The organism is Aquimarina sp. RZ0 (assembly GCF_008370685.1).
Taxonomy (GTDB): Bacteria; Bacteroidota; Bacteroidia; order Flavobacteriales; family Flavobacteriaceae; genus Aquimarina.
In genome coordinates, this window is sequence record NZ_VTZU01000009.1 from 1 (window position 1) to 115,343 (window position 115,343).

Here is a 115,343-nt window from a genome sequence, read left to right on the forward strand (position 1 = left end):
TTATTTTTTCTTTATGCAAGGCAAAAAAATCAAGCATAGCTATAGCTACGGTTTATTTTTTAAACGAAGTAGAAAGGAAAAAGAAACGATGAATATGCGAAATTTTTAGTTATAAATCGTATTATACTTTTTTTAGGATGCTAAGACTTGTGTAGAAATTGATAATCCAATTGATCGGTGATACCTGTACTAAAAAAGCGAGTAGTTCCCTACTCGCTTTCTTTAATATAAAATAAAATTGATATTACTTATGCACTAAAAATCGTCTCGTACTTATACTTTTTCCTGTATTAATCGATAAGAAATAGATTCCGTTACTTAATTTTGAAACATTGATTTTATTATTCTCTAGTATATCCTCTGCAATAACCTGCCCTTGATAGTTAAACAAGGTAAAAGAGCTATTTTTAGAATATATTCCTCTCACAAAAATTTCTCCATATTTCACTGGGTTTGGATAAATTATAATTGAGTTAGCAGGATCATTCGTTATCAATGTATTTTCTGACATTGCAGAAATTCCTGAATCAAATCTGGCAGATCGTATATTGACATTATCAATTGCCATATCACTTCTCCAGCTAGTTCCTGTAGTTCCTTTAAATTGTAATTGAATAACTGAGCCTGTATAGGACGAAATATTAACAGATGCCTGATTCCATTGATTACCTATATTACCACTTTTTGTCCAAACAGAGGTAAACGTAGCACCATCATCGCTACTTACCAAAACCTCCAGACTTCCCATACTTGATCCAAACATATGATATCCAAATTCTAAAGTAGCACCTGATATGGATGTCAAATCAATACAAGGACTATTCAATATTGCTACCTTGTTTGGATATCCTCTGGAATTGGTTGATGATTCTGTATATAAATAATAAGTTCCGTCCTGAGCCGTTGATGGTCCCGTGGCATTAGAAGGTGTTCCTTGAGAATCCCTTGTCCAGTCAATATTATCAGTTGTCTGATTAGTCCAGCCACCGAAATCAGATTCAAAACTTTCTGAATACGGGAAACTATTGATTCCAGCACAGGCAGGAACTGCTGTAGTCGTAAAATTAACAAGATCACTATAATCAGAATTAATAGAATTGCAATTACCTCTCACTTGTACCTCATACGTAGTAGCAGGGCTTAAACCAGAAATAGTGATGCTATTAGAATTAGACGAGGATGTTATCCAGATTGAACTCCCAACAGCTCTGTATCGCAGATCATAATTCGCTGCTGTTGCTCCGTTCCAATTCAAACCAACAGCTGAAGATTGGATATTCGTAACAGCTAAGCCTGTTGGTGGTGTTACTCCTATTGGTGTTAATTGAACATTTCTTATTACAGCGGTCTTATCAGCAACAGAAACTCCGGTTAATGTAAGTGGTTCATAACATTCTGCCTCATACAACACACTATAGGTTCCTGCCTTAATAGGTCTGTAATAATCCCCTTCTGGTAATTCTGTGGGAACCCAGGACTCATATCTCTCTTTACCTATAACGGTAATTTTGGCATCAATTGGCTGATTTGTAACGGCATCGGTAACTACTCCACGAATTCCATAATTTACCTGACTTAGAAAAGAAACTAATGCGTCTTTATTATAATTCCAATAATTTACTAATTGATTTGCTCGAGGTGTTTTATTATTAGATAATTCTATAGTTACTTCTCTTCCTTTTTTAAAATAGATTTGATAATCCTGTCTTCCTCCCTGTACTTCATACCAGTTATACCCATTGGTTATTCCATTATTACGGCCATCAAAATATCCAGAAGGGCTATTTGACTGGCAGAAATCTCTATATTCTGATGATATCTGTACAAAATAATCTTCATCAGGATGGGCTCCTGCATACGTATCCCAGGGATAGTTTACGAGCTCGATTCCACCATGAAAATTGGCAGAAAGCACAAAATGTTTTGAATCGGCAAAAGCCATAAAGGCAAGGGTTTCTTTTTGGTAGGAATTACCATCTGGATTTGCTCCATCATCAGGGTCAGGGTAATTACGGTTTAGATCTACATTGTTTGCGTTGCCTCGAGTAGCATTTGCAACTGAGGTATTATTAGCACTATTTCTAAAAGTACCATCTGGATTTGCCAAGGGATTTATCCATACTTCATTCGTATCTAATAATTGTTTTATTTCTGCATGTTTTGGGTCGTTTGGATTCGTATATGTCGTAAGTAAATAATCAATTAAATCGAGCATCATTGGGTATCCAGCTATTTCATCACCATGCATAGAAGAAGTATACATAACTCTTGGTTCCTGCTCATCCTGCCCTACATTATCAGATAATTTGACAAATAACAAAGATTTATCCCCTTCTGTGGTAGCACCTATATTTTCTAATTTACACAAGGAAGGATAGGTCGCAGCAAAATTATTCATCATGGATTCATAATCATTATAAGTAGGATAAGCTGTTAGAGGAAATGTTGCAACCTTACTATCCAGATCAGTTGTCATTTTCCTATCTCCTATTATATTATCTTCTGGCCGTACCTGAAACGGTATACCTTTTTCTATAAATGATGAGAATTGTTTTTTGTCAGCCATTACCTTGACGATTTTTGTATCATTGTCATAATGAACAATTGCTAATTCTTTTGTGATAACATTAAGTTGAGCTTTTTCCTTTACAGTAAAACTAAAGATGACTTCACCTTTTGTTATAAGATATTCATTTGCTAGTTCTGTTGCATTCTTTTGCGCCACGACTTTGCTACTAATAATAACTATCATTACCAGCAACATAATAATTTTGGTTTTCATGAGTTTTAAGAGAAATTAATTGGTTAAATAAAAATAATTAAGTAGTCAAGCCATTACTGATTGCTACTATTTTTCATCTCTAAAATTAAATGAATTAAATTGGATTTCATAGGGAATTTTCACCATACTTAAAATCATGGATTCTTATGTAATAAAATTAACATCTGAGTTTATTCGTATATTGCACAAACATCAAATCCTCTATGAAAATCATATTTTCTTTTTTACTCTTACTTTTACATATCTCAGATAATGCTCCAAGAAGTTTTATTGGTCAATGGCAAATAGAAGGAGGCTCAATAATAGAAATTTATAAAAAAAGAGAAGTTTTTTATGGCAAAATCCTTAAACGTGCCCAAAACCCTATTTCTAATCTAAATGGTTTAGATAACAAAAATCCGGCTGCAAAACTCAGAAACAGACCACTACTTGGTTTAGTGATTTTGGATAAACTCATGTTTATAGATGGAGAATTATCAGGAGGAACTATTTACAATGCTGATAGCGGAAAAACCTATGCTGTAAAATTATGGATTGATGATGATGATCCTGATTTATGTTATATACGAGCATATAAAGGGATTTTATTTAAAACGTTTGAAGCTCATAGGGTTCGATAAATAATTTGACGGTTCTAAAAAGTATTTTTTATACAAACCAAACCCAGATCTTTTTAGAACTGGGTTTGATGAATTTAGGGTTGTAATTAATAGGGCAATCTTTATTTTATCAGTTTTGCTTATTTATTAATTAGTCAGAAGTTGATTGTATTTGAGTAATTTTTTCTTGCATCATAGCCATTTGATTCTCTGTGAATTTTTTTCTTAAATGAGGTCTTATTTCACTCATTATATTTCCTTCTTCAGGATAATGACCTAGTCCAAGAGCGTGGCCAATCTCGTGAGGTGCCGTAGAATTGTATAAGAATTCATCCGTGATTAGAGCACGTTGATTACTACCCATTCCTGCTATTGCGACCGTATGAGATCTTTTTATTACATAAATATTAATTCTATCTCTGTTATAATCATTTTCGGTTTCTGTCATGAAAACAATATTCTCATTATTTCTATCATCTCTAAGATCATATAATTCATCATTATACATCGTTTTAACATCTCCAAGCTCCAAACCAATACTGCATCTATTAAAAAAACTACCATTCAGGTCATTTATAAAATGCTTTACATCCAGATTGTAGGATGATTTATTAGCTTTGTTTGTTGGTTGTACATATATTATATCCACTTTAATAACTTTTTGTAAGTCTTCATAAAACATATGCTCTACTTCATAAGGAACATAATCATCTTCTACAGCACAAGAGACAAACAACGATAGGAAAAATATAATTTTCAACAACTTCATGACTTCAATTCTAATTTTTAAGGTTATACACTTTATTACTTTTGTAAAAGCTGAGTTTTAATAAACTTTTAAATAGAATTTCACTTTCTGGTATACACAAAACCGGGGAAGTAAATACAGTATTCTTCTGTTATTGAATAGAATAAAACAATTAAACTTTTAATTTCTGAGTATTGAAATTAATATGATTAGTGTGACTTATTTGTTCCGATCGTACAGTTCAAATATAGAAAATATAGCGACACTAATTAAGGGGTATTTCCCCTTATTAGTTTTATTACTATGCTTACATAATAAATTAGAAAACAATTAACTATTCTATAAATGTTAAAGAAATTTTCTGAATTTCAGACCAAATAATCTCATAGCCATACTGTTTAGTATTAGTAGGCTATAAATAGCATAAAAGAGTGAAAATTCCCCAATTATGGTTAAACCACATTTTTATTACTTTAAAAACAAACCTTGTAAAGCGATAAAAAAAGAAGTAATCAAGTTTTTTTAACATAATTTTAACTTTTTAAAATGTATTTTATCCTTTAAAAACAACTATTCGTCATAAAAAAATGGTGTTTCGTCGAATTCATAAAGTGAATTCCTACCAAAAAATTGATTTTTGAACCTTTTTTAAAAAAATTTGAATGGCTATTGAGTATATGCAGTACTAGATAAAAAAGAATACTAATGTATTCATCAAACTCTGATACTGCTATACAGACCAGAAATACTATTGTATATTTGTTTAATCCATAAATACACTTCTTTTGCATAAAAAAAATGCGCATAATACGCCTTATGATTATACCAAATTGTGTCACTATCATAATAAACTATCTGATTTTGTTATCGTAAATACTAATGGAAAAAAGACGATAGATTTTTCTAACAGTGAATCTATATTTCATCTAAACAAGGCTATTTTAAAGTCTGATTATCTGCTTATAGATTGGAATATCCCTCCTGGACATCTATGCCCGCCTATTCCCGGAAGAGCCGATTATATTCACTATATATCTGATTTATTAGATAGTAATGATCACAGAACAACAATAAGAGGATTAGATATTGGAACAGGCGCTAATTGCATATATCCAATTCTGGGATCTCAAATTTATAATTGGGAAATGGTAGGTACTGATATCAATGCTATGGCAGTTGACCTGGCAAAAAAAAATGTACGAGCGACCAAAAGATTACAGAAAAATATAGAAATAAGGCATCAAAACAATCACGCTAACATTTTTGAAGGAATCATTAACCAAGGAGAATATTTTCATTTTTCTATGTGCAATCCACCCTTTTATTCATCAAAAGAAGATGCTGATAAAGCGAACCTAAAAAAATTGAATAATCTCAAAAGTACTGATTATAAAACTCAAGATATTAAATTACCAGAATTTAACTTTGGAGGACAAGCTAATGAATTATGGTGTAATGGCGGAGAATCTTTATTTATTAAGCGAATGATCAAACAAAGTGTACAGTATAAAACTCAGGTGGGATGGTTTACTTCATTAGTTTCTAAAAAAGAAAACGTTCCCAAAATATATAAGCAGCTTACCAAATTAAAAGCAACATATACCACAATTGAAATGAGTCAAGGTCAAAAACAAAGTCGTTTTATTGCCTGGAAATTTTGAAAACTAACGATCTTACCAAACGCTATTCCGGAGGTCTTCCGTGAATTTGTTCGAACAGCGTATCAAAATTATCCCGCAAATATGAGTTAAGCTTCTTTCTATAATCATCCTTTAACCAGGTTAAAAAATTATGGGTGCTCTTACTAATACATTTAGCATAACTATGGATTCTATGGTCAATGTCTTCTCCTAACATTTTAGCTAATGCCAGAGCATCATAAACGTCTTCACTATTTTCTATGCATATTTTGGCGTGCTGTTCTATAGAACGCTCTAAAACAACTTTAGAAGACTCTCCTTTTCTTACAGATTCTATATATGTTTCCTTGATATCAAAATATACTTCTTCAGAATTAGAAAACTCTACCCGTAACTCTTCTGACATCTCATGTTTAAATCTGCTCTCTAGTTCTTCATCACTTGCAAGTCTATCTCGATAATAATCAGGAGAACCAAATATTTTTTGCCAATCCAGATCTGCTCCCCATGGACCAAATCGGTGGTGATTATTTCCTAGATCTATGACCTTAAATATTGATTTATTGTTTAGAATACGTGAACCACGACCAATCATCTGGTAATATAATGTCAAAGATTTTGTCGCCCTATTAAGAATAATAGTATCGATGGTAGGTTCATCAAAACCTGTTGTTAAAATACTAACAGAAGTCAAAATAGCATTCGGAGTTTCTTTAAACCACGCTAATATCTGCTTTCTTTGTTTCTTGGTTGCTGTATTATCTAGATGAGCAATAGGATACCCTGCTGATCTAAATGTATCATATACGTGTAGTGAGGTATTAATCCCATTATTAAAAATCAGTGTTTTCTTCCCTTTAGAATGTTTCTCATATGCTTGTAACAATTGCCCTAGCATAGTACTATTTGTATACAAATCTTCAGAAGATTTTACTGTATAATCTCCATTAGATCCAACTTCCAGCGATGTTAATCCCATATTATAGGCATATACTTCTGCACGTGCCAAAAACTCGTTTTCGATTAAAGAAGTAATACTTTCTCCTACTATTAGCTCGTCATAATTATCCTTCATAGGAAGTTTTATATTAGAACTTAATGGTGTTGCAGTTACTCCTAAAACAAAAGATTTTTCGAAAAACTTAAATAACTTAGTAAATGAATTATAGTGAGCTTCATCAATAATTACGAGTCCTATATCAGAAATATCCAGTTGGTTCTCATTCAGCCTGTTGTTAAGAGTTTCTACCATCGCCACAAAACAACTATACTTATGTTGATCATCCAGTCTTGCTTTGCTATCAACTACTTTGTTATCAACACCAAAACCTGTAAGCATTTTGGAAGTCTGTTTGCATAACTCTATACGATGTGTCATCACCAATACTTTTTTCTGATGATGCTTAAGGTATTGTCTTACTATTTCAGAAAAAATAACTGTTTTACCACCACCCGTTGGTAATTGATATAATAAGTGATAATCTTCTCGTGCATCCTCAAAGCACTTAAAAATTTTATTAATAGCTCCTTTTTGATAACTATATAGGTCTTTTCCTGATTTTTTTTCTTCTAATTCTGTGGCTGATTCAGACATAAACTCAAATTTCTAGGGATGCAAAATTAAGATCTTTCAGGGGTTTTTCGCGAATATTTAGTCTTAAAAAAAAATCTTTTTATTTCAATTTGCTACAATAGGTAAATAAATATGATTATTATCCCTTTTATAATACTGGTTTCAGAGCTTTTTATGATTTATAAAATATTATATTAGAACACTTTAAATAATACATTAATCGTTACATTAAGAAGAAATACGAGACTAACTTACTATTTACCGCTATACACTAATATACGAAAAAAGAACTCTCTACTATTCTAAAAGCATATGCCTTTTCCTGGTTTATTACCTGAGTACTCTTCTTGAATGCTAGGAGTCATACGATTTATAACTAAAAATTTCGCATATTCATCGTTTCTTTTTCCTTTCTACTTCGTTTAAAAAATAAACCGTAGCTATAGCTATGCTTGATTTTTTTGCCTTGCATAAAGAAAAAATAATTCAATGAATTTATACGAATTTTTTAATCACAAATCGTATCAATCCTGCCATAGGGTTCTCTAGAATTTATGAATTATTTTATAGAAGCACATATAAAATTAAATTTTATACATGCCTTTAATACGATTTATAACTAAAAATTTCGCATATTCATCGTTTCTTTTTCCTTTCTACTTCGTTTAAAAAATAAACCGTAGCTATAGCTATGCTTGATTTTTTTGCCTTGCATAAAGAAAAAATAATTCAATGAATTTATACGAATTTTTTAATCACAAATCGTATAATACCTTCTTTTTGATAGTTTATTCCCTTTTTTTGACCGTTAGATATTTTCTGATACTTTATAAAAAAAGAGGTTTCAGAATTTTACTAAAGCAATCATTCGGTATAGCTTATTATAACGCTCCACAATTAATTATACTCGCTGACGATAGTTTTTAATTTTTTAACCACAATTTTTTCCTAGATGAAGAAAGGGTCTGTATGCATAAAATTGCAAAACTTCTTCTAAAGCCATCTTAAGTGCTTTGTTTATAGGCAAAATAATATTTCCTAATTTAAAATCTATCTGATTTAATTGCATATAGTATTCTGTAAATACAGGTACATAAAGGCCTTTAGTTATCGCTTGGGCAGTAGAACTATAGTTGTCTGCTTGACCTTCTTTGATAATTTTACAAGTAGCTAATCTTAAATTCCCGTATTTATCTGTATTGGCTGCAAATCCAAACAATCTACAAATTAACCCTCGGTATTTGTAATTGCTACAACGACCTTGATTAATAATAGATAAAGGTTTGTAGATTAAACAAGTTAAACTTTTGGTTTTATTAAGCTTAATGATCGTCTTTTCTGCTTCTCCATTTAAAAATAAGTGAAATGCCCACGGCAAAAATTCTATAGGAGAAGCTTCTACATTTGGGTAAGTACAACATTTTCCGCAGCCAGAAACACAACTAAGTCCTGATGCTTGCCCAAACTGAGCGGTTTCTTGTTCTAATTTAGAAAAAAGGTTTTCTACTAATCGAACTTTTCGCTCTATCGACATTATTTTTTATCGAAGGTAGTCTATTATTTCTATGAAGTTTGATTTATTCTTGAAAAGAAATAATTACTGTTTTATTAGTAATAGGAAAATTTGATTTGTGAAATTATTTCCAACGTACAAATTATGATTTACTATGCTAAGAGTATGTTTAAAAAGAATACAAATTGAAAATCAATAGTTTAAGGTTCTGAGGACACTTCAAATGATGAGAATATCGAGATATTTTAATTATTTGAAGTAAGCTCACGGTTCTTAAAATATTTGTTTTCAGGAAGTAAGGTTTTTAAACAAGCTCTTAGCTTGCAACCTTACTCGATGCACAAATCTTATATATTGACAGTACTAAAAAGTTCTTTATACACAACACAAACCATAAGCATAGAAATCCCTTCTCAAAGAAATAAAAACAAACTATAAAGGTAAACCATCTGCTACAAGCTGAAGATGGAGAATATGACCTTATAGATTTTTGGGAGCAATTAGACTATATTAGTATACAGGCATACTTTCCATTTCCTTACAAGTTATCAACGAAATGAAAAAATAAGCAACCAAAAAGTTGCGTATTAAGTATTGTTTCTTAAATTTGCAACCATATAGTTGCATTTAATAATTATTTCAAAATTTTAATCATGAAAGACTCTATCAAAAAAGAACAGGTATTTAAGCATTCTATCGATAAAGTATGGAAAGCTATCACCATAGGCGAAGAAATATCCACTTGGTTTATTTCGGCAGATTTTAAAGCAGAAGAAGGCTATCGTTATACCTTTATTGCTCCAAAAGAGGAAAACTGCACTCCGATTACTGGGATTGTTCAGAAAGCAACTCCTTATACGCTAATTTACACTTGGATTGTTGAAGGTACTGATGTAGAAACGAAAGTAACCTGGAGGTTAGAAAAAATTGATGAGGGTACTAAGCTTTATCTCGAACATTCTGGAATCTCCAATTATTCCGCAGAAACTGCTATACACATGTTTACTAGTTTTAATGGTGGCTGGGACAATTGTATTAGTAAGCTTTCTCAATATCTTATTCAGGAAGTGCATGCAGGATAAAATCACAAAAACCCTAAAAGCAATAGCGGATCCAACAAGGCGCGAAATTTTTCATGCCTTAGTACTGGCGGCTACTGCCCTGCCCATTACTCAAATATCAAATCAATTTGATATAAGCCGACAAGGAATTACCAAACACCTTAAAACACTCGAAGATGCTGGTTTGATCTTTATGGATACCAAAGGGCGTGAACGCTTTTGCTATGCCAATGCCAAACCTCTCATAGAAGTAAATAAATGGCTACAATTCTATGAACAGTTTTGGGATGATACACTGGGGAATTTGGGCGATTATTTAGACCAGGTTTAAAAAATCGACTTCGGTTTCGCAGTTAACCTCCAAGTAATACGATTTGTGATTAAAAAATTCGTATAAATTCATTGAATTATTTTTTCTTTATGCAAGGCAAAAAAATCAAGCATAGCTATAGCTACGGTTTATTTTTTAAACGAAGTAGAAAGGAAAAAGAAACGATGAATATGCGAAATTTTTAGTTATAAATCGTATAAATCTCGATTATCGAGTAAACGGATAAAGATTTAAAAAAATACCCACAATAAAAAAAGAGGATGTTTGAAAAGTCAGACACCCTCTTTTTTTATATAGTAAAACACTACTTCTTTTATAGTAACCCGTTGTGCATTTATCCAGTATTTAAACTGACGAGTTAAAGAATACGTCAATGGCAGTACTTCGACTTTAGGAGAAGTATATCGAGAATAGAATTTAAATCCAAAAAAAGCTGTTCTTGATACATTTTGTCTTCATTTCATGTGGACAAAATACTCGAATTGATGCTTTTCTAACATAATTATTTCTAAATCCACAACAGATTATGGTACTAAATATATAGTATTTCCTTCAAGCTATTTACAGTAAGTCTATTAATAAAAGAGAACATCACCACGATGAATAACATTGGTTTCATTCCTAAATAGTATAGCTTACCAGATCAGATATTAATCAATAGTAACAGAATCATAGACCTGTACTTTTTTCCATAAAGAAGAGGACTCCTTGATAAAGAGAAGGTGGGCTTCTTCTTTCTGGTATAAATCCTGTTCTTCTTTTGACGAAAAAGTGACTATCAGAGAATACGTATACGATCCATCCACTACATCTCTATCAGTACCCGCAGGAACTCCGATAAAATTAGTTTTCGCATATTTTGATGTCTTCAAAAACTTCTGTAATGATTTTTCAAAAGCTTTCCTGTCTTCTTCGTTTTCTGGTTGATTCAGCCAAAAATATACTGAATGCACAAAATTATTAGCAAACTCCATATTATTTGTGTTTTTGCATGAAAAAATGGTGAACAATACTCCTACGATGATACATAACGATGAGACTTTCTTTTTAATATTCATTAGTAAATAAATTGGTTCATTAAAACTACAAAAAGAAAGCCTAAATAGCGGTTATTTACGTAAAAATGACGAATGGGTTTTATAAAAAAATTGCTCTATTTAAGATCATTATAAACCATATACTGTTAACTTATTAATTTTCATGGTTTTAGCAGTGTACAATCTTATTCCAGATTTAGGGCTAAAAATCTTATCTCCTCTTCAATACGTTAAAACAAGGTTAAAATAAACGGAGATGCTATGAGATGGCTTTCTAATAAAACATCTTTGTCACCTTTATACAAACAACCATTTTTTGATGAAAAATGATCCTTACGCGTCACTAAGATATAGAGAATTTAATATTTTTTTGATTGTACGTTTTGCAATGGTATTAGCATGGAGCATGCAATTTATTATTATAGAATGGGAAGTATATAGTTTAACAAAAAATCCACTATCGTTAGGAATTATTGGTTTAATGGAGGTTATCCCAGCGGTTTCATTAGCCTTATTTGCAGGGCATATTGTAGATCAAAAAGAAAAGAAAAGCTTACTTATAAAATGTATTCTGGGATTTTCTATTATTAGTTTTGGATTATTTTATCTTACCTGGCCAGAAGCCACAGCTTCTATGCCTAAGAAGATAGTATTATACGGTATTTATTTTCTGGTTTTTCTGGGAGGAATCATACGAGCATTTTTAGGGCCGACAATTTTTTCTTTATTTGCGTTGATTGTACCAAAAAATATTTATCACAATGCTGCTACCTGGAGTAGCTCAGTCTGGCAAATTGGTGGTGTATTAGGTCCAGCAATTGCAGGATTTGCTATTAACTGGATTGATGTTCATTGGTCCATGCTTATGATTTTTGGATGTTCGCTTATCGCTTTATTGAGTTTGACCCAGATCACTAAGAAACCTATCTTGAATCCCAAAATAGGAGAACCTATACTGAAAAGCCTGAAAGAAGGTATAAAATTTGTTTTTACTACAAAAGCAATTTTGGGTGCTATCACACTTGATATGGTCGCAGTACTTTTTGGGGGAGCAATTGCCTTATTGCCGATTTTTGCACAGGATATTCTAAAAGTAGGTCCGGAAGGTTTTGGAATCCTAAGAGCTGCTCCGGCAGTAGGAGCTTTTATAATCATGTTTACTACAGCCTATTTTCCAATTAATAAAAATGCCGGAATGAAATTACTAATAGCTATTTTTGGATTTGGGGTTTGTATCATTGTTTTTGGACTTTCTTCTATATTCTGGGTATCTGTAATGGCTTTGTTTTTGAGCGGTGTAACCGATGGTATCTCTATGGTAATCAGGCAAACTATATTACAACTTAAAACACCTGATCATATGCGCGGTCGTGTATCTTCAGTAAATTCAATGTTTGTAGGATCATCAAATGAACTAGGAGCTTTTGAAAGTGGGATTACTGCAAGATTTATGGGAACTGTTACTGCTGTAGTATTTGGAGGAAGTATGACGTTACTAACAGTAATAATTACTGGATTAATTTCTCCAGTATTTAGAAAACTTGATCTTACTAAAGAGCTTGAAATAGATCCTAAAGAAAAGAAATCTGTTTAATAATATATAATATCCTGCAAACAACTACTCTTTTACAACAATAAGAGTTGCTTTTACTCCTGTTGTTAGGTTCCACTCATTAGATGTAATTAGATTACCTAAATCATCATATAGTTGGAACTGCGCTGTATTAGGACCAGAAGCTCCCTGATTGAGCGCCTGAATATCAATTTTATTAAAACCTTTAATAAGATTGATCGGAAATCCTCTAAAAGTACCATCAAGGGCTACACTGGATCTAACAACATCATCATTTACAAAAATTCTAACAATGTCTCCATCCACCGACTGATGGTCTCTATATATAAGTTGTACAAATTCTGAGGTGCTTTTAAAATCTCCCAAATATTGATCACTTTTAAACTCTTCTTTTATTTCATTATCTTTCTTAAACCATTTAGGAGTTAATTTTTGACCAGGTTTTAACAATCCAATATCCTCGTTCATATCAAATGGTTTATGCATTCGATTAAAAGGTATAGAAGGATCTTTAAGTTTTGTTTCTTTATTTAGAGTAAAATTATTCACGGGTTTGGATAACCCTGTAGAAAGACTGTATTTGTTATCTGTTTTTAGAGTACTCTCATCATCTATTTTCAATGTAGATATTGGTTTTTCTATCTGACCATAAATAGAAACACCAAAGGATAAGAATAGTATAAAAACAAGTTTAATCTTCATGTACTCACTCTTTTTGTGATATCTGTCGTTAAATATAACCAATACCTTACTTTTTCTTTGTTAATAAGATCAAAAACTCTACCAAACTGGTGTATTTATAGAACTGATGTAAACTTTTTTGATTCTGGCAAAAAAAGGTCACATGATGTCATACCTATAAATATACACAAAAAAGTGTCTAATAATAAAAAAATATAGCTCTAAACTTGTAAGATAAATCTGGTATTTCTATTTTTCTATAAAATTTAGAGATATGCTATATTATATCATTGGAATCGTTGTGTTGGGAATACTATTTTTTCTGGGTTTTAGCTATTATAAAATCTCCCTAAGGCTAAAAATTAGGGATAAAGAACTGGAATCATTACAAGAAAAGACAGAGCAACAATCTCAAATAAATAAACAGTTTATCACCTCACTTAGTCAGGAACTAAGAACACCTTTATATGGTATTATGGGGTTGACCAACCTATTGGCACAAGAATATCCCAAACTTGAAGAAAATAAAAATCTAAAATCTCTAAAGTTTTCTGGAGATTATCTCTTAACGCTCATCAATAATATAATACAGGTAAATCATATCAGCAATGAGGAAATTAAACTGCAAGAAAGCATATTTGATTTAAAAGAAATTACTCAAAATATTGTTCAATCGTTCAGCTATGCTACAGCAAATAGCGATAATAAACTTCATTTTGATTTTGATGCGGCTATCCCTAACGAATTACAAGGAAGTCCATCAGTTTTATCTCAGGTATTGATGAATCTTATTAGTAACGCATTAAGGTTTACCAAAAATGGGAATATATTTTTATCTGTGAGTCTGATTACTCAAAAAGAAAGTACTAGCAACATTGTTTTTAAAGTTAAACATGATGGACATGAGGTTTCTAAAGAAGATGAAAAATCCATATATCAGGAATTTATAAATATTGAAAGTATCAAAAAATCATATTTAGGTATAGGACTGAATACTACCATAGTAAAAAGACTTGCAAAATCAATAGATGGCGAGATCATAGTAAACGATACCAATGGTCAAGGTTCTGAATATGCATTCGTCTTAAATCTTGAAGTTCCAAAAAAAAATGGAAAAGAATTTAAAGCTGATAATACTACAAAACAAAAAGCACTAATAGTTGATGATAATAAACTAAATCTTCTTGTTGCCGATAAAATTTTATCAAAAGAGAATTTTGAATGTACAACTATTGATAATGGTTTTGATGCTATAAAACTTGCAAATGATAATTCTTATGATATCATTTTAATGGATATTAATATGCCAAAACTTAATGGGATTGGGACAACAAAAAGAATTCGAGAATTTGATGACGAAACTCCAATTATTGCGCTAACAGCGGTTGATGTAACACAGTTAAACAAACAGATCTTGCAGGCGGGTTTAAGTGACTATATACTAAAACCTTATGACAAAAATATATTACTAGACATGATCTACAAACATATTCATCATAGTTAACTATATCGTACATTGGACTGTCGAATTTCGGGATTTGAGTACTTGTGTTTTTTAGTACTTACAAATTTTTAATTGAGTAAAATTTCTTGTCCGATATTAAGTACCGAATTGTATTGAATAGAATTAATTTTACAAATTTCGGAGACCTCAATATCATTCTTAATAGCAATACCATACAAAGTGTCTCCCCTTTTTACAACATATACCTTTTTTACTGCGTCATCCTCAACGACATCCTGCGCTTTCTTATATACTAAAATCTTACTCTTACGTGTTGATTTATGTGATCTCGGAGTTATCCATTTTCTAGTTACTGCAATATCCTTGGATCTAATTTTTGTTTCCTCAGCAAAATCAAAAAGATATTCGGGGTGTATACTTTTCCCCATATAACGTACCTCCAGATGTAAATGACTGCCTCTTGCATTGCCAGAAACTCCCCCTTCTCCTATTACTTGTCCTTTCTTTACCACATCATTTTCTTTAACAAGGTATTTAGACAAATGTGCATACACAGTCTCTAATCCATTATTATGACGTATTACAACTGTTTTTCCATGACCTCTATGATTCCGTGCATATCGTACCTTTCCATCTAGTAATGATTTTACATTATCTCCTGTATTAAGATCAATATCTATCCCTCGATGCGGTCTTCCTCTTCTCCACCCATATCTGGAGGTTACTACCATTTTGTGCTCAACAGGAGCAGCAAAGGCTTCATCTTCAAAATGTAATTCCAGTGGGTATGTTGGCTGTTTTTTCCAATATGGATTAAATACAGTATTACTCCAATCTTCATCAAAAACAGGAGTTGTATTCTCTTTTTTTAATTCAATTAAATTTACGGTATGTTTAGGATGATTTTTATAAATGGGCAATCTCACCATCCTACCATTCAGTACTAATACTTTGTGATCTACAATATCTTCTTGTACTTTTATTTCTTGAGCTATAGTACCAGACAGAAATACACATGATAAAACAAGTGTTAACGCCAGTTTTCTTTTATTCAAAAACATTTATATTCAAAATTTTTAAAACTTTAAGTAAATCTTATCCAGATAGCTAATTTTAGTATTATAAGACGGCAATATAATAAAACATGTTACAACTGAAAAAAAACTCATTTTGATACAATAGTAAACTTTAATACATAATTTTTTGCAATTCAATAAGTTAGCAATATCTACTAAACAATTTTGCCGTAGATTTATTATGTTATAACAGTTTTTGTGTTTTTTTTTAACATTTTTTAAGAATTCCATATGAAAAGTTTAGTAGGTAAGATTGCAATAAATGTGTCAACTTGTAGTTTTCCAATGATATAAAAGATTAATTAAATAACCATGAAAAAAGTATTGACACTAGTTGCACTATCTGGGGCTTTGATAACTACGTCTTGTGTTTCTAAAAAGAAATTTTTAGCGGTGGAAGCTGATTTACAAAACACCAAAAGTACATTACAAAAGACCACAGTAGAGAAAGAAGAATTAGAAACTAAATTTGCAAAGATAGAAGCACGTGTTGCTGATTACAATGCAAAAATTAATTCTTTGACAGACTCTAACAATGAAAAAATGGTAATGGTTGATGACCTTGCTGTTATTTCTAACAAAACTAAAGAAAAGATGAAGGAAACTTTGTCTAAAGTTAATTCTGAAAAACTTCAGGGAGCCAAAACCTTAAAGGATTCTATGAATCTTGCAGTTTCTCATAACTTAAAAAACTCTTTAGATGATAATCTTCAAGAAGATGAAGATATTTCTATCGACATTGACAACACGGTAGTAATGATATCTATCTCTGATAAAATGTTATTTAACAGTGGTAGTTACAGAATAAGCAATAAAGCAAATGATATTTTGGAAAAGCTTGCAGGTGTTATTAATTCTGAACCTAGTCTGGAAGTAATGATAGAAGGACACACAGATCCTAAAACTATTAATACTCCTGCATTAGAAGACAATTGGGATTTAAGTGTAAAAAGAGCGACCTCAATAACTAGAAGGTTACAAAATAAATACAATGTAGATCCTGCTAAGTTAATCGCCTCAGGAAGAAGTAGCTACAAACCTCTAGTAGAAAATGATTCTGAAGAAAATATGGCAAAAAACAGAAGAACCAGAATTGTATTATTACCAAATCTGGACAAATTCTTTGCGATGCTTTCTTCTAATTAAGAAAGAAAACAACAACCTTAATCAAAAAAATTGAGATGTATTTAATACTAAATACATCTCAATTTTTTTATTTACAAATACAATATCATTCCTTTTTGTACCATACTTGGAGATACAAAACCGTTATAGTACCGCTATCCATAAATTTTCTTGCTCCTCCGAATTAAAAAATAATTCGATTCAGTTTATGATGATTTCATCTAAGAACTGGTGTTTATTTATTTTTGGTATATTTTTCAGCGTCCTAATATTTCTTAATAAAACCTAATTTTGTCCATCTCTTTAATCAATATATGTATTGACACTTGTGGTTAGCCTACAAGAAGAATGTAGCATTTTTTTAAATTTTAAAGCAAGGTGCTCATCATTAAACTTCATGGCTTCGCTAATACTTTTTGATAAAACTAATTCTCCAATAAGATATTCAACAAAGTAGGTTTGATCATCTGTTAATAATACATATTCAGTCTCAGTCATAAACTTATTATTACATGTAGCTTACATAAAATGTACGTAACTTTATGTTTAAACGCTACACTTACTAAATACAAATGTAATTGCTGATATAGTAACTTTTTAAAAAATAAATACAGGTTATCAAATTCTTATTCACAATCCAGGATCTAAAGCCAGATTATTTTATTAAGTAGATTATTGCGATGAGATTTGAATTCGATTTTAAAAACGGATACTTCTTAATAATCAATAGCCTGATAAATGACTCTTTGAATTTCGGATCGAATATCATTGGATATTAATTTACGATTTGCAGGATCAGGAAATGTTCTGTTACTAAGAAATACATAAATTATTTCTTCTTCCGGATCAGCCCAAGTGAATGTTCCTGTAAAACCACTATGTCCAAAACTATTCATCGAAATACAACCACAGGTAGGGCCTACACGTCCTAATTGAGGCTTATCAAAACCTACGCCTCTTCTTACACTTTTTTTACAATAAGAACAGGTGTTAAATTCATCTATAGTCTGAGTTTTTATATATTCCTTACCGCCGTAATATCCGCCATTAAGATACATTTGCATAATTTTGGCTACGTCATTGGCATTAGAAAACAACCCGGCATGACCTCCTATCCCACCAAACATAGCTGCTCCTTGATCATGTACATGCCCATGTACAATCTCCCTCCTGAACGCCTGATCATTTTCTGTGGGTACAATTCTTTTTTTATCAAATTTATTTAGCGGTAAATATCCTGTATTACTAGCTCCCAGGCTTTTATAAAAATGTTGTTGTGTTAATGCGTCTAATGTATTATCATAATGCTTCTCAATAAAAGATTTCATTAGGTAATATGGCAAATCACTATATTTATAACTAAGCCTATTGCGTAATTTACTATCCTTGATTCTAAGCATTAAAGAATCTTTCATATCACTTCTCAAATACAACCTATCGGTCACCCTAATATTAAAATCATCAGACAGACTGTTTCTATAATATTTTTTATCAGGCTTTGATGTTGCAGTATCCAGTGTTTTGAGATAAAAAGGAATCCAGGCTCTTAATCTGGCATAATGAGATAGCATGGACCTAATGGTAATATCTTTTTTATTAGAATCACTAAACGAAGGTAGCATCTCACCTACTCTGGTGTCCAAAGTGATAATCCCTTTATCCTTAAGCTCCATAGTCAACGGAAGCGTAGATAATATTTTTGTCAATGATGCGAGATCATAAATATCAGAACCTTTGACTTTTCTCATTCTATCATAGGTATGATATCCGTAGTTCTTATCAAAAATCACTTTTCCTTTTCTGGCAACTACTATTTGTAGACCAGGCGTCATGTCTTCTCTTAAAGCAATAGTAACTATAGAATCAATACGCTCTAATTTATGCGAATTCATCCCCACGGTCTCAGGAAGTCCATATGCTAAACGATTCAATGACTTAGTCTCAATTCCTGTCCCTTCAGAAAAATCATCGCCTAGACTAACAGGAAGTTTCCCTTTTGCTTCTACAGCTCCAAAAAGCAGTTGTGCAGCTTTCTGTTGTGCTGTATGACTGTTTTGATATGCCATCAAAATTCCTTCAAAATTGGTCGTAGTCTTCATATCCAGCATTGCATATGGTCTGGAAAAAACATTTAAAACTGCGTTATTAAGTCTGGCTATCTCATATAACCAAACTAATTCTTTATCTTTAAACTTATAATCTTTCCAAGGTGATGCATTAGACTTATGTAACCCGACAATTACAAAATTATAGTTCTTTAATTGATCTAAAATATCTGGTAACTGGTTTCCTTTTACCCAATCAACTTTTGTATATTTATTAAGCTCCTTAAAAAACTCTTCGCCAGAATCATCTCCCAACGAGACATATGCTATTTTTTTAAGTTCTAAATTTTTAATTGGTACAATAGCCCTGTCATTTTTAATTAATGTCAATGAATGTTCTACCAATTTATGATGCAACACTTCGTTAGCAACACTATTTAATTCTTCAGTAAGATATTTTTTTTCTACAGGTTTATATTTGTGAAGACCTGCTTTATATTTTGCCATTAAAATTTTGCGAACAGAATGTGATAAACGTTCTTCTGTGATGACTCCAGAATAGTATGCTGACACAATCTTCTGAGACGCTAACGGAACATCTTCTGAGATTAACAGAATATCATTTCCTGCCAGAAAAGCTGCCAGGTCTATATCTCCGGGAGCTTTAAAATCAGATGCTCCTTTCATATTTAATGCATCAGTAATGATCAAACCATCAAACCCTAAATCTTGTTTAAGAATATTGGTCACAACATTTCCTGAAATAGAAGAAGGATATCCGGATCTTGATTCAAGACTAGGGATATTAAGATGAGCAACCATAACACTAGATAAGCCTTCCTGAATTAGTCTGCGATAAGGATATAACTCAATACTATCAATTCTTTCTTTATCAAAATTTATGGTTGGAAGTGTTTTGTGAGAATCGCTATCCGTATCTCCATGACCAGGAAAATGCTTTGCACTTGCAAGAATACCTTCTTGTTGCATTCCTCGCATAAATGCTAATGATTTTTCAGTTACATTATCTTTGTCTTCTCCAAAAGACCTGTTACCTATAATTGGGTTTTTTGGATTTGTATTAATATCCACTACTGGAGCAAAATTAATATGCACTCCAAGGCGTTTACAGTGTTTTGCTATCTGTCTGCCCGTATCCTCAATCAAACTATTATCTTGTATTGCTCCCAGTGTCATATTCCACGGAAATGCTTTGGTAGAGTCCAATCGCATCGCTAATCCCCATTCTGCATCCATCCCTATTAACAACGGAATCTTAGAAAGTTCTTGATATTCATTATTCAATTTGGCCTGACGTTGCGGAGTTCCTTTAGAAAAAATAATACCTCCTATATGATATTCTTCAATAAGTTTTTTAATCTTATCTGTTTCTTTTTTAGATTTTGAGGAGAATACATCTACCATAAACAACTGCCCTATTTTTTCTTTAAGGGTCATTTTCTTGTAGATATTATCCACCCATTGAAGTTGAGCTTTACGCTCTTTTGCAACTATCAGAGGGTTTTGTCGTACTACATCTTTTTTTTCTGCTATGACAATTGAATCCGACAGATTTTCATTATTATCACTTATCTCTTCTAACTTTAGAAAACCCGGTTCTTGAGAAAAACCAGACCACACAAAAATAAAAAGTATACAAGGAAAGTATTTTTTAAGCATATATTACAAAAATCTAGTTTAAAAAACGATTATGCCAGCTATCCTTTGCCGGTACTTCCCAATCAGTACGATATTCAGCAATATTTGTAACTAAGTTATTAAATACAATAGTATTAGGAGAAACAGCTCGATTTTTTGCCATTTTTCTAAAATCAGTAAGGGATTTGTAGGCAACAAATTCTCCTTGTTTATAAGACACATTCATTTTATCCATTAAATCTACACTATATTCTTTTTCCAGCTTTTGTATAAAATGTACTGATGCATCTATGGAGCATCCTGTTGCCTGATTTACATTTTGATCCAATGCAATAGTAATAAATCTTTTGTACTTGATCTCATATCCGGCTTTAAGATCTGCTCCGTGTGCTGTCCATTGCACTATAAATACATTCAATTGTTCTTTTATCTTATCTATCTCTTCTTGTGTAAAGGATCTATTTGCCTGATATATCCATACTCTGGATGTTTCTGAAAGGTCATTAAAATCTACTAACATCAGCTTACTTTTTATTCTATAAAATAACAAAAACTATTCTTAATTGTTGCAACAAAAAGGAGTTAATATGAAAAACATATTAACTCCTTTTAATTTTACGATATCAAAAAATAATACTTACAAATCTTGTGCATTAGCAATTAATTCTGCAACATCAAGAACTTCAATACTATCTTCTTTCTCTTTATTTTTAACACCATCGGTCATCATGGTATTACAAAAAGGGCATCCTGCAGCAATGATATTTGGTTTTGTTTCCAGAGCATCTTCAGTTCTCTCGACGTTCACATCTTTTTTACCTGATTCAGGTTCTTTAAACATCTGTGCCCCTCCGGCTCCACAGCAAAACCCATCCCGTTTGCATCGCTTCATTTCTACCAGTTCTACTTCTAGCTTTCTAAGTAAATCTCTGGGAGCTTCATACTCATTATTAGCTCTGCCTAGATAGCAAGGGTCATGAAAAGTAATTCTCTTTCCTTTAAATTTACCTCCTTCTACCTTCAATCTACCTTCATCGAGCAGAGATTTAAGAAATTGCGTATGATGCATTACCTCATAATCCCCTCCGAGTGCAGGATATTCATTTTTTAATGTATTAAAACAGTGAGGACAGGCAGTAACTACTTTCTTTATTTCGTATGCATTCATTACCTCTATATTGGTAACTGCTTGCATCTGGAATAAGAATTCATTCCCAGATCTCTTTGCAGGATCACCAGTACAACTTTCTTCGGTCCCTAAAACAGCAAAGTCTACATTGGCATTATGAAGTAGTTTTACAAAAGCTTTGGTTATTTTTTTTGCTCTATCATCAAAACTACCTGCGCAACCAACCCAAAATAAAACTTCGGGCTTCTTTCCTGCTGCCATATATTCTGCCATAGTTGGCACCTTTACTGTCTCGCTCATATGTTATTAATATTTAAATATGAATGATTTTATTTTGATATATATCAAAATAAAATCATATTAATCGTGTTTACCATCATCAAAAACTTCGATAGTAACTACTCTTTCTACTAGTTCTGTAAATTTTCCTGTATAACGAGTTGCTTTTACCAGATGATTATCAATCCAATGATAGTTTCCTCCTCTTGGTTTACCCATTAAAAGGCTGTGATAATTAAACCCATGTGTTTTTAACCATGTTTCAGTTACTTCCCTATGTTCCTCTGTTCTAGATGTAAAAAAACAGATAATATGCCCTTCGTCGTACCATTTATTCAATGTTACTAATGCATCCGGAAATGGCTTACAAGTAGCCATTCGCTCTGGTTCTTCATTAGGTACATCTTCTGTAATTGTTCCATCGATATCAATTAAATAATTTTTGATACCTTCTGGTAGCACCGGACTGATATGCTCTCCTTCCTCTACCTTATCGTGCAATAATTTTGCGACTTCTTCCTTCTTCATAATGTTTGTTTCTCCCTAATTTTAGGTTTTTTTTAGATTAATAGTTGTGGTTAATAGTATATTTACTCTTCGTTACTCCAGTTTAATCTGTCCATCTGGTTAAATGGCCATGGAGCTCCGTTATTCTCTATATTTGACATCATATTATTAAGATCTGATGGTGCAGCACTTTGTTCCATTACCAAATATCTTCTCATATCCAGAATAATAGATAATGGACTTATACTTACCGGACAAGCTTCTACGCAGGCATTACAACTGGTACAGGCCCATAACTCTTCTGGAGTAATGTATTCATTTAATAATTGTTTTCCATCATCAACAAAACTACCATTCTTATCAATATTATCACCTACCTCCTGGAGACGATCTCTGGTATCCATCATAATTTTTCTGGGAGAAAGCTTTTTACCCGTCTGGTTTGCGGGGCATTCACTGGTACAACGCCCACATTCTGTACAGGTGTAAGAATTAAGTAATTGCACCCAATCAAGATCCATAACATCTGATGCTCCAAATTTCTCTGGTTCTCCTTCTGGTTCATCTGATGCAGGAGCAGCAAAAGGATCTGCATTAGGATCCATCATTAACATTACTTCTTTTGTAACAGATTCCAGATTATCCATCTGCCCTTTGGGTCTCAGATCTCCATAATACGTATTCGGAAAAGCTAATAATATATGTAAATGCTTAGAAAAATATAAGTAGTTCAAAAACACTAATATTCCAAGAATATGCAACCACCAGGCGCCTCGTTCTATAAAAACCAGAGTCCCTTCATTCATTCCATTAAATAAAGGGGTGATAAATTGACTTATGGGGTATGATCCTGCTTTGACATAATGTGCTGCATCTAAGTTCTGCAATTGCAAATCTACGGCATTCATTACCAAGAATAAGGTCATCAAAACCATCTCAAAGTAGAGAATCAGGTTTCCATCATTCTTAGGCCATCCTTTCATCTCCGGATTCCAAAAACGTTTTATTCTCATCACATTACGACGAATCCAGAATACAATGACACCTACAAAAACCAAAAATGCTAAAATCTCAAAAGAACCAATTAAAAAATTATAAAAACTTCCTAAAAAGGCAAAAATTCTATGTGTTCCAAAAATACCATCGATTATAATTTCGAGCACCTCTATATTGATAATAATAAATCCTATATATACTATTATATGCAATATTCCAGCTATTGGTCTGCGTACCATTTTGGATTGCCCCAAAGCAATGCGCGCCATGTTTCTAAAACGTTCTCCTTTATTATCGGTTCGATCTACATCTTTACCTAATCTAATATTTCGTATCACTTTTCGAATATTCTTAGTAAAATATCCAATTCCAATTATTAAAGCTATTGCAAATATGATATTAGGAATGTATTGCATAATCTGATATTAGTTTATTGAATCCGTTGGTTGTTCATACGGTTTATTTTTTTTACCAAAAAGAGAGATATTCACATATCGTGTCGGGTTTAATCGTAAATCCTGAAGTAATAGTTCTAATTGTTTACTTGTTTCCTGTAGGTTATCATAAAGTTTTTCATCTTTTAATAGTTTTCCGGCAGTACCTTTTCCAGTTTCTAGGTCTTTAGATATTTTATCAAAATTTACGAGTACCTTATCAAGATCATTCGCTAATTTACCTACGTTTATTTTTGATAAAGAGTCAGAGAATTTAGACAGGTTACCAGACATTTGGTCAAGATTTCCTAAGGTTCTATTTAATGAGTTTTGATTACCAGAAAGCACATTGTCCAACGTTACAGATGCCCTTTTAAAACTTTTTACTGTAGTGCTTAAATCTTTAAAAATAGAGTTTAAGTTATTTTGATTATCCACAGAAAGTATACCGTTTACGGAGGTTAAGAGTGTATCTGCATCAGAAATAGCAGATTCTAATTTTTCTTGTAACGGAGTGAGTTTCTCGTTGACCAATTCAAGAAGTCCTGCTTCTACTTTTCCTGGTAATGTGTCTTGATCTTTTGCCTCAAGGCCTTGTTGATATGTAGGTTCGATAGCTAGAGACTTACCTCCTATTAAACCACCGCCATATACTTTTGCCAAGCTATTTTTAGAAAAAGAAAATTTATTATTTATAGTAAATTCTACAACTAAGTTTCCTTTTGTATCTGCAAAATTTATAGAAATAACTTTACCAACTACCAAACCATTTATAGTAACGGGAGATGAGGGAATCAAACCTTCTACATTATCATAGACAGCATAAAAAGTTCTATCATTATCCAGAAGATTCTTACCTTTTAAGAAACTGTATCCAAAAATCAAGAGTGCAATTGCACATAATGCCAGAATACCTGTTTTAACTTCGCGAGTAAATTTCAAAATAGCATATATTTAGAAAACAAATTTAGAATAAAAAATATATTTCTACTGATTATTAGCAAAGGAATTCTTACTATTTATTAAGATTAATTTGATGAAGTATTGACTTTCAAGGCTTCAGTAAGTGGAATTAGCTCATTATTCCGAAATGCTACTATAAAACAAGAGTCATATCCTTTCTGAACTGCTACTTCTCTTAATTGTTTTATATGTGTATAGCTGGAAGTACTCCCAAAATAGTATTTGTACAACTCACCAAACCGAACTTTAGAAAGCTTATCTAGTCCTCTAAAATTCTTGGCTACAAGCACTACATCATTTGATCCTGCTTCTATCTGAACCTTAAAAGTAATCCCCTCATAAACCTCTCCGGTAGCAGATGCTGCTATCGAATCTGTATCAGAAATTTTGGGCGTTTCTTTTTCGGGCATATAATATTCTGCATCCAAGCTTTCTTTATATCCAATAATTGAACTTATAATAGATTTGGCCATCTCATTCTGACCTTTTTTAGAATTCAGATACTTCCCTTCTTTATTATTAGTTAGAAAACCTAATTCTATAAGTACACTTGGCATATAGGTCTGATGTAATACTACAAAACCTGCTTGTTTTACGCCTCTACTTTTTCTTTTTAATTTTCTTGTAAAGTTATTTTGTACAAAACTTGCCAAAACAAGGCTTTGATCAAGGTATTCTTCCTGCATCAATGTTAGACCTATAATTGATTCTGGAGAATTGGGGTCAAACCCTTCATAATTCGCTTCATAGTTTTCTTCTAGTAAGATAACTGAATTTTCGTTCTTGGCTACATTAAAGTTTTCGTCATTAGCATGCAATCCCAGTACAAATGTCTCTGTGCCATACGCCTGAGAGCGGTGAGAATTACAATGTACAGACACAAATAGATCTGCTTTGGCTTTATTAGCAATCTTTCCTCTTTCGTGTAATTCTATAAATTCATCAGTACTGCGAGTGTAGACTACTTTGAACCTCTGATCTTTTTCGAGCGCTGCTCCTACTGCCAATACCACTTTTAATGCAATATCTTTCTCTTTATATCCATTACCTCGATTTCCCGGATCATGACCTCCATGTCCGGCATCCAAAACGACCACAAATTTTTCTCCATATGGTTCTACAATAGCAGGTTTAGAAAATGCTGATATAATTACGATCAGAATGATCATTAGCCCACTAATTAAAATTTTCTTACTCATAAATTTCTATAAATTATCCCTTAGCTTGAAACATTTACTATTAGTTTCAGTTTTTAATATACTAATTCGAAAATATCAAGGTTATCACACTTGAAATTACGATATAATTTTTATTTAAAATAACATTAGAGTACTGTAGTTTAATATAAATTTTTATTTTTTTATTAATTACAATCTCTACATAAAAAATAAATGTAATTTTGGCACTTCAAAAACTAAGCCATAGTTTTACAAAAATAGGATTTAAACCATTGCAAACAACGGTACGTAACATACTTTATTCACTAAGTTTTTCACTATTTTGTATTAGTTATACAACAGCACAAGAATTTGAAAAAACTACGAACAAACCTATCGAGGTAAAAAAAGATTCCACTTTTATTCAAAAAAATGAGGTTGATGATAAGTCAGTACTACGTTTAGATGAAAAAATACAGGATACTATAAAAAAGGATACGGCGGTAGAACCACCACAGTTACTTACCGATAAAGTGAAGTATAAGTCAACAGACTATATGCGACTGAGTCGTAAAGAGAATAAAATGTATCTCTATAATGAGGCTGAAATTATTTATGGAGAGATGCAAATTAATGCAGGGCTTATTATTGTAGATAATTTAAAAAACGAAGTCTACGCATATGGCATAAAAGATTCTCTTGGAGAATATAGCCAAACCCCTGTTTTCAAACAAGCGCAGAATGTTGTAGAGCCGGATTCTATCCGATTTAATTTTGATACAGAAAAAGCACTTATTTATAACTCCAGAACCCAACAGGGAGAAATGAATGTCAAGGGAGAAGTGTCTAAAAGAGTGAATGATTCTGTTATTTATATGAGTAATGTGAAATTTACAACCTCAGAAGATGTTGATAATGCTGATTACTATTTTTATGCAAGGCGAATCAAATTGGTTCCTAGAAAGAAGATTGTCACTGGATTAGTCAATATGTTTATTGCAGATGTACCTACACCTCTGGGATTACCTTTTGGGTATTTCCCCTTGGAAGAAGATCGTACCTCTGGTTTTATTATCCCCAGTTATGGAGAAGAAAACAATAGAGGGTATTTCCTCCAGAATGGAGGATATTATTTTGCGCTTAGTGACTATGCTGATTTGACGGTAACCGGAGATTATTATACTAATGGGAGTTATACCTTACGAACAGAATCAGCATATTCTTTGCGATACAGGTATAGAGGGAATCTTAATTTTAGATTTGAAAATAACCTGAATAGTGAAAGGGGTTTTCCTGATTTTTCTCAGCGAACAAGTTATAACATCCAATGGACGCATACTCAAGATCCTAAAGCTAATCCCAATTCGAGATTCTCTGCTTCTGTGAATTTTGGGAGTAGTGATTTCTTTCAGCTATCTACGAATCAAAGGAATTCTGCAAATTTTATAAATAATCAAATCAATTCTTCTATTTCGTATGCAAGAACTTTTACGGGTGACCCTCAGGTAAATGTCAATGTAGCAGCAACTCATAATTCTAATACAAATACGGGTATTGTGAATTTATCATTGCCTAATGTAACCACAAGTGTATCGAGGATATTCCCTTTTGCTCCAAAAGTGGGTGTAAAAAAAGGAATCATTCAGAACATTAACACACAATATAATTTTAGAGGAGAAAATAGAGTTGTCACCACAGATGAAGAGCTTTTTACGCCAGAAATGTTTAGAAATGCCAGAATAGGAATGCAGCATTCTATCCCCTTGAGTACTAATTTTAAGATTTTAAAATATCTAAGTGCTACTATGGGGACAAATTTTCAGGAAAACTGGGTTTTTGAAACTATTGAACAAAGTTTTGATGAAGATGCTAATGAAGGTGCCGGAGAAGTGGTAAGAGATACAATTACGGGTTTTGCAGCATACAGAACCTATAATTTCTCAGCCAGTTTGGGAACTACACTTTATGGAACCTTTAATTTTAAAAAAGATAAAAAAATACAAGCAATCCGGCATACTATGCGTCCTTCTGTTAGCTACAACGTCAATCCTGCTTTTAATCAATTTTATGATACCTACAGAAGAGAAGTAGAGGATGATCCTGCTACAACTGATATTATAGAAGAGTTTGAAGATGTTGAATTCTCTAGATTTGAAGGAACTTTTTTTGGCGCACCTAGCAATACTTTTTCGAGTAATATTGGTTTTTCTCTAAGTAATAATGTAGAGGCAAAAGTAGCAAGCAAAGATTCTACTGCGACTGAACCTAAGAAAATTAAATTAATTAACAATTTAAATTTTAGAACAGCCTACAATATTGCTGGAGACTCCTTACAATTAAGTCCGTTATCTATTAATGGGAATATACCGATAGTCCAAAACAAACTGGATATTAACTTTAGTGCAATTCTAGATCCGTATGCGCTGGATAATAATAATCGCAAAATAGATGTCTGGAATATTGATAATGGTGGAAGCCTTTTTAGATTAACCAGAGCAAGTGCCAATTTTGGATATTCATTCTCTAGTAAAGATTTTGAGAAAGGTAAGACGGATGAAGACCCTCTAAGTAATGAAACCTTCAGAAATGGTGGTAGACCTGATAATCTATTTGGAGAAGGAACAGATTTTAGAGAAGAACAATCTTTTGTAGATGATAAGGATGCCGATGAAAAAAAAGATATCAAAAATTACAACTATAAAATCCCCTGGTCATTGCGTCTTTCGTATACAGTTAATTATAGTAACAATGCAAGGCAAAATGAAATATCATCACACTCTATTATGTTTTCTGGCGATATAGAATTAGCACCCAAATGGACTGTTGGTGCTTCTTCGGGATATGATTTAAGAAATCCCGGGTTTACGTTTACCAATCTTAGATTTCAGAGAGATTTAGATAGTTGGCGACTGAGTTTTAATTGGATTCCTTTTAGTGAACGAACCTCCTGGAATTTCTTTGTTGGGATTAAATCTTCTGTTCTTAGTGATATCAAATATGATAAAAGACGTGAGCCAGATAGACAATTATAGATGTTGGAGCCTGATGACAGATAAAAATTATGTTTCTTTATATTGAAAATAACACATATTATTTCCTAAAAAATAAATTAACTCTTTTAATCACATGAAAAAAATAATAACAACCTCAAAAGCTCCTGCCCCTATTGGTCCTTATAACCAGGCAATTTTAACTGGAAATACCCTATACACCTCAGGTCAGATAGCGATAAATCCATCAACGGGCGAATTAGTATTAGATGATATCAAAACTGAATCCGAACAGGTGATGCAAAACCTAAAAGCTATACTTGACGAAGTAGATATGACTTTTGAAAATGTTATTAAAACTACTATTTTTCTGAGTGATATGAATAATTTCTCTTTGGTTAATGAAGTATATGGCAGTTACTTTAATGAAGACACAGCACCCGCCAGAGAAACCGTTGCGGTTGCTGCATTACCAAAATTTGTAAATGTTGAAATTTCTGTTATTGCTGTAAAATAACTAAAATTGTCAATAAATTTTCTCTATACAAGTTATAAAGTATTAGGCTTCACTTCTACTGATATAACTCTTACGTTTTTAAAGCTTTGTTGTTATATGAGCTAGATCTACGGAATTAAGACTAAAGAAATCAAAAAAGAAGTGTGGATCGGTATTTATGTTATACTGCCTAATTTTGAGCCAACCAGTTTATAGATTATCTTGAAACTTCCTCGTGAAGCTTTCAAAATAAAGGAAATTATGACAATACTCTATTTTTTTAGGCCTGAATTCTCTAATCAACGTTTTATTATAAAACCCCATACTTTATTTGTTCGGATTAGAGTAGGCATTTTTCCTTGTTTTAATTAAAAATAATATGAAAAAGACACTCTATGACCTGACAAAAGATGATTGGAATACTCTATTCCCGATACATCTTGTTGCTCATGATCGATCCTGGAAAAATCTATATAAAGATGAAAAATCACTTATTTTAGAAAAATTAGGTACAGACAACATTATACAAATTGAACATTTTGGGAGTACTTCAATTCCTAATATCAAAGCAAAGCCTTATATTGATATCCTGATCGAAATTCCCGAAGTCTTGCTTTTTGATACTCAACTTATCAAAAAGTTTGAAGAAATAGGCTATACGTATTTCCTGGTGCCTAAAAGAGACCATTTTGATGCTTATATGAGTTTTGGTAAAGGATATAATTTACAGGGCATAAGCGAGCAAATTTATCATATCCATATGTGCCCTAAGAACAATTTGATGTGGGAGCAAATAGCTTTTAGAGATTACCTGATTAACAATCCCAAAAGAGCAAAAGCTTATGAACAATTAAAAATGGGATTAGCCACTAAGCACAAAAATGACAGAGGTGGATATGTCCTCTCAAAAACCGATTTTGTTCACGAAACTTTAGCTATCATAAAAGCAAATGCTCATTGAATCCAAAAATTCTACATACAACGATACAGGAGTATATCTTTAATACATCAGAAAGCAACATTGATCTGACCCGGTTTATTCTTGCGGGAAGTGCTTTTGATCATATAACAATACAAGAATTAGCACAACAAATTAATGGACGGATCAAGGCAAAAAACAAATTACCAATCTGGTATGCTACTAAATATATATATTATCCGCCAAATCTAAATCTAGAGCAAACTTCTTCGGCAATAACAGCTTTCTATAAAAGCACATTGGTTTCTGGAGAAGTGCTTGTGGATCTTACAGGTGGTTTTGGAGTAGATGATTATTATTTTTCAAAAAAAATTACTACCGTAATTCATTGCGAAGTAAATTTCGAATTGAGTACTATCGCATCTCATAATTTTGAAGCATTAGCGGCAAAAAACATACAGACGTATACGGGAGATGGCTTAGAAATTCTGCAAGATTTTGATACTATAGACTGGATATATATTGACCCTTCCAGACGGAATGATAACAAAGGGAAAGTGTTTTTTCTAGAAGATTGTATCCCTGATGTACCTGCCAATAAAGAGCTATTGTTCAGAAAAAGTAGTCATATCTTACTTAAAACCTCTCCTCTACTCGATATTCATGCCGGAATACATTCGTTAGTAAATGTAAAAGAAATTCATATAGTAGCAGTAGATAATGAGGTAAAAGAATTGCTATGGGTTTTAGAGAAAGGGGTTAAGAATGATATTGTAATACACACAATAAACTTTACAAAAAATACCTCTGTGCAATTTTCCTTCATACTACCTGAAGAAAGTAAGATCTTACCAAAATATTCTTTGCCCAAAAAGTATTTGTATGAACCCAATGCTTCTATCTTGAAGAGTGGTGGATTTTCTAGTATTGCAAAAACATATGAGGTAGAGAAACTACACCCACATTCGCATATTTATACATCTGATCGTATTATTGATTTTCCAGGAAGACGTTTTATGATACAACAAATATTGCCTTATAAAAAGCAACTACTTAAAAAAGAAAATATTACAAAAGCCAATATCACCACACGTAACTTCCCTGAGTCTGTTGCAGAAATCAGAAAAAAGTATAAAATCAAAGACGGAGGTGATATGTATCTCTTTTTTACAACAAATTGTAATCAGGAAAAAGTAGTTTTAGTTTGTAAGAAGCTATGATCCTTAGAGTATGTTTAAAAAGAATACAAATTGAAAATCAATAGTTTGAGGTTCAGAGAACACTTCGAATGATGGGAATATCGAGATATTTTAATTATTTGAAGTAAGCTCACGGCTCTTAAAACATTTGTTTTCAAGAAGTAAGGTTTTTAAACAAGTACTTATACGATTTGTGATTAAAAAATTCGTATAAATTCATTGAATTATTTTTTCTTTATGCAAGGCAAAAAAATCAAGCATAGCTATAGCTACGGTTTATTTTTTAAACGAAGTAGAAAGGAAAAAGAAACGATGAATATGCGAAATTTTTAGTTATAAATCGTATTAGTTCAATTCATTCCAAGCAAGTCTGTTTGAGTGAAGTTACGTCATATCGTGATTTCTCGCAGCGTAGCGCAAAGAAATTGTATCTAGATCTAGATCTAGATCTAGATCAAAAGCATAGCATTACTTGCATCTCTATACACGCTCGTACCTCACGCACTCGATGAGATGGAAGTTTTTGTTAGTATATCGAGTGATGGGATGAGAAAATTAAATCCCAGCCTGAGCCGGGATACCGATTTATATATATGATAAAGAATTTTAATACTAAAACTCCGCACTTTTAACAAAAATCTGATTTTCGATTGCATGTATAACAAGTCCTGCGATATTCTTAGAACCCGTTTTTAGTAACAAATTATTACGATGTCCTTCTACGGTCCTGGGACTTATAAATAACTGCTCTCCTATCTCTATTGTAGTTTTTTGTTCACATATTAATTTTAATACTTCTCGTTCTCGTTTGGTCAGGTATTCTTCATCATTTTTAACAGGTTTATTCATTTTTAAAGAAGCTTCTTCCAGGATCTCCATTACACTCTCATCATAATAGAACCCTTTTACAGCCACCTGATTTATGGTATTTACTACCTGCATAGGAGTAGCATTTTTTGCCAGATAGGCTACAGACCCCTGTCGCATCATATTCGTAATAAATGGTTTGCTATAATAACTGGTGAGTGCAATAATCTTAATATCAGGATATTTTTTTTTGATAATCTTTGTCGTCTCTACCCCATTAAGATTCGGCATTTTAAGATCCATTAAAATTACCTCTGGTAATTCTCTACATTGATTTAACTGCTTGATCAGGTCATTCCCATTTTCTGCCTGGATACAGATTTCTATATTCTTTTCTTTATCGAGTATAAATGTAATCCCTTGTCTAAACAGCGTTTCATCATCAGCAATCGCTAATCGTATAATATCTTTTTTCATGTGGTTTAGGTTTTAGTAATATTAATAGTAAATGTGGTTCCCTTACCTAACTCACTACTATAAGAAAGCGCCCCATTGAGTATATCTACTCTACTTTCTATGTTTTTGAGTCCTATACCTTTCTTTTTGTCTATGGATCGTATATCAAAGCCTCTGCCATTGTCTGTAAATAAAATTTGTAATTTCTTATCATACTCCTGTATATTAAGCGTTATTTGTTCTGCCGCTCCGTGTCTCACAGCGTTGTTTAGTAATTCCTGTATAATTCTGAATATATGCAACTCATTAGCTTTTGACAATGAATCTTCATAATTGATATCATAAGATACAAATACTTTTTTACTACTCATAAATTCATCGCATAATTCTTCTACTGTTGCCTGTAACCCAAAATTTTCTAATATGGGTGGTAACAGGTTGTGCGCTAATCTCCTGGAGCTTTCTAAGGTATGCGTTGTGACAGATAATATATGTTGTAAGGTTTGTGCCTGCTCTTCTTTATCAAGTGTACCATCAATCAACACATGAGTGCTTAGACTTACCACATTCAATTTGGCACTGATCGCATCATGTAAATCCTGAGCAATCCTTTTGCGTTCTTCTTCCTGAGTTTCTATCGTACTATAAAGCAGCTCTTTTTGGTATGAAATAGCAAGGTTTGCTTTTTCTAATTCTGTAGCAATTATTTTCTTTCTGGAAAAGAAAAAAAAGACGACCAATGCCACCGCCATCAGTAGCAGAATCATAATTGCTATTAAAATAATTACGATGATTTGGGAATCTTCCTGTAATAATTCTTTCTCCATTCAATAAAGATTAGGATTTGGAAAACTATGTATAATGATGCGTTAACAATCCAAACAATTTTATTAATTAAAGGATCCAATTCTATCATCAGGTTACCTGAAGCGAATAACAACATACTACAAAGTAAATACATAAATACACCAATATTTATATATATAAACTTAACTTTTGCATTTAAGTTTTGATAGAAAAAAATAATTGAATATATTATTAATGGTAAAGAAGTAACAACCACTTCTGTTAAATTAAAAATTTGAAATAAAGTGGTATCCATAGCATATTGTAAAACCAAGAAATAAATTATTAATATTAAAGTGGTATTAATTAATAATTTATTTTTTTTATTTTCAAAAACATATTTATAAAACAAGCTCAATAATATGAATTGTGATAAAAAATAGTAATGCGATAGAAACAAATTGTTAACCTTTTGACTATTATAATAAGTAGTTAATAATGTTATAATCAACATTATTAGTAAATAAACACAAAAAAAACTATAAGCTTCTTTTTTAAAAGAGAAGCTTATAGAATAAATAATTGTATTTATTAATAATATAAATGTTCCAATATATGATAATATTTCTAATATTGACATTATTGTATAATAATAAAATCTAATTCAATGGACTATTATCATCACATGATGTTGGGCACGGTAAAGTAAAATCAAAAATCCCACTACCTTCAATATCCACTATTTTTTCTCCGGTATCATCAATTTTTCCATTGATGATATCTCTATAGACACCTCCGCTATCCTTTTGTGTCCCTACGATCAGTAATCGTTCTTCTGGTATTTTACTTGGGGGTTCTGCACCGATCGCCATATAGGCTCTGATATCCAGGCTCTGCTGCGTAGCCGTATTCTGAGCTGCCTGTGCAGTAGCATCATCCAGAATTCCCATTTCATTCAGGACTTCTATAAGGTCTACGGCGGGGATCAAAAAAGCTTTGCAATTCTCTGGACATTGTGTTCTCCACGCGGCTGTCCAATCTTCTGCGGTTGTTAAGTCTACCTGATTTTGTGTGTCTGTATTCATTGTATATAAAGGTTTTGATTAGTATTCTTGAATTTGAAATATTATAATTCACATAATGGAGGACAAGGTGCTGTAAAATCTAACACCGGACCTTCCCCGTCATTTTTTGTGGCTGCCTGTAGCTTATTATTTGTCATCGGGGTAAATACAGTAGTTAGTTTGTTTTCGGCATTCAAACCCTAGGACAGGTTGATAAATTCTGATCCCAGATCAATCATATACTGTATCACCTGTGGTTCTATACTAAAATGACGGATACGCATCCCATCATAAGAGGTAATCTCATTAATATTGTGTGTTGATTTTTGTTTCCAGGAGTTTAGATAGGTCGCAGCTTTATCAAATTGCAATATGTGTTTTGCTACTACCGGCTTTGCGACAGAGGCTTTATCAAAAACAGTATTTTTTAAGGTTTCTAATTGCTTCCCGATCATTACATTTATATCTTGTGTAACCAGTTCTTCTGCTAGTACAGCACCAGCAGCATCGACACTTACGACTTTTACATGGAGCTGATTATCCAGAATGCCCGGTACAAATCGTACTTGATAAACCTCTTTATGATTGAGTATCTTTTTTAATTGCTGATTCGCAATCGGATAATTCATTTCTTCTCCTGTAAAAATAGCAGATAGGTCTGCTTCCAGCCAGTTCCTGGCAAAGATATCTTCTGTAGACTGTTGTCCAGTTTGCGTAGTGGTTTCATCTTGCTGACAAGACACTACTAACAAAATCCCGACAATAAGAAGAATTCGGGTACTGTTTTTAAATTTCATACGTTTTAAGATTTGATTTGTACTCCCTAAATTTAGAATAAATACTCCAAAAATTGTTAAATTCCGCTGAATTTTTATAAAATTTCCGCTATTATTTGATGATAAATGCACCATAATAACTCGTATAATAACTGATTCTCTGATTCTTATAGCACATGAAATCCACTCACATGTACTCGATAATCGAGATTTAAATGCTTCGCGGCTTGCCTCATGGTAGTTTACTTGATTTTGTGACGCGAGGTGTTGACATTATTTCTGTTTTCAAAAAATACCCGTCAAGATGAGTTCTTCTTATATATTTTAAAACAAAAAATTTCCATCTGTTATTTAAGTGTTTTGAAAACAAAACTTGTTTTAATACGATTTATAACTAAAAATTTCGCATATTCATCGTTTCTTTTTCCTTTCTACTTCGTTTAAAAAATAAACCGTAGCTATAGCTATGCTTGATTTTTTTGCCTTGCATAAAGAAAAAATAATTCAATGAATTTATACGAATTTTTTAATCACAAATCGTATAAGTACTTGTTTAAAAAGAATATAAATTGAAAATCAATAGTTTGAGGTTCTGAGTACACTTCAAATGATGAGAATATCGAGATATTTTAATTATTTGAAGCAAGCTCACGGTTCTTAAAATATTTGTTTTCAGGAAGTAAGGTTTTTAAACAAGCTCTAAGAAATGGAAATATATAAAACAGCTGATAATCATAAAATATCAGTGCTATTTATTCGCCAAAAAACATAAAACTTATACTATTAAATCAGAACTCTTTTCGGTATTTTTGCCGAAACGAGTTTTACATTTAATATCACAACTATGCCAGGATTTGAGCTATTTGGAGCCGAAGAAAAAAAAGAAGTTCAGGATGTATTAGACAATGGAGTCTTAATGCGTTATGGGTTTGATGGTAACCGCAATGGCCATCATAAAGCATTAGAACTAGAAAAAGACCTGGCTACCAGAATGCAAACCGATTATGCGCAGGTGGTGTCCAGTGGTACTGCTGCACTGACTGTTGCATTAGCCTGTGCCGGTGTAGGTTCCGGAGATGAAGTAATTATGCCTACCTTCACTTTTGTGGCTAGTTTTGAAGCCATATTATCCGTAGGTGCCACTCCAATACTATGTGATGTAGATGACACACTCACGCTGGCTCCGGGTGCTGTAGAAGCACTGATTACGGATAAGACAAAGGTAGTAATGCCTGTACATATGTGTGGGTCGATGGCAGATCTCAAAGCGATGAAAGCTATTTGCAAAAAACACAACCTGATTCTCTTAGAAGATGCTTGTCAGGCTATTGGTGGTACTTATGAAGGCAAACCTCTGGGCAGTTATGGCGATATGGGTTGTTTTTCCTTTGATTATGTAAAAACAGTAACGGCCGGTGAAGGTGGTGGATTAATTACTAATTCTAAACTATATGCTGATCGCGCACATCAATATCAAGATCACGGTCACGATCATATCGGTACTGATCGTGGTGCAGAAACACACCCATTTTTGGGATATAATTATAGGTTGTCAGAACTACACGCTGCGGTAGGGATTGCGCAACTCAGAAAATTAGATCACACACTGGCATTGCAGAAAAAAAATTATACCTTATTACGAGACGCGCTAACCATCATCCCCGAAGTTACTTTCAGGCGTGTGCCTGATGGTGGAGAAGAAAGTTATGCTTTTCTTACTTTTTTCTTACCTGATAAAGAATCCGCGATGGAGGCTCATAAAGCTTTGGGACTACACGGAGTTGATGCATGTTTTTATTGGTATTATAATAATTGGCATTATTATAAAAAGTGGGAACATTTATTAAACCCTACATCGCTACATAAACTCTCTGAAGAACAGATGCAGGGACTGCAAAAAAACAACAGTTCTTATGCATCCAGTGATGCCTGGATAAGTCGAACTGTTTCTTGTCTTATAAAAGTGGGATGGTCTGATGCAGAGGTACAAGAAAGGGCTTCAAAAATGGTAAAGGCCTTACAGAGTGTTTTTATAATAAACTAAGGATTATTATTATCTAGTCTCGGAAATACAGCAGTATCAAATGATAAAAATTATCTATTTCTGACCAGACAGTAATTAAGTAGTATTATATTCTAATTTTTGTTTTAATTATTAGTTTGGATTGACAAATCTGAGTAGTTTTGAAAACAGAATTAACATAACAAGTTGGTAATCAATGTCTATAGGAAAACAACTTAATATGTTACATATTCTACAATTTCTAACCCATACCCTATCATACCTACTCGTTTCTGCTGTACCGTATTAGAAATCAAGCGAAGTTTATGAATATTAATATCATGTAGAATCTGTGCTCCTATCCCAAAATCTTTGGTATCCATTGCTATTTTTGGAGCTTTGATAATCTCTTCTCCATTCTGTATTTTCTTTAAATCTTTTAAGCGGTTTAGTAAATTAAAAGATTGATTTTCTTGATTTATAAATAGTATAGCTCCTTTGCCTTCTGTATTAATTCTTTGAAACATGGCATCCAAACTTTTGTCTGCATTATTGGTCAATGTTCCTAATATATCATTATTAAAAAGCGTAGAATTAATTCGGGTTAAAACGGGTTCATTATCAAACCAGCTACCTTTTGTTAATGCAATATGCGTTTGATTATTAGTCGTTTGATTATAGGCTCTTATCCTAAAAGATCCAAAACGGGTGACCAGATCAAAATCTTCTTTCTTCTCTATTAGAGAATCGTGTTGCATACGATATGCCACCAGATCTTCTATAGACACCAATTTGAGGTCAAACTTATTAGCTACTTCTATCAATTGTGGCAGACGTGCCATGGTGCCATCTTCATTCATTATTTCTACAATAACTCCTGCAGGTTTTAATCCTGCCAAGCGTGCAAAATCAATAGCTGCTTCGGTATGACCTGTACGTCTCAAAACCCCGCCTTGTTTGGCTTTTAAAGGAAAAATATGTCCAGGTCTTGCCAAATCATGCTCCTTAGTATCCGGATCAATTAATGCCATCACTGTTTTAGCACGATCATTGGCAGAAATTCCCGTTGTTACCCCATTTCCTTTTAGATCTACAGAAATTGTAAATGCAGTTTCCATAGGATCTGTATTGTTATCAACCATCATGTTTAGTCTTAAGTCTTTACAACGTTGTTCTGTGATGGGTGTACAAATTAATCCACGTCCGTGCGTAGCCATAAAATTGATCATCTCTGGAGTTACTTTTTCTGCTGCTGCCAGGAAATCACCTTCATTCTCCCTATCTTCATCATCTACCACAATAATTACCTTACCCTGACGGATATCTTCTATTGCTTCCTGGATAGTGTTTAATTTCAACTTGTTTTTGGTTTCTGTAACCTGAGACATAACAATACAATTCTGGGTTTAATAAACAAAGGTAAATTATATAATCTTTAAATAGAACAGTATTATTAATTATCTGATGCTATTGAGATCTTTATATATTCTTTTTTTGTAAGAGAAATATAGTATAAAATAAAAAGGCAATCCTATAATAAAAAACAAAATCCCTGATGGTTTCTTTCTTTTCTGTATCAACTGATAAAAACCCTGGAAGTTATGATACGATTTTAAAAAGAAGATAACATAAGATAAAAGCCCTAATACATTAAACAGTGGTAACAGAACTTTATCTCCTAATGTGTCTTTTGATATTATCATAATCACTACATTCACAATCACCAAGATGATGAATAAGGTAATTACTAGTCCTGAGTTTTCTTTGAAATCTGCTACATATTTCTTTGCCCTATCTCGTGATTTTTCATCCAGAGCGATCACGTTGAAGCCTGATGTTTCTTTTTCACTTTTTGACTTTTCGGATCGTTTTTCAATAAAATCGCGTATAGGTTGCACAAAAATATCCATACTGAAGAATCCTCGATCTGTCGTAGCTCTATATGTTAAAAAGATGCTTAACGGAAAAACAATAAATGTCGATAGCCAGGAACCTACAAATGGAGGAACTCCGCCTTCTTCTGCACCGTTTTTTGCAAAGATTCCGATAAAGTGATAGGTAAGAAATAAAACAACGCCTATAACGATAGGCAATCCTAAACCACCTTTACGAATAATTGCTCCAAGAGGTGCTCCTACAAAGAATAATAACACACAAGCTACGCCTAGCGCATATTTATCGTGCAAGGACATTTCAAATTTATTGAGAGCTCTTTTTCTAGCCTCCCGCATTTTTTGAGAGCTTTGTAATTTTCTGAGTACCCCATCTATATTAGAAAAGGCTAAATTATAGATTTGTACTTTCTGCTTTAGCGTAAATCTATCATTTATAAGATCTAAGGTATCCTGCACTTTAGACTTTTTGAGTGTATCCGTTTTTTTAAGAATATTCTTACTGAGTTCTTTGAACTTTCCTGTAGTATCGATTTTGAGATTTCTATTAAGTTCCTTAAACCCTCCTCTCCTATTAATTTCGTCTGCAATTGCCTGAGTATTATCATTCACCTGGATAGACAAGGTATCTATTTCATTAACCAATGCATTCACGTTCAACATATTATATCCTTTGCTATAACGCTGATTATCCATATCTACATTATCTAGTTCTGATAAATCTATGTTCAGTACATATTGCTTAAATGCTGTTTTGGTAAAAGGAAGTTTCTTCCTTTTCTGAGAAGATTTTTGCTGTATTTCTTCATAATGATTCCCATCATTCAGCACTAATGTTATCAGATCTGAATCAATATTTCCTTTTAACTCTCCATCAACCGCTTTTATTACCGTAAAATTACCAGGTCTTGCTGCCTTTTTGTGAATAATAATATCTTTTAGAAACTGATCATTATCGCCATATTTTTCTGATACCTTAATATTAATATCCCCCAAATCATTAAATTGATTAGGTGTTATAACCATCGCTGGTTTTACCTGAACAATATTTTTTCTGAGATTGACAAACCTCCTTTCTGATGCCGGAATAACTGTATTAGAAAATAAAAATGCGCCAATACCTACAAAAAAGATAAATACGGAGAGTGTTCTCATTGCTCTTTGCAACGAAATCCCCGAAGATTTCATAGCCGCAAATTCATAATTTTCTGCAAAATTACCAAAAATCATGGTAGACGTTAACAAGATTGTAAGTGGTAATACCATCGGTATTAATCGAGGAGTTGCATACATTAAAAATTTCATTATTACAGAAAAATCCAAGTCTTTACCTGCCAACTCTGATATAAATAACCAGATAGTTTGCAGTAAAAGAATGAACATTATTATAACAAAGAGCGGAAAAAATGTCTTTAAAAAAGTGGTTAGTATATATCGGTCAAGTATTTTCACTTATTCATCTATAAATAAGTCCCGAAATCACTTCGGGACAAGTATTAATTTAAATTCTCTTCAAATATATTATTAATCTAGACGATTGATATAATAATTTTCATACTTTGATTCATCAAAGACAAATAATGTTTTAGAAAGTGGTTGATTTGTCTTAAAATTATTGACTGTAATTGTAATATTAGTATCATTATTTTGCATCAAAATCATCTTATATATATGCTTTGTCTGCTTATCGATTCCTAATAAAATTTCTTTTAATTCACTTTTGGAATCTATTGGAATCAATTTGATAAATTGAATTTTTCTTCCTTGTACATTTTGTACAATATCCATTGTATACGTATATCCTTTTTCGTAAAAGGTTAGCATTTTTGCCGGTGTTACATTATCCTCATCTTCGTCACTTATTGTTGAGATATTGATTTCCTCGTCTTCTGGAACAATCACGTGTAATTTTTTGCCATCATACATTTGTTTAGTTCCCATAATATTGAGCACGTACTTATCACCATCCAACGTAACGTCTCCTCTTGTTTCCTGAGAAATATTCTCTGCCGGATTGTTAAGGGTGTATTTAAAACTAATAACTATATTATCATAGCTTTTTACTTTGGAAGAAACTTCGTTAAGAAGTTGCTTGGCATCTTGTCCATATATATTAGTTATAAAAAGTGTAACTATGACAAATACTATTTTTTTAATCATCTATCTATTATATAAAATATTAATTTATTCTGTTCATCTGGAGTTTTACAACTCTCCATCTAGTAATTGTTGCAATGAGGTTAAATCAGAAACCAATACTTGTCGGGCCTTACTACCTTCGAAAGGTCCTACAATACCAGCTGCTTCTAACTGATCAATCAATCTACCAGCTCTATTATATCCCAATTTAAGCTTTCTCTGTAATAAAGACGCAGAACCTTGCTGTGCTGTGACAATAACTTCTGCTGCTTCATTAAAAAGTTTATCACGATCCTTGATATCCACATCAAGACTTGTGCCACTTTCTTCTCCTACATATTCTGGCAATAAATGGGCATCAGGATATGCTTTTTGACTTCCTATAAATTCTGTAATCCTTTCTACTTCTGGAGTATCTACAAAAGCACATTGTATTCTAATCAAATCATTACCTTGTGTATATAACATATCTCCACGACCTATTAATTGATCTGCACCACCCGTATCCAAAATCGTACGGGAATCTATTTTGGAGGTTACTCTAAATGCAATTCTGGCAGGAAAATTAGCTTTTATCATACCGGTAATTACATTTACAGAAGGCCTTTGTGTAGCAATAATTAAATGAATTCCTATGGCACGAGCCAACTGTGCTAATCTTGCTATTGGTACTTCTACTTCTTTGCCGGCAGTCATAATAAGGTCTGCAAACTCATCAACGACCAATACTATATAAGGTAAAAATCTATGCCCATTTTCGGGGTTTAATTTTCTAGCTTTAAATTTTGTATTATACTCTTTGATATTACGGACTAATGCATTCTTTAAAAGATCATATCGGTTATCCATCTCAATACATAAAGAATTGAGTGTATTTATTACTTTATTGTTATCGGTAATAATAGCTTCTTCTGTATCTGGTAATTTGGCCAGATAATGTCGTTCTATCTTATTAAATAGTGTAAGTTCTACTTTTTTAGGATCCACCAGTACGAATTTTACTTCTGCCGGATGTTTCTTATATAATAAAGATGTTAATATTGCATTCAGTCCAACTGACTTACCTTGACCGGTTGCTCCCGCCATCAGTAAGTGAGGCATTTTTGCCAAATCAGCGACAAAGGTTTCATTAGAAATGGTTTTACCCAAAGACAATGGCAATTCCATTTCGGCTCCCTGAAATTTTGAAGAAGATATTGCTGATCGCATAGAAACAATCGTAGATTTTTTATTCGGTACTTCTATACCAATCGTTCCTTTTCCTGGAATAGGTGCTATAATACGTATCCCTAAAGCAGCTAATGATAGGGCAATATCATCTTCGAGGTTCTTAATTTTAGAAATTCTGATTCCTGCTTCGGGAACAATTTCATATAATGTGACCGTAGGACCAACGGTAGCCTTGATCTGTGCTATCTCTATTTTGTAATTTTTTAAAGTCTCTACAATTCTATTTTTATTTTCTTCGAGTTCCCCCTGATCAATCGTGATCCCTCCATTCTGAATAGAATAATCTTTTAATAAATCAATGGTAGGGAATCTAAAATTGCCTAACTCTAATTTGGGGTCGAATTCTCCAAAATCTTTTACCAGCTTTGCACTTAAATTTTCTACAACCTCTTCTTCTTCAACAATGGTTTCTACCTCCATTGCGATATCTTCAGGATCTGTTTCTGATTTGATAATAAGTTTTTCTGGTACTTCATCTGACTGATTCTCAGACTTACCATAAAATTCATTTACGGTAGCTTTCTCCTGGGTATCTGCACTCTCCTGTCTTGCTTTATCTGTAAGGGTCTCCAACGCTAGGTCTTTAGTCTCACCTAATGAAACTTCTTTTTCTTCTTCGATCTCTGCTCTAGTCTTAGAATTCTTAGCGATACTTGCTTTTTTTACTGGTTCAAAATCCTTATTAATTTCTTTATGCGTATTTCTAAGAGATGCTGATATTTTTTCTGGAGTATATTTTAATCTTACTACAATATATACAATTGCTAAAAATGCTAAAACAAGGACTGTTCCTATAAAACCGATGTAATCTTGTAAAAAATCATTGATCTCATATCCTATGATTCCTGCAAATAAACCACTCTCTTTTTGCACAAAACCAAAAACAATAGAAATCCATATCATAACCAATGTCCCCCAAAACCAAAAACCGGCTAACTTTTTTCTATTTAGATCAAAAAATAAATAAACACCTGTTAATGAAATAAGAACCGGTAAAATTAATGCAGAAACACCAAAACCTCTGAATATAAAAAAGTTGCTGACTTTTGCACCAGATACACTTAACCAATTCTTTGCTGAAGCAGAGCGATTCGGAAATTGTGAGAGTTCGCTTTGATCAATTTTCCAATTAAAGAAAAAAGAGATAAATGCAAAAAACAATGCTATCCCAAGAAAAAACAGAAAACTACCAAAAACAACTTTTTGTTGTCTCGATAAAATAAATCTTTCTTTTAAAGGGGTTTTGGGTTTAGTCGCGGGTTTCTTTTTTCTTACTGTCTTCTTTTTTGCCATGTTTATGGATGTGTTATCGCAAAAATACAAATATCTATAATGGAACGTGAAAATGGCAAATATATTTTTTGATTTCTATAGTGACGAGCTTTGTAAGTTTTTGACATAGTCTATTCTGTAAAAGATTGATTTATTGAATTAAACTACGCTATATTTGGGATCAGATTAGACAATCTATCTAATATAATCAACTCTATTTTAAGAAAACAAAAAATAAATGAGAATTGTATATAAATTTTAAAATAGATATAACTGCGGTTAGTGATTCTTATCGTTCCATTTTTTTATATACCTGTTCTGCCAAAAATAATTGAATCTCTTTTCTACAGCTATCACAAGGATATAATATATCATGCCCTGTATTCTTCTTCATTTTTAATATACTATTAACTCCCAACTGTTTTGCTTTCGTATGTATAACCTCTGATCCCTGCATACCGTTACCACTATTCTTGCTTACCACTTTATCATCTTCCCCATGAAGGCTATATAAACTCTCTACCGATGTTTTATCTAGTAAATTTTCTGTGACTATAGCACCAGCAATATTTACAACCCCTTTTATTGATGATGAAAAGCCAGGGTTACCGCTATTTCCTTCTATACCTCCATGAGATTTTATATATGCAGATAAAGGTGGTAAAAATGTATTTACTTTTTCCATTGAATTCATATAAGCTGTGTGCAAAGATGTAATTGCTCCAGCAGAATATCCTCCTATAAAAATCTCATCCGTATCAATTTTGAATAATGCTGCTTCTTTTTTAAAGTAACGAATTGCTGCCCGCTGATCCTCTACTGCATTTAAAATAGCGATGGGCATTGATATATTGGTTTGAGGTATATCTAACAAACGATAACTTATAGAAGCTACCACAAAACCTGATTTTGCCATCGATTGTAACCATCCAATCCCTTTTATAGCCTCTCTGGATCCCTTGGTAAATCCACCCCCGTGAGTAAAAATAAATAAAGGTCTTTTTTTGAGTGTATCTCCTTTAGGTTGATATACATCCAAAAGCAGATTTGTTTCCTTACCGCCTTGCGTTGTATTCTTTCCATAAGTCATTGTTTCTATAGTAAAATCATCAAATATTTCTTTAAAATATCTATCCGAAACTATTGATGGTGCTACTTCGTTTTTTGTAAACAAACTTTTACATTCCGTAACAAATGAAAAGCTGATATACCCAGCTATTACTATTGATAATATTAAAAGTATTTTAGACTTCATAAAATGTATTGTTTAGTTAGCAATTTAGAAAATATATGTTAAACTAACACTGGTATCCAAAAGTCTTTGATAAAGGTTTCGAGTATGTATACTACCCCGAGTCAAGCACACAGGATATCTGTTATTGGAAAAAACATTTCGATTTTGAGGCAAGTCACGTAGCATTTTTATAGCGAATCAAAAAAAGTTTAAACACTTCTGTATTATATATTGTACAATTTTATATAAAAAAGGAGTAATTTTCTTAAGTTGGATATCACAGGATTTATAGTTATGCAGTTTCAGATATTATAGGCTTTCCCATGTCTCTTGCCCAGTAAATGGCATCAGATAAATTCTCAAAACTTTTGATTTTATTTTTCATAAAAAGTTTTTCAATCAAAACATTTAGTAACCCCTTAGAAGTATAACTAATTATCCCGTATCCTCTCAATTTGTAATCACTCTTATAAAACTTTATCCAATCGCTAGGCTTTACTGCATATGAATGTACACGATTAGTAATATAAACAATATTTGACCCATCGTGATCATACAGGTTTGTTAAGTCTTCTACTAACTTTTTTGCATGATCATCCCAGGTAAACACTATTCCTTCTTTTATTTCGCCAACTACAAACCCATCAAATAGGTAGAAATCGCCAAAAAAATAATTAATCTCCTGTATTGCTTCTTTATAAAAAGAAGATTTTCTCATAAACTCCATAGATATACTAAAATTACTTTTCATTAAAAAAAGCCCGTAAAAAATATTTAAAAAACTACAAATATTTAGATGGATGTCATTACTTGTATCTTCTAAATACGAATATATTAACAAACTGGAGGTAAACTACTCATAATCAAAGTCAGTACAAGTTTTCTTTTCAAAAAATGTTAATTTACGTTAATTTAAGTTAAAAAAAATAAAAATATTTATTTTTTGTTAGGGTTTACCCAGAGTTAACTGTTTATAATTAAACAATGAAGTTAATAATCAACTTATTTCTTAATGAAAGAATATAGTACTATAATAAATTTAAGATTGAAACCCTTCATAATTATATAAGTTAATTTGTGTTGAATAATAATATAATTAAGTTTCAATGTAAGCCCTCTTGGAGTAGTTAACCTGAGGGCTTTTTTTATGCCCATTGTTTTTTTTTAAACAAAAAACATCTCTAAAAATAGTAACTAATCATCCTCCCCAAAATCTTCTATCATTACGAAAAGATCTACTCAAAGAAATCATTATTATATACTACCTTAAAAGATGATTTAATCAATTCAAATAATACATAGCACTCACCCTAAATTCAATCAAAGAGTAGGGTTAAACTATGTAATACGATTTACGAATAAAAATTTCGCATCTAATGACATTCTTTTTCTACTATATTTTCTTCATAAAATTAAACAATAGCTATGGCTATTCTTTAATTTGATTCATCAATCTAGCGAAAAATCCTTGCCATTATTTTTACGAAATTCTCATCCGTAAATCGTATAAATACGATTTATATATAAAACATATAATGATGAAAACTCTAAATGTTCTATTCAGATATAGTTTTAAATTAATAATGGATTTTATTAAAAAAGTAAGCTAGAAGAAACATCCTATACTTTGCATAATCATCCCATTTCTGATTTAAGACTATCCATCCAAAAATTTGCTCTTTTTTAATTTATATTTCAAAATAAAAAGAAACCGCAACCATAACCAAGCTCTAATGTTCTTTTTTATACAAACAAAAAAAGGATACTTCCTACTTTAAATATTTTAAAACCGGAGTTGGTATAATACGATGAAATCAGGCTCAAAAAAAGTTAAAAAATCTTTTACTCGATAATCGAGATTTAAATGCTCCGAGGCTTGCCTCAAAATCGAGATGTTTTTTTCTAATAAATGCATCGTGGGCTTGCCCCGAGATAGTTTACTATAAATCTTTGTAGAGAAAACAGAAATATATTCTAAAAAAATATATTGTTTTTCTATAGGCGAAAGCAACTCTCCTCTTTAGAAAATTAGAAGCTATTTCTACATCAAAAAAGTATTTTGTCACTGAAAACAGGGTCTATTTTTCACTGAAAAAGGTGTTAAGCAGCTCTGGACACTCTACTACTTTTGTATAATTCATTAATCTAAAACAAAAATTATGAAAAAAAATATGCTGAATTTACTATTAATAATTATTGTTCTTTTCTCTTCATCGTGTAAAAATGAAGAAAAAACAGAAGTAGTCGATGATCCCGAAAAAATTGAAGAAATCGTCCAGAAAAAGGAAGATAAAACTAGTAATGTCTCTACCACAACAGAAACATCTGTTGATATTCCTAGTTTTAATGATCAAAAAGTACAAGCGTATGTAAATTCATATGAAGCTTATATAGAAAAATATAAAAAAATTGTAGAAAGTAAGGATATGACCGCTTTTGCTTCTCTAGGCCAAAAAGGGCAAGAACTTAGCACTAAAGCACAGGAAATAATGGGTAATCTTTCTGCTGATGATGTAAAAAAGTTAAATGATTATATGCTGGCTAAATCAACTGAATTACAAGAGTTGTCCAAAAAGCTTATGCAATAATTATTTAGGGTTGACTAATTGTTAGTTATCATAATTGATGGGGTTATGTTTTGTAAACTCTGCTCTGATATAGAGCAGGGTTTATTTTTTTTTTAAAATGACAAGACTCTTTCTAGCATTCAATTAATTAATCATACTGATTCTAAAAAAATAAAAAGAGGTCACCATATTATATCATACTGTTATGAGTTTTTTACTGAGTACATAATTCTACAAGCAGACTTACGAGACATCCAATGAAAGAAAGTTTATTTTTTGAATTGAAGAAAATCTAAGATTTTAAAACCATTACTTTTACCTCGTGATACTGGTATCTGGAAATTCTATTAATAAAATCAGAACTATTTTTTGTAAATACTTTTCAAAGCAATTAGAAAACCTTTCATAGAATTATAACTTAAATTTAAAAAAAATACCTCATAATGAAAAAACATAAAATATGTTGAGTTATTTAAAAATCAATTTAATAACTTGTAATATATTCGAGAATATTAAAATGTAAATAGTTCACTAATTTTTAATTATGACTATCCTACAATAAATATCTTTCAGAGATCTATGAAAAAGAAGTCTGTTTGTGAAAAGAAAAATTTTGAATCAATCTTTAATGAATACTCTGCTTCGTTAAGAAATATTATCTACTATAAATGTGGAGATATGGATATTGCAGAAGATATTATACAGGATGCATTTGTGAAATTATGGTTAAACTGTAAAAAAGTGTTTTTTAATAGAGCTAAATCCTTTTTATTTACTGTCGCTAATAATAGTTTATTAAACCATATTGCGCATCAGAAAGTTGTGCTTAATTATGAACAAAAACCTCATTCTGATATCAATAATCAAGATCCACAGTTTGTTATGGAAGAAAATGAGTTTATGAAACAATTAAAAAGCGCAATTGATGCATTGCCAGAAAAACAACGAGAAACATTTTTATTATCTAGAATAGATAAAAAATCATATAAAGAAATATCAGAAATGACAGGGGTCTCCATCAAAGCAATAGAAAAAAGAATACATTATGCCTTGTTAAGTCTAAGGGAAAGTTTGGGAGATGTTTTATAATAATGTAGGGTAAAAGTTGATAAGACTGTTTATTATATATAAAGGGGGCAATAAACAAAAGGTAAGAAAACATGAAAAATCCATATCCAGATGATGGTTTTTTAGCGCGATGGCTTAGTAGTGATCTCACTACCAAGGAGAAAGAAACGTTTGAAAAATCTGAAGATTACAAAAAGTATGTAAGAATTATTGATAAGGTAGATACACTTAATACACTACCCTATGATAAAGAAAAGTTATTTAATGCAATACAGCAAGATATCCAAAAAGAAACAAAAACAATAAAATTAGTGCCAAAATGGACGTATGGTGTCGCCGCTACCATTTTAGTGATCGTTGGAGTGTTCTTTTTCTTTGATACATCTACAGAGTATACTACTAATTTTGGTGAGCAAACATCACTTACACTTCCTGATGGCTCTGAGGTTATCCTAAATTCTAAGTCATCTTTGAAATTTAAAAAATCAGATTGGGATACTAATAGGATAGTTATGCTAACTGGTGAAGCATTTTTTAAGGTAAGGAAAGGCTCGGATTTTTTGGTAAACACCATATCAGGAGAAGTATCAGTGCTTGGTACCCAGTTTAATGTAAATAGTAGAAAAGATTTTTTTGAGGTAATGTGTCACGAAGGTAAGGTAAAAGCAATCGGAAATAATCGTAAAGAAATTATTTTAACTAAAGAAAAAGCTTACAGAGTTGTTGACGATACTACTGAAAACTGGACTATAAAAGGTTCAGAGCCTAGTTGGGTATTGGGAGAAACTACTTTTACCAACACTCCGTTAAAACAAGTTATACAATCGCTGCAACACCAATTTGATCTAAGTTTTGATAAAAATAGTATTAATGAAGACCAACGTTTTACAGGTAGTTACAGCCATAAAGATGTTGAAATTGCTTTAAGAACAATTTTCGGGTCTATGGAAATTACATATAGTATTAAGGATAATAACAAAGTTATTCTAACTAAGAAAAAATAAAACGATCTCGATCTAAAAGAGGTAGGAATTTTAGATTTATAAATTTCTAGATCTAGTAAACTACCATACAAGTCTCAGAGTATTTAAAACTCGATAATCGAGTAAAAATCATATTTAGTTATAAATAAAAATATCAAGCTTGCTATTAATTAATAGCAAGCTTGATATTTTTTAATAGTAAACTCTCTTCACAAAAGGTTCTGAAACAATGCTCCTTTCTTATACCTTTTCTGGTTTAAAAACATTCTAAATTGAATTTTTTTAGGTTGAAAAGTGTTTTATACTGTCACTTCAATTAACTTCGAGTATTTAGAAATTAACTCAACCTTATTAATAATTGAAGGTACTAATAATGTTTCTCCTATTTTAAGAGTATATACTTCTTCATTTGCTTTTATCTCTAGACTACCTTCTACACATATATAGATCACAAAAGAATCCAAACTACTATAATCTTTAAGCAATCCTCCATTAATTTTGATGAAATTTGTTCTAAAATATGGAGAATTAACCAAGTCATTAGAAACATTTTCCTGTTGGTTATAGCTAGTCTTATACTCATCATACACTTCATAATCAATCGCATCTAGCGCCATTTCTGTATGGAGTTCTCGTTTCTTACCTGTTACCTTATCTACTCTATCATAGTCATAAATACGATACGTTATATCTGATGTTTGTTGTATTTCTGCTAATAAAATACCGGATCCAATCGCATGTACTCGTCCTGTAGGAATATAAAAAGTATCACCAGACTTTACTTCTTCTTCATTAAGAATATTTAATATGGAAGAATTGCTAAGATGATTTGTATAAATTTCTTTATTTACTTCTTGATCAAATCCCACAATTATTTTAGCATTTTTATCTGCCTGCATGATATACCACATTTCATTTTTCCCAAACGAATCGTGCCTTTTCCTGGCTAATTCATCACTGGGATGCACCTGTATGGATAAAGGTGTATTAGCATCTATAAATTTTATTAACAACGGAAACTCGTTACCAAAAGTTTCATATACGCTATTTCCTAAAAAATCGCCTTTGAATTCCGTTATTAGTTGTTTTAGTGTATACCCTTTTAAACGTCCCTGAGACACAAGAGTTTCATCATTTTTTACATCAGATATTTCCCAGGATTCTCCAATTTTTTCTCCTTCATATTCTTTTTGTAAAAATGTCTTTAGCTTATCTCCTCCCCAAATACGGTATTTAAAAAGAGGTGAAAATTTCAAAGGATAGAGTTTCATATTTTAATGACTAATTAGAAAAGTTATAGATATTATTTGAGTTATTTTAAACTTACTTCTGCAAAATATTAAAATTACTTTAAAATAATCTGAGATTGAAATTTTTATTATTTAAAAATAACGTATAGCCTATCCAAAGCTTAAAATAACATAGATTTTTAAGAATTTTAATATAAATTCCCTCAAAACACTTATTCATACATTTTTTTTTTCAGTAAACTACCTCAGAACAAATCCACGAAATACGAATTTTAATGATAATACCTATCGCAAGTTTATATAAACATCGTATAAATAAGAACATTTATTCTTAAGAACTACCTGGGTTTTTATAAAAAATCCTACAAAAAAACAGGTTTTACGAGATAAAAAAAGTATAAACCATACGGTTAGTCGATAAATTATGTCTTTTTGACTAAACAAGTACAAATTAGCTTTCATATATTTGCTCAATAGAGAGTTTGTTGTATTTTTGAGCCCCCTAAAACCTCATTTTTTATAAGGTTAATCAGTGCTCCTAAAAAACAAACTTTCCCTTTACCTGACATTGCGTTTAATATTTCGCAGTAGTATTTATTTAATAAAAAACATCTTTAATGAAATCTTGTAAAATTGTTCTTTTACTTCTTATTGTTCAATTGGGGTTTGCTCAAGTACGAAATGAATATCAAATTTCTTTTAAAAACGCTGTACATCATGAGGCTGAAATATCTGCTAAGTTCACAAATCTGGAAAGTGGTACAATCTCTCTAAAAATGAGCCGAACCTCTCCTGGAAGATATGCATTACATGAATTTGTTAAAAATGTATACAATGTAAAAATCACAGATAGCAAAGGAAAAGATGTTACTGTGACCAGACCCAACCCTCATCAATGGGATGTTACAGGTCACGATGGTACTATAAACCTTTCTTATACATTATTTGCTGATAGAGCTGATGGTACATATTCTCAAATAGATGAGACTCATGCGCACATCAATATACCAGCTACATTTATGTATATCCCTACATTAAAAGAAAGACCTGTACAGGTTACCTTTTATGCAAGAGAAGATCTTAACTGGAAAGCAGCTACACAACTTATTCCATTGGGAGGAAATAGCTTTTTAGCACCTAATCTTCAGTATTTTATGGATAGCCCAGTAGCGCTTAGTGATCATACACTAAAAGAGTTTAAAGTAGCGTCTGGTGGTACAGAGTATATCATAAAATTAGCTTTACTTCACGAAGGAACTGAAGAAGAGGCTGATACATACTTTGAGCATATAAAAAAGATAGTCGCACAGGAAAAAGCTGTTTTTGGAGATTTTCCTAATTTTGATTATGGTGAATATATTTTTCTAGCCAGCTATACGCCCTATGTTTCAAAAGACGGAATGGAACATCGTAACTCTACAGTATTAACCAATACTCAAGGGCTTACTGAAGAAGGTATGAAAAAAAATTTAGGGACTGCTGCTCACGAATTTTTTCATTCTTGGAATGTAGAACGTATTCGACCAATATCATTAGAACCTTTTGATTTTGAGAAGGCAAATATGTCTGGCGAATTATGGTTTGCTGAAGGGTTTACGAGCTATTATACAAATCTGATTTTATGTAGAGCTGGTATTATTACCCAAGATGAATATATCGACAGTCTAACTGACACCTATAATAGTGTTTGGAAATCTCCCGCTTTGAAATATTTTAACCCTATCGAAATGAGCTATCAGGCTCCACTTGTGGATGCTGCTGTATCCATAGATCCAACAAACAAGGATAACACATTTATATCTTATTATTCTTATGGAAATATGTTAGCATTGGCTTTAGACCTATCCTTAAGAGATAAGGATGATCTTACTCTTGATGATTATTTAAAACTAATCTGGACCAAATACGGAAAAACAGAAATTCCATATACTATCGAAAATTTATTCTTTACATTAAGAGAATATGCTGGAGAATCTTTTGCAGATAATTTCTTCGAAAAATACATTTTTGATAATCAAACACCCGACTATAAAAAACTACTGGGATCTGTTGCAATCTATCTAAAAACTAACCTAAAGAAAGCATATTTAGGGATTGAAGTAAAATTTAATGATGATGATATGGCTGTAATTTCTGAATACGTAAAAAAAGGAACTCCGGCATATACTATTGGACTAGAGAAAGGAGATATCATTATTGCTATTGATAATCAATCCTTTTCTACAGAGGAACAATTTAAGGAAGTCCTAAACAAACTTAAACCAGGTAAAAAATCTACCATCGTATTCCAGCGTTTAGGGAATGAGAAAAAAGCAATAGTAAAATTAGGGGTAAACCCAATGATCAAGGTAACTCAATACACAAAACCAAGTAAAAAAGCGCTGGAAAAAAGGGCTAACTGGTTAAAAGCAAAAGAATAAATAATTATAATAGCCTATAGATTTCAGAATTTTATATCATTTCTGGTTTTGAAATTCTCAAAATAAAAAGCAGTTATTTTAATTTATACTTCAAAATAAAAAAGCCACCTAAAAAATTAGGTGGCTTTTTTATAAAAACATAAGACAGTTAAAGTTTCTTAGCATTTTTAACCTTACTATTTGTAAGTGCCAAATCCAAGACTTCACTCATATCTTTTACATAATGAAAAGTAAGTCCTTTCAGGTATTCTGGTTTTATTTCATCAATATCTCTTTTATTATCGGCACACATCAATATATCTTTAATATGGGCTCTTTTTGCTGCAAGGATTTTTTCTTTAATACCTCCCACTGGTAGTACCTTACCTCTCAATGTAATTTCGCCAGTCATTGCGATACTTTTTCTTACTTTTCGCTGTGTAAATAACGAAACTAATGAGGTCAGCATAGTTACTCCTGCACTAGGGCCATCTTTTGGAGTAGCTCCTTCCGGAACGTGGATATGTACGTTATATTTCTCAAATATTTCTGGATTGAGTCCAAAAGAATCTGCATTAGCCTTAATATACTCCATAGCGATCGTTGCAGACTCTTTCATTACTTTTCCTAAATTCCCAGTAATGGTAAGATTCCCTTTTCCCTTAGATAAAATTGATTCTATAAATAGTATATCTCCTCCTACACTAGTCCAGGCTAATCCTGTGACAACACCTGCTACTTCATTATTTTCATATTTATCTCTTTCCAGCCTGGGAGCACCTAGCACTTCTATAATATCATCATTACTCACCTTGATATTATATTCTTCCTCCATGGCAATATTCTTTGCAGCGTATCTTACCACTTTTGCAATCTGTTTCTCTAATCCACGTACTCCAGATTCTCTGGTATACCCTTCAACAATTTTTTCCAGCTGGAGCTTACCTATCTTGAGATGTGTTTTATCAAGACCATGTTCTACCAATTGCTTTGGTAACAAATGTTGTTTTGCTATTTCTACTTTCTCTTCTACAGTATAGCCCGTCACATTAATTATCTCCATACGATCTCTTAAAGCAGGTTGTATTGTATTAAGACTATTAGATGTTGCTATGAACATTACCTTTGATAAATCAAATCCTAATTCAAGAAAGTTATCATGAAATTCAGAATTTTGCTCCGGATCTAACACTTCTAACAAAGCCGAGGAAGGATCTCCTTGATTTCCTATTGATAATTTATCTATTTCATCCAGAACAAACACTGGATTACTTGTTCCTGCTTTTTTAAGGCTCTGGATAATTCTACCAGGCATTGCCCCTATATAAGTCTTCCTATGCCCTCTTATTTCGGCTTCATCTCTTAGTCCTCCAAGAGATATTCTAACATATTCTCTACCCAATGCTTCTGCAACAGATTTTCCTAAAGACGTCTTACCAACTCCCGGAGGTCCATACAGACACAATATTGGAGATTTCATATCATTACGTAATTTGAGTACTGCCAAATATTCAATAATGCGCTTCTTTACTTCGTCTAATCCATAGTGATCTCGATCCAAAACTTTTTTAGCGCGTTTCAGATCAAATTTATCGGTACTGTAAACATTCCAGGGCAGATCAAGAAATAAATCAAGATAATTTCTCTGTATAGAATACTCTGCAACCTGTGGGTTCATACGACGCATCTTGGACAATTCTTTATCAAAATGTTTTTTAACATCCTTGTCCCATTTTTTATCCTTACTACGTTGATGCATCTCTTCTATCTCATCCTCATGAGATACGCCACCAAGCTCTTCCTGAATAGTCTTCATTTGCTGATGCAAAAAATACTCCCGTTGTTGCTGGCTCATATCGTGCTGCACTTTGTTTTGAATATCATTCCTTAATTCTAATTTCTGGAATTCCATATTCATATATTTTAGTGCTGCCAAAGCTCTATCTTGTATACTTTCGATCTCTAACACCTTTTGTTTCTCTTCTACAGAAAGATTGAGATTAGAGGATACAAAATTGATTAAAAAAGAATTACTTTCTATATTCTTTATAGCAAAAGATGCTTCTGAAGGAATATTAGGACTCTCTTTTATTATTTCTAAAGCGAGTTCTTTGATCGAATCAATAATTGTACTAAACTCCTGATTTTCTTTTGAAGGTCTGATTTCGGGCACTTCAGAAACTTTTGCTTTTATATACGGGGTTTCTTCTAAAATTTCCTGAATTTTAAATTTCTTTTTCCCTTGCAAAATTACTGTAGTATTGCCATCTGGCATTTTAAGAACTCTCAAAATTCGAGCTACTACGCCTATTTTGTTTATATCCTTTGATGTTGGATTCTCTACTTCCTCTTCTTTTTGAGAAACAACTCCAATGGTTTTATTTCCATTATTTGCTTCATTAATAAGTTTTATAGATTTATCACGACCTGCCGTAATTGGAATCACCACACCAGGAAATAAAACTGTGTTCCTTAAGGGTAATATAGGAAGAATCTCTGGTAGCTCTTCCTTATCTATTTCTTCTTCGTCCTCTGGAGTCATTAAAGGTATTAATTCTGCATCTTCATTTATTCCCTGAAATGACAAACTGTCAAGTGTTGTTAATTTAGATTTCGTCATATGTTTATATCAAAGTCATTTTGTCATTACTACAAAACAACAAGTATTCAAAAATTAAAGCTTACTAAAAACAAATCGTATAAAGCTAGTAAAATAAGCTATTTAGATTCATTTTGATAAATATTAATTCAATTGTTATGCCACAACCAAAAAAAATAAAATAGCAAAACTGTAACAAAAAGAATCAATATATATCTTTATATAAAGTAAACTGAAATTTTTGACACTAACCAAATTAAATACTGAGCAACTGATAGAAAAATGTCGTAATCACGATCAGAATGCACAGATGGAAATTTATAACCGATATTATAAAGCAATGTACAATGCTTCGTATCGAATTATAAAAGATTCTGCAGAGGCAGAAGATGTGATGCAAGAAGCTTTCTTAACGGCATTTACAAAACTTCCGATGCTCGAAGATGATAAAATGTTTGGTTCGTGGTTAAAAAAAATAGTGATTAATTCCAGTCTTACAATATCTCGTAAGCGTAATACTCAAGGTAACGTCCCTCTGGAAACCGTTGAATATGCACTTACAGATACAGAAGGGATTGTACAGCAGGATATAACCACTATCAAAGCGAACAATGTTCTAAACACACTAGGTCAATTAAAAGAAAGTTATAGTACAGTTTTATCATTACATCTAATCGAAGGATATGATTATGAAGAAATTTGTGAAATTATGAATATATCATATTCTAATTGTCGAACACTTATTTCTCGTGCAAAAGAAAGTTTGCGGAAAAAATTACAAATCGCATGAAAAAAGAAGACGAAATAGAACAGTTATTTAAACGCATGGAAAATCAACTAGATATATCTGAACCATCTGATAATCATCAAGTACGTTTTTTTGAAAAGTTACAAGAGCATAACAAATTAATCACCTTGCAACAACCTAAAAAGCAAAATTGGACTAAGATTATAGCCATTGCTGCTTCTATAACTATTTTATTCGGAATAACATTAATTACACCTCTAATAAACACAAATGAAACAGCGGATTTATCTAGTGTTTCTCCACAAATGGAAGATGCACAAAATTTCTTTACCGTTGCCATACAGGCACAGTTAGAAGAAATTAATAAAAACTCTTCTACGGAAACAGATGAATTAGTAAGAGATGTTATGAAACAGTTAGAAAAATTAGAATCTAATTATGAAACTCTAAAAAAAGATCTTGTACAGAGTGGTAATGATAAGCGTGTAATTAGTGCTATGATTACAAATTTTCAAAAAAGAGCTTCTTTACTAGAAGAAGTATTAGAAAAAATCAACGATGTCAACGCATTAAAATTATTAAAAAATGAAAACAATATACTTTAACATAATTTGCCTATTATTCCTTATCCCTACGATGGTATTAGCTGGTAATGATGGCAAAATAAAAGGAAAATACACTAAAGAAAAATCTTTGAAAAAAGAATATTCTGTAAATAGCAATGCTTTGCTAAAAATAAGTAATGACTACGGAAACCTGGATATAACTTCCTGGAATGAAAATAGAGTTGTTCTCGAAATTAATATAAAAGTGAACGGAAATGATGAAGAGAAAGTAGTACGCAAATTAGAAAGTATTGATGTACTATTTGAAGCTTCTTCTGATATGGTCAGTGCCCGAACAGTTTTTGATAAAGATGGAAAATCATGGTGGGGAAAATTCACTGACAGTTGGGGGAGCAATAATTTAAAATTAGAAATCAATTACACTGTAAAAGTCCCAATTAATAATAATGTTGATTTAAATAATGATTATGGGAGTATTACCTTGGATAAAATTAATGGCAATGCAAAAATTAATTGCGACTACGGGCAAATTATTGTAGGAGAATTGATGGGCAATGATAATTATATCAATATTGATTATACCCATAACAGCACTATTGAATATATGAAAAACGGTAAAATCAATGCAGATTATTCTGATTTTACAGTAAAAAAAGCAAGAAAAATACAACTAAGTGCTGATTATACACAATCAAAAATAGAGAACGTTGAGGAACTTAATTATAATTGCGACTATGGAAGTCTTACATTAGAAAACATAGGATCACTTAAAGGAAATGGAGATTATCTGGATACCAATATTGGTAATGTCAGTAATAGCCTGAATATTAATTCTGATTATGGTTCAATAGGTATCCTAAACCTAAAAGCTTCCACAAGAGATGTAGTTATAAAAACAGATTATACTGGTATAAAAATTGGTTACGAACCTTCTTTAAGCTTTGATTTTATCATAAAAACATCCTATGGAAGTATAAAAGTGGAGGAAGATGTAAACATCATGAAAAAAAGCAAAGAAAATTCCAGTAATAATTACCAAGGTTACTACGGTGAAAAAAATAGTGGAAATACTATTAATATCACCACGAGTTATGGTGGCGTAAAACTTAGAAAAAATTAAACAGTAAATATTCAATCAATTATGAGAACAGTAACAATCATTTTAATCCTTATAGTATTTAGTGTATCTCCTCTACAAGCACAGTGGTGGGGAAAGGGTAAAAAAATAGAAGGTAATGGTACTATGGTTTCCAAAACCAGAAAATTGCCTGAATATGATCAGGTAAAACTAAACGGTAGTCTTGATGTAGTTCTAATATCGGGAACTGAAGGGAACATCAAGATCGATGCAGAAAGTAATCTAATACAATATATCACTATAGAGGTTAAAGATGATATATTAAAGATTTATGTAGAAAAAGAATACTACTTAAAACCAAGTAAAAACAAGAAGATACTTATTACGGTACCTTTTATTGATATTACTCAAGTAAGTTTATCAGGCTCTGGAGATATTTACACTGAAGATATTATTAAAATTAATTCATTTAAAACCAGGGTTTCGGGATCAGGAGATATCAGATTATCTATAGAAGCCAGAGATATTGAAAGTTCTGTATCCGGGAGTGGTGACCTCACGTTAAAAGGTATTACAGAAAGTCTAAAATGTAATGTAACAGGATCAGGAGATGTAAAAGCTTTTGATCTAAAAGCTAAAAATGTAGATGCATCTGTAACCGGGTCTGGAGATATTAAGATAACTTCTACACATTCATTGAAAGCACGTGTAATCGGATCAGGAGATATTGATTATCAAGGTAACCCAGAAAAAGAAGATAAAAAAGTATCTGGATCAGGAGATATTACAAAAAGATAAAATAGGTATATAATTTTCTTTATAAAATGAAAAACTGTTTAAGAAATGATATTCTTAAACAGTTCTTTTTCTATAATAATTTTTCTTTTTACACCTATTTTTGTCATAAATTATATATCTTTCATATGAATTGAAGCATAAAACTTTATTTTCCCCAATCCCCAAAACAAAGACACAATTTGCAATTTTTATCAAGAAAAGAAATTCCCCTAAAAGAAATAATTCCAGATGACTATGTTGATATTCATTCTCATTTGCTATCAAACATAGATGACGGAGTTAAAACTGTATATCAATCAGCTTTCATTATAGAACAGTTTGAAAAATTAGGTGTAAAGAAAATTATTACAACTCCACACGTCATGCAGGAAATGTGGCCTAATAGCACTGAGACTATTCAAAGTAAGCATATAGAAATGAAAGAAGTCTTAAAATCATTAAATATTAATGTACGTCTGCATGCAAGCGCTGAATACATGCTGGATGATTTATTTTATCAAAGAGTTAAAGAAAAAGATATTATACCACTGCATAACAGATACATACTTGTAGAGATGTCAACATTTAGTCCGCCAATCAATCTTAATGAGATCCTTTTTGAAACCAAACTGGCGGGGTACACTATTATTTTAGCACATCCCGAAAGATATTCTTTTTATGAAAATCATTTAGAAAAATATGCCCAATTAAAAGAACTTGGTATTTTGTTTCAGCTCAACCTACTTTCCTTATCAGGATATTATGGAGAAATGGTAAAAAAAACAGCTATTAAATTAATAACAGAAGGATATATTGATTTTACTGGTTCTGATGTTCATAACTATCAACAATTTGAAGTATTAGAAAAAGGTTTTTCTTCTAAACATACTCAGAAAATTGTTGATATAATGAACAACAATAGTATCTTCTGTTAAGATTTGGTTCGGTAACCATATCCGTATCCAATATTACTATTTGATTCCGCATTTAGTAACACTGCCATATTAGGAAGGCGATCATTTCTATATAAATTTTCTGCCACCTCTAAAATTCTCTTGTCAGAATAATTTTCTCTCACGATATACACACAAAGATCTGCATAATGACTAATTAATAGGGTATCTGTAACCAAACTAACTGGTGCAGTATCTACTACGATATAATCAAAATTTGCTTCGAGATAATCAAACATCTCTTTTACTCGATCATTCATAAGTAACTCTGCAGGATTAGGAGGTATTAATCCAGAAGGAATGATATACAGAGAGTCTTCTTCTCCTGTCTTATATACAATATCTTTTGTAGCGATATCAGAATTCATAATATAATTTGTAAATCCTATAGTATCCCTTCCTCCGGATAGATCAAAAAAATTGTGTATTTTTGGATCTCTAAAATCTGTTCCCAAGTAAGCAACTTTCTTATTAGAAATAGCTAACGTTTTTGCTAAATTAGAGGAAACCAGCGTTTTTCCTTCTCCAGAAATTGTAGAAGTAACAAACACTATTTTACCAGATTTTTTCTGCGAACCAGCCATTAAAAAATCAAGATTCGTTCTTTGTATCCTAAACGCTTCTGAAATAGATGTTCTACTATTTTTAGATACTACAACCTTATTTTTCTTAGTTTTGGCTTTAGGTATAGATCCCATAAAAGGAATAGTCAATAAAGATTCTACATCACTTTTAGATCTGACCTTTACATCCATTAAATCATGTATATATAAAAATGATGTAGGAATCAAAAAACCAAGGAGCAAAGCCCCTAAGTATATTATTTTCCTTTTTGGAGATACCGGAGTCATGGCTCTGGTCACTATTGCCTCATCAACTACATATATGTTTGATTCTGTAATCTGACTTGTAATCGCTGCTTCTTCCTTCTTTTTTAAAAGATATAAAAACAAATCTTCTTTAATATTGATCTTACGTTGTATATCAATTAAATCCTTTTGCTGCTTGGGTGCTCTATATAATTTCCCAGTAAAATATCTATTTTGATCTTCTAAGTTTTTAAGCGTAATTCCTGTAGAGTTTTTTAAATTATTTAGACTGCTTAACAAAGCACCTTGAAGACTTACAATTTGTTCATCTAGAGTTACGACGATAGGGTTTTGCTCACTAGAACTTCTTAAAAGACTATTTCTCCTGGCAATTAATGCATTATATCTCCCGACAAGATCCAGAATACCTCCATCACTAAACCCTAAATTAGAAGGAATCATATTAAACTTTCCTTGTTGATCTGCAACATAACGCCTCATTTCTTCAATCAGGATCATCTGATTGTTTATTGTATTGATTTCTCTTAGGTTTCTTGAGTCATTCTCTGCCAATCTTTGACTTTGTGTTCCTATATCCGTTGTCAATAGGTTTTTTGATTTATAGCCTGCAGATTCATTATCAACAGTAGTAAGGTCTTCTTCTATATCTGAAATTCTTTCATTGACAAACTTGGTCGTTTTTTTAGAAACTGTCTTTTTACGCTGAATATCATCCGCTTTATATTGTTCGATAAGTGTATTCAGAATATCTCTTGCTTTTTCCTTAACCAAATCCTGAAAGGATATGTTTAAAACCGTAGATTGCTCTCCTACTTGTGATATACTTAACTTTCGATTATAGCTATCAGCTAACCTTTCCAGCGGAACGATTTCTATTTTAATGATCTGACCTTTTCGATTCTCTAAATCATCTGTATTGGGAGTAATAATTATATCTCCAAATTCAGTTTTTGTAGTTGCTCCAAATTTTGACGCAATAATTTCAGCATTATCATTTTTTTCATCTAGAATTGTATAACTTTCCTCAGAATCTATTCTTACTGGAAAACTGATTTTTCGTTTGTTAAAAATAGAATCATCAGAAACTAGATTAATACTTATGTTAGATTCTGGGTAATCTTCAACCTCTAATACCCTACCTTTTTTATAATACCTTACATTAAGCTCTAATTTTTTAATCACTTTAATCATCAAGTTTCTTGAACGTAATAACTCTATTTCATTTTCAAGCTTACTTTTTGATTTATTAAAAACCATTAAATCATTGAATGTAGACAGATCCGGTCCAGAGTTCGACTCATTACTATCATCAATTAAAATTTTTGATGTTACCTTATATTGTGGCGGTGTATATCTAAGATAAATAAAAGCCAAGGATAAAGTAATCAATACACATATGGCATACCAATACCATTTTTTTAAATACCTAAGCAATGTATTTTTAAGTGTATTATCAAAATTACCTAAAGTATTTTGATGATTCCTGATTTCAGATTTCAAATTAATTGACATAAGGGATATACTCTAAATTATCTAAGTAATAAATTTAAACCGGATAAAAGAACTGCTGTTAAACTAATAATAATACTGGCAGTTCTTCCATTATTATTCGAGCTTCTTATTTGTGATTTATTAGGTTGAACATATACCACATCGTTTTGCATCAGATAATATGCATCTGAAGCAAAAATGGATTTGGAAGTCATATCAACTATATAAGATTTCTTAACTCCATTACTTTCTCTAACCACAATGACATCTTTTCTCTTACCTTTGATTCTCATATCACCTGCAAGACCTAACGCTTCAATCACAGTAATCTTTTGATTTGGTATTGTAAAGGTACCAGGTCTATTAACCTCTCCAAGAACAGTAACCTTAAAATTTTCTATTCTAATATTAACTATTGGATCTTTGACATAGATTCCTAATTTTTTTTTAAACAAAGCCTTTGCCTCCATGCTATTTAGGCCTTCAATTTTCATAGAGCCTAAAACTGGAAAATCTATATTACCATTGGCATCTATTAAATACGTAGGTGCATTACGATTATTAGTATTTGCCGACCTATCACTCTGTAAACCATTCGTAGCATTAGGTATACCAATAAAAGGATTAAAAGGTGCTACCGCCTGCATATCCAAAGCGGATATAGAAACACTTACTACATCTCCTACTTGAAATAGCGGAACATACTTTTTTATTGCTAAATCTGTTCCAGATTCATTCAGATCCTGAAAATACAAAACATCTTTGGGTGCTTTACAGGAAAAAAATAATAAGCATAAGAAAAAAGGAAATAACAGTCTGTAATTTTTCATATCAAAATATAATGTTCTTAAATGGGGTTTATCCAGTTTTATAATTAGAGAAATATAGTCCTATACTTTCTTTGATCAATAAATTAAATGATATAGTTTATTCTTTATTAAGAATTTTTTTAGGCATTGAAACCCAATACAAATAAATAAAAATATCTGTATTAATCTATCAAATTATCAATTTTTAAACTAAAAAAGTACGCTTTCGATTGTGTGAAGGATTTTTATCTGGTGCTTTATAATTATCAACTCTCTTCTTATCAATACTTTCGAAAGTTGAATTTTTGGAAATAAATTCTGGCACTATTTCTTTTAACTTACTAACTATGAGATTATCTTGGTTTAACAAATTCATAATACATAAATCATCAATTTTGTCAAGTACCAATGAGCAGTCTCCTTCATCATGCTTACTAATCATAATTTTTTTATGATACGTTGGTAATGTATTTTCGGTGTCTGCCAATAACTCTTCGTATAACTTCTCTCCTGGTCTTAGTCCGGATATTTCAATATCAATATCATTAGGGTAATTTAAACCTGATAGTCGAATCATCTTTTTAGCCAAGTCAAATATTTTTACAGACTCTCCCATATCAAATATAAATATTTCGCCTCCATTACCCATAGTCCCTGCTTCAATTACTAATTGAGATGCTTCCGGTATTGTCATAAAGAAGCGTGTTACATCTTTATGTGTAACCGTTAATGGTCCTCCTTTTTCTATTTGTTTCTTAAATAAAGGAATAACAGAACCATTAGAACCTAATACATTTCCGAACCGCGTGGTTATAAACTTAGTTTTACTTCGATTATGCAGGCATTTAATATACATTTCAGCTACTCTTTTTGTAGCACCCATTACATTCGTAGGATTCACAGCCTTATCCGTAGATACAAAAACAAATTTATCAACATTAAATTCACTTGACAAATCTGCCAGCTTCCTTGTTCCCAGAACATTTATCTTAATAGCTTCACAAGGATTATTCTCCATTAATGGCACGTGCTTATATGCTGCTGCATGAAATACCATATTGGGTCTGAATTTTTCAAAAATAGTCTCTATCCGCTGATGATCTCTTATATCAGCTACTATTGGAGTAAAATTATCTACACCTTTACTCAATAATTCTTGTTGTAAATCATATAGAGGAGACTCTGCCTGATCAACGAGTACTAAATGCTTATAAGCATATAAAGAAGCTTGTCTAACGATTTCACTTCCAATAGAACCTGCCGCGCCAGTAATCATTATTACTTTGCCTTCAAGTTCTTTCTTTATATTTTGATTCTCTAACGCAATAGGAGCTCTATCTAATAAATCCTCTATTTGTATTGGTTTAATCTGGGAAACATTTAATTTACCATCAATCCAGTCATTTACAGCAGGTATAATCTTAACCTTTACTGATAACTTAAGCAGTTTATCCGAAATATCGGATAATCTCTTTTTATCTATATGAGGAATAGATACAATAATTTCGTTTACATTATTCTTGCTCACAAAACTCTGATCTATCAGCTTAGAACCAAAGACTCTTATCCCATTAATTGTTTTTCCTATTTTCTGAGGGTTATCATCAACAAATCCTACAACTGTTACGGACTTATGAGAATCATTAGTCACAGCAGCCAGTGTTATCAAACCTGAATCACCAGCTCCATATATCAAAATTCTGGAAGAATCTCCAAGTTTTGATTTTATATAATGATAGCAATACTTAAATAATAAACGACTTGTTGTAAGCGTAATAATATTCAAAAGATAGTGAATGCATATGATGGATACGGGAATATTGAGAAGTTCAGGTATTAAAGATAATCTACTAGAAACCATTAATGCTCCACTCAATGCTATCAATACTGTTACAGCAAGAAATAGATTATAGGCATCTCTCATGCCTGTATGCCTTACAACACCTTTATAGGAACCTATTAGTAAAAAACTAATCCCAGAAAGCGCGACTACTACAGGTAATTGATATACTAAACTAATGGTATCAAAATCTAAAGTGATCCCAAATCTAATTACATACGCTAAAAAGAAATTAAAAATAGTGATTGCTACATCAATACCTAAAACAAGCCACTTAGACGCATGTTTATGAGAATTATTAATTATATAGTCTTTAATCATCTCAATATGTTTTTAATTACTGATGTTATTCTAAACAAATCATCTTCTTCAAGATTGGAGCCGCTTGGTAAGCAGAGTCCTCTATCAAATAAATCGTCAGAAATTCCATTGAGATACGCATCACATTCTTCAAAAACTGGCTGAAGATGCATGGGCTTCCATAAAGGTCGAGATTCTATATTTTCTTTAGCAAGAGCTAATCGTATACTCTCTTTCAATTCATTAGAGCTTGTCTCTATACAAGTAAGCCACCTGTTAGAATAAAAGCCTGAGGGTTCTTCTAAAAATTTAATTTCAGAAAAATCACCTAAATTATTTTTATAAAAGTTAAAATTACTACGTCTTTTGTCAACATGAGCATCCAAAACTTCCATTTGTCCTCTTCCTATCCCTGCAAGAATATTACTCATTCTATAATTGTGACCAATTTCAGAATGTTCATAATGCGGAGCATTATCTCTTGCCTGAGTAGCCAGAAAGATTGCTTTGTCCCTAAATTCTTTCGTTTTGGATAGTAATGCTCCTCCTCCAGAGGTAGTAATTATTTTATTTCCATTAAAAGATAAAATAGCGATATCTCCAAAAGTCCCACACTTTACTTTGTGATAGGAACTACCCAGAGCTTCGGCACTATCTTCTAAAACAGGAATATCATATTCTGAAGCTATTTTATGAATCGCGTCTACATTATATGGCATACCATATAAATGAACCGCTACTATTGCTTTTGGTTTCTTTCCTTTAGAAATTCTATCCTTTATGGCAATCTCTAGTTGTTCTGGACACAAATTCCAAGTCTGAGACTCGCTATCAATAAAGACAGGCTTTGCTCCCAAATATACTATGGGATTTGCAGAAGCTGAAAATGTCATGCTCTGACATAATACTTCATCGTCTCTTGTTACGCCTAATAACTGTAATCCCAGATGTAATGATGCAGTACCCGAGCTAAGTGCTCCTGCATGAATATCACTATCCAGATAGTTCTCAAGATCTTTTTCGAAACCATCAACATTCGGACCTAAAGGTGCAACCCAATTAGTATCAAATGCTTTTTTAACATATTCCTGTTCAGTCCCACCCATATGCGGAGACGACAGCCATATCCTTTTGGACTCTATTGCATTCATATTTTTCCCAATTAATAATGAACAATATTTTAACACCCATCATTATAACACAAAGTTATAATCACAGATATTTTTCATGGCAATTAAAAAAAAATTTGAGGAAGAAGGGGGTAGCACTTCCAAAACTTAAAAAATTTACTCTTACTTGTTTTAACCACTGCTAAAATAGTTCAGTTAATTTTAATATCTATCTAATTTTTCATTTTTTAGATAGAATACTTAAAAAATGCGTTTAACAGCATAAGTGATTTAAAAATAATGCTCAAACGAGAGAATTCCCGTAAGAAAAATACTATGAATTAAGTTTTAAAAACACTTATAAAAACAGATAAAATGACTGTTTTATCTAATAACCTACATCTAAAATGTATTTTTTGCATTTTTTAACCAACTATTATTAAAGATTTATTCGGTGTTATCTTACTATCAATAGTTTTTAATTATACTGCAATGATAGCTGTTAAAACCATAATTATAACCAGTTAATTGCCTGTTTATTCATAGGTTTTTTCCCCCTGTGTGAGTAGTAAAAAAATGGTTTATAACTATATATAAGCTAACAAAAATGAAAAAAACAAAATAATTCTTGATTTATTAAATTAATTAAACAAAATTTGCCGAACTTATAAACATTAGTTTTTTTACTACCTGTTTTATAGTAACTACCCCCCCCTTGGATTTTATATTTTTAATGACAGCATATGTTATTTAATTCTTTAGATTTTTTTATATTTCTACCAATAACTTTTATATTATATTGGTGCCTATTCAATAAACAATTAAAGTTACAAAACACCTTTGTTTTAGGCGCTAGTTACTTATTTTATGGAATGTGGGATTGGCGTTTCTTGTTTCTTATCTTTGCCAGTACCGTTGTTGACTTTTTTGTTGGACAATCAATCCATAATAGCAAATCGGATAGAAGTAGAAAAAACTGGTTATGGATAAGTGTTATTTTTAATCTAGGGCTTTTAGGCTTTTTTAAATACTTTAATTTCTTTATCGATTCATGGATTGATTTTACTGAGCTGCTTGGATATACATCACACAGTACCTGGACATTACAAATTATTTTGCCTGTTGGGATTTCTTTTTATACTTTTCAAACCATGTCTTATTCTCTAGACATTTACTACAAGAGATTAAAACCAACCAGAGATTTTATTGCATTTGCTACTTTTGTAAGTTTTTTCCCTCAATTAGTGGCCGGTCCAATTGAAAGGGCTTCTAATTTATTATCACAAATAGATGCTAAAAGGACTTTTAACTATAAACAATGTACTGAAGGTGTAAAACTGATTGTTTGGGGTTTATTCAAAAAAGTAGTTATTGCAGACGCCATTGCTCCAATTGTAGATGATATCTTTGCAAACTATGGCTCCTACCCTGCCTCTACACTTATTTTAGGTGTTTGTCTATTCAGTTTTCAGGTGTATGGAGATTTTAGCGGATACTCTGACATTGCTATTGGAACTTCCAAACTTTTTGGGATTGAACTTATGTCTAATTTCAAGTTTCCAAATTTTGCAAGAAATGTTGCTGAATATTGGCAACGATGGCATGTATCATTATCTACCTGGTTCAGGCATTATCTATACATCCCGCTAGGAGGAAGTAGAGTAAGCAAACTCAAAGCTGTGCGTAACATTGCAATTATCTTTCTTGTTAGTGGATTTTGGCATGGTGCAAACTGGACGTTTATAATTTGGGGGTTAATACACGCTATATTATATATACCTGTCTTTTTGATGGGTAGAAATCGTATTTATATGAATACTGTCGTTGCCGAAAATTCCTGGTTCCCTTCTATAAAAGAAATCCTTCAAATGTTATCAACCTTTTTGCTTGTAACATTTTCAAGAGTGTTTTTTAGATCAGAATCTATAACCGATGCCTTAGGATTCCTGAAACAACTAGTTGCTGATTTTAGATTCGAAATCTATGAACATCCATTAGGCTATAGAATGATTGATTATTTTATACTACTGGCTATATTTACTTTATACGAATTTAGGATTAGAAGAGATGAACGAGCTCCGTTTAAATTTAAATCCAAACTTGTACGGTTTTTGGTGTATACCGTAGTAATTTTAGCAATGCTGCTATTCTACGATGATCTTGTTGACAGATCGTTTATTTATTTTCAGTTTTAATTAATAGTATTGATTATGAAAAAGTTGATTTTAAAAAGTATGCTTTATATGTTTCTGATACTTATATTATTAGAACTACTTGTTAGAGTTTTTCACTTAGGAAAAGACACTCCTAGTAGGTTTTTAGATGAATATCAGGTAGAGAAATGGGTTCCTAATCAACAAGGTATTTCTGTAACAGGTAATCGCAGGCAGAATTTTTCTAAATATTATATAAACAAATCAGGATATAATTCTTATCGAGAGTTTACACCCACAAAAGATAAAATTGAAATCGCTATCGTAGGAGATTCTTATATACAAGGATTTCATCAAGATTATCATAATTCTATTGGAAAAAAAATAGAAAAAATTATCCCAGAAGTCGAAGTATATGAATACGGATATGCCGGCTATGATTTTGCTGATCAATTACATCTTATTTACTCTTATAAAAAACAATTTGAGCTTATTGACCACGTTATATTAGGTATAAAATTTTCGAATGATCTCACACGTGGTGAATATAAAGTAATACAAGAAAGACTGCAATTAGAGTCTTCAATGAATAGATTACTTAGAAAAAGTAAATTATTGGTATACTGCAAAAGTATTGGCATTCTAGATCCTCCAAAACAATTAGTACGCAGAGTTCTTAGTATTTTAAAACCTGCAAAAGCTCCTAGTGCTAAAAATAAGAAAGAAGATCAGAAGCAAAAAATAGAAAAGGATAATAAGAACCTGGAAAACTTTAAGAGTCTAATAAACAAATACGGATACAATAAAAAGCGCAATGTTCTTTTACTAGACACACGAATAACTAGTCCATTATTTATGGATTATCTCAAAAAAAATGGTTTTAAATACATTGATTTTTCTCAAAAATTTGAAAATTCTAAAAAGGCCACCACTTTGGTCTATGATAGACACTGGAATAATCGAGGAAGAGATCTAATCGCCAAAGCGATTTCAGAATACCTTACCCCCTATATTTCGGAAAAAAGTCACTAGACATAGTCGGAGCATATTGGTTCGTTAATTTATCATAAATTTCCTGATTCACTATAAATTTCCAAATTTTAAAATCTTTAGAATCTTTAGAAAAAGAAGCTTTAAATTTAAACAGAGAATCTTCTTGGTTTCCCAGGCCTCCACCAAGATTAAAACACGTATAATTTTCCTGAGTTCCTCTTATTCTCATTTCATCAATTAAAAGACGAATTGGTGTTAAATATAGGTAATCATTTCTTGTGCCTGATATATGGTATTGAATAATTTTATTGGTTTTTACCATCATCGCAGCAGAAATAATCTTATTAGTTTCGTTGTGTATTGCAAATAACACATCGGTATTAATCTCTTTACTATTTATAAAACTATTGAAGTAATTCTCTGGAAAATAATAGGATTCTTTTGCATTAACCCTATCCATATTTTCATAATATAACTCTTTAAAGATAATAATATCGTCTTCAGACTCAATATTTCGCACTGTGCATTGTTTTCGAGCTTTATTAATATACCTTTTGGTAGTTTTAGAAAAAAAACTTCTCTGTATATCTAAATCTCTAGTCAAATTAATATTGACAATCTTACTTAATGTTTTTATTTCGCCCAGACCACCAAGTATTACCTCTTGATGTTGTATATATGGATTTAACCGGGTAAAAACTGATACTATCTTATTTTCTTTAAAAAACGCTTCCAATTGCTTTTTAAAATCATCAGCATCAAAAGATTCATCTATATTTTTTGACAAAGGTCCTGCATATCCATACACAGAAGTTATATCGAAGTAATCCGTATCAAATATTTTTCTCATCAAAAGTGGCAAACCAATAATCTTATTTTCATATTCATATTTAATAAGAATTGGTTTTTCATCATCCGATTTGGACAATTGATGATAATCAAATGTATGATAGAAGTCATGTCCATCAACTTTTTCCAAAAGTTGATTCCAGTTTTCTTGATCTTCAATAACTTCGATAGTTGAAGGCATAAAATGTATATATTTATTCATTATATCTATACAATGGGAAATAGTTTTTTTGTATATCTTCTTGTTCTAAAATTTTATCTTTATCGCACTCTTTTGCAACTAAATCTTTATAAATATCTGTGTTTATAATTTTTCTCCCTGTATAATACACAATATCTTCATCATTAGGAAAAAAAGTCTTTTTATACTTATATAGGTTATCATTATCTACTCTTCCTCCCCCAAGTACATAATACTTATAATTGTATTGTCTAGCCCAATTTATTATTTCTATTTTTAAAAAGTCATTGGGTCTTGTATAGAAGTAATCTGATAATGTTCCTCCAAGATATGAATACAATGTATCTTCATCGAGCAGCACAAGTTCTGTCGAGATTGGTTTAAAATCTTTATACACCATAGCTATAATAACACTCTCCGGGTTTTCTGCTATAAAATTTTTAAAATAATCTATGTAATGAAAATATTGAGAATGCGCATTATTACGATGCATTGTTTGTATATAAATATCATAAAAATCCTTGATGATATCCATAGGTATAGGGTCACTAAAAACCTTGAAATTAAGCCCTTCCTGTAAAGATTTCCTATAATTGTTCCGCACCTTGGATTTAAGCTTAGACCACTGCTCCTCTTTATCAATAATTACGCCTTTCACATTTTTGAGGCTAGGAATTAATTCTCCAGAATATTCTTTCTGATTACCTGTAAGACTAAACCGAATAAACTCACTAATTATTTTTTTCTTTTCATACCATAAATCTACCTGACGCCAAAAATGTTTTATAATATCCTCATTTATTAAATCTGTATCAAAAAGTGGTCCACTATATCCGTAAGGAGAAGTAACATCTTTATAAGAAGTATCTTCACCATCAAGATAGATTTTTCGGATATAAAAAGGCATTACAATAATTGGGTTTCCATTTTTTTCTAAAACAAAATAATTGAGCTGATGCTCATTCATACTTAAGGTATCTAATAACTCTGTTTTGTAGAATGGACTTGAATTATTGAGAGCTTTCAGGATTTTTTTATATTTTACTAATCCATTAGTGTCTTTGATTCTATATACCTTAAAATTAGTATCCAGAAGCTTACTATTAAGGTAGCTTTCTCCTTCATTTCTTTTTCTTATAATCTTTGCTGGCACACCATAAGCAACTCTATAGTCTTTAACATCATTGGTAACCACTGCTCCTGCTCCAATGACACTATGCTTTCCTATAGATAATTTCTGAAGAACTGTTACTCCCAAAGAAACAGCCGTAAACTCTCCCACATGGACCGCACCTCCTATCGTAGCACCAGACGCTAAACTAGAAAAATTCTTCATTATACAGTCGTGCCCAAAGGTGGCTTTGGTATTAATAATACAAAAATCACCAACCACTGCATCAGTATTCACTATTCCCGAAGCCAAAATAACTGTTCCTCTACCTATTTCAGAGTATGGACTTATTACGGCAGACGGATGAATCACAGATATAAATTCCAGCTTAGGGCAAGTTTGGCTTAATTTCTCATACATCAAAAATCTTGTCCAGTTATCTCCTATACCTATAATTGCCTTATTGACACCTTTATTCATCAAATCTGGTATGATTTCTTCTTTACCAAAAATTTCGTACCCAAGAACTTTCTCACTAGTTGATTTATACGAATCAATAAAGCCATAAACCTCGTATTCCTGACCTAATTCTATGGCCTCAACTATAACTTTAGCATGTCCTGAAGCTCCAATTACCAGAACTTTTTCCATATTTATATTTTATATTTTATCCCTAAAAATTACATATGTACTTCTAAATTTTTCAACATATTATAGTACAAAAAGTTAAAACCACTACGATGATTCTTATTCATCATCGGTTCCCCTAAAAACTGGCATATTTAGATTAACATCTTTATTAACGTCCTCTTTTAGTATCACTTTTTTAATTGTTTTTATGACAATCTTAAGATCCAAAAGAGCAGATTGATTATCCACATACCAAACATCATATTCAAATTTTTGCTTCCAGCTAATTGCATTTCTACCATTAACTTGTGCCCAACCAGTAATTCCGGGCTTAACCTCATGTCTGCGCTTTTGATAATCATTATATAGTGTAAGATACTGAACTAGCAAGGGTCTGGGACCAATAATACTCATATCTCCTTTTAATACATTAATTAATTGGGGGATTTCATCCAGAGAATATTTTCTAACAAAAGCTCCAATTTTAGTAATTCTATATTCATATGGTAACAACTCTCCATCTTCCCCCTTCTTGTCATTCATACTTTTTAGTTTAATGATTTTAAACAGTTTTTCATTCTTCCCAGGCCTAACCTGAAAGAAAAAGGGTTTACCATTATTAGCAAATAATAAAATAATTATCACTGTAATTAAAATGGGGGATAAAAAAATAATACCTAGTAAAGCAAGAAAAAAATCAAAAAACCTCTTTATGAATACTTTGTACATACCTATAATTATATTAGTTAGTTTCAAAATGCATGTTTTCAATGACTTTGAATGTTTTTACAATGAGTTTTTTTCCTTTTTTTACAAATTTTGGATATAAAGTATCAAAATTATCATCTTCCTCTATTTTTATTGCGGACTGCCCCAAAATAACACCCTCATCCAATTTATCATCAATAATATGGGTTGTAACCCCTGTAATCTTTACTCCATAGGCTAATGCATCTTGTATAGCAGTTTTTGTGCCTAAAAAACTAGGAAATAAAGAAGGATGAATATTTATAATTCTATCAGGAAACGCGGTTAACATTTCATTTTTGATAATATATTTATAATTGAGCATAAAAACATAATCAATGTTGCGTTGTTTTAGTTCTTCAATTAATTTTTTCTGATAAGAAATCAGGTCTGGAAAGTCCTTTCTAAAAAGTTGAAGTGTTTCTATCCCACATTCTTCGGCCAACTCAGCTGCACCACAAGGTTCTTGTTCATAAACGACCAAAGATAGTATACTCCTTTCCAATTTACCACTCCTAAAAGACTTGATAGTATCTCTGGCATTACGTCCCCATCCGGTAACTAATATTGCCCAACAAATTTTATTTTCTATATTCATCTAAATCCGGTAGTACTGAATTAGGATCTATAACTACATCCTTTGAAATTACTACATTTTTAATGGTTGCAAAAATAATCTTAATGTCCTGAATAAAAGAAATATTCTCTACATAAATTACATCTATTGCCAATCGATCATCCCAATTTAATAAGTTTCTTCCTGAAACCTGTGCTAAGCCTGTGATTCCTGGCCTAACTGAATGCCTGACTTTTTCATTTTCTTTGTAATATGGTAAATATCTAATTAACAAAGGTCTTGGGCCAATAAAACTCATTTCTCCTTTTAAAACATTAATCAATTGTGGAATTTCATCTAATGATGTTTTACGTACAAATCGACCTACGGGGGTTAAACGATCTTTATCTGGTAATAAATTCCCTTTCGAATCTTTTAAATCATTCATTGTTTTAAATTTTATGATATCAAAAGTTTTCTCATTTTTTCCAGGTCTCTTCTGTATAAAAAATGGTTTTCCTCTATTTGCTAAAAAAAGAAAGAAGGTAATTAATACAAAAATGGGAGCAATAAAGACTAGAAGAACTAAGGATGCTATAAAATCAAAACTTCTTTTAATAAAAAACCTGTACACTTTTTATATTTTAACTTTATTGACTATTGCCCTATGCTTTCCTGATGCCAGTAAGGGAATTTCTTTTACAAACTCTAATCTTATGATAGCGTCGTCTCCTAAATATCCTCTAAATTCTTCTATGAATTCATCTTGCTTATCAAAAGTATTACTTTCAATCTTTAGTTTAAAGAGATATTCATTTTTTGTTTGCTGAATAATTTGTCTTTGTTTTATTTCTTTATATTTATTAATAATCAAAAGTATGCTGGTAGATAATATTTCTCCAGATGTATTACGAATCATATCCATTTTTCTTCCTTCTACTCTTGTAAAAACAAGTTTAGTTTTATTATTTACAGTAATAAAATCCATAATTCCGATATCGCCAGTGTCATATCGAATAATCGGCATGTTATAATTGAATAGATCTGTAATGACTATGCGTCCTAACTCTCCCGGTTGCAATCTTTTGTCATTCTCGAGGCTTAGAATCTCCACATAGTAACTTGCTTCATTGATTTCAAAAAAGTCTTCTCCTTGCGGCTGTTGGGCAATCAAACCATTCTCTGCATTCGAGTATCTGGACACCATATCAACATTAAAATATTTTTTCATAGCAACTTTTGTTGGTTTATTAAGTCGTTCTGATATACCTACTGCTGATTTTAGATTACAATTAATGACATCTGAATTTATAGAATCCAGGTATGTACATATTTTATTATATGAAGATGCATACCCCAACATTCCTTTATTAGACGTATCTTTTGATAGTCTAGAAATTAAATCTTTTATACTTTTAGGAGATAAATCAAAAACATCAATGGGTACGATATTTTGTAATAGAGATTGAATTTTATTTTTCTTTTTAAACATATTCCAAAAGCGTAAATAAAATAATCTATATCCTACATGAAAGCCAATTATCTCAGAAAAATAAATAACATCTGCTATGTTTCTGTATTTTTTATTTAAATCCTGATACACAGTAAATGATGCTCCAGTCGATCCACTGGTAGAAACGCTGACTTTCCTTTTATTAAAATACTTTACAGACTTAAATTTTTGTGGAAAAGATCGAATCGTATCTTTATTAATTATAGGAAAATTAAGGATATCGGCTACCGCCATACCGCCATAGAATTCTGTAGTATTAGCAGCATGAATCAGAAGCTTTCTTAGATATTCTTCTCTTTTTTCTTTACTAAATTCTTGATCAAAATGTTCAGTAATGTACTTAACTTCATTATAATGTCGGCGTATTTTGCCGCCTCTAATTGAATCTATGAACCAAAATATATTTTTTCTTACTCGTTCTGCAACCTTCATTATCCCAACTTTATTATACAAATAACCAAAGTGGAGAAATAATCAAAGCCATAATACCTATGATATATCCCAATTAGAAAATTGTAATAAATATTTATCAATCAAACATTTATTACTAATAAAATTATGACAATGTTACTTACTCTTTTTTGTTACCATGCAAGTAAAGCAATATATTTTACATATATAAAATTAAATAGCATTTTTTTTACAACTGCTTGTATTCTTCCAGCAATGCTTCCCAAACATATTTCCTCTCATAGTTATTACAAATAGTAGTTCTTGTAACGACAGATAACTGATTTTTATATGCTATGTCAATAATAAACTTCTCCATGCTCTTAAATAAAGCTTCCGTATCTTTGGTAGGAATAATAGTTCCATTAACACCATCTGAAATAATTTCATTGCAACCGTTAATATTTGTCACAATACTTACCAGTCCCATTGAACCAGCCTGCATCACTACATTAGGAAAACCCTCTCTATAGCTAGGAAATGTAAGAATATCAGAGATTGCAAAATAAGGTCTTACATCATTCTGCCAACCTACAGATATAATATTAGGATTTGAATCAATCTCTTTTTCGGATTCTGGAAATAACGGGTCTAGTTCTTTTTCATAAGAACCAACAAGTAATAATTTCACGTTCTGAAATTGGGAATTAATCCTTTTGAAAGCATTAATAAGTTCATTAATACCTTTGTCTTTTACTAATCTACCCACAAAAATAAATACGATATCAGACGCTTCAATATGTAGTTTCTTTTTTAAATAATTATTATCATCTCCAGAATATAGTTTAGGATCAAAATGAGAAGTATCTATTCCATTGGAACTTCCATTAGCAATCACTTTTAGCTTTTGGGGAACGGTATATTTATTTTCTAAAATAATGTCATTGAGCCCAAAAGAATTAGGATAAATCTTAGTTGCACAAGCATACGTAATCTTTTCTACAAAATCCAGTAACTTTCTTTTGGCTCCTGTTGCTTCCAGAAGTGGTAGCCCTGCTATAGTATGTAATCTATGAGGAACATTCGCAAACCTTGCAGCTATCATGGATAAAGTTCCGGCTTTTGGTGTATGACTATGAACTATTACAGGTTTTTCTGTCTTAAAAATTTTATATAATTTATATACAGCTACAAGATCTTTTATAGGAGTTATCTTACGAGTCATTTCTACAGGAATTACTCTTATCCCTTCTTGCTGTGCTACTTGATCTAAGTCGCTTACTCCATCAGTTATATCTCCTTTACTAGTAATTCCAACAACCTCATAGTAATCCGACATAAATTTCAATTGCCCTTTTAAAAGCCCTCCCAATGACTTAGGAACTGTGGTGATTCTGATAATTTTACCCATTTATAATTTTAGAAATAGATTATTCTAATATAACTTTTTCGCAAATATAAATATATAAGCAAGGGTTTAAGAGATTATAGTTAATTTCTTATTATATATTTTTTGAATTGATTTTAAGGAATCGAATCTTAACACGTCCAATAAGAAGTGAATATTTAAAATTACGGGTACACCGCATTTAATTAACTGTTTAATTATCAAACACTTGTGATTATGAAAACTTTAACATTTTTTAATCGACGTAAGTACAATATTGCCGATAAAAGTACGTTCTTGCATCAAATTATCACTTTACAATTATTTAATGGGCTTACTTTATAAATATTTAAATTTTAATTACTAATTATGTAATCCTTAAACTAATTAAGACATGTATCCCAACCCTATTAAATCTATTTTGCTTTGCTCCCTGTTGTTAGTTTTAATTTTACCTTATAGCACAGTATATTCACAGACTGTAAAAGCATCCAGTTTTGGATATAATTCATCTGATGCAACTAATGCTTTTCAAACTGCATTACGATCTAATAATGATACTATCATAATAGATAAACGAACTTCGGACTGGAATGTTAGACCAAGTAAATTATTTGATATAAATAATAAGGTAATTATTTTTGAAAATGGTGTTAAATTAAAAGCGATACCAGGTGAATTTGATAGAACCAATGCTCAAATGTTATTTCTTGTTCGTCCAAAAAACTTGAAAATTTTAGGTTATGGAGCAGAAATTATTATGAATAAATCAGAATTATCAAGCTTGCAACATAGTGAAGGAAGACATGCTATAAATATTAATTCTGGTGATAATGTTACTATTGAAGGGCTTACCATTAGAGATGCTACCGGAGATGGAATATATATTGTAGGATCAGGAAAAGATGATTCGTCAAGCTACTCAAAAAATATTACCCTAAGAAATGTAGAAGTTTACAATAGTTTTAGACAAGGGATATCTATCATCTCAGTAGAAGATTTTCTAGCCGTTAATTGCCGTTTTAGTGATACTAAAGGTACATTACCCGAAGCGGGATTAGATATTGAACCCAATAGCAGTTTTGAAAGAGTCGTAAATGTGAGATTTGAAAATTGTAGATTTACTGATAATAATCACTCTGGTATTCTCTTGGCTCTTCTAAACTTAGATAGCACTTCTGAAGATGTTAGTATTAGTTTCACTGATTGTTATCTTACCAATAATCATGTAGAAAGTAATATTTATTCTCCTTCTGAAATTGTTTTGGGTGCTAGTAAAAATTTCAATTCTCCAGTTAAAGGAGATGTATCTTTTGAACGAGTATTTGTAGAGAATAGTCAATGGAGAGCTATTTATTCCAGAAAAACTAGTAATTCTTATAATGTTAACATAAAAGATTGCGTGTTCAAAAATGTGAGTCAACATCCTACCTATGAATTTAATTCACCTATTTTCTTTGAAGTATCAAGTTATGATGAAACGTCACCAAATTTGGGTGGTTACAATTTTGATAATGTCATCATAGATTATGAAACAGATCATAAATTCTTTACTGTTTTTGGACATACTACATTATCAGGAGTTTCTAATTTAACTGGAAATGTTACCGTAATTCACCCTGATCCAGATAATACGATAGAATATAGAAGAGTTCCTGAATTTGACAATATAACTATCAATCATAAAACAATTCCCAATTATCCAAAAGCAGATGTTACTATAAAAAGTGTTAATAAAAATGCAATTGAGTCTAATGGAACGGAAGCAGATTTTGAAGTCAAGAGAACGGGAGGTGATATAAACTTACCCCTTGCCGTTAATTATACCTTTACAGGAAGAGCCTTGGCTGGATTGGATGTACAGAGGATAACTCCTTTTTTAATAGTACCTTCTGGTTCAAGTTCTTTTTCAAAATCGTTAGTTCCTAGAAAAGATAAAATTAAAGAGAATATTGAATTTTTTAAAATTACCACGCAATCTAGTTCATATTATGATAGAGATACTAATGAAAGATCAACAACTGTATATGTTCTGGATGACCCTGATACGGATCCTATAGCAATTGATGATTTTGATACCTATTCTTTACAAGGCGATACTAAGAAAACATTCATTCTGGAAAATGACAATACAGGTGATTTTATAGACCCTACATCATTACGATTAATAGATCCTAATGATTCGACTAATTTACTATCAAGTTATTTCTCTGAAAACATTGGAACCTGGACTATTCAGGATGATAATAGTATTGAATTTTCGCCCTGTATAACTGGAAACTCAAATTGTACAGAAACATTTGCTGGTGATAATGCAAGCATACAATATAGTATTACTGATCTAGCTGGCATAGAATCTACTTCTGCAACATTGACGCTAACTAGAGATGGTGATGTCATACCAGATCCTCTACCGATAGCTATTGATGATGATGCGACGTATACTGCCGGAGAACTTACCGAAGTTGATGTTTTATCTAATGATGACACAGGAGATAGGGTAAATCCTACTACACTTAGAATCATTGATGAATCTCAATCTCCACCAACATATGTAACAGCATTGGTAATACCCAATATTGGTACTTGGGAAGTTAATACAGAAAATAATACGATTGATTTTAATGCAGAGGATACTCTTACAGATGAATTTGCAATCATAAAGTATATAGTAAAAGATTTTCAGGATAATAGTACATCTGCAACTATAAGCCTCAAAAAAAAAGAAGCTCCCATTGATATATTGCCTATTGCTACCGATGACTTCGGTACTTTTACTATTGGAGAACCTACAATAGTTGATGTTTCTAGTAATGATACTTCTGGAGATACTATTATTCCTTCTTCTGTAAAAATAATCGATGAAAATGCGAATAATAGCGTAGATCGTTATGTAACAACATTACAAGTAGAAAATCAGGGATTATGGGAAGTAAACTCAACAAACGGGACTATTACCTTTACTCCAGAAGAAAATATAGCTGAAAATGAAGTTTCGATAAGATATAGTATTGAAGACCCTCAGGAAAATAAAGCATTTGCGAGTATATTTCTAACAAAAAATGGAGTTGATCCAGATCCAGATCCAGATCCAGAAGACCTTCAAGCAGTTGCCAACGATGACAATTTCGAATATGTTTTAGGAGATATAACAGTCATTCCTATTTTGCAAAATGATATTAATACAGAGGTCTTAGATTTCTCTACATTAAGAATTCTGGATGCTCAAAATAATGAGTTAACTATTTTGGCGAATGATAAGAATGCTGTTTGGAAAGTAAATACTGATGATAATACAATTTCTTTTGATTCTTGTATCTTAAAAGAAAACAACGTCTGTACCGAAGTTTTTAATGAAGAAACTACCTCTGCTAGGTATAGTATAAAAGATAGCTCAGGTAATGTTCTTTCTGCCAATATCAATCTAAAAAGAAAAGATTTAACCTCTATTATGTCTTTATATCCTAATCCAAACAATGGATCATTTTCTGTAATATCTGATAAAGAAATCACAAACGGATGGTACTCCATCAATGATATTTTAGGTAATACTTTATTAGAAAGATCTGATATCACTGGAGGCTTTTCTTTTGATGTTAATGTTGACTTTTATCGTAAAGGTATTTATCTAATTAGAATAAATGAAAAAGGTATTAATACACATACTATAAAATTCGTTGTTAATTAAATACTTTGGTCAAGTCAATATTCGAGAAAATCAGCAAGCCCTAAGTAAAACCAAAACGAACATATAAAAATAATAGGATCCTATTGAATAAAATCTTTTTTAAGCTTCTTTACCAATACCTGAGAAAATGTATCTGCCCCTAATTCAGAAAGATGTGTTTTATCCTTCCAAACATCTAAAGATTCATTGTCCTTATAAAAATCAGAATAATCCCAGTAGACTAAACCCTGATTTTTCATCAATTCAGATAGTTTATTATTGTCATCCTTGCATGTATCATTAAAAGTAGGTGTGGTTACAAAAATTAACTTTTTATTATTATCATAAGAAAATTGCTGTATTTCATATAGATACTCTAGATACAATTGATTAAAATTATGAGGAGAGTCTAAACATTCTTTATCATCAACTCTTGCTAACTTAATGTCTCTAATTTTTTTCTGAGTTTCACTAACTCTAATAGGATCATAGCCATAATAAGATTTAAAATTATAATTAGGCTTCAAAAAATTCTTTAATATACTGAGAAATTTACCATTATAATCAATAGTCCAAAAAAACGATTGTAAAAAGCTATTTTGCTTTGCTTTCTTTATTTCTCTATTCACCGTGTTATTTCTATGAAACTTTAACCTTAATGCACCTATATCAGCTGCATCATAATCTATGTTAAAAAAATTAGGAGGGTCAACGTTTACAATAACAAGCTGTTTTTTCTTTTTAGGTAATAATTTAATTAATGTAGCTGAAAATGCTATATCTGTACCATCAACACCTATATTAAAACTCTTATCAGATATCAATTTTGGATTTATATGGTGACTCGCTCTAGAACTACCAAAAACAGCAATATCAATCGTATCTACAACAGAAAGATAATGATTTTGTTTACCTATCCCACCACCAGATAGTACCTTGTCACTTAAATAATTAAGCGTGTAATAAATTATTTTATCTGTGCAAAGACTCAATATTAGTACTAACCCTACAATTTTTAAAACAGTTTTTATGTTTGTACTTTTCATCTTTTGAAATTATTAAAACTGGAAATAAATAAAATTTTCTGAACTCGAATAAAACAAACACATTATGATAATGATGATAGTTATAAAAAAAGTAAGACTACTTATCTTAAATCGCTCTCCAAAGTCTTCGAGAGATACGTTCTTATAAGAAAGAAAAATATCGAATAAAAAAGATAAAGACAACATAAACAATGAGTTAGAAAAAGTATTGATGTCTCCAATAAAAGGTTTTGTTATATCTAATGAAAAAAATCCCTTACAGACTATTATGGCTTCTTGAAAACTATGAGCTCTAAAGAAAACCCAGGAAACTAAAACTATGATAAAGGTATACCCATATCCTAGGATCCCGAAAGATCTATAGCTAGATTTAGAAAATATATATTTTTCTATCATTAAAAACAATCCATGAATAGCTCCCCATATTACAAAATTCCATGAACTACCATGCCACAAGCCACCTAACAACATTGTAATCATAAGATTACGGTAAGTTATTTTTATTCCTTTTCTATTTCCTCCTAGAGAAATATAAAGATAATCTCTTAACCAAAATGATAATGACATATGCCAACGTCTCCAAAATTCGGTAATACTTTTTGAAAAATATGGTGTATTGAAATTTCTTTCAAACTTAAACCCTAATAGTTTGGCACTACCAATCGCGATATCTGAATATCCGGCAAAATCAAAATAAATCTGAAAAGCATAAAAAATCGTAGCTATTACCAATGTTGTGGTATTATGAACAGCTACGTCACCATAAACACTATCAACATAAACTGCAAGATTGTCTGCAACTACTATTTTTCTAAATAATCCAATAAAGATTTGAAAAATACCAGATTTGAAGTAAGAAATTTCAAATTTCCTTTTGGATTCAATCTGAGGTAAAAGATTAGCTGCTCTCTCTATTGGTCCTGCTACTAATTGAGGAAAGAAACTAATATATGTGAAAAATGAAACTATGTCTGTTGTCGGCTTTAATTGCTTTCTGTAAATATCTATTGTATAACTTAAAGTCTGAAAAGTATAAAAACTGATCCCAACAGGTAATATAAGGTTTAGCGTTAATGTATCAACTTCCCATCCAAAAAGTTGCATTGATTGGGTAAAAGATTCTGTAAAAAAATTAAAATACTTAAACAGTCCTAATAAGCCTAAATTAGAAACTAAACTCGTAATGAGCCATCGTTTTTTTATTTTTTGATCATTAGTTTGATCTATTTTTAAGCCAATAAAATAATCAACAAACGAGCTGAATATAATTAATGACAAAAACCTCCAATCCCACCATCCATAAAAAAGATAGCTGGATACTAATAGCAATATATTTTGAGGTCTCTTTTTTCTGAGAAGCCAGTAAAGCAGAAAAACTAATGGTAAAAAAACAAGATATTCTATTGAATTAAATAACATCTAAACTTTATTTTAATCAAACTAATTTTTCTTCTTCAAAAAAATTGACAAAGGGTTATATAATTGTTTTGCAATTTCTTGGTGTCCATAACAAGACCAATGACCATCATAACTTCCTAACTTCCATTCAGTACCATTAGAATTTAAATGTATTGTTTTAAAATTAAAGCTTTTAGCAATCTCAATTATTTCTAGGCTTGTATTTTCATGAAAAACGAAAATAATTTTGTCTTTTCGATAATTACTGGCACAAAAACGAAAAAGCTTCTTTAGATTTAATGAACCTATATTATTTATTTCTTTGGTGTTTATTTTTTCTTTTGTTTCTCCTTTATTTTGTTTTTTAACAAATATTGGAAATCTTAAATACATATAATAAAGGAGCTTATTACTGTATAGTATTTTTTTAATCATTGGCGAATTTAATTTTGCTTTAATTATAGTATTATTAGATATATCTATCTGCATCCGATCAGAATATTTTTTTATATTAGAAAAACTTTCTTTGAAATCATTTCCGCCTACATATATTAAATGATAATTTGGATTTACTTCTGTATCCAAAACTTTACTAATCTCCATAGCTTCAATAAATGTAACCCCTGATCTTCCAGCTTCAAAAAAAGAATAATTTTCAAACAATCCTCCCAATAAACTTCCTTGATTGCAAAAAATAGGATTCATCATGTTTTCTATATAAGAATCACCAATAACAGAAATAATAGTATCTTTAGAGATATCTGATATACCTACCCAGCCATATTTATTAACCTTCCAACTAGATGTTGATTTTTTATAATATCCAGATTGATTTGGTTTATATCGTTGTATTCCTGATTCATCAATGTATCTCTCTGGAATATCTGATGTTAATTTAAATATTCTAATCGAAATTTCTCCAAGAACAGAAATAAACAAAACGAAAAAAATCAAACGAAAAATAAATTTCCTCATAACACTCTAAAATTGAAAATATATAAAAGCTTGTTCTTTTCCTGTAAAAATAAATAATAGAAAAATAAGCAAACAATAAAACGGCCATCTTAAAATCAATGGGATTTTGGTTATTTTTTCTAATGCAAATTCACTCTCCCTACCCAACCATTCTATAATCATAAAAAAGCTTATTAACATAAGTACTGATTTTTCGTTACTCACAAATTCTGGAAAATGCAAAATAGATTTAGAAAAGACACCTCCAATGTATTCTATTGCATGACCAACATTTTCTGCTCTAAAAAAAATCCAAGCCAAGACAGTAAGAATAAAAGTATAAAACATGTTTACAAGATCCTTAATTGTAGGAAAAAAACGTCCCTTAGCTACTACATCAAGGTTATTTCTATTTTTATTTATCAACAGCAGTGGAAGGAAATACAAAGCGTTCAATGCTCCCCATATAATAAATGTCCAATTAGCTCCGTGCCAGAAACCACTCACAATGAATATAATAAATGTATTTTTTATTTTCATCCAAAACCCACCTCTACTTCCACCTAAAGGAATATATAAATAATCTCTAAACCATGTAGATAATGAAATATGCCATCGTCGCCAGAACTCTGCTATATCCCGAGAAAAATAGGGAAAGGAAAAATTTTTCATCAAATCGAATCCAAAAAGACGAGAAGTACCTATGGCTATATCTGAATATCCAGAAAAATCACCATAAATTTGAAATGTAAAAAACAATGCTCCCAAAAATAATGTACTTCCAGAATGGTTACCTGAATTATTAAATATTTGATTAGCTATTTCAGCAGAATTATCTGCAATCACAATTTTTTTGAATAATCCCCATAGTATTTGACGTAAACCATCAACAGATTTTTCATAACTGAACTCACGCTTTTTATAAAATTGAGGTAATAAATGAGTAGCTCTTTCAATAGGTCCTGCCACTAATTGTGGAAAAAAACTAACAAAAGCTCCAAATACTATAAAATCTTTTGTAGGTTCTAACTTCTTTCTATAAACGTCTATAGTATAACTTAAAGTCTGAAAAGTATAAAAACTAATCCCTACTGGTAATATGATATTTAATGAACTATTACTAATTGTTTTGCCAAAAAATGAAAAAGCATCTACAAAACTATCCACAAAAAAATTGTAATATTTAAAAAATCCAAGAAAGCCTAGATTTACTAAAATACTTATCCATAAAAATAATTTTCTTTTAAAAACATTATTATCATTGATTTTAGATAATCCAATGCCAACAAAGAAATCAATAATCGTACTAAATAAAATTAATGAAAGAAATCTCCAATCCCACCATCCATAGAATATATAACTAACCGTAAGTAATAATATATTTTGAAGCTTCAATTTTTTATTCGCTATAAACCAGTATAAAAAAAACACTATTGGTAAAAAAATTGCAAATTCAATAGAATTAAATAACATATTTTTTAATTATTATTTTTATAAAGTAACTTTTATACAATTTGTGAAATAAAGTTATCAATATCTCTTTTAGCCAAATATTGATCAAAAGCAAATCTATTTTTATCACTATTTTCATTATCCAATGATTTCAAAATAGCAGAATAAAGACTATCAACGTCATCTGTCTTTGCTGTTATAATATTGGGTATTTTATCAATCCCACCTGCACATTCGGTAGAAACTATTCTATTACATTGAGACATCATTTGCAGGAGAACATTAGGAAACCCTTCGATTCTCGAAGAAACAACTCCTAATTTTGCTTTTTTAAAAAAACCATATACATTATTCACATACCCCATTAGAATTACATCATTGGTTAACTCTAAAGTTGTAATCAAATTTTCTAATTTTTTTCTTTCATTACCTTCTCCTAAAATTATCAGCTTTAAATCAGGATGTTTTTTTTTAATCCTCGATAATGCCTTTATCAAAATATCATATCCCTTTTCTGGTATCAATCTACCGGCAGAAATTATATATTGTTTTGGTAGTTGTATGTTCGGTACTTCTTTAGACTTTTCTTGAATAAGACTAAGATTAATTGGATTATTAATAACTTCAATTTCAGTTCTATTGGTAAGTTTTGAAAAAGACTTAAGCAATTGATTTTTCATTATACTTGTTTGACAAATCAATAAGTCGATATTAAAATAACCAATATGATATGCTAATTTATATGTCCAAAGTGCAAAACCTGAATATCGTAAAAAAATTGAAGTTGATTCTCTAGCTACAAATTTTTTTGTTTGTATTCTCTTTAAACTTATTAAAAGACCTATCAGTGCATTAGTATATACGTGAGATGTAAAAATATAATCATATGTTGATTTTTTTCTAAACAAACTCCTAACAAAGAAAAGTAATAATCCTATTTTTTCATTTTTTGTCGAAACATAATCTATAGAAATGCTTTTTTGTATATCTTCCCATTGAGAACCATCTCTTTTTTTTAAAAAAACAACCTCAATATTTTCATTCTTAAAAAATACTACGAGCATCTTCAGGTATTGTTCAGCTCCTCCTAATGAATCATTAGGCATAATAATTAAAATATTCTTCATTAACACTTTAGTTTTTCTTTTCCATCAGATTCTTGAATAATTCTTCATACTTATTCAATATAATTTCTTTACTAAATTTAGAGAATACAGAATTTCGTATTTCTAATGGATTCCAATCTTTTAATTCTAATGCCTTTATAACATTCTGTAAAAAATCTTCTTCATTTTCTGATATATACCCATTTAGGTCTTCTTCAATAATTTCTTTAGTTCCTCCTGGAGCATTAAATACTACTGCAGGAGTACCTACAGCACAGCTTTCTAACAATGCATTTGGAAAACCTTCGACATAAGAGCCTTGCAAAAACAAATCACTTTCCATCAAATATTTCGGTACTTCGTTTGTAAACTCTATATATCTTATTTTTTCTTTTAGACCTAAGCGATCAATCAAATCAAAAAGGGTGTCTTTCTCTTCTCCCCTTCCTACTATAGTATACCTCCAATCATAAGTCAATTTTGCTAATACAGATAAAATTCTTTCATGACCTTTTACCTTGTTTAACCTTCCTACCGTTATTAATTCTTTGACCTGATTATCGGTATTATTAGAATCTTTTAATGAAAGATTTCCAGAAATAGGATTATTTATAACGATACATTTATTCTTATCTATATTGTATAAATTTCTAACATCATCATACATATCTCTTGATTGACATATAACTGCATCTAATAATTTATAATTTTTTTGAGCAATATAACCTATAAATGAATTATTAGAACTAAATTTTTGACGTATACTACTAACACTAGATTCCCTTCCTATAAATTTTGTTTTTCTAAATAATATTGAAATAATAGCAAGAAGTGTATTTATATGCCCTATTGATCCTATAACTATATCTGCTTTCTCTCTTTTGATAATTTTAATAATATCTATAAAAGAAAAAATAACTCTAGACTTATTTAAAAAAGTAATATCGACATTGCTAACATCAAAAGCTTTATCTTCTTCATATCCCACAATAATCATTTTTTTATCAAACCATTTTTCATTCAAATTATCCGCAATAAAGGACATGACTCTTTCTGCTCCTCCAGCTTTTAAAGAGGGTAAAATAAATAAAATTTTTATTCGATTTTGATACATTTTGTTATTGCTAATTAATAATACTTTATAAATAAAATCAGTTTTTTCTTATTATATTATTCTCATTATAATTTCCTTCCACTAGATAGGCTACCAAAACAAATGTAACAATCAAGTAAGCTTGATTTATGATAGTCTGTAATGTCATCATAAAAATGCTAATAGGAATTAAAATTGTCAATCCTAAAAACCTATAAGTCGTATTATATTTAAAAATTTTAAAATAGTAAGAAAAAATTATTATCAAAAAAATTATAAAAGGAAGAATCCCGGCATCAGCCCATATATTAAAATAGGTATTATGACTATGCACAACTGTTATTCCATAGTCAAGTCCATTTCCGAAGAATGGCTCTTTTTCAATGACATTAAAAAGATTACTCAATCTTTCATCTCTACCAGAAAAATTAACTTCTTCTGTACTAAAAGTAAGAATATTAACAATATTAGTAACCTTCTCTAATTGCCCGTAAGTAAGAATATCGGAAGAAATCAAATAATTATATCCTAGATAACCCAAAACAGCCATAATTGGTGTCAAAACGATAATCTTACCTATTGTGAAAAATTTTCTATAAATAATTACCAAAACTATTAAAAATGACAAAAAACCAGTATTAGAATAAGTAATAATCAATGAGTATGTAATAATTAATAAAGCAATTACCTTTATACCTTTTTGAATTTTATTAATAGGGTCAAAAACATAATACATAAAAGCAAAGGATAATATCGAAACTAATGCAGTGTTATTGGCATCTCCATAAATTCCTGCAGCCCTCTCTACCCTATATTCTGCGACTCCCTCAAAATCCAAAGAAAAATTGATGAAATTAAAATAAATCGAAAATACACAGGCAATAAAAAAAGCAAATGTGGTCACCCATAGCATGAGTTTCCTATACTCCTCAATACTTAATAAAACAGCAAATCCAAAAAAGTAAATTACAGGAATTAATGTTTTAATTAATGAATAGCTTGAACCCAAAGAGCCTGAAGAATAGGTAGCTATAGTATAATAAATAAAATAATAGAACATCCAAGATTTTATAATAGAAGTATAACCTACTCTTCTATAATCCTTTAAAAAAACAAAAACTCCTGCAATAATAGATGCCAAAACTGAATAAGCAAAAATTTTACCAACATTACTGGATATAAACAAAGAAATATATCCTTGCAAATTTAAAGACGTGAATAGAAATGGAAGTATAAATAATGAAACACCAATTTTATTCTTTATACTCATTTCTCCAATATTCCTGAAATAGCTTCCTCCCATTTATTACCTATTAGTTCTAGTGAATATTTTTCTGTTATCTTAATACTATTATTTCTTAAATTATTTCTTAATTCTTTATCCGATATCAATTTTCTCAATGCAACTTGCATCTTATTAATATCTTGATCTTCAACAAGCAATCCATTTACATTAGCATTAATTATATCTGACGGACCAGTTTTACAATCATACGCAACACATGCCATTCCTTGAGACATAGCTTCGAGTAAAACCATTGGTAATCCTTCATACCTTGATGATAAAATAAAAATCTCAGAACTTTTCATATAATCTGATACATTATTTGTAAATCCTACAAATTCAACCTGATCATTAATTTCATTCTTATTAACTAATTCTTTTATTATATCCGTTTTTCCTCCACCAATAATTTTTAATTTCCAATCTGGATTATCTTTAAGAATCGGATGAACTATTGTAATTAAATTATCAAATCCTTTATGGTGATATCGATCTAAATTACCAACTGCTAACAATACGGGTTCCCTACTAATATTTGGATCAGTTATTGACTTAAAAGTACACGGATTAGGCATCACCATAACATTAGTTTTATGCTTTTTATAATAGTCAATATCGTAAGTAGTTAACACTGTCAATATATCTGTATATTTGTAAATAAATTCTTTAGTAAACTTTGCTTTTTTAGTAAGGTTCCTTAAATGATTATTATGTTCAGAAACTATTATTTTTAGATTACATAACTTGGCTATAATAATTGCAATCAAATTAATTGTTGTGGTAAAAGAAATCAATACATCTGGTCGTTTAGTTTTATCTTTATAATATTTTTTTAAATTATAAATACTCCTTAAGGTGTGATTAGATATTCTTTTTTGTCTATTATGTAACCTAACTCTTTTTACTTTTGGGGTAACTTGAAATATTTCCCCTTCATTAAAAGTAATAAGAGAAACATCATAATTTTTTTCTGCTAAATAATTTGCAATAATTACCATAACCCGCTCTGCACCTCCTCCATTAAGAGTATTTATTACAAAATCGATTTTACCATTCATATGTTATATATTCCAAACATTTTTATTAGTATCTATTTTAATTATATATAATTGCTTATCATTAAAATTATAAAAAACAACACCCTTCTCTGAAGTTATTTTTAATTATGATTCAATTCCCCACTTTTTATCATATTCATCAAAAGTTTATTCATAAAATTAGCTATTTACTGATTTCTAAAATAGAAAAGGAAGATTCTTTCTTTATATTTCATCCTTTTTTATAATTAAAGTAATTCTGATAACTGTGCATCTTCTAATAATAATTCATTTGTTTTTATCACAATAAATGCCCGAAGTGCAAGTTTTTGATAACTAATCGAACTAGCTTTTATATTAGCACGTATAATATTCTCAATTATTCTTGGGGAATATGCTTTAATAAATTTCGTCAATTCTTTTCGGATATTACTACTTTGCCTATTTTTACTATAATTATTTGTAATATGAACAATAAATTTTTCTGGAAATAAAGATTCTTTTTTTTCAATTAGATAGTTACATATATCATTTTTCACATCATCTAGAGCTAAAATTTCTCCAACATTTTGTATCGCATCTCTTCTTGCAAAAGGTGTCTCTGGAAACATTTTTGATACAATATCATTCCAAACTTTTTTATTTGTCCTTAAATCAATTGGCAGTTCCTGAATGACTTGAACTATTTCTTGACTTAATAATGGATTAATGACCTCTACGTACGCTAGTTTTATATCCTCTAAAGCAGCTGTTACAATTGGTGTTCTATTCTCCAACCAAAGGCGATCTCTCCAATCTTCCAAAACTTCATCACTTTTCCTTTCTAGGTAATCCGGAATATTTTCTCTAATAATATTAAAGGGTTCAGGAATGTCTACATTTATATCTTTAGTAAGCATTAAGTTATTAGTACGACGAACCTGAAAATCGCTGGTTACAGGTGGTTTTCTACCAAAAGCATCATACCCTCTAATTACTCCACGACCTGTCCCAGATAGATACCCCCATAAATTTAGAGCATCTAAATAACCACCAAGATGATCGATTCTTCCCTCGCCAGCACATATAAACCGATCTATTAACTTATTGAAACTTCCTGATATGTAATCCATATTAGCATAACTATGCATTATATTGCAATCTTTAGCTAATTTTTTAGCGATTTGAGCATCACTAGAAGAATGATTTAAAGCATCACTATTTCCCCACGTAACCGAATTTAGTTTTTCATCTTGTAAATGATATAATAAACTTCTACTATCCATTCCACCAGAAAGTGCTAGAGTCCATTGAGATGGGTTAATATCAAAGTTATCTACAACATTTTCAACAACACTTCTCAGCCTTTCTTCATGTGAAATATTATCAGAATCTGTTAATGAAGAAAATGGAATAAAATCAAATACAGCATCTTGATTATTGTTAAGTTTCCAATTTTTTCTATCCAAATGGAGAGACATTCTAGGTTGTACCATTTTGATCCTTTTATCCCAAGAATTACCTGGACCTAATGTTCCTGATGACAAAAACCACCCACAGGCTTTTTCATTAAGATCTAAATTACCTAAAAATGAAATAATCATTCTTTGCGAAGTTGATGAAATAAATAATTCATCATTAAAAAAATACCAAATTGTACGAGAGGAAGAGAAATCCGACGCTACTTCAATATGATCTTCTCCTACTCGAAATAAAGCATAACTACCATCAGGAAATTTAGAAAGAGGAGTGAATATATTGCTTAAATCACTACATATACTACCTAAACATACATTAAAACCTTGCCTCTGAATTGTTGGGGTTGGATTATACACAATACTAAGTGCATGCATATCATAATGAAGATAAGGCTCTGTTATCGTTGCATTATCAGGCGACAATCTAAATGAAATTCCTTCAGCATACTTAGTTGGGTTACCCATTTTTTCTTTTCTGAAACAAGCAATTAGAGCTTTAGCCATAGTTTTATATGTTTAAATAGTCAATAAATAATCCCCGAAGCGGCACTTCATAGAACTCTATAAAATAAATTAATTACTAAAGAAGAGTAAATAACATAATCACGAAAACTACAGTTTTGCTTTTTTTTGATCATAATTAATTACATCATAAATAGTTTTCTCCCATTTTTCCCCGATTAATTCTAAAGAATATTTATCTGTTATTCGAATTGCATTTTGTCTTAATTCATCTCTCAAATCTTTACTATTCATCATCTTTCTTAACTTCATTTGCATCTGATCAATATCCTGATCTTCAACTAACAATCCATTTATATTATTATCAATGATGTCAGAAGGTCCTGTTTTGCAATCATATGCAATACAGGCCATTCCTTGAGACATAGCTTCTAATAAAACCATAGGTAAACCTTCGTTTCTAGATGGTAATATAAAAATTTCAGAACATTGCATTAATTCAGAAATTTTTTTCGTAAAATTCGTAAACTCTACCTGTTCTTGTATCCCTGTTTTCATAACAAGATCTTTAATAAAGGTTTTGTCCCCATCTCCAACAATCTTTAGTTTCCATGCTGGATTTTCTTCCAAAATAGAATCTACTATAGTTATCAAATTATCAAATCCTTTCACATGGTATCTATTCAAATTACCAACGGCAAGTATAACTTTATTTCTAGCTACTTCTTCATTAACAAAAGGCTCAAATGTACAAGGATTAGGCATTACTATAACATTTATATCAAATCCCATGTAATAATCTATATCATAAGAAGTTAACACTGTTACTAAATCTGCATAACGATAAACATACTGCTTTGTGAATTTTAATTTCTTTTTAAGATTATTCAAATGATTATTATGTTCAGAAACAATCACTTTCAATCCACATAACTTAGCAACAATAATAGCTATTAAATTAATACTAGTAGTAAAAGCTATTATAATATCTGGCAGATTTGATTTATTATTATAATATTTTTTTAAGCTATAGATACTTTTAATTGTATTACTTCTTACTTGAACATTTTCCGAATACAATTTAACTCTATTGATTTTAGGGTTTAGTTCATAAGCATCTCCTTTATTAAAAGTAATTATAGATACATCATAGTCTCTATTAGCCAAATAATCAGTAACAAGAGTCATAACACGCTCTGCTCCTCCTCCATTTAATGTACTTATCACAAAATCTACTTTTGTTTTCATACATCAATAGAATTAACAACATTTTTTCTATATGTTTTATATGTATAAGTAAAATATATAAAACTATTTAAAACATATACAAATGTTGTACTCATTACTAATCCGTATAGGCCAAACTTCTTAATCAGTATCATATTTAAAACAAAGTTAAGTATCAAATTAAAAAATGAAGCCCAGGCCATAAATACATTTTTATTATAGCTAGTCAAAAACTTAACCATCACAAGAGTGCAAAGGTAAAAGGGTAAATATATTAAAATAATTTGTTGAACCTTTGCTACAACAACAGTATCTTCCGAAGTAAACTCCTTTCTTTCAAACAAATAGAAAATAATCTCTTCTGAAAATAAAAAACCAATAGCTCCTACACCTAATCCTAAAAAAAATACAATCTTCAAAATCTTAAATAATTGTTTATAAGCCAACTGTAAATTATCATTAATGATTCTGGCAAAATGTGGTAATAAAACATTACCAATAGCTATCATTAAAATACTAACCAAAAAAGAGGGTATTTTAATTCCATAATTGACAGCAGCAATGGATCCAATTGCCAACTGAGCTGCAAAAAATTGATCTACATAGGTATTTAAACCTGTTAACAAACCAGATGAAATCTTGGGTGGTAGTTGCTTCATCATAGCTTTTACATTATCATTTTTTTGAGGCTTATGAATTGATAATAACCCAAAATGCAGATTTACGATCAGTAGATACAAAAAACTACAGAAACTTCCAATCAGTAATCCAAGTGCTAAAACCAATTCTCCAAAAACATCACTAAAAAACAATAAACAAATAATTGTACTTACTGCCATAAAAGAGGCACTTATCGTAGAAAAAAAATATTTGTTTGCTACCTCAAGTAATCCTCCTAAAATTGAAGATAATCCCCAAAATAAAATGCACGGTAAGACAACATATAGTTGTTTCCTTATCAATTCATAAAATGTGTCATCACGACCTGGAAAAGTCATTTCTAGAAAATATAGAGAAAAAATAATGGCAAAAATGGTCAGTATTGATACGATTCCTAAAACCATAATGAACCCCATAGACTGAAATTCTGATTTCTTATTTGTTGTTTTTAACTCAGTAATATAATTAGGTATAAAAATATTACGCAATGCTCCAATAAAAACAGTCTGAATGAATGTAGGTATCAAAACAGCCAACAAAAACGCATCCAAAAAACTTGATAATCCAAAAGTACTGACTACCAGCGTCTCTTTATAAAAACCTAATAGTTTTACAAAGAAAGTAATTCCTCCTACAGTAAGTATGTTTATAAAAATCGGTGTATTGACCAAATTAATTAATTTGGTCAATACACTTTTTACTTTATTTGAAAAATCCAAATTCGGTCAGTTTGTTAGAACTACATTTTTTCAACAAAAAACTAAAGCCTTCCATCTACATTTTGTTTTAAAATTCCTTTTACATCATATATTACAGCATTTTCTTTTAACAAACTAGACAAATCTAATTCTAAATATTCTTTATGTGCTACTGTCAATACAATTGCATCAAATTTCTCATCTGGTAATTTTTGAGTAGTATCTAGATTATATTCATGCTTTACCTCTTCTGGGTTAGCCCAAGGATCATACAGTGTTACATTAGTACCAAAACTTTGTAAACCAGTTACAACATCAACAGCTTTTGTATTTCTAACATCAGGGCAATTCTCTTTGAAAGTAATCCCAAGAACTAAAACCTTTGCATTTTTAATACGTATATCCTTATTAACCATTAATTTGATAATCTCTGAAGCAACATAGTCGCCCATACTATCATTTAATCTACGCCCTGCCAAAATAATCTCTGGATGATACCCAAACTCCTGTGCACGTTGCGCCAAATAATATGGATCTACTCCAATACAATGTCCTCCAACCAGTCCTGGTTTAAATGGAAGAAAATTCCACTTAGTACCAGCGGCTTCTAAAACATCATGAGTATTAATATCCATAGCATTGAATATTTTAGCTAATTCATTCACAAAAGCAATATTGATATCACGTTGTGAATTCTCAATAACTTTAGCCGCTTCAGCCACCTTTATTGTCGGAGCTAAATGTGTTCCGGCTGTAATCACAGAACTATACAGATCATCAACTTTTTTCCCAATTTCCGGAGTAGAACCTGCAGTGACTTTTAGTATTTTTTCTACAGTGTGTAGCTTATCTCCAGGATTAATACGTTCTGGAGAATATCCTGCAAAGAAATCTTTATTAAACTTTAATCCACTCACCTTTTCTAATACAGGAATACATTCTTCTTCTGTTACTCCTGGATATACTGTAGATTCATAAATAACGATATCACCTTTCTTTAAAACGCTACCTACTGTTTCACTTGATTTGTATAAAGGTGTTAAATCAGGTCTGTTATTTTTATCTACGGGAGTAGGTACTGTTACTACATAATAATTACAATCTTTAATATCACCTAGATCGGCCGAACAAAACAACCCTTGATCCATAGACGGAGAATCTTGTAATACCGACTGTAGTACATTATTTTCTACTTCGAGAGTAGCATCCACACCAGACCTTAACTCATCAATTCTTCCTTGATTAATATCAAACCCTATTACTGGAAATTTGGTTGCAAATAATCTTGCCAAAGGTAAACCTACATAACCTAAACCGATAACGGCAATTTTTATATCTTTCATAATTGATTGTCTTAGTTTGTTATTTTAAATTTTTCCAATACCATTTTACTGCTTCTTTTAATCCAGATTTGATGTCAAACTGTGGATCATATCCAAGAAGATTTTTTGCTTTTTCTACTGATGCCAGTGAATGTGGAACATCTCCTTTTCTTTCTGGTCCATTTTTAACTTCTACAGTAGCGATACCTGAATCAAACGCTGATAAGTATTCTTTTAATAAAGTAACAAGTTCATTTAGTGTTGTTCGTTCACCAAATGCTGTATTGTATACGTTATTTAATGCCTCTTGATTATCCGAGACAATAGCTAACATATTCATTTGAATTACATTATCAATATAAGTAAAATCTCTGGAAAAAGAACCATCACCATTAATTTGAGGAGATTCATGATCCATAAACTGCATTACAAATTTTGGAATAACTGCAGCATATGCTCCATTAGGATCTTGTTTACGACCGAATACATTAAAATAACGCAATCCAATAGTATCTAGGTCATATGTTTTCTTAAAATTATCCGCATATAATTCATTCACATATTTGGTGATTGCATATGGAGATAAAGGTTTTCCTATTTTATCTTCCTCTTTGGGCAATGCTTTAGAATCTCCATAAGTAGAAGAACTTGCAGCGTATATAAATCGTTTCACTCCAGAATCTCTGGAAGCAACTAACATATTCAAAAATCCTCCTACATTAACATCATTTGATGTAATCGGATCGTTTATAGACCTCGGAACCGAGCCTAAGGCAGCCTGATGTAATACAAAATCTACATTCGCACAGGCTTTATGGCAATCATCAAGATTCCTAATATCTCCTTCAATAAATGTAAAATTAGAATGATCCTTAATTGCAGATAAATTTTTTTTATGTCCTGTTGCAAAGTTATCTAAACCTACCACAGTACTCCCTTTTTCTAATAATGCTTCACACAGGTTAGAACCTATAAAACCGGCTGCACCTGTAACTAAAACTTTTGAAGAACCTAACAGTTCCAATTGATCAGTTTTCATGAATTTACGTATTATCCTTTGATTTTTAATTCCCTAGCTATACCTTATTGTATAGACTGCGCGAAATTAAGATATAACTATAGAACATACAACATATACTATAGGGGATTTGACCCCTAACACAATTAACACTATCCGGTTATCTATAAATAAAAACAATTCATCGATTTAAAAATCATAAAACATTAAAAATCAATTATTTATTTCTGTTAAGTTTTTATTAGGTTTTTATTAACAAAAACGTTTTAGAACTAAAATCAGGTATTAATACCTATATAATGCTACTAATTCCTTCTCAAATCTATTCTTTGCCAAATACTGAGATTCTAATCTGGATTCAAAAGGAATAGGCGTATCCAGACTTGCCACTCTCCTGACAGGTGCGTCCAGATATTCAAAACAATTTTCCATTAATAAAGATGAAATATCTGATCCTACCCCACCAAACATAGAATCTTCCTGCAAAACAATTGCTTTCCCGGTTTTTTTTACTGAGGTAATTATTGTTTCTATATCTAATGGCTGTAGTGTCCTGAGATCTATAATATCAGCCTGAATCTGAGGATGTTCTTGCAGAACAGACAACGCCCAATGTACTCCGGCTCCATATGTAATTACCGAAATATCATTTCCTTCTACCAAAACAGAAGCTTTTCCTATTGGTAATGTATAATACCCTTCTGGCACTTCTTGCCGTATACTTCTATACAAAGCTTTATGTTCAAAAAACAAGATGGGGTTTGGATCCTCAACAGCTGTGCACAATAATCCCTTTGCATCATAAGGAAAAGCCGGATATACAATTTTCAAACCAGGAGTTTTTGTAAACCACGCTTCATTTGTTTGACTGTGAAATGGTCCAGCCCCTACTCCTCCTCCGCAAGGCATCCGTATCACTACATTTGCTGACTGCCCCCATCTATAATTGGATTTTGCTAACAAATTAACAATTGGATTAAATCCTGAGGATACAAAATCAGCAAATTGCATTTCTATAATAGCTTTGATATTATTAATAGATAACCCGTAGGCTGTAGATACTATTCCAGATTCACAAATTGGAGTATTTCGTACTCTTTCTTTCCCAAAAAGATCAATAAACCCTTCCGTAATTTTAAAAACCCCTCCATAATCAGCAATATCTTGTCCCATAATTACCAACGTATTATGCTTATACATTGCTTCTTTTAAACCTTGAGAAATAGCATCTATCAATCGTAGTTCCTTAGTATTCTCGCTAGGTTTTACAGGGTTATATATAAACTCGTGATAGACATCTTTCAGTTCTTTCTCTAACAAAACATCTATTACTGGTTCTTCATTTGCTTGCTGCCAATGGGATTCTATCTGGGTTTTAATGCTAGAACGTTGTTGGAGTTCATCTTCGATTTTCAGGATATTATTTTTAATAAGGTATTCTTTAAACGTCTCTATTGGATCTTTTTTTGACCATTCTTCCAGCAATTCCTGAGGCACATATTTGGTACCACTAGCTTCTTCATGGCCTCTCATTCTAAATGTTTTAAATTCTAACAAAATAGGTCTTGGCTTTTGCCGTATACTGATTGCAAGCTTATTGACATTATCATATACTTCTAGTATATTATTACCATCAATAACATGAGATTCTATACCATATCCAATACCGCGATCAGCCAAATTCTTGCAGTTGTATTGTTCGGTTGTTGGAGTTGATAACCCATATCCATTGTTTTCTATACAAAATAAAACGGGTAGCCCCCATACCGAAGCTATATTAAGAGCTTCGTGAAAATCTCCTTCACTTGTTCCTCCTTCTCCCGTAAATACAACTGTTGCTTTATTGTTTTTTTTCAGAAGATTTCCCAAAGCAATTCCGCATGCGACTCCCATCTGAGGACCAAGATGAGAAATCATTCCAATCGTTTTATATTCTTGTGTACCAAAATGAAAGGATCTATCTCTTCCATTGGTAAAACCTTGTGCCTTTCCCTGCCATTGACTAAAAAGTCTATACAAAGGTATATCACGAGTTGTAAAAACCCCAAGATTACGATGCATTGGCAAAATATACTCATCAGTATCCAGAGCCATCGTAATTCCAACCGAAATTGCTTCTTGTCCTATACCACCGAACCATTTAGAAATTTTGCCTTGCCTGAGCAATATGAGCATTTTCTCCTCTACAAGCCTAGGAAATAACATTTTAGTATACAAAGAGATCAAAAGTTCATCATTATATCCTTTTCTATCAAAATCAAATGGTAATATAGATGTTGGCATACGTCAATTTACTTAATTTTAGTAGTTTCTTAAGATGGTTCCGTTAGTAAATGTAATTATTTTTACTACAGAACATCAAATGCAGTAACAATATTATTAAGTAGTTGTTAATTTGAAGCTAACAATTCTATGAATTAACTAAATTTACTGCGATGAATGTTACATGTATCTAGGATTAACTATTTTATTTAATTCTAGTATTAATTATAAAAAACATTAAGAACTTTAGCTATGTTTAATTAGACACGGCTACTTTAGTAAATTACTTCGAGGCAAGCTCACGAGGCATTTATTAAAAAAACATTTCGATTTCGAGACAAGTCTTAGAGCATTTAAATCTCGATTATCGAGTAAAATCTAATAACAATGAACAATATACCAAGTGTCGATTTGGCGGATTTTTTATCAGATAATACAGTGATTAAGCAAAAATTTGTCACTGAAATAGGAAAGGCATATGAAGAAATAGGTTTTGTAGCCCTAAAAAATCATTTTTTGGAGGATTTGCTCGTAGATAACTTATATAAAGAAGTAAAATCGTTTTTTGCTTTACCTCTGGAAATCAAGCAAAAGTATGAAATAGAAGGATTAGGCGGTCAGCGAGGATATATTTCTTTTGGTAAAGAACATGCTAAAGGAAAAAAGGAAGGAGATTTAAAAGAGTTTTGGCATTTTGGTCAAGAACCTGAAAAGGATGCTAATTTAATTGAAGAATACCCTCTTAATGTGCAGGTAGAAGAGCTTAAAAACTTTAATGCTACAGGTATGAAAGCATACAAGATGTTAGAAAAAACAGGTATATATGTACTACGGGCTTTAGCTTTGTATCTGGGATTAGATGAATTCTATTTTGATCATTGGGCAAAGAATGGTAATAGTATTTTGAGGCCTATTCACTATCCTCCCATCTCAGAAGAACCCAAAGGAGCTGTACGTGCCGGAGCACATGGAGATATAAATTTAATAACTTTGCTCATGGGAGCTTCTACAGGAGGGTTACAGGTTCAGCGAAAAGACGGTACCTGGATGGACGCAATACCAAAAGAAGATGAATTAGTAATCAATGTTGGTGATATGCTGGAAAGACTTACAAATAACAAATTACGATCTACTATTCATAGAGTAACTAATCCTCCTAAAGAACAATGGAATACTCCTAGATATTCTATACCTTTTTTCATGCATCCAAGAAGTGATATGAGTTTGAACTGTATAGAAGAATGTATTACGGACAAAAACCCAAAACATTATGAAGATATTACTGCTGGTGATTTTTTACATCAAAGATTAGTAGAGATCGGATTAATAAAAAAATAAAATGTTACACCATGGATTTACAAGATCAATTAAAAAATCTATTTCCTGATCACCAGATTACTGAAACAGATGTTACAAGTGATAAAAAAGATGATATTTGGATGCAGGATAATCCAATTATATGCAAATATGAAAAAAGAAAGGGGAAACCAATTACCATACTAGAAGGATATACTGGTGCTGATGAAGATTTTAAAAAACTGGCTAAAGAAATAAAAACAAAACTCAGTGTAGGAGGAAGTTTTAAAAATGAATGCATCATCATTCAGGGAGATTATAGAGATAAGATCATGAATATTTTGCAAGAAAAAGGGTTTAAAGTCAAAAGAGTCGGAGGATAAACTTTAGAGCTTGTTTAAAAACCTTACTTCCTGAAAACAAATATTTTAAGAACCGTGAGCTTACTTCAAATAATTAAAATATCTCGATATTCTCATCATTTGAAGTGTCCTCAGAACCTCAAACTATTGATTTTCAATTTGTATTCTTTTTAAACATACTCTTATAAAAAGAATTATACATCTAAAAAACTGTACAATTGGGGACAAAAACTTTACATATTACTAACGGTGATAGCTTAACAAATCGCCTGAAAGAATTAAATCTGGTAGAAGGAGAATTCCTTATTTGGCGAGAAATGCTTTGTGAAGGTCCTACAGATATTAAAATTGAAACAACTACTGCAATTGCCAAACGCAAAACTTTTCTAAAAAAATACTATAGAATATCTCAAGATGATTATGAGGCAAAATTTATATCTCAAATTAAAAAAATTGATGATTCCTCCTATGAAGAAATTATTCTCTGGTTTGAGTATGATTTATTCTGTCATATCAATATGATAGCAGCCATAAGCCTATTACTTAGAAAAGGAATAAACAATATTCCTATTTATCTTGTATGTAGTGGAAGAGTTGAGAATTCGAAGAAATGTTTGGGGCTATGTGAATTATCAGATATTCAATTAAAACAACATTTTGAAAATAAGGTTTTATTAAATACAAATGATCTGGAATTGGCTTCGCATATCTGGACACTTTATTGCGAATCAAACCCGAGTAAGATTGCCGGTCAAATTAAAAAAGAGTCATCATTTGATTATTTATCAATTTGTCTCAGAGCACACTTACAAAGATTTCCAAATATGCTAACAGGCTTAAACACTCTAGAATATAATATTCTGGAGATGATTGATAAGCACCAGATTAAAAACATAAAACAATTAATGGGATATGCCTTAGAATATCAAGGGTTTTATGGATATGGAGATATGCAAATGAAACGTGTTCTGGCAAGACTTTTTCAATTTTTAGATCAAACTAAAGAACGCCTTGTACTTACAGAAAGAGGTAGACTGGCATTAGAGCAAAAAAAGAATTTTTATAATACGCAAATATTGGATTGGTACTACGGAGGAGTAAAAAAATATGATTACCTGTATAATGGCGAAACTCATAAATTATTAAAATTATAATATGACCATAGCCAAATCCGAACTTATTCTCAATGAAGATGGGAGTATTTATCATTTAAATCTCAAACCAGAGCAACTTGCTAAAACTATTATAACTGTTGGAGATCCTGATCGTGTAGCTGAGGTGACTACCAATTTTGATACCATAGAATGTAAAGTTCAAAAAAGAGAATTTCATACGCAAACCGGAACCTATCGAGGAAAAAGAATTACTGTTATTTCTACAGGTATCGGGACAGATAATATAGATATTGTATTTAATGAATTAGATGCATTAGCAAATATTGATTTTAATACCAGAAAAATAAAAGAAGAACATACTTCCTTAAATATTATCAGAATTGGTACATCCGGAGCAATACAGGCCGATATCCCTATTGACAGCTTTGTTGTTACACAAGTGGCTATAGGTTTTGACAGCTTACTTCATTACTATAATAGTAAACATATTCAGTTTCCTCAAATCTCAGAATCCTTAATGAAACATTTAAATTGGGATACAGATAAATCCTCACCTTATGTCGTGACCTTTGATAAAAAACTAGGAAGACATATGCGTGGAGAAATCCAAACAAAAGGTTTTACGGCTACTAATATTGGATTCTATGGACCGCAAGGTCGAATTCTAAGAATACCATTGTCTGATCCTCAATTAAATGAAAAGCTAACTTCTTTTGAGTACGCAGATAAAAAAATTGCCAACTTAGAAATGGAAACAGCAGGAATATATGGTATGGCAAAACTTCTGGGTCATCGAGCTGTTTCTATGAATGCCATTCTTGCGAATAGAATTACAGGAGAATTCAGTAAGAACCCTAAAAAAACAGTCGATACTCTCATAAAATACACATTGGATAAAATTATAAGTTATCAAGATGAGATTTAATACAGAGGTAACATTATAGAATTTATGAACTTGTAATTTTAAAAATGCAATCAAAAGAATACCCACACAGACATAGAGATATTAACTGGCTCAGTTTTAACGAAAGAGTCTTACAAGAAGCCGAAGATGAATCTACCCCTCTATTAGAGCGATTAAAGTTTTTAGCAATATTTTCATCTAATTTAGATGAATATTTTAGCGTTAGAGTTTCCAGGCTTCGGCAAATAAAAAATATTGACAAGGATATACGAAAAAAACTAGCTTTAAAACCAAATAAACAGGTTAAGGAAATCTTAGGTAAAGTAAAAAAACAGCAAGAAAGGTTTGGTGATATTTTTTATAAAAAATTAATTCCAGGACTCGCTAGTTATCATATATATCTTATTGATGAAAACAGATTCGATTTTAATCAGCAAGCATTTGCTACAGAATATTTTATCTCTCAAATTCTTCCTTTTATTAAAACTAAGACCATCAATCTTTCTGAAGAAAAATCAACATTTCTGGAAAATAATAAATTGTATTACTTAGTTACTTTTGGAGATGAGGAAACCGTGGGTGTTATTAATATTCCATCGGATACTCTGGGAAGATTTGTGTGTTTTCCTTCAACGAACGAAAAGACATTTATTACTTTTCTTGATGACATCATAAAAATGAATATGGGTCAGGTTTTTGAAAATCAAGAAGTAACAGGATGTTTCGAAATAAAGTTATCTAGAGATGCAGAATTATATATAGAGGATGAGTTTGAAGGAATTTTAGCCGAAAAAATAAAAGAATCTCTATCAAAACGTGATAAAGGACAACCTACGCGACTTCTTTATGACTCATCCATGCCAAAGGATATCAAAAGAAAACTCCGCAAATACTTAGATTTAGGAAAAATAGATATGATGCCTGGTGGAAAATATCATAATTTTAGTGATTTTTTCAGTTTTCCGAACCCTACCAATAATCCCATTTTGCACTATAAAGCTGTTAATGAAGTAGAACATCCGTTTTTTGACCGGATGGGAAAAGATTATTTTAAAATTATTGAGCAGCAAGATCAACTTGTACATTTTCCGTATATGTCATTTAATTATGTACAAAATTTCATGAATCAAGCTGCCAATGATAGCCAGGTAACCGAAATAAAAATTTCTCTATACAGAATAGCCAAAGAATCTGAACTTACAAGTTCTCTAATAAAAGCACTGGGAAACGGTAAAAAAGTAACTGTTTTTGTAGAAGCAAAAGCACGTTTTGATGAAGAAAACAATCTGAAATGGGGTAAAATTTTTGAAGAAAAAGGAGCTTCTGTATTTTACAGTTATCCAAAAATAAAGGTACATTCCAAAATATTACTCATTAAGAGAAAGGAAGATAACATAGTCAATACATATGGATATATTGGTACAGGTAATTTTAATGCTAAAACTTCAAAAATATATTGTGACCACGGAATATTTACTGCTAATAAAAAAATAACAAAAGAGCTGACAGAAGTTTTTGAGCTATTATCAGGTAAAATGGTTTTACTTAAACCTAAATACCTATTAGTATCACCTTTTACGACAAGAAAAACATTTGAAGAACTCATAGATACTGAAATTGCAAATGCTGAAAAAGGCAAATCGTCTGGAATTACTGCTAAACTAAATAGTTTGGAGGATAAAGAAATTATTAATAAATTATATGATGCCAGCAATGCAGGTGTTACAATACGATTATTAGTACGAGGATTCTCCTGTTTAATCCCTGGTTTAAAAGGAATCAGTGAAAACATTGAAATCACAAGTATTGTAGATCGATATTTAGAACACGGCAGAATCTACCATTTTAATAATGACAATAATCCCAAAATGTATATCGGAAGTGCAGATTGGATGACTCGCAATCTGGATAAACGTATAGAGGTACTAGTACCTATTATTGATAAAACGTGTAAAAAACAATTAAAAGAGATTCTTGATATACAATTAAATGATACTACAAAAGCAAGAATACAAACAGCAGAAGAAACAAACCCATATAAAAAGCGAATAGACAATGAATCGTCTATTCACTCTCAATATCAGATTAGAGAATATTTAAAAAAAATACAAGCTCCAGAAAATATATTATCCAAATAATATTTTTAGACTGATCAGCAAGTTCGTTACTATTAATAGGGCTATAAAAATAATAACTCCATTTTCAAATGAATTACTTTTTAGTTTTGCCACCTTGACACGCGCATTTTTGTTTTTAAAAATATTCTTTTTCATAGCAATATTATTTTTGTTTACGTTAAAAGTAATAGATTTATAGGATTTATATTTCAAATATACTAAAACATTAATTAGTAACAACGATAAAAAACACAAATAATCGATAAAAAACATTTTTATTCTTTTTTTTCTAAAATAGACAACTATTATGCATACTATAAAAATCGGAGGCGTACCAGAGCATTTTAATCTACCATGGCATCTAACTATTGAAGATCAATCGTATCTACGAAATGACATACAACTTGAATGGATTAACTTTCCCGGCGGTACGGGAGCCATGTGCGAAGCACTTCGTAATAAAGATATAGACATAGCAATTATATTAACAGAGGGGATAGTAAAAGATATTATAGCTGGTAACCCATCCAGAATTGTTCAAACCTATATACAATCTCCATTAATTTGGGGAATCCACGTAGGTTATCATTCTCCTTATTATAGTATCAAAGATATAGAAAACACATCGGCCGCAATCAGTCGATATGGATCAGGCTCTCATTTGATGGCATATATAAATGCTCAAAAGAATAACTGGGATACGTCGACATTGAAATTTGAGGTTATAAAAAACTTAGATGGAGCTGTCGAAGCGCTAACACATAAAAATGCAGATTACTTTATGTGGGAACATTTCACAACAAAACCATTGGTGGACAATAAAACTTTTAGGAGGATTGCAGACTGCCCTACTCCATGGCCATGTTTTGTAGTTGCTGTCAGAGAAGAAATTATAGATTCTAAAAAGCTTCAATTAAGCACTATTTTAGACATTATTAATAATACCACAACAGATTTTAAAAACATCCCAAGTATTGACAAAACATTAGCTACCCGGTATGATCAGAAACTACAAGATATCAGAGCCTGGTTAAACCTTACAGAATGGAGTCAATCCTTGATAACAAACCAAACCTTACAAGAAGTACAAGAGCAATTATATCAACTCGATATTATAGATAAGATTATAGATCCTGAAAAATTAATTACTCGAGTATAAGCAACCAATTCTTAAATTCTTCATCTTTATAGAGTAAACTACGGGGCGAGTCACGAAGTATTTATTGAAAAAAAACATTTTGATTTCGAGGCGAGTATTTACATCTCGATTATCGAGTAAAAAAGGCTTTTACAAATAGTAAACTTGGATCAGGGTACAGTTCATTAAAAGGGAATTTACATGCAATAGTACTAAGGCCAAATTTATATTCAAGCCATCATTTTATGGAGTACTTTTTTTAGAGGTTTCGGTTATAGAACCTTGTTTAGATTTTTGTTACTTTAACTTATCAAAAGAAGAAATCAGCAGCATTTACCAGCAAAATTCGTATCCAAACACCTATTATGCAAGCTTTTTGGATAAACTTGGAAAACAAAAAATATCATGAAAAAGACGTTAGTATTCATAACAATTTTATTATTATCTCTATTCGGGTTTGGGCAAGACACTTCAGAAATAGCACTAAGAGATATCAAAAAAAATGAAGTAAGTATTAATCCACTCAATCTTATTGCATTTGCTGCTTTGGATGTAGATTATGAGCGAGTGTTAAACAGTCACAGCACATTAGGTTTTGATTTTTTTTACAGATTTAGCGACTCGACCGATGATAATGATGATATTATTGATACTGATGGAATTTTTGATAAAGAAATAGCATTTACTACACGGTTCAAATATTTTTTTGGTCATAGAATTGCCAGAGGTTTTTATGTAGAAGCCTTTGGTATGTTATCCTCAGGAGAACATGATACGTATGTTGAAGTGTTTAATGATGTAGGAAATTTTATTGGTTCTCGTGATGTAGAAGAAGCATATACTGATTTTGCACTCGGTTTTGCTGTAGGAGGAAAATTTGTTGCCAGAAACGGTTTTTTTATAGATTTAGGATTTGGTTTAGGAAGAAATTTATTTAGTAAAAATAGCCCACAAATAATTTTAAGACCCAACTTATATTTAGGATATAGGTTCTAAAATGTAGATAAATCACTTTAATTCACCTCTAAAAGTAGGGTTTTCTTGTATTAAAACGTTGTATAAATAGAGACTAAAATATTTTATCCACAAATTATTATTATATTTTAGAATATATTAACATTTTTTATCAATAAAGATTAGAGAAATATTAATTCTGATATATTGAGGTAAAGGCATATGTAAAAAGTTAAATTATTTTGTACATTTGCCCTGCCTACCCTAATAAAATAATTAATAAAGATATGTACGCAACCATTTATGTAAGTGTGCATCTTAGAATTAACTAACAAATCAATTATGGTAATTTTTCTACTTATTCTTGGAGGGCTGATAGCATTCAATTTTGTTCTTTTGAAATTTAGTATTCAATCTGTTGATTCGGATAAGAAAAAATTAAGAAAGAAGAAAGTTGTAACTACTTCTTCATTAGAAGACACTAAAACTAAAACCACTGGAATACCAAAAGCTGCATAATTATCTTACCATTTAATTGGTATTTGGTTCGTTTTTGATAAGTGTGTATTAGTTTTACTAAAATGCTTATTTCCGAACCAGTAACCTCTATTAGCACTCAGAGGAGATGGATGTCCACTCGTTAATACGCAATGTTTTGTGGCATCTATTTTAGCTCCTTTTTTCTTTGCAAAACCTCCCCACAGCAAAAATACTACATCCTCTTTATACGTTGATATCGATTGAATTACAGTATCTGTAAACTGTTCCCAGCCTTTGTTTTGATGAGACCCAGCTTGATGTGCTCTTACTGTCAATGTAGCATTTAATAACAATATTCCTTGTTTCGCCCATCTTTCCAAGTTACCATTAGATGCAAAAGGAACTCCTATATCTGTTTCTATTTCTTTAAAAATATTAAGTAATGAAGGTGGAATATCTATATGATCATTTACCGAAAAACAAAGACCATGCGCCTGCCCTATTCCATGATACGGGTCTTGACCAATAATAACTACTTTAACATCCGTAAAGCTACAGTAGTCAAAAGCTGCAAAAATCTCAGCCCCCTTAGGAAAACAAGTGTGTGTGGAATATTCCTTTTTCACAAAGGCTACCAAATCCATAAAATAAGGCTTTTCGAATTCTTCACTTAAATGCTGCCTCCAGCTCTCCTCTATATTTACATTCATAATCGTGTCTAAAAAATATTGCAATTGTTTACTTTTGCTCAGTTGTAAAACTATGATAAATAATTTTCAAAATTTAAATCTCCTCTGGAGTTTTTATGATAAAAATAATATCACCTAAAAAAATATAGGGTAAACATATGATCCGTATTTCTGAAAAAACACTTAACGATCTAGAATTTAACACTGTACTCAATCACATATCTGAACTATGCAATACTGATTATGGTAAAATAAAAGCAAAAAAAATTGTACCATTTGCTACAAAAGAAGAACTAAATATTGCATTACAACAAGTATTTGAATATAAATCTTCTTATCTCAATGATGCCAAAATACCTAATCACGGATTTGATACAATTAACAAGGAGTTACAATTATTAGGGATCGAAAATACTTTTTTAGAAACAAGTAATTTAAAAAAGATCGTAGCTATCAGTAATACAAGTAATCAATTATTAATCTTTTTCAGAAAATCAAAAGAACTATATCCTGTTTTACATAGAACATCAGAAGAAGTCCCTTACACCAAAGAAATTGTTACTCAAATAGAAATTATCGTTGATAAGTTTGGTGAAATAAAAGACAACGCTTCTCCTTTACTATTAAATCTCAGAAAGGATATTAATGAGATACAAGGGAAGCTAAATGGTAGTTTCGGAAGAGATCTAACCAGATATAATAGTTTTGGATATCTCGATGATATCAAAGAAAGTATTGTTGACAATAGACGTGTACTTGCTGTTAAGGCTATGTATCGACGTAAGGTAAAAGGTACCATAATGGGAAATTCTAAAACCGGAAGTATTGTCTATATAGAGCCAGAAGCCACCATACAGTTTAGTAGGGTACTAAGTAATTTAAAATATGAAGAACGTGAAGAAATTGTCAAAATACTTAAAGACCTTACAAATAAAATAAGACCTTATTCAGAATTATTAAACCAATATCAGGAGTATCTAAGTGATATAGATGTAATAGCATCCAAATCTAAATATGCTAAAAAATTAAATGCTGTATTGCCAAAAATATCACATAATAATGAGCTGACACTAAAAGATGCATATCACCCATTACTGTATCTTAATAATAAATCCAAGGGAGAAAAAACACATCCACAAACAATCTCCTTAGACAACAACAATAGAATTATTGTCATATCCGGACCAAATGCGGGAGGAAAAAGTATTACCCTAAAAACGGTTGGACTTTTACAAATAATGTTTCAAAGTGGAATGTTGGTTCCTGTTCATGAGTACAGTAGAATCTTTGTCTTTAATACTGTTCTAACCGATATTGGTGATAATCAATCTATAGAAAACCATCTAAGTACCTATAGCTACCGATTAAAAAACATGAATTACTTCCTTAAGAAATGTAATGACAAAACATTATTTCTTATTGATGAGTTTGGTACTGGTAGTGATCCTGAGTTGGGTGGTGCTTTGGCCGAATCTTTTTTAGAAGTCTTTTATGAGCGGGAGTCTTTTGGTATTATTACCACGCATTATGCCAATTTAAAAATGCTGGCAAATGAATTACCAAATATGACAAATGCCAATATGCTTTTTGATGCAAGAACGCTGGAGCCCTTATTTAAGCTACACCTTGGAGAAGCAGGAAGTTCATTTACTTTTGAAGTAGCACAAAAAAATGGTATTCCCTATAGTTTGATAAATAAAGCTAAGAAAAAAGTAGAACGCGGTAAGATTCGTTTTGATAAAAGTATTGCAAACCTGCAAAAAGAAAGATCTAAACTACAAAAGACAACTGCTGAGTTAAAAGCGAAAGAACAAAAGGCAGCAGAAGAAAAAGAACGCCTGGATAAAATAAACCAACGTGTCCAAAACAAACTAGAAAGCTATCAAGAATTGTATGATAGCAATCAGAGAATGATCTACTTAGGTCAAAAAATGAATGATATAAGCGAAAAATATTTCAACAATAAAAGAAAGAGAGAACTCATTGATGAGTTCATGAAAATTGTACAAGTAGAAAACTCAAAAAGAAAAAAAATAACTACTAAACAACGAAAAGTAGAAAAAGCTAAAGAAAAAAAAGTTGTTAAAGAAGTAGAAAAAAAAGTAGAAGTTATTAGAGTAAAGAAAAAAGAAGAAAAAAAGAAGGAAGAAAAAATAGAACAGGCAAAACCCAAAATAACACTAAAAATTGGTGATAGAGTGCGCATGATTGACGGAAAATCTATAGGAACCATAGATATGTTAGAAAAAGGAAAAGCAGTAGTCAACTATGGTATTTTTACAACAAATGTATCTACAGATCAGCTGGAATTTGTAGAACGCAAAAAATGACACAGCCATTCAAAACAGAAATGGCATTACTGCCATTATTTTAAAAATTCAAAAAAAAAACAGGTAAAACCCCCTTTTCTTGTATCTAATATATACTTAATTTTAATGTATTAATAATATCTCCCCATATCCTTATATTATTTGTTGTTTGAATTCACTTTTAAGCTTTTGAGGTTATGAAAAATTCTATCCAATTACAAAGTATTTGTTTTATAGCACTGCTTATGATCTGTTGCCAGAGTTGTATGTCTACAAAAGTTGTCAGTGAGTATGATAATGATTCTGTAGCAAAAAATTCTAAAACCACCTGGAGCTATGCCTGGGGATTAGTTACCCCAAAAGATATTGATCCTAAATGTGAGTCCAAACGAATGAATGCTGTAACGAGTTCTACTAATTTTGGTTACATACTCATATCTACTATTACAGTAGGTATTGTGGTTCCGCAAACCATTACCTGGGAGTGTGCGCCCGTTGATACTCCTATTGAAGTTTTAGATTAATTATATTATTTGTTATCAAATACAGTTTATAAAAATTATGATATGGCATTACCTAGAGGCATAGAAATACTACCGATTACATCCTGGCAAAATAAGCATCAAAATTTTACCCAAAAACTAACCAAAAATGCTTCTTTTAAGCTAAGAAACGATCACTCGTTATCCAAAAGCTCTGACAAGTATAAAGCTACTACCAGAAACATACAATGGCTAATAGGTCATGCGATACAGCAGAAGATCAGATTACGTGCTATGGGCAGCGGTTGGTCTTTTTCCAAGGTAGCTGTATCCGAAGGAGGTATCATTGATACTAAATCATTACGCCTTTCTTTTTCTATAAGTAAATCTTATGTCTCTGGTCATTATCTGGATCAAGGCGGAATTCCTGAAAATCTATTTTTCACACAATGCGGAATGTCAATATTACAATTGAATGCTAAACTAGAGAAGGAGAAACAGCCAAGTCGATCTATTAAAGCATCCGGTGCCAGTAATGGACAAACAATTGCAGGAGCATTATCTACAGGAACGCACGGTGCTGCTTTTAATGTAGGCGCTATTCAGGATTTTGTAAAAGGAATACACCTTATCGTTGGCAAAAATCGACATATATGGCTAGAACGTCATTCTGATCCAATACTATCAGATAAATTTGTAGATTGGTTAGGTGCAGAAAGAATTCAGGATGATACTATGTTTAATGCCGCATTAGTAAGTTTTGGTAGTTTTGGATTTATCCATGGCATACTTATAGAAACAGAACCAACATTCTTATTAGAAGAACATCGTATAGATAAAATTGCCTATGATTCGCTTTTAAAAGACACCATGGTCACTCAAAATTTTTCAGCAATACAACATTTACTGCCTTTTCCTCAGTTTTCTCCTGATCGAGCGTTATATCATTTTGAAATACTTATAAACCCATATGATTTTGAGCCTGATAACAAAAATAAAGGAGTATATATAAAAGTAGCATATAAACGTCAGTATAGAAATAATTACATAAGAAGAACCAGAGATCATAGGGGGCTTACTTATGGAGATGATCTGTTAGGGCTTATACAAACAGTTATGGATAGTCTTGGTGCTTTATCCTCAAAAATAGTACCTAGCCTGGTAAATCTCTTATTTCCGTTGGCATATAAGGAAACTCAGGCATTAGAGGGAACTATTGGAGAGACCTATAACAATACAAAATTTAGAGGAAAAGTGGCAAGTGCCGCCCTAGGGATTGATATTAAAGATAGTGTAAAAGTTACGCAGGAAATCCTTGATATTATTAATGGAGGCGATACATTTCCTGGTGGAATCTCATTGCGATATGTAAAAGGCACGAATGCCTTATTAGGATTTACAAAATTTGAAAAAACCTGTGTTTTAGAATTAGATGGTGTGGATTCTGGAGTTACCCGTAATTTTTACCAAAAAATATGGAATAGGCTCGAAGTATTAAATATTTCATATACATTACACTGGGGTAAAATAAATTTTAATCTTAATTTTGATAGACTACAAAAAATGTATGGAGCTGCCACGGTTCAACATTGGATAGACACCCGTAATCAATTATTAGATAAAAATACTAGAAAAGTATTTACAAATAATTTTATTGAACGATGCGGTTTAGATAAAGAATCCGGAGTAATTGTTTAAATCTTTGCGAAGAAGTGTTTCACATCACAAAAGACACACATTATAGTAGTATTTTTATACCAGTTCTTAGTTGAAATCATCGTAAACTGAATCTTATTATTTTTTATTTCAAAGTGTAAAACAAAAAAATGATGTTAGTAGGTAATTTCATTTTAGAAATGATATTACTCCTTTTTTGATCTATATAGTATATTTAAGACAAGCCCTGTAATTACCATCACCGTCCCTAACAAACTAAGCAAGGGATATACATCCCCAAACCAAAAAAAACCGGCAATCATTGTAAAAACAACTTCCAGGTATTTTAAAGAAACCACTTTGTTGGTTACTTGTGATTGAAATGCCTTTGTCATAAATAACTGTCCAAAATAGCCAAAAACTCCTAAACTTAATAATAATATCCACTCCATCCCTTCTGGCGTTTTTTCCCAATTAAAAGCAGAAAGAATACCTCCTAAAAAAATAGAGATCCACATAAAATAATTAACAATTACCACTGGATGATCACTATGCCCGATTTTGTTGATAAGTACGTATACAATCCCACTGGAAAAGGCAGATAACAGTACCAAAAACAAACCTATAGAATTAATATTGGTATCAAAACCTTTTATGATCAACACTCCCGCAAAGGCCATAAAGAAAAATATCCATTGCACCCATTTTACGTGTTCTCTAAGGAAAATCACTGCGAGAATAGTAGCAAAAATTGGTGAAAGATATCGTAAGGATACTGCAGAACCAATGGCTAAATATTCTACCGACATAAAAAATAATGCCATCGATGTTGCTCCAGCAATCCCCCTATATATCATTAGTTTTTTCTCATTCCCTAAAATAGAAACTCTAGAATACATTAAAAATGGCATTGTAAAAAATAAAGAACCAAAAGACCTGAAAAACACTAATTGACCTACGCTAAACCCTACCAGATACTTAACCAATAAATTCATAACGGTAAAGGAAACAGCACTAAAAATCATAAAATATATTGCCCTCTTCAAAATAATTTTGTTATATACTAAGTAGCCATGACTAAGCGTTAAGTGGTAGAACTTATCTTGATTTTTTCTATTTCCTAAAAAATGACTGAAATTCGTCTAGGCTTCGATACTTTTTTCGTCTGTAGTATTGCTATAGAATACAAAAAGTGCCTCCTCTGGCAAATTTTAACTCATTTTCGGTTAAAAATAAAAAGCCAACATGAGTTCATAGTCAAATATAGAATTTGCTAACATATTCATACAGTAAATCCTATATAAGTTATGCCCAATAAAAAAATCTTTATCATATTTTTCTTTTGAATCCAAAACCTAAACAAATACTTCTCTTTGAACCATATTATGCAGAACAGGAAATTCTAAAATATTTTCACTAATTTAACCCCGAACTAGGCTCCTAATCTATTATGAATAAAGCATTCCTTATACTCCTCTTAGTCCTTATACAAAATATCCACAGTCAACGATATACCGTTCTGGATTCTATTAAAAAATCTCCTGTATCCTATGCTACTATTTCGTTTGGTAATGGCAACGGTTTGTTTGCCGATGCCGATGGAGTTTTTGAATTTTCTGAAAAAAGATATGCTGATATCGATTCATTATTTATATCAGCCTTAGGTTATAAAGAATTCGCTATAGATACTAAAAAATTATCTAAAAAAATTCTTCTTACCCGTGAAATTGCAGAACTTCAAGAAGTGATAGTTACGGCAGAGAACTTAGGGAAATACAAAACAAAAAAGAAAAACGCCAAAATTCACAATGACTATTTTAAATGCTGGTTGCCTACTGTAGAATCAGAAATAGCAGTGTTTTTTCCCAGAGACCCTTTAAAATCTACTAAAATAGCGTCTGTATTTTTACCCGTAAAAATGGAATCATCCAGAGGTTCTTCAGGAAAAAAACAAGCATTTTCTACCTTGTTTAAAATGCAATTTTATAGAAACTACAAAGGCACTCCCGGAAAGCGATTACCGAGTGAGGATATCATTTTTAATATCACTAATAAAGATAAATCTAATTTTGAGTTAGATATATCTGAATATAAAGTTTTTATTCCAAAAGAAGGATTATTTGTTTCACTTCAGGTATTAGGCTATGCAGATAAAGAAGGAAAATTACAACATACCAAGAAATAT

90 protein-coding genes (1 of these 90 running past the window's edge) are annotated in these 115,343 nt (G+C 31.3%); 36 read left to right on the forward strand and 54 right to left on the reverse strand.

What is annotated here, in order from left to right; genetic code table 11:
- Positions 1–244: 244 nt before the first annotated feature.
- Entirely contained in the window at positions 245–2,782 is a 2,538-nt protein-coding gene (locus F0000_RS05320) for a M14 family zinc carboxypeptidase (RefSeq protein WP_149623676.1), read from the reverse strand.
- A gap of 203 nt (positions 2,783–2,985) precedes the next feature.
- Here F0000_RS05320 and F0000_RS05325 point away from each other — a divergent pair, with 203 nt between their 5' ends.
- Positions 2,986–3,402 (forward strand): DUF2147 domain-containing protein, encoded by a 417-nt coding sequence (locus F0000_RS05325; RefSeq protein WP_149623677.1) that lies wholly within the window; start codon positions 2,986–2,988, stop codon positions 3,400–3,402.
- A 130-nt stretch (positions 3,403–3,532) separates the two neighbouring features.
- Here F0000_RS05325 and F0000_RS05330 read toward each other — a convergent pair whose 3' ends face one another.
- A complete protein-coding gene (locus tag F0000_RS05330; protein WP_149623678.1) occupies positions 3,533–4,150 on the reverse strand; it encodes a matrixin family metalloprotease in 618 nt (205 codons plus the stop codon).
- Positions 4,151–4,914: 764 nt separating this feature from the next.
- Here F0000_RS05330 and rlmF point away from each other — a divergent pair.
- Positions 4,915–5,790, forward strand: a complete 876-nt coding sequence (gene rlmF / locus F0000_RS05335; RefSeq protein ID WP_149623679.1) for a 23S rRNA (adenine(1618)-N(6))-methyltransferase RlmF — start codon at positions 4,915–4,917, stop codon at positions 5,788–5,790.
- Positions 5,791–5,812: 22 nt separating this feature from the next.
- Here the strand turns inward: rlmF and F0000_RS05340 are convergent, their stop codons facing one another.
- Positions 5,813–7,363 carry a DEAD/DEAH box helicase gene (locus tag F0000_RS05340; RefSeq protein ID WP_149623680.1) on the reverse strand — a complete coding sequence of 517 codons (1,551 nt, stop codon included), beginning with the start codon at positions 7,361–7,363 and terminating at the stop codon, positions 5,813–5,815.
- Positions 7,364–8,273: 910 nt separating this feature from the next.
- Positions 8,274–8,876, reverse strand: coding sequence for a YkgJ family cysteine cluster protein (locus F0000_RS05345; RefSeq protein WP_149623681.1), 603 nt, complete (start codon positions 8,874–8,876; stop codon positions 8,274–8,276).
- Between the two features lie 632 nt (positions 8,877–9,508).
- On the opposite strand from F0000_RS05345, the gene F0000_RS05350 reads away from it, so the two are divergent.
- Both F0000_RS05350 and F0000_RS05355 read left to right on the forward strand, forming a co-directional pair.
- Positions 9,509–9,937 (forward strand): SRPBCC domain-containing protein, encoded by a 429-nt coding sequence (locus F0000_RS05350; protein ID WP_149623682.1) that lies wholly within the window; start codon positions 9,509–9,511, stop codon positions 9,935–9,937.
- Positions 9,927–10,247 carry a helix-turn-helix transcriptional regulator gene (locus F0000_RS05355; protein ID WP_149623683.1) on the forward strand — a complete coding sequence of 107 codons (321 nt, stop codon included), beginning with the start codon at positions 9,927–9,929 and terminating at the stop codon, positions 10,245–10,247. The genes F0000_RS05350 and F0000_RS05355 overlap by 11 nt, the downstream gene beginning before the upstream one ends.
- A 650-nt stretch (positions 10,248–10,897) precedes the next feature.
- Here the strand turns inward: F0000_RS05355 and F0000_RS05360 are convergent.
- Positions 10,898–11,221, reverse strand: a complete 324-nt coding sequence (locus tag F0000_RS05360) for a Dabb family protein (protein ID WP_255452627.1) — start codon at positions 11,219–11,221, stop codon at positions 10,898–10,900.
- Between the two features lie 379 nt (positions 11,222–11,600).
- Between F0000_RS05360 and F0000_RS05365 the strand changes: the two genes are divergently transcribed.
- Positions 11,601–12,878 carry an MFS transporter gene (locus F0000_RS05365; protein WP_149623685.1) on the forward strand — a complete coding sequence of 426 codons (1,278 nt, stop codon included), beginning with the start codon at positions 11,601–11,603 and terminating at the stop codon, positions 12,876–12,878.
- Between the two features lie 24 nt (positions 12,879–12,902).
- Here the strand turns inward: F0000_RS05365 and F0000_RS05370 are convergent, their stop codons facing one another.
- Positions 12,903–13,559, reverse strand: a complete 657-nt coding sequence (locus tag F0000_RS05370; RefSeq protein WP_149623686.1) for a hypothetical protein — start codon at positions 13,557–13,559, stop codon at positions 12,903–12,905.
- Positions 13,560–13,812: 253 nt separating this feature from the next.
- On the opposite strand from F0000_RS05370, the gene F0000_RS05375 reads away from it, so the two are divergent.
- A complete protein-coding gene (locus tag F0000_RS05375) occupies positions 13,813–15,042 on the forward strand; it encodes a response regulator (RefSeq protein ID WP_149623687.1) in 1,230 nt (409 codons plus the stop codon).
- Positions 15,043–15,110: 68 nt separating this feature from the next.
- On the opposite strand, the gene F0000_RS05380 is transcribed toward F0000_RS05375, so the two are convergent.
- Entirely contained in the window at positions 15,111–16,058 is a 948-nt protein-coding gene (locus F0000_RS05380; RefSeq protein ID WP_223148872.1) for a M23 family metallopeptidase, read from the reverse strand.
- A 333-nt stretch (positions 16,059–16,391) separates the two neighbouring features.
- Between F0000_RS05380 and F0000_RS05385 the strand changes: the two genes are divergently transcribed.
- Positions 16,392–17,225, forward strand: a complete 834-nt coding sequence (locus tag F0000_RS05385; protein ID WP_149623689.1) for an OmpA family protein — start codon at positions 16,392–16,394, stop codon at positions 17,223–17,225.
- Between the two features lie 282 nt (positions 17,226–17,507).
- Here the strand turns inward: F0000_RS05385 and F0000_RS05390 are convergent, their stop codons facing one another.
- The 8 genes from F0000_RS05390 to F0000_RS05425 all read right to left on the reverse strand — a co-directional run bounded on the left by F0000_RS05390 (position 17,508) and on the right by F0000_RS05425 (position 26,415).
- Complete coding sequence (locus F0000_RS05390) at positions 17,508–17,702, reverse strand: hypothetical protein (protein ID WP_149623690.1); 195 nt, start codon at positions 17,700–17,702, stop codon at positions 17,508–17,510.
- Between the two features lie 218 nt (positions 17,703–17,920).
- Positions 17,921–20,929 (reverse strand): glycoside hydrolase family 3 N-terminal domain-containing protein, encoded by a 3,009-nt coding sequence (locus F0000_RS05395; protein ID WP_149623691.1) that lies wholly within the window; start codon positions 20,927–20,929, stop codon positions 17,921–17,923.
- A gap of 13 nt (positions 20,930–20,942) precedes the next feature.
- The gene (locus F0000_RS05400; RefSeq protein WP_149623692.1) at positions 20,943–21,428 is read right to left on the reverse strand and encodes an ABC transporter ATPase; all 486 of its coding nucleotides are present in this window, start codon (positions 21,426–21,428) and stop codon (positions 20,943–20,945) included.
- Between the two features lie 117 nt (positions 21,429–21,545).
- Entirely contained in the window at positions 21,546–22,337 is a 792-nt protein-coding gene (locus F0000_RS05405) for a (Fe-S)-binding protein (RefSeq protein WP_149623693.1), read from the reverse strand.
- A gap of 60 nt (positions 22,338–22,397) precedes the next feature.
- On the reverse strand, positions 22,398–22,844 hold the full coding sequence (locus F0000_RS05410; protein WP_149623694.1) for a phosphoheptose isomerase: 447 nt from the start codon (positions 22,842–22,844) through the stop codon (positions 22,398–22,400).
- A gap of 62 nt (positions 22,845–22,906) precedes the next feature.
- Complete coding sequence (locus F0000_RS05415) at positions 22,907–24,235, reverse strand: (Fe-S)-binding protein (protein ID WP_149623695.1); 1,329 nt, start codon at positions 24,233–24,235, stop codon at positions 22,907–22,909.
- A gap of 9 nt (positions 24,236–24,244) precedes the next feature.
- The gene (locus tag F0000_RS05420) at positions 24,245–25,195 is read right to left on the reverse strand and encodes an MlaD family protein (RefSeq protein WP_149623696.1); all 951 of its coding nucleotides are present in this window, start codon (positions 25,193–25,195) and stop codon (positions 24,245–24,247) included.
- A gap of 86 nt (positions 25,196–25,281) precedes the next feature.
- Complete coding sequence (locus F0000_RS05425) at positions 25,282–26,415, reverse strand: N-acetylmuramoyl-L-alanine amidase (protein ID WP_149623697.1); 1,134 nt, start codon at positions 26,413–26,415, stop codon at positions 25,282–25,284.
- A gap of 200 nt (positions 26,416–26,615) precedes the next feature.
- On the opposite strand from F0000_RS05425, the gene F0000_RS05430 reads away from it, so the two are divergent.
- The 4 genes from F0000_RS05430 to F0000_RS05445 all read left to right on the forward strand — a co-directional run bounded on the left by F0000_RS05430 (position 26,616) and on the right by F0000_RS05445 (position 31,998).
- Positions 26,616–29,405 (forward strand): putative LPS assembly protein LptD, encoded by a 2,790-nt coding sequence (locus F0000_RS05430; protein WP_149623698.1) that lies wholly within the window; start codon positions 26,616–26,618, stop codon positions 29,403–29,405.
- 94 nt (positions 29,406–29,499) lie between these two features.
- Positions 29,500–29,880, forward strand: coding sequence for a RidA family protein (locus F0000_RS05435; protein WP_149623699.1), 381 nt, complete (start codon positions 29,500–29,502; stop codon positions 29,878–29,880).
- Between the two features lie 358 nt (positions 29,881–30,238).
- Positions 30,239–30,820, forward strand: a complete 582-nt coding sequence (locus F0000_RS05440; RefSeq protein ID WP_149623700.1) for a GrpB family protein — start codon at positions 30,239–30,241, stop codon at positions 30,818–30,820.
- Entirely contained in the window at positions 30,817–31,998 is a 1,182-nt protein-coding gene (locus F0000_RS05445) for a class I SAM-dependent methyltransferase (protein ID WP_149623701.1), read from the forward strand. The genes F0000_RS05440 and F0000_RS05445 overlap by 4 nt, the downstream gene beginning before the upstream one ends.
- A 591-nt stretch (positions 31,999–32,589) precedes the next feature.
- Here F0000_RS05445 and F0000_RS05450 read toward each other — a convergent pair.
- From F0000_RS05450 to F0000_RS05465, 4 genes are all read right to left on the reverse strand, one after another.
- Complete coding sequence (locus F0000_RS05450; RefSeq protein ID WP_149623702.1) at positions 32,590–33,261, reverse strand: response regulator; 672 nt, start codon at positions 33,259–33,261, stop codon at positions 32,590–32,592.
- A 5-nt stretch (positions 33,262–33,266) separates the two neighbouring features.
- Positions 33,267–34,067: a sensor histidine kinase gene (locus F0000_RS05455; protein WP_149623703.1), complete on the reverse strand. Its 801-nt coding sequence runs from the start codon at positions 34,065–34,067 to the stop codon at positions 33,267–33,269.
- Between the two features lie 618 nt (positions 34,068–34,685).
- On the reverse strand, positions 34,686–35,111 hold the full coding sequence (locus tag F0000_RS05460) for a hypothetical protein (protein WP_149623704.1): 426 nt from the start codon (positions 35,109–35,111) through the stop codon (positions 34,686–34,688).
- Between the two features lie 179 nt (positions 35,112–35,290).
- Entirely contained in the window at positions 35,291–35,887 is a 597-nt protein-coding gene (locus F0000_RS05465) for a hypothetical protein (RefSeq protein ID WP_149623705.1), read from the reverse strand.
- 823 nt (positions 35,888–36,710) lie between these two features.
- Between F0000_RS05465 and F0000_RS05470 the strand changes: the two genes are divergently transcribed.
- Positions 36,711–37,910, forward strand: a complete 1,200-nt coding sequence (locus F0000_RS05470; RefSeq protein WP_149623706.1) for a DegT/DnrJ/EryC1/StrS aminotransferase family protein — start codon at positions 36,711–36,713, stop codon at positions 37,908–37,910.
- 194 nt (positions 37,911–38,104) lie between these two features.
- On the opposite strand, the gene ribB is transcribed toward F0000_RS05470, so the two are convergent.
- The 6 genes from ribB to F0000_RS05500 all read right to left on the reverse strand — a co-directional run bounded on the left by ribB (position 38,105) and on the right by F0000_RS05500 (position 46,353).
- Positions 38,105–39,256: a 3,4-dihydroxy-2-butanone-4-phosphate synthase gene (ribB, locus tag F0000_RS05475; RefSeq protein ID WP_149623707.1), complete on the reverse strand. Its 1,152-nt coding sequence runs from the start codon at positions 39,254–39,256 to the stop codon at positions 38,105–38,107.
- 69 nt (positions 39,257–39,325) lie between these two features.
- Entirely contained in the window at positions 39,326–41,212 is a 1,887-nt protein-coding gene (locus tag F0000_RS05480; protein WP_149623708.1) for an LptF/LptG family permease, read from the reverse strand.
- A 72-nt stretch (positions 41,213–41,284) separates the two neighbouring features.
- Positions 41,285–41,917, reverse strand: coding sequence for an outer membrane lipoprotein carrier protein LolA (locus F0000_RS05485; protein ID WP_304505293.1), 633 nt, complete (start codon positions 41,915–41,917; stop codon positions 41,285–41,287).
- Between the two features lie 48 nt (positions 41,918–41,965).
- Positions 41,966–44,422, reverse strand: coding sequence for a DNA translocase FtsK (locus F0000_RS05490; protein ID WP_149623710.1), 2,457 nt, complete (start codon positions 44,420–44,422; stop codon positions 41,966–41,968).
- A 268-nt stretch (positions 44,423–44,690) separates the two neighbouring features.
- Positions 44,691–45,656 (reverse strand): alpha/beta hydrolase, encoded by a 966-nt coding sequence (locus F0000_RS05495; protein ID WP_149623711.1) that lies wholly within the window; start codon positions 45,654–45,656, stop codon positions 44,691–44,693.
- A gap of 271 nt (positions 45,657–45,927) precedes the next feature.
- Positions 45,928–46,353 carry a hypothetical protein gene (locus F0000_RS05500; RefSeq protein ID WP_149623712.1) on the reverse strand — a complete coding sequence of 142 codons (426 nt, stop codon included), beginning with the start codon at positions 46,351–46,353 and terminating at the stop codon, positions 45,928–45,930.
- Between the two features lie 1,441 nt (positions 46,354–47,794).
- On the opposite strand from F0000_RS05500, the gene F0000_RS05505 reads away from it, so the two are divergent.
- The 3 genes from F0000_RS05505 (at position 47,795) to F0000_RS05515 (ending at position 50,274) form a co-directional block, all read left to right on the forward strand.
- On the forward strand, positions 47,795–48,223 hold the full coding sequence (locus tag F0000_RS05505; RefSeq protein WP_149623713.1) for a hypothetical protein: 429 nt from the start codon (positions 47,795–47,797) through the stop codon (positions 48,221–48,223).
- Positions 48,224–48,781: 558 nt separating this feature from the next.
- Positions 48,782–49,291: an RNA polymerase sigma factor gene (locus F0000_RS05510; protein WP_149623714.1), complete on the forward strand. Its 510-nt coding sequence runs from the start codon at positions 48,782–48,784 to the stop codon at positions 49,289–49,291.
- Positions 49,292–49,362: 71 nt separating this feature from the next.
- Entirely contained in the window at positions 49,363–50,274 is a 912-nt protein-coding gene (locus F0000_RS05515; RefSeq protein WP_149623715.1) for a FecR family protein, read from the forward strand.
- Between the two features lie 278 nt (positions 50,275–50,552).
- Here F0000_RS05515 and F0000_RS05520 read toward each other — a convergent pair whose 3' ends face one another.
- Positions 50,553–51,524: a type I phosphomannose isomerase catalytic subunit gene (locus F0000_RS05520; protein ID WP_149623716.1), complete on the reverse strand. Its 972-nt coding sequence runs from the start codon at positions 51,522–51,524 to the stop codon at positions 50,553–50,555.
- Between the two features lie 596 nt (positions 51,525–52,120).
- Between F0000_RS05520 and F0000_RS05525 the strand changes: the two genes are divergently transcribed.
- Positions 52,121–53,923, forward strand: a complete 1,803-nt coding sequence (locus F0000_RS05525; RefSeq protein ID WP_149623717.1) for a M61 family metallopeptidase — start codon at positions 52,121–52,123, stop codon at positions 53,921–53,923.
- A 148-nt stretch (positions 53,924–54,071) separates the two neighbouring features.
- On the opposite strand, the gene lon is transcribed toward F0000_RS05525, so the two are convergent.
- Entirely contained in the window at positions 54,072–56,522 is a 2,451-nt protein-coding gene (gene lon / locus F0000_RS05530) for an endopeptidase La (protein WP_149623718.1), read from the reverse strand.
- A 220-nt stretch (positions 56,523–56,742) separates the two neighbouring features.
- Here lon and F0000_RS05535 point away from each other — a divergent pair, with 220 nt between their 5' ends.
- The 5 genes from F0000_RS05535 to F0000_RS05555 all read left to right on the forward strand — a co-directional run bounded on the left by F0000_RS05535 (position 56,743) and on the right by F0000_RS05555 (position 60,605).
- A complete protein-coding gene (locus F0000_RS05535) occupies positions 56,743–57,291 on the forward strand; it encodes an RNA polymerase sigma factor (RefSeq protein ID WP_149623719.1) in 549 nt (182 codons plus the stop codon).
- On the forward strand, positions 57,288–57,854 hold the full coding sequence (locus F0000_RS05540; protein WP_149623720.1) for a hypothetical protein: 567 nt from the start codon (positions 57,288–57,290) through the stop codon (positions 57,852–57,854). The genes F0000_RS05535 and F0000_RS05540 overlap by 4 nt, the downstream gene beginning before the upstream one ends.
- Positions 57,835–58,935 carry a DUF4097 family beta strand repeat-containing protein gene (locus F0000_RS05545; protein WP_149623721.1) on the forward strand — a complete coding sequence of 367 codons (1,101 nt, stop codon included), beginning with the start codon at positions 57,835–57,837 and terminating at the stop codon, positions 58,933–58,935. The genes F0000_RS05540 and F0000_RS05545 overlap by 20 nt, the downstream gene beginning before the upstream one ends.
- Before the next feature lie 21 nt (positions 58,936–58,956).
- Positions 58,957–59,691, forward strand: a complete 735-nt coding sequence (locus F0000_RS05550) for a head GIN domain-containing protein (protein ID WP_149623722.1) — start codon at positions 58,957–58,959, stop codon at positions 59,689–59,691.
- 179 nt (positions 59,692–59,870) lie between these two features.
- Positions 59,871–60,605, forward strand: a complete 735-nt coding sequence (locus F0000_RS05555) for a tyrosine-protein phosphatase (protein WP_149623723.1) — start codon at positions 59,871–59,873, stop codon at positions 60,603–60,605.
- Here F0000_RS05555 and F0000_RS05560 read toward each other — a convergent pair.
- The 4 genes from F0000_RS05560 to F0000_RS05575 form a co-directional block, all read right to left on the reverse strand.
- Complete coding sequence (locus F0000_RS05560; RefSeq protein WP_149623724.1) at positions 60,602–62,965, reverse strand: polysaccharide biosynthesis tyrosine autokinase; 2,364 nt, start codon at positions 62,963–62,965, stop codon at positions 60,602–60,604. The two genes, F0000_RS05555 and F0000_RS05560, sit on opposite strands and share 4 nt — an antisense overlap.
- Before the next feature lie 17 nt (positions 62,966–62,982).
- A complete protein-coding gene (locus F0000_RS05565) occupies positions 62,983–63,774 on the reverse strand; it encodes a polysaccharide biosynthesis/export family protein (protein ID WP_149623725.1) in 792 nt (263 codons plus the stop codon).
- Positions 63,775–63,958: 184 nt separating this feature from the next.
- Positions 63,959–65,914 carry a nucleoside-diphosphate sugar epimerase/dehydratase gene (locus tag F0000_RS05570; RefSeq protein ID WP_149623726.1) on the reverse strand — a complete coding sequence of 652 codons (1,956 nt, stop codon included), beginning with the start codon at positions 65,912–65,914 and terminating at the stop codon, positions 63,959–63,961.
- On the reverse strand, positions 65,911–67,044 hold the full coding sequence (locus F0000_RS05575; RefSeq protein ID WP_149623727.1) for a DegT/DnrJ/EryC1/StrS aminotransferase family protein: 1,134 nt from the start codon (positions 67,042–67,044) through the stop codon (positions 65,911–65,913). The genes F0000_RS05570 and F0000_RS05575 overlap by 4 nt, the downstream gene beginning before the upstream one ends.
- 701 nt (positions 67,045–67,745) lie before the next feature.
- Between F0000_RS05575 and F0000_RS05580 the strand changes: the two genes are divergently transcribed.
- Complete coding sequence (locus F0000_RS05580) at positions 67,746–69,197, forward strand: MBOAT family protein (protein WP_149623728.1); 1,452 nt, start codon at positions 67,746–67,748, stop codon at positions 69,195–69,197.
- A 48-nt stretch (positions 69,198–69,245) separates the two neighbouring features.
- Entirely contained in the window at positions 69,246–70,187 is a 942-nt protein-coding gene (locus tag F0000_RS05585; protein ID WP_255452628.1) for a hypothetical protein, read from the forward strand.
- On the opposite strand, the gene F0000_RS05590 is transcribed toward F0000_RS05585, so the two are convergent.
- The 7 genes from F0000_RS05590 to F0000_RS05620 form a co-directional block, all read right to left on the reverse strand.
- A complete protein-coding gene (locus tag F0000_RS05590) occupies positions 70,156–71,178 on the reverse strand; it encodes a peptidoglycan bridge formation glycyltransferase FemA/FemB family protein (protein WP_149623730.1) in 1,023 nt (340 codons plus the stop codon). The two genes, F0000_RS05585 and F0000_RS05590, sit on opposite strands and share 32 nt — an antisense overlap.
- Positions 71,179–71,191: 13 nt before the next feature.
- Entirely contained in the window at positions 71,192–72,940 is a 1,749-nt protein-coding gene (locus F0000_RS05595) for a NeuD/PglB/VioB family sugar acetyltransferase (protein WP_149623731.1), read from the reverse strand.
- 96 nt (positions 72,941–73,036) lie between these two features.
- Positions 73,037–73,648, reverse strand: a complete 612-nt coding sequence (locus F0000_RS05600; protein WP_149623732.1) for a sugar transferase — start codon at positions 73,646–73,648, stop codon at positions 73,037–73,039.
- A gap of 13 nt (positions 73,649–73,661) precedes the next feature.
- On the reverse strand, positions 73,662–74,264 hold the full coding sequence (locus tag F0000_RS05605) for a phosphoribosylglycinamide formyltransferase (protein ID WP_149623733.1): 603 nt from the start codon (positions 74,262–74,264) through the stop codon (positions 73,662–73,664).
- A complete protein-coding gene (locus F0000_RS05610) occupies positions 74,248–74,856 on the reverse strand; it encodes a sugar transferase (protein WP_149623734.1) in 609 nt (202 codons plus the stop codon). The genes F0000_RS05605 and F0000_RS05610 overlap by 17 nt, the downstream gene beginning before the upstream one ends.
- 3 nt (positions 74,857–74,859) lie before the next feature.
- On the reverse strand, positions 74,860–76,167 hold the full coding sequence (locus F0000_RS05615) for a CoF synthetase (RefSeq protein ID WP_149623735.1): 1,308 nt from the start codon (positions 76,165–76,167) through the stop codon (positions 74,860–74,862).
- 208 nt (positions 76,168–76,375) lie between these two features.
- Positions 76,376–77,536 (reverse strand): glycosyltransferase family 4 protein, encoded by a 1,161-nt coding sequence (locus F0000_RS05620; RefSeq protein WP_149623736.1) that lies wholly within the window; start codon positions 77,534–77,536, stop codon positions 76,376–76,378.
- A gap of 370 nt (positions 77,537–77,906) precedes the next feature.
- Here F0000_RS05620 and F0000_RS05625 point away from each other — a divergent pair, with 370 nt between their 5' ends.
- Positions 77,907–81,200, forward strand: coding sequence for a T9SS type A sorting domain-containing protein (locus tag F0000_RS05625; RefSeq protein WP_149623737.1), 3,294 nt, complete (start codon positions 77,907–77,909; stop codon positions 81,198–81,200).
- Between the two features lie 80 nt (positions 81,201–81,280).
- Here the strand turns inward: F0000_RS05625 and F0000_RS05630 are convergent, their stop codons facing one another.
- The 14 genes from F0000_RS05630 to F0000_RS05695 all read right to left on the reverse strand — a co-directional run bounded on the left by F0000_RS05630 (position 81,281) and on the right by F0000_RS05695 (position 99,677).
- Positions 81,281–82,225: a hypothetical protein gene (locus tag F0000_RS05630; RefSeq protein ID WP_149623738.1), complete on the reverse strand. Its 945-nt coding sequence runs from the start codon at positions 82,223–82,225 to the stop codon at positions 81,281–81,283.
- 12 nt (positions 82,226–82,237) lie between these two features.
- Entirely contained in the window at positions 82,238–83,644 is a 1,407-nt protein-coding gene (locus tag F0000_RS05635; RefSeq protein ID WP_149623739.1) for an MBOAT family protein, read from the reverse strand.
- Between the two features lie 21 nt (positions 83,645–83,665).
- Positions 83,666–84,598, reverse strand: a complete 933-nt coding sequence (locus F0000_RS05640; protein ID WP_149623740.1) for a hypothetical protein — start codon at positions 84,596–84,598, stop codon at positions 83,666–83,668.
- A 6-nt stretch (positions 84,599–84,604) separates the two neighbouring features.
- The gene (locus tag F0000_RS05645; protein WP_149623741.1) at positions 84,605–86,050 is read right to left on the reverse strand and encodes an MBOAT family protein; all 1,446 of its coding nucleotides are present in this window, start codon (positions 86,048–86,050) and stop codon (positions 84,605–84,607) included.
- A 32-nt stretch (positions 86,051–86,082) separates the two neighbouring features.
- Entirely contained in the window at positions 86,083–87,156 is a 1,074-nt protein-coding gene (locus F0000_RS05650; protein ID WP_149623742.1) for a glycosyltransferase, read from the reverse strand.
- A gap of 7 nt (positions 87,157–87,163) precedes the next feature.
- Entirely contained in the window at positions 87,164–88,249 is a 1,086-nt protein-coding gene (locus tag F0000_RS05655) for a glycosyltransferase (protein ID WP_149623743.1), read from the reverse strand.
- A 37-nt stretch (positions 88,250–88,286) separates the two neighbouring features.
- Complete coding sequence (locus tag F0000_RS05660) at positions 88,287–89,531, reverse strand: O-antigen ligase (RefSeq protein WP_149623744.1); 1,245 nt, start codon at positions 89,529–89,531, stop codon at positions 88,287–88,289.
- Positions 89,495–90,571: a glycosyltransferase family 4 protein gene (locus F0000_RS05665; protein ID WP_149623745.1), complete on the reverse strand. Its 1,077-nt coding sequence runs from the start codon at positions 90,569–90,571 to the stop codon at positions 89,495–89,497. Before F0000_RS05665 ends, F0000_RS05660 begins: the two co-directional genes overlap by 37 nt.
- A 227-nt stretch (positions 90,572–90,798) precedes the next feature.
- Positions 90,799–92,511 carry a hypothetical protein gene (locus F0000_RS05670; protein WP_149623746.1) on the reverse strand — a complete coding sequence of 571 codons (1,713 nt, stop codon included), beginning with the start codon at positions 92,509–92,511 and terminating at the stop codon, positions 90,799–90,801.
- Between the two features lie 108 nt (positions 92,512–92,619).
- The gene (locus F0000_RS05675; protein WP_149623747.1) at positions 92,620–93,717 is read right to left on the reverse strand and encodes a glycosyltransferase family 4 protein; all 1,098 of its coding nucleotides are present in this window, start codon (positions 93,715–93,717) and stop codon (positions 92,620–92,622) included.
- Positions 93,714–95,075, reverse strand: a complete 1,362-nt coding sequence (gene murJ / locus F0000_RS05680) for a murein biosynthesis integral membrane protein MurJ (protein ID WP_255452629.1) — start codon at positions 95,073–95,075, stop codon at positions 93,714–93,716. The genes F0000_RS05675 and murJ overlap by 4 nt, the downstream gene beginning before the upstream one ends.
- Positions 95,076–95,116: 41 nt before the next feature.
- The gene (locus F0000_RS05685) at positions 95,117–96,397 is read right to left on the reverse strand and encodes a nucleotide sugar dehydrogenase (protein WP_149623748.1); all 1,281 of its coding nucleotides are present in this window, start codon (positions 96,395–96,397) and stop codon (positions 95,117–95,119) included.
- Positions 96,398–96,416: 19 nt separating this feature from the next.
- Complete coding sequence (locus tag F0000_RS05690; RefSeq protein ID WP_149623749.1) at positions 96,417–97,415, reverse strand: SDR family oxidoreductase; 999 nt, start codon at positions 97,413–97,415, stop codon at positions 96,417–96,419.
- A 264-nt stretch (positions 97,416–97,679) separates the two neighbouring features.
- Positions 97,680–99,677 carry a thiamine pyrophosphate-dependent enzyme gene (locus tag F0000_RS05695; RefSeq protein WP_149623750.1) on the reverse strand — a complete coding sequence of 666 codons (1,998 nt, stop codon included), beginning with the start codon at positions 99,675–99,677 and terminating at the stop codon, positions 97,680–97,682.
- A gap of 366 nt (positions 99,678–100,043) precedes the next feature.
- Here F0000_RS05695 and F0000_RS05700 point away from each other — a divergent pair, with 366 nt between their 5' ends.
- From F0000_RS05700 to F0000_RS27620, 8 genes are all read left to right on the forward strand, one after another.
- On the forward strand, positions 100,044–100,994 hold the full coding sequence (locus F0000_RS05700; RefSeq protein WP_149623751.1) for an isopenicillin N synthase family oxygenase: 951 nt from the start codon (positions 100,044–100,046) through the stop codon (positions 100,992–100,994).
- Between the two features lie 11 nt (positions 100,995–101,005).
- Positions 101,006–101,335, forward strand: a complete 330-nt coding sequence (locus F0000_RS05705; protein ID WP_149623752.1) for a translation initiation factor — start codon at positions 101,006–101,008, stop codon at positions 101,333–101,335.
- A gap of 197 nt (positions 101,336–101,532) precedes the next feature.
- Positions 101,533–102,468, forward strand: a complete 936-nt coding sequence (locus F0000_RS05710; RefSeq protein ID WP_149623753.1) for a DUF1835 domain-containing protein — start codon at positions 101,533–101,535, stop codon at positions 102,466–102,468.
- A gap of 1 nt (position 102,469) precedes the next feature.
- Positions 102,470–103,354, forward strand: a complete 885-nt coding sequence (locus tag F0000_RS05715; RefSeq protein ID WP_149623754.1) for a nucleoside phosphorylase — start codon at positions 102,470–102,472, stop codon at positions 103,352–103,354.
- A 44-nt stretch (positions 103,355–103,398) separates the two neighbouring features.
- On the forward strand, positions 103,399–105,471 hold the full coding sequence (ppk1, locus tag F0000_RS05720; protein WP_149623755.1) for a polyphosphate kinase 1: 2,073 nt from the start codon (positions 103,399–103,401) through the stop codon (positions 105,469–105,471).
- Between the two features lie 286 nt (positions 105,472–105,757).
- Entirely contained in the window at positions 105,758–106,609 is an 852-nt protein-coding gene (locus tag F0000_RS05725; protein ID WP_149623756.1) for a substrate-binding domain-containing protein, read from the forward strand.
- Between the two features lie 384 nt (positions 106,610–106,993).
- Positions 106,994–107,584: a hypothetical protein gene (locus tag F0000_RS05730; protein WP_149623757.1), complete on the forward strand. Its 591-nt coding sequence runs from the start codon at positions 106,994–106,996 to the stop codon at positions 107,582–107,584.
- Positions 107,585–107,884: 300 nt separating this feature from the next.
- Positions 107,885–108,061, forward strand: coding sequence for a hypothetical protein (locus F0000_RS27620; RefSeq protein WP_188112024.1), 177 nt, complete (start codon positions 107,885–107,887; stop codon positions 108,059–108,061).
- A gap of 5 nt (positions 108,062–108,066) precedes the next feature.
- On the opposite strand, the gene F0000_RS05735 is transcribed toward F0000_RS27620, so the two are convergent.
- A complete protein-coding gene (locus F0000_RS05735; protein WP_149623777.1) occupies positions 108,067–108,732 on the reverse strand; it encodes a uracil-DNA glycosylase in 666 nt (221 codons plus the stop codon).
- A gap of 137 nt (positions 108,733–108,869) precedes the next feature.
- On the opposite strand from F0000_RS05735, the gene F0000_RS05740 reads away from it, so the two are divergent.
- From F0000_RS05740 to F0000_RS05750, 3 genes are all read left to right on the forward strand, one after another.
- Positions 108,870–111,041, forward strand: a complete 2,172-nt coding sequence (locus tag F0000_RS05740) for a DNA mismatch repair protein MutS (protein WP_149623758.1) — start codon at positions 108,870–108,872, stop codon at positions 111,039–111,041.
- Between the two features lie 176 nt (positions 111,042–111,217).
- Entirely contained in the window at positions 111,218–111,544 is a 327-nt protein-coding gene (locus F0000_RS05745; RefSeq protein WP_149623759.1) for a hypothetical protein, read from the forward strand.
- A gap of 42 nt (positions 111,545–111,586) precedes the next feature.
- Complete coding sequence (locus F0000_RS05750) at positions 111,587–113,200, forward strand: FAD-linked oxidase (RefSeq protein ID WP_149623760.1); 1,614 nt, start codon at positions 111,587–111,589, stop codon at positions 113,198–113,200.
- 164 nt (positions 113,201–113,364) lie between these two features.
- Here the strand turns inward: F0000_RS05750 and F0000_RS05755 are convergent, their stop codons facing one another.
- The gene (locus F0000_RS05755; RefSeq protein WP_368668073.1) at positions 113,365–114,204 is read right to left on the reverse strand and encodes a DMT family transporter; all 840 of its coding nucleotides are present in this window, start codon (positions 114,202–114,204) and stop codon (positions 113,365–113,367) included.
- Between the two features lie 404 nt (positions 114,205–114,608).
- Here F0000_RS05755 and F0000_RS05760 point away from each other — a divergent pair, with 404 nt between their 5' ends.
- A protein-coding gene (locus F0000_RS05760; RefSeq protein WP_149623761.1) for a carboxypeptidase-like regulatory domain-containing protein crosses the window boundary here: on the forward strand, positions 114,609–115,343 show its 5' portion. 228 nt of this gene lie beyond the right edge of the window; only the first 735 of its 963 coding nucleotides appear in the window; its start codon is at positions 114,609–114,611; its stop codon lies beyond the right edge, outside the window.

Excerpts from the sequence above, each read along its gene's own strand:
- F0000_RS05350 (WP_149623682.1), top strand. The coding sequence starts at position 9,509 with ATGAAAGACTCTATCAAAAAAGAACAGGTATTTAAGCATTCTATCGAT.
- F0000_RS05650 (WP_149623742.1), bottom strand. The coding sequence starts at position 87,156 with ATGAAGAATATTTTAATTATTATGCCTAATGATTCATTAGGAGGAGCT.
- F0000_RS05435 (WP_149623699.1), top strand. The coding sequence starts at position 29,500 with ATGAAAAAAATAATAACAACCTCAAAAGCTCCTGCCCCTATTGGTCCT.
- ribB (WP_149623707.1), bottom strand. The coding sequence starts at position 39,256 with ATGTCTCAGGTTACAGAAACCAAAAACAAGTTGAAATTAAACACTATC.
- F0000_RS05330 (WP_149623678.1), bottom strand. The coding sequence starts at position 4,150 with ATGAAGTTGTTGAAAATTATATTTTTCCTATCGTTGTTTGTCTCTTGT.
- F0000_RS05620 (WP_149623736.1), bottom strand. The coding sequence starts at position 77,536 with ATGGGTAAAATTATCAGAATCACCACAGTTCCTAAGTCATTGGGAGGG.
- F0000_RS05590 (WP_149623730.1), bottom strand. The coding sequence starts at position 71,178 with ATGCCTTCAACTATCGAAGTTATTGAAGATCAAGAAAACTGGAATCAA.
- F0000_RS05470 (WP_149623706.1), top strand. The coding sequence starts at position 36,711 with ATGCCAGGATTTGAGCTATTTGGAGCCGAAGAAAAAAAAGAAGTTCAG.
- F0000_RS05560 (WP_149623724.1), bottom strand. The coding sequence starts at position 62,965 with ATGTCAATTAATTTGAAATCTGAAATCAGGAATCATCAAAATACTTTA.
- F0000_RS05630 (WP_149623738.1), bottom strand. The coding sequence starts at position 82,225 with ATGAAAAGTACAAACATAAAAACTGTTTTAAAAATTGTAGGGTTAGTA.
- F0000_RS05400 (WP_149623692.1), bottom strand. The coding sequence starts at position 21,428 with ATGTTAGTAGATTTTAATGACCTTTCAGAAACATCCAGAGTATGGATA.
- F0000_RS27620 (WP_188112024.1), top strand. The coding sequence starts at position 107,885 with ATGGTAATTTTTCTACTTATTCTTGGAGGGCTGATAGCATTCAATTTT.
- F0000_RS05355 (WP_149623683.1), top strand. The coding sequence starts at position 9,927 with ATGCAGGATAAAATCACAAAAACCCTAAAAGCAATAGCGGATCCAACA.
- F0000_RS05325 (WP_149623677.1), top strand. The coding sequence starts at position 2,986 with ATGAAAATCATATTTTCTTTTTTACTCTTACTTTTACATATCTCAGAT.
- F0000_RS05605 (WP_149623733.1), bottom strand. The coding sequence starts at position 74,264 with ATGAATATAGAAAATAAAATTTGTTGGGCAATATTAGTTACCGGATGG.
- F0000_RS05750 (WP_149623760.1), top strand. The coding sequence starts at position 111,587 with ATGGCATTACCTAGAGGCATAGAAATACTACCGATTACATCCTGGCAA.
- F0000_RS05575 (WP_149623727.1), bottom strand. The coding sequence starts at position 67,044 with ATGAATGCAATAGAGTCCAAAAGGATATGGCTGTCGTCTCCGCATATG.
- F0000_RS05725 (WP_149623756.1), top strand. The coding sequence starts at position 105,758 with ATGCATACTATAAAAATCGGAGGCGTACCAGAGCATTTTAATCTACCA.
- F0000_RS05550 (WP_149623722.1), top strand. The coding sequence starts at position 58,957 with ATGAGAACAGTAACAATCATTTTAATCCTTATAGTATTTAGTGTATCT.
- F0000_RS05460 (WP_149623704.1), bottom strand. The coding sequence starts at position 35,111 with ATGAATACAGACACACAAAATCAGGTAGACTTAACAACCGCAGAAGAT.
- F0000_RS05465 (WP_149623705.1), bottom strand. The coding sequence starts at position 35,887 with ATGAAATTTAAAAACAGTACCCGAATTCTTCTTATTGTCGGGATTTTG.
- F0000_RS05595 (WP_149623731.1), bottom strand. The coding sequence starts at position 72,940 with ATGGAAAAAGTTCTGGTAATTGGAGCTTCAGGACATGCTAAAGTTATA.
- F0000_RS05395 (WP_149623691.1), bottom strand. The coding sequence starts at position 20,929 with ATGCTTAAAAAATACTTTCCTTGTATACTTTTTATTTTTGTGTGGTCT.
- F0000_RS05655 (WP_149623743.1), bottom strand. The coding sequence starts at position 88,249 with ATGTATCAAAATCGAATAAAAATTTTATTTATTTTACCCTCTTTAAAA.
- F0000_RS05405 (WP_149623693.1), bottom strand. The coding sequence starts at position 22,337 with ATGAGCGAGACAGTAAAGGTGCCAACTATGGCAGAATATATGGCAGCA.
- F0000_RS05700 (WP_149623751.1), top strand. The coding sequence starts at position 100,044 with ATGAACAATATACCAAGTGTCGATTTGGCGGATTTTTTATCAGATAAT.
- F0000_RS05540 (WP_149623720.1), top strand. The coding sequence starts at position 57,288 with ATGAAAAAAGAAGACGAAATAGAACAGTTATTTAAACGCATGGAAAAT.
- F0000_RS05570 (WP_149623726.1), bottom strand. The coding sequence starts at position 65,914 with ATGATTAAAGACTATATAATTAATAATTCTCATAAACATGCGTCTAAG.
- F0000_RS05495 (WP_149623711.1), bottom strand. The coding sequence starts at position 45,656 with ATGAAGTCTAAAATACTTTTAATATTATCAATAGTAATAGCTGGGTAT.
- F0000_RS05375 (WP_149623687.1), top strand. The coding sequence starts at position 13,813 with ATGCTATATTATATCATTGGAATCGTTGTGTTGGGAATACTATTTTTT.
- F0000_RS05735 (WP_149623777.1), bottom strand. The coding sequence starts at position 108,732 with ATGAATGTAAATATAGAGGAGAGCTGGAGGCAGCATTTAAGTGAAGAA.
- F0000_RS05645 (WP_149623741.1), bottom strand. The coding sequence starts at position 86,050 with ATGTTATTTAATTCTATTGAATTTGCAATTTTTTTACCAATAGTGTTT.
- F0000_RS05565 (WP_149623725.1), bottom strand. The coding sequence starts at position 63,774 with ATGAAAAATTACAGACTGTTATTTCCTTTTTTCTTATGCTTATTATTT.
- F0000_RS05685 (WP_149623748.1), bottom strand. The coding sequence starts at position 96,397 with ATGAAAGATATAAAAATTGCCGTTATCGGTTTAGGTTATGTAGGTTTA.
- F0000_RS05625 (WP_149623737.1), top strand. The coding sequence starts at position 77,907 with ATGTATCCCAACCCTATTAAATCTATTTTGCTTTGCTCCCTGTTGTTA.
- F0000_RS05670 (WP_149623746.1), bottom strand. The coding sequence starts at position 92,511 with ATGGCTAAAGCTCTAATTGCTTGTTTCAGAAAAGAAAAAATGGGTAAC.
- F0000_RS05390 (WP_149623690.1), bottom strand. The coding sequence starts at position 17,702 with ATGACTGAGACTGAATATGTATTATTAACAGATGATCAAACCTACTTT.
- F0000_RS05525 (WP_149623717.1), top strand. The coding sequence starts at position 52,121 with ATGAAATCTTGTAAAATTGTTCTTTTACTTCTTATTGTTCAATTGGGG.
- F0000_RS05705 (WP_149623752.1), top strand. The coding sequence starts at position 101,006 with ATGGATTTACAAGATCAATTAAAAAATCTATTTCCTGATCACCAGATT.
- F0000_RS05345 (WP_149623681.1), bottom strand. The coding sequence starts at position 8,876 with ATGTCGATAGAGCGAAAAGTTCGATTAGTAGAAAACCTTTTTTCTAAA.
- F0000_RS05690 (WP_149623749.1), bottom strand. The coding sequence starts at position 97,415 with ATGAAAACTGATCAATTGGAACTGTTAGGTTCTTCAAAAGTTTTAGTT.
- F0000_RS05385 (WP_149623689.1), top strand. The coding sequence starts at position 16,392 with ATGAAAAAAGTATTGACACTAGTTGCACTATCTGGGGCTTTGATAACT.
- F0000_RS05415 (WP_149623695.1), bottom strand. The coding sequence starts at position 24,235 with ATGCAATACATTCCTAATATCATATTTGCAATAGCTTTAATAATTGGA.
- F0000_RS05640 (WP_149623740.1), bottom strand. The coding sequence starts at position 84,598 with ATGAGGAAATTTATTTTTCGTTTGATTTTTTTCGTTTTGTTTATTTCT.
- F0000_RS05740 (WP_149623758.1), top strand. The coding sequence starts at position 108,870 with ATGATCCGTATTTCTGAAAAAACACTTAACGATCTAGAATTTAACACT.
- F0000_RS05585 (WP_255452628.1), top strand. The coding sequence starts at position 69,246 with ATGTTTCTGATACTTATATTATTAGAACTACTTGTTAGAGTTTTTCAC.
- lon (WP_149623718.1), bottom strand. The coding sequence starts at position 56,522 with ATGACGAAATCTAAATTAACAACACTTGACAGTTTGTCATTTCAGGGA.
- F0000_RS05695 (WP_149623750.1), bottom strand. The coding sequence starts at position 99,677 with ATGCCAACATCTATATTACCATTTGATTTTGATAGAAAAGGATATAAT.
- F0000_RS05510 (WP_149623714.1), top strand. The coding sequence starts at position 48,782 with ATGAAAAAGAAGTCTGTTTGTGAAAAGAAAAATTTTGAATCAATCTTT.
- F0000_RS05730 (WP_149623757.1), top strand. The coding sequence starts at position 106,994 with ATGAAAAAGACGTTAGTATTCATAACAATTTTATTATTATCTCTATTC.
- F0000_RS05360 (WP_255452627.1), bottom strand. The coding sequence starts at position 11,221 with ATGGAGTTTGCTAATAATTTTGTGCATTCAGTATATTTTTGGCTGAAT.
- F0000_RS05745 (WP_149623759.1), top strand. The coding sequence starts at position 111,218 with ATGAAAAATTCTATCCAATTACAAAGTATTTGTTTTATAGCACTGCTT.
- F0000_RS05675 (WP_149623747.1), bottom strand. The coding sequence starts at position 93,717 with ATGAAAACAAAAGTAGATTTTGTGATAAGTACATTAAATGGAGGAGGA.
- F0000_RS05455 (WP_149623703.1), bottom strand. The coding sequence starts at position 34,067 with ATGGAGAAAGAATTATTACAGGAAGATTCCCAAATCATCGTAATTATT.
- F0000_RS05490 (WP_149623710.1), bottom strand. The coding sequence starts at position 44,422 with ATGGCAAAAAAGAAGACAGTAAGAAAAAAGAAACCCGCGACTAAACCC.
- F0000_RS05425 (WP_149623697.1), bottom strand. The coding sequence starts at position 26,415 with ATGAGTAAGAAAATTTTAATTAGTGGGCTAATGATCATTCTGATCGTA.
- F0000_RS05545 (WP_149623721.1), top strand. The coding sequence starts at position 57,835 with ATGAAAACAATATACTTTAACATAATTTGCCTATTATTCCTTATCCCT.
- ppk1 (WP_149623755.1), top strand. The coding sequence starts at position 103,399 with ATGCAATCAAAAGAATACCCACACAGACATAGAGATATTAACTGGCTC.
- F0000_RS05660 (WP_149623744.1), bottom strand. The coding sequence starts at position 89,531 with ATGGGAGGAAGCTATTTCAGGAATATTGGAGAAATGAGTATAAAGAAT.
- F0000_RS05505 (WP_149623713.1), top strand. The coding sequence starts at position 47,795 with ATGAAAAAAAATATGCTGAATTTACTATTAATAATTATTGTTCTTTTC.
- F0000_RS05635 (WP_149623739.1), bottom strand. The coding sequence starts at position 83,644 with ATGTTATTTAATTCAATAGAATATCTTGTTTTTTTACCATTAGTTTTT.
- F0000_RS05410 (WP_149623694.1), bottom strand. The coding sequence starts at position 22,844 with ATGAAGAAGGAAGAAGTCGCAAAATTATTGCACGATAAGGTAGAGGAA.
- F0000_RS05450 (WP_149623702.1), bottom strand. The coding sequence starts at position 33,261 with ATGAAAAAAGATATTATACGATTAGCGATTGCTGATGATGAAACGCTG.
- F0000_RS05440 (WP_149623700.1), top strand. The coding sequence starts at position 30,239 with ATGAAAAAGACACTCTATGACCTGACAAAAGATGATTGGAATACTCTA.
- F0000_RS05715 (WP_149623754.1), top strand. The coding sequence starts at position 102,470 with ATGACCATAGCCAAATCCGAACTTATTCTCAATGAAGATGGGAGTATT.
- F0000_RS05320 (WP_149623676.1), bottom strand. The coding sequence starts at position 2,782 with ATGAAAACCAAAATTATTATGTTGCTGGTAATGATAGTTATTATTAGT.
- F0000_RS05370 (WP_149623686.1), bottom strand. The coding sequence starts at position 13,559 with ATGAAGATTAAACTTGTTTTTATACTATTCTTATCCTTTGGTGTTTCT.
- F0000_RS05520 (WP_149623716.1), bottom strand. The coding sequence starts at position 51,524 with ATGAAACTCTATCCTTTGAAATTTTCACCTCTTTTTAAATACCGTATT.
- F0000_RS05600 (WP_149623732.1), bottom strand. The coding sequence starts at position 73,648 with ATGTACAAAGTATTCATAAAGAGGTTTTTTGATTTTTTTCTTGCTTTA.
- F0000_RS05500 (WP_149623712.1), bottom strand. The coding sequence starts at position 46,353 with ATGAGAAAATCTTCTTTTTATAAAGAAGCAATACAGGAGATTAATTAT.
- F0000_RS05340 (WP_149623680.1), bottom strand. The coding sequence starts at position 7,363 with ATGTCTGAATCAGCCACAGAATTAGAAGAAAAAAAATCAGGAAAAGAC.
- F0000_RS05665 (WP_149623745.1), bottom strand. The coding sequence starts at position 90,571 with ATGAATGGTAAAATCGATTTTGTAATAAATACTCTTAATGGAGGAGGT.
- F0000_RS05615 (WP_149623735.1), bottom strand. The coding sequence starts at position 76,167 with ATGAAGGTTGCAGAACGAGTAAGAAAAAATATATTTTGGTTCATAGAT.
- F0000_RS05580 (WP_149623728.1), top strand. The coding sequence starts at position 67,746 with ATGTTATTTAATTCTTTAGATTTTTTTATATTTCTACCAATAACTTTT.
- F0000_RS05515 (WP_149623715.1), top strand. The coding sequence starts at position 49,363 with ATGAAAAATCCATATCCAGATGATGGTTTTTTAGCGCGATGGCTTAGT.